Source organism: Nostoc piscinale CENA21 (genome assembly GCF_001298445.1).
In the GTDB taxonomy this organism is placed as follows: domain Bacteria; phylum Cyanobacteriota; class Cyanobacteriia; order Cyanobacteriales; family Nostocaceae; genus Nostoc_B; species Nostoc_B piscinale_A.
The window spans coordinates 4,034,777-4,150,119 of the sequence record NZ_CP012036.1 but is presented as its reverse complement, the minus strand read 5'-3'; the positions used below and the strand labels follow the sequence as shown (position 1 = coordinate 4,150,119).

The 115,343-nt window shown below is 40.9% G+C and carries 100 protein-coding genes and 10 pseudogenes (2 of these 110 running past the window's edge); 41 read left to right on the top strand and 69 right to left on the bottom strand.

Features of this window, described 5'->3' with window-relative positions:
- A pseudogene (locus ACX27_RS35780) lies at positions 1-334 on the bottom strand (tetratricopeptide repeat protein) (it extends 1,812 nt beyond the left edge of the window).
- A 282-nt stretch (positions 335-616) separates the two neighbouring features.
- Between ACX27_RS35780 and mutL the strand changes: the two are divergent.
- The gene (gene mutL, locus ACX27_RS18045; protein ID WP_062294823.1) at positions 617-2,296 is read left to right on the top strand and encodes a DNA mismatch repair endonuclease MutL; all 1,680 of its coding nucleotides are present in this window, start codon (positions 617-619) and stop codon (positions 2,294-2,296) included.
- Positions 2,297-2,416: 120 nt separating this feature from the next.
- Here mutL and rsgA read toward each other — a convergent pair whose 3' ends face one another.
- Positions 2,417-3,478 (bottom strand): ribosome small subunit-dependent GTPase A, encoded by a 1,062-nt coding sequence (rsgA, locus tag ACX27_RS18040; protein WP_062294822.1) that lies wholly within the window; start codon positions 3,476-3,478, stop codon positions 2,417-2,419.
- A gap of 894 nt (positions 3,479-4,372) precedes the next feature.
- On the opposite strand from rsgA, the gene ACX27_RS18035 reads away from it, so the two are divergent.
- The 3 genes from ACX27_RS18035 to ACX27_RS35365 all read left to right on the top strand — a co-directional run bounded on the left by ACX27_RS18035 (position 4,373) and on the right by ACX27_RS35365 (position 6,624).
- Entirely contained in the window at positions 4,373-5,545 is a 1,173-nt protein-coding gene (locus ACX27_RS18035) for an FIST signal transduction protein (RefSeq protein WP_062294821.1), read from the top strand.
- Positions 5,546-5,669: 124 nt separating this feature from the next.
- Positions 5,670-6,350 (top strand): sensor histidine kinase, encoded by a 681-nt coding sequence (locus tag ACX27_RS35370; protein ID WP_335337708.1) that lies wholly within the window; start codon positions 5,670-5,672, stop codon positions 6,348-6,350.
- Positions 6,351-6,357: 7 nt separating this feature from the next.
- On the top strand, positions 6,358-6,624 hold the full coding sequence (locus ACX27_RS35365) for a sensor histidine kinase (protein ID WP_335337835.1): 267 nt from the start codon (positions 6,358-6,360) through the stop codon (positions 6,622-6,624).
- Between the two features lie 22 nt (positions 6,625-6,646).
- Here the strand turns inward: ACX27_RS35365 and ACX27_RS18025 are convergent, their stop codons facing one another.
- From ACX27_RS18025 to ACX27_RS18015, 3 genes are all read right to left on the bottom strand, one after another.
- A complete protein-coding gene (locus tag ACX27_RS18025; RefSeq protein WP_062294820.1) occupies positions 6,647-6,910 on the bottom strand; it encodes a hypothetical protein in 264 nt (87 codons plus the stop codon).
- 126 nt (positions 6,911-7,036) lie between these two features.
- A complete protein-coding gene (locus ACX27_RS18020; RefSeq protein WP_062294819.1) occupies positions 7,037-7,687 on the bottom strand; it encodes a hypothetical protein in 651 nt (216 codons plus the stop codon).
- Between the two features lie 280 nt (positions 7,688-7,967).
- A complete protein-coding gene (locus ACX27_RS18015) occupies positions 7,968-8,618 on the bottom strand; it encodes a hypothetical protein (protein ID WP_062294818.1) in 651 nt (216 codons plus the stop codon).
- A 512-nt stretch (positions 8,619-9,130) separates the two neighbouring features.
- Between ACX27_RS18015 and ACX27_RS18010 the strand changes: the two genes are divergently transcribed.
- From ACX27_RS18010 to ACX27_RS17990, 5 genes are all read left to right on the top strand, one after another.
- Positions 9,131-12,010: a tetratricopeptide repeat protein gene (locus ACX27_RS18010; RefSeq protein WP_062294817.1), complete on the top strand. Its 2,880-nt coding sequence runs from the start codon at positions 9,131-9,133 to the stop codon at positions 12,008-12,010.
- A 101-nt stretch (positions 12,011-12,111) separates the two neighbouring features.
- Entirely contained in the window at positions 12,112-14,757 is a 2,646-nt protein-coding gene (locus ACX27_RS18005; protein ID WP_062294816.1) for a chloride channel protein, read from the top strand.
- A 331-nt stretch (positions 14,758-15,088) separates the two neighbouring features.
- Positions 15,089-15,556, top strand: coding sequence for a DM13 domain-containing protein (locus ACX27_RS18000; protein ID WP_062294815.1), 468 nt, complete (start codon positions 15,089-15,091; stop codon positions 15,554-15,556).
- Positions 15,557-15,707: 151 nt separating this feature from the next.
- Positions 15,708-16,421, top strand: a complete 714-nt coding sequence (locus ACX27_RS17995) for a DUF4079 domain-containing protein (RefSeq protein WP_062294814.1) — start codon at positions 15,708-15,710, stop codon at positions 16,419-16,421.
- A complete protein-coding gene (locus tag ACX27_RS17990; RefSeq protein WP_062294813.1) occupies positions 16,418-17,848 on the top strand; it encodes a sensor histidine kinase in 1,431 nt (476 codons plus the stop codon). The genes ACX27_RS17995 and ACX27_RS17990 overlap by 4 nt, the downstream gene beginning before the upstream one ends.
- A gap of 118 nt (positions 17,849-17,966) precedes the next feature.
- On the opposite strand, the pseudogene ACX27_RS33990 reads toward ACX27_RS17990, so the two are convergent.
- The 3 genes and pseudogenes from ACX27_RS33990 to ACX27_RS30995 all read right to left on the bottom strand — a co-directional run.
- Positions 17,967-18,068 (bottom strand): annotated as a pseudogene (locus ACX27_RS33990) (IS1/IS1595 family N-terminal zinc-binding domain-containing protein); the annotation flags it as partial.
- Between the two features lie 96 nt (positions 18,069-18,164).
- Positions 18,165-18,209: pseudogene (locus tag ACX27_RS33985) on the bottom strand (hypothetical protein); the annotation flags it as partial.
- A gap of 16 nt (positions 18,210-18,225) precedes the next feature.
- Positions 18,226-18,711, bottom strand: a complete 486-nt coding sequence (locus tag ACX27_RS30995) for a TetR/AcrR family transcriptional regulator (RefSeq protein WP_083468761.1) — start codon at positions 18,709-18,711, stop codon at positions 18,226-18,228.
- Positions 18,712-18,842: 131 nt separating this feature from the next.
- On the opposite strand from ACX27_RS30995, the gene ACX27_RS17980 reads away from it, so the two are divergent.
- The 6 genes from ACX27_RS17980 to ACX27_RS17950 all read left to right on the top strand — a co-directional run bounded on the left by ACX27_RS17980 (position 18,843) and on the right by ACX27_RS17950 (position 24,649).
- Entirely contained in the window at positions 18,843-19,796 is a 954-nt protein-coding gene (locus tag ACX27_RS17980; RefSeq protein ID WP_062294812.1) for a Rieske 2Fe-2S domain-containing protein, read from the top strand.
- 430 nt (positions 19,797-20,226) lie between these two features.
- Positions 20,227-20,472 (top strand): photosystem I iron-sulfur center protein PsaC, encoded by a 246-nt coding sequence (psaC, locus tag ACX27_RS17975; RefSeq protein WP_012411495.1) that lies wholly within the window; start codon positions 20,227-20,229, stop codon positions 20,470-20,472.
- Positions 20,473-21,236: 764 nt separating this feature from the next.
- Positions 21,237-21,704, top strand: coding sequence for a DUF4383 domain-containing protein (locus tag ACX27_RS17965; RefSeq protein WP_062294810.1), 468 nt, complete (start codon positions 21,237-21,239; stop codon positions 21,702-21,704).
- Positions 21,705-21,867: 163 nt separating this feature from the next.
- Positions 21,868-23,736, top strand: coding sequence for a glutamine--fructose-6-phosphate transaminase (isomerizing) (gene glmS / locus ACX27_RS17960; protein WP_062294809.1), 1,869 nt, complete (start codon positions 21,868-21,870; stop codon positions 23,734-23,736).
- 183 nt (positions 23,737-23,919) lie between these two features.
- Positions 23,920-24,171 (top strand): UPF0175 family protein, encoded by a 252-nt coding sequence (locus ACX27_RS17955; protein ID WP_062294808.1) that lies wholly within the window; start codon positions 23,920-23,922, stop codon positions 24,169-24,171.
- Positions 24,164-24,649 carry a PIN domain-containing protein gene (locus ACX27_RS17950; RefSeq protein WP_062294807.1) on the top strand — a complete coding sequence of 162 codons (486 nt, stop codon included), beginning with the start codon at positions 24,164-24,166 and terminating at the stop codon, positions 24,647-24,649. Before ACX27_RS17955 ends, ACX27_RS17950 begins: the two co-directional genes overlap by 8 nt.
- A 176-nt stretch (positions 24,650-24,825) precedes the next feature.
- On the opposite strand, the gene ACX27_RS17945 is transcribed toward ACX27_RS17950, so the two are convergent.
- From ACX27_RS17945 to ACX27_RS17935, 3 genes are all read right to left on the bottom strand, one after another.
- Positions 24,826-26,175: a hypothetical protein gene (locus ACX27_RS17945; protein ID WP_062294806.1), complete on the bottom strand. Its 1,350-nt coding sequence runs from the start codon at positions 26,173-26,175 to the stop codon at positions 24,826-24,828.
- A gap of 75 nt (positions 26,176-26,250) precedes the next feature.
- Positions 26,251-26,673, bottom strand: coding sequence for a hypothetical protein (locus ACX27_RS17940; RefSeq protein ID WP_062294805.1), 423 nt, complete (start codon positions 26,671-26,673; stop codon positions 26,251-26,253).
- Positions 26,661-29,831, bottom strand: a complete 3,171-nt coding sequence (locus ACX27_RS17935; protein ID WP_062294804.1) for a CHAT domain-containing protein — start codon at positions 29,829-29,831, stop codon at positions 26,661-26,663. Before ACX27_RS17935 ends, ACX27_RS17940 begins: the two co-directional genes overlap by 13 nt.
- A 650-nt stretch (positions 29,832-30,481) precedes the next feature.
- Here ACX27_RS17935 and ACX27_RS17930 point away from each other — a divergent pair.
- Complete coding sequence (locus ACX27_RS17930) at positions 30,482-30,841, top strand: hypothetical protein (RefSeq protein WP_062294803.1); 360 nt, start codon at positions 30,482-30,484, stop codon at positions 30,839-30,841.
- A 146-nt stretch (positions 30,842-30,987) separates the two neighbouring features.
- On the opposite strand, the gene ACX27_RS17925 is transcribed toward ACX27_RS17930, so the two are convergent.
- The 7 genes and pseudogenes from ACX27_RS17925 to lipB all read right to left on the bottom strand — a co-directional run bounded on the left by ACX27_RS17925 (position 30,988) and on the right by lipB (position 37,261).
- On the bottom strand, positions 30,988-32,241 hold the full coding sequence (locus ACX27_RS17925; protein WP_062294802.1) for an FAD-dependent oxidoreductase: 1,254 nt from the start codon (positions 32,239-32,241) through the stop codon (positions 30,988-30,990).
- Between the two features lie 250 nt (positions 32,242-32,491).
- A complete protein-coding gene (locus ACX27_RS17920) occupies positions 32,492-33,793 on the bottom strand; it encodes an FAD-dependent oxidoreductase (RefSeq protein ID WP_062294801.1) in 1,302 nt (433 codons plus the stop codon).
- A 23-nt stretch (positions 33,794-33,816) separates the two neighbouring features.
- Positions 33,817-34,446 (bottom strand): annotated as a pseudogene (locus ACX27_RS17915) (helicase-related protein); the annotation flags it as partial.
- Positions 34,400-35,296 (bottom strand): WD40 repeat domain-containing protein, encoded by an 897-nt coding sequence (locus tag ACX27_RS17910; protein ID WP_083468913.1) that lies wholly within the window; start codon positions 35,294-35,296, stop codon positions 34,400-34,402. The pseudogene ACX27_RS17915 and the gene ACX27_RS17910, both read right to left, overlap by 47 nt.
- Positions 35,297-35,324: 28 nt before the next feature.
- Positions 35,325-36,045, bottom strand: a protein-coding gene (locus tag ACX27_RS17905) for an IS1 family transposase (protein ID WP_062289714.1) whose coding sequence is annotated in 2 segments (ribosomal slippage) — positions 35,325-35,849 and positions 35,851-36,045 — 720 coding nt in all. Because the reading frame shifts where the segments join, the coding sequence is not laid out codon by codon here.
- A gap of 112 nt (positions 36,046-36,157) precedes the next feature.
- Positions 36,158-36,358 (bottom strand): hypothetical protein, encoded by a 201-nt coding sequence (locus tag ACX27_RS17900; RefSeq protein WP_144427482.1) that lies wholly within the window; start codon positions 36,356-36,358, stop codon positions 36,158-36,160.
- 234 nt (positions 36,359-36,592) lie between these two features.
- Positions 36,593-37,261 carry a lipoyl(octanoyl) transferase LipB gene (gene lipB / locus ACX27_RS17895; RefSeq protein ID WP_062294797.1) on the bottom strand — a complete coding sequence of 223 codons (669 nt, stop codon included), beginning with the start codon at positions 37,259-37,261 and terminating at the stop codon, positions 36,593-36,595.
- Positions 37,262-37,693: 432 nt separating this feature from the next.
- Here lipB and hpf point away from each other — a divergent pair, with 432 nt between their 5' ends.
- Positions 37,694-38,344 (top strand): ribosome hibernation-promoting factor, HPF/YfiA family, encoded by a 651-nt coding sequence (gene hpf / locus ACX27_RS17885; protein ID WP_062294795.1) that lies wholly within the window; start codon positions 37,694-37,696, stop codon positions 38,342-38,344.
- Between the two features lie 101 nt (positions 38,345-38,445).
- Here hpf and ACX27_RS17880 read toward each other — a convergent pair whose 3' ends face one another.
- The 5 genes and pseudogenes from ACX27_RS17880 to ACX27_RS32915 all read right to left on the bottom strand — a co-directional run bounded on the left by ACX27_RS17880 (position 38,446) and on the right by ACX27_RS32915 (position 40,563).
- Positions 38,446-38,904 (bottom strand): peroxiredoxin, encoded by a 459-nt coding sequence (locus tag ACX27_RS17880; RefSeq protein WP_062294794.1) that lies wholly within the window; start codon positions 38,902-38,904, stop codon positions 38,446-38,448.
- Positions 38,905-38,959: 55 nt separating this feature from the next.
- A complete protein-coding gene (locus ACX27_RS17875) occupies positions 38,960-39,511 on the bottom strand; it encodes a 1,2-dihydroxy-3-keto-5-methylthiopentene dioxygenase (protein WP_062294793.1) in 552 nt (183 codons plus the stop codon).
- A gap of 285 nt (positions 39,512-39,796) precedes the next feature.
- Positions 39,797-40,247, bottom strand: a pseudogene (locus tag ACX27_RS17870) (tellurite resistance TerB family protein).
- Positions 40,248-40,304: 57 nt separating this feature from the next.
- Positions 40,305-40,448 (bottom strand): hypothetical protein, encoded by a 144-nt coding sequence (locus ACX27_RS32475; RefSeq protein ID WP_158507395.1) that lies wholly within the window; start codon positions 40,446-40,448, stop codon positions 40,305-40,307.
- Positions 40,426-40,563 (bottom strand): hypothetical protein, encoded by a 138-nt coding sequence (locus ACX27_RS32915; RefSeq protein ID WP_062294792.1) that lies wholly within the window; start codon positions 40,561-40,563, stop codon positions 40,426-40,428. The genes ACX27_RS32475 and ACX27_RS32915 overlap by 23 nt, the downstream gene beginning before the upstream one ends.
- A 619-nt stretch (positions 40,564-41,182) precedes the next feature.
- Between ACX27_RS32915 and ygfZ the strand changes: the two genes are divergently transcribed.
- Positions 41,183-42,169, top strand: a complete 987-nt coding sequence (gene ygfZ, locus ACX27_RS17860; RefSeq protein ID WP_062294791.1) for a CAF17-like 4Fe-4S cluster assembly/insertion protein YgfZ — start codon at positions 41,183-41,185, stop codon at positions 42,167-42,169.
- 146 nt (positions 42,170-42,315) lie between these two features.
- Here the strand turns inward: ygfZ and ACX27_RS17855 are convergent, their stop codons facing one another.
- From ACX27_RS17855 to ACX27_RS17845, 3 genes are all read right to left on the bottom strand, one after another.
- The gene (locus ACX27_RS17855) at positions 42,316-43,731 is read right to left on the bottom strand and encodes a DICT sensory domain-containing protein (RefSeq protein ID WP_062294790.1); all 1,416 of its coding nucleotides are present in this window, start codon (positions 43,729-43,731) and stop codon (positions 42,316-42,318) included.
- 314 nt (positions 43,732-44,045) lie between these two features.
- Complete coding sequence (locus tag ACX27_RS17850; RefSeq protein ID WP_062294789.1) at positions 44,046-45,548, bottom strand: UDP-N-acetylmuramoyl-L-alanyl-D-glutamate--2,6-diaminopimelate ligase; 1,503 nt, start codon at positions 45,546-45,548, stop codon at positions 44,046-44,048.
- Positions 45,549-45,590: 42 nt separating this feature from the next.
- A complete protein-coding gene (locus ACX27_RS17845; protein ID WP_062294788.1) occupies positions 45,591-45,884 on the bottom strand; it encodes a glutaredoxin family protein in 294 nt (97 codons plus the stop codon).
- Between the two features lie 121 nt (positions 45,885-46,005).
- Here ACX27_RS17845 and rpiA point away from each other — a divergent pair, with 121 nt between their 5' ends.
- On the top strand, positions 46,006-46,713 hold the full coding sequence (rpiA, locus tag ACX27_RS17840; RefSeq protein ID WP_062294787.1) for a ribose-5-phosphate isomerase RpiA: 708 nt from the start codon (positions 46,006-46,008) through the stop codon (positions 46,711-46,713).
- A 109-nt stretch (positions 46,714-46,822) separates the two neighbouring features.
- On the opposite strand, the gene ACX27_RS17835 is transcribed toward rpiA, so the two are convergent.
- Entirely contained in the window at positions 46,823-47,254 is a 432-nt protein-coding gene (locus tag ACX27_RS17835) for a DUF6918 family protein (RefSeq protein WP_062294786.1), read from the bottom strand.
- 355 nt (positions 47,255-47,609) lie between these two features.
- The gene (locus tag ACX27_RS17830; protein ID WP_062294785.1) at positions 47,610-49,253 is read right to left on the bottom strand and encodes a B12-binding domain-containing radical SAM protein; all 1,644 of its coding nucleotides are present in this window, start codon (positions 49,251-49,253) and stop codon (positions 47,610-47,612) included.
- Positions 49,254-49,458: 205 nt separating this feature from the next.
- Between ACX27_RS17830 and ACX27_RS17825 the strand changes: the two genes are divergently transcribed.
- The 3 genes from ACX27_RS17825 (at position 49,459) to ACX27_RS17815 (ending at position 53,599) form a co-directional block, all read left to right on the top strand.
- A complete protein-coding gene (locus tag ACX27_RS17825) occupies positions 49,459-49,734 on the top strand; it encodes a hypothetical protein (protein ID WP_062294784.1) in 276 nt (91 codons plus the stop codon).
- Positions 49,728-51,056: a glycosyltransferase gene (locus ACX27_RS17820; protein ID WP_062294783.1), complete on the top strand. Its 1,329-nt coding sequence runs from the start codon at positions 49,728-49,730 to the stop codon at positions 51,054-51,056. Before ACX27_RS17825 ends, ACX27_RS17820 begins: the two co-directional genes overlap by 7 nt.
- 341 nt (positions 51,057-51,397) lie before the next feature.
- On the top strand, positions 51,398-53,599 hold the full coding sequence (locus ACX27_RS17815; RefSeq protein ID WP_062298411.1) for a transglycosylase SLT domain-containing protein: 2,202 nt from the start codon (positions 51,398-51,400) through the stop codon (positions 53,597-53,599).
- A 337-nt stretch (positions 53,600-53,936) separates the two neighbouring features.
- Here the strand turns inward: ACX27_RS17815 and ACX27_RS17810 are convergent, their stop codons facing one another.
- From ACX27_RS17810 to ACX27_RS17790, 6 genes and pseudogenes are all read right to left on the bottom strand, one after another.
- On the bottom strand, positions 53,937-54,566 hold the full coding sequence (locus ACX27_RS17810) for a PEP-CTERM sorting domain-containing protein (protein WP_062294782.1): 630 nt from the start codon (positions 54,564-54,566) through the stop codon (positions 53,937-53,939).
- Between the two features lie 142 nt (positions 54,567-54,708).
- Positions 54,709-59,391: a WD40 domain-containing protein gene (locus ACX27_RS17805; RefSeq protein WP_418006169.1), complete on the bottom strand. Its 4,683-nt coding sequence runs from the start codon at positions 59,389-59,391 to the stop codon at positions 54,709-54,711.
- Positions 59,339-59,794 (bottom strand): hypothetical protein, encoded by a 456-nt coding sequence (locus ACX27_RS35775; protein ID WP_418006167.1) that lies wholly within the window; start codon positions 59,792-59,794, stop codon positions 59,339-59,341. Before ACX27_RS35775 ends, ACX27_RS17805 begins: the two co-directional genes overlap by 53 nt.
- Positions 59,767-61,101, bottom strand: a complete 1,335-nt coding sequence (locus ACX27_RS17800; protein ID WP_062298409.1) for a P-loop NTPase fold protein — start codon at positions 61,099-61,101, stop codon at positions 59,767-59,769. Before ACX27_RS17800 ends, ACX27_RS35775 begins: the two co-directional genes overlap by 28 nt.
- A gap of 511 nt (positions 61,102-61,612) precedes the next feature.
- Positions 61,613-62,735 (bottom strand): annotated as a pseudogene (locus ACX27_RS17795) (tetratricopeptide repeat protein).
- Between the two features lie 90 nt (positions 62,736-62,825).
- Positions 62,826-63,464 (bottom strand): RNA polymerase sigma factor, encoded by a 639-nt coding sequence (locus ACX27_RS17790; RefSeq protein WP_062294780.1) that lies wholly within the window; start codon positions 63,462-63,464, stop codon positions 62,826-62,828.
- Between the two features lie 198 nt (positions 63,465-63,662).
- Between ACX27_RS17790 and ACX27_RS17785 the strand changes: the two genes are divergently transcribed.
- The gene (locus tag ACX27_RS17785; protein WP_062294779.1) at positions 63,663-64,259 is read left to right on the top strand and encodes a glyoxalase-like domain protein; all 597 of its coding nucleotides are present in this window, start codon (positions 63,663-63,665) and stop codon (positions 64,257-64,259) included.
- Between the two features lie 111 nt (positions 64,260-64,370).
- The gene (gene cutA, locus ACX27_RS17780; RefSeq protein WP_235526254.1) at positions 64,371-64,685 is read left to right on the top strand and encodes a divalent-cation tolerance protein CutA; all 315 of its coding nucleotides are present in this window, start codon (positions 64,371-64,373) and stop codon (positions 64,683-64,685) included.
- Between the two features lie 36 nt (positions 64,686-64,721).
- Here the strand turns inward: cutA and ACX27_RS17775 are convergent, their stop codons facing one another.
- The 8 genes from ACX27_RS17775 to ACX27_RS32905 form a co-directional block, all read right to left on the bottom strand.
- Positions 64,722-65,501: a photosystem II S4 domain protein gene (locus tag ACX27_RS17775; protein WP_062294777.1), complete on the bottom strand. Its 780-nt coding sequence runs from the start codon at positions 65,499-65,501 to the stop codon at positions 64,722-64,724.
- Positions 65,502-65,595: 94 nt separating this feature from the next.
- The gene (locus ACX27_RS17770; RefSeq protein ID WP_062294776.1) at positions 65,596-66,093 is read right to left on the bottom strand and encodes a hypothetical protein; all 498 of its coding nucleotides are present in this window, start codon (positions 66,091-66,093) and stop codon (positions 65,596-65,598) included.
- Positions 66,094-66,224: 131 nt separating this feature from the next.
- Positions 66,225-66,623 (bottom strand): hypothetical protein, encoded by a 399-nt coding sequence (locus tag ACX27_RS17765; protein ID WP_062294775.1) that lies wholly within the window; start codon positions 66,621-66,623, stop codon positions 66,225-66,227.
- A gap of 353 nt (positions 66,624-66,976) precedes the next feature.
- Positions 66,977-68,644 (bottom strand): TolC family protein, encoded by a 1,668-nt coding sequence (locus ACX27_RS17760; protein ID WP_335337706.1) that lies wholly within the window; start codon positions 68,642-68,644, stop codon positions 66,977-66,979.
- Positions 68,645-68,769: 125 nt separating this feature from the next.
- On the bottom strand, positions 68,770-69,219 hold the full coding sequence (locus ACX27_RS35360; RefSeq protein ID WP_200929818.1) for a hypothetical protein: 450 nt from the start codon (positions 69,217-69,219) through the stop codon (positions 68,770-68,772).
- 104 nt (positions 69,220-69,323) lie between these two features.
- Positions 69,324-70,883, bottom strand: coding sequence for a circadian clock protein KaiC (kaiC, locus tag ACX27_RS17755; RefSeq protein ID WP_062294774.1), 1,560 nt, complete (start codon positions 70,881-70,883; stop codon positions 69,324-69,326).
- 77 nt (positions 70,884-70,960) lie between these two features.
- Positions 70,961-71,287 carry a circadian clock protein KaiB gene (gene kaiB / locus ACX27_RS17750; RefSeq protein WP_062294773.1) on the bottom strand — a complete coding sequence of 109 codons (327 nt, stop codon included), beginning with the start codon at positions 71,285-71,287 and terminating at the stop codon, positions 70,961-70,963.
- A 118-nt stretch (positions 71,288-71,405) separates the two neighbouring features.
- A complete protein-coding gene (locus tag ACX27_RS32905; protein WP_083468760.1) occupies positions 71,406-71,987 on the bottom strand; it encodes a KaiA family protein in 582 nt (193 codons plus the stop codon).
- Positions 71,988-72,639: 652 nt separating this feature from the next.
- Between ACX27_RS32905 and ACX27_RS17740 the strand changes: the two genes are divergently transcribed.
- Positions 72,640-75,960, top strand: coding sequence for an ATP-binding response regulator (locus ACX27_RS17740; protein WP_062294772.1), 3,321 nt, complete (start codon positions 72,640-72,642; stop codon positions 75,958-75,960).
- A gap of 30 nt (positions 75,961-75,990) precedes the next feature.
- Here ACX27_RS17740 and ACX27_RS17735 read toward each other — a convergent pair whose 3' ends face one another.
- Entirely contained in the window at positions 75,991-76,701 is a 711-nt protein-coding gene (locus tag ACX27_RS17735) for a tetratricopeptide repeat protein (protein ID WP_062294771.1), read from the bottom strand.
- A 375-nt stretch (positions 76,702-77,076) separates the two neighbouring features.
- Complete coding sequence (locus ACX27_RS17730; RefSeq protein ID WP_062294770.1) at positions 77,077-78,015, bottom strand: phosphoribulokinase; 939 nt, start codon at positions 78,013-78,015, stop codon at positions 77,077-77,079.
- Positions 78,016-78,587: 572 nt separating this feature from the next.
- On the opposite strand from ACX27_RS17730, the pseudogene ACX27_RS17725 reads away from it, so the two are divergent.
- From ACX27_RS17725 to ACX27_RS17700, 6 genes and pseudogenes are all read left to right on the top strand, one after another.
- Positions 78,588-80,190 (top strand): annotated as a pseudogene (locus ACX27_RS17725) (peptide ligase PGM1-related protein).
- A 137-nt stretch (positions 80,191-80,327) separates the two neighbouring features.
- Positions 80,328-82,070, top strand: a complete 1,743-nt coding sequence (locus tag ACX27_RS17720) for a serine/threonine protein kinase (RefSeq protein WP_200929817.1) — start codon at positions 80,328-80,330, stop codon at positions 82,068-82,070.
- A 493-nt stretch (positions 82,071-82,563) separates the two neighbouring features.
- A complete protein-coding gene (locus ACX27_RS17715; protein WP_062294769.1) occupies positions 82,564-83,151 on the top strand; it encodes a pentapeptide repeat-containing protein in 588 nt (195 codons plus the stop codon).
- 160 nt (positions 83,152-83,311) lie between these two features.
- Complete coding sequence (locus ACX27_RS17710; RefSeq protein ID WP_062294768.1) at positions 83,312-84,487, top strand: M20 family metallopeptidase; 1,176 nt, start codon at positions 83,312-83,314, stop codon at positions 84,485-84,487.
- Between the two features lie 286 nt (positions 84,488-84,773).
- On the top strand, positions 84,774-85,259 hold the full coding sequence (locus ACX27_RS17705) for a tellurite resistance TerB family protein (RefSeq protein ID WP_062294767.1): 486 nt from the start codon (positions 84,774-84,776) through the stop codon (positions 85,257-85,259).
- A 231-nt stretch (positions 85,260-85,490) separates the two neighbouring features.
- Complete coding sequence (locus ACX27_RS17700) at positions 85,491-85,946, top strand: hypothetical protein (protein ID WP_062294766.1); 456 nt, start codon at positions 85,491-85,493, stop codon at positions 85,944-85,946.
- 125 nt (positions 85,947-86,071) lie between these two features.
- On the opposite strand, the gene ACX27_RS17695 is transcribed toward ACX27_RS17700, so the two are convergent.
- From ACX27_RS17695 to ACX27_RS17655, 9 genes and pseudogenes are all read right to left on the bottom strand, one after another.
- Positions 86,072-86,734 carry a Na(+)/H(+) antiporter subunit B gene (locus tag ACX27_RS17695; protein ID WP_062294765.1) on the bottom strand — a complete coding sequence of 221 codons (663 nt, stop codon included), beginning with the start codon at positions 86,732-86,734 and terminating at the stop codon, positions 86,072-86,074.
- Positions 86,734-87,324, bottom strand: coding sequence for a DUF4040 domain-containing protein (locus ACX27_RS17690; protein ID WP_062294764.1), 591 nt, complete (start codon positions 87,322-87,324; stop codon positions 86,734-86,736). The genes ACX27_RS17695 and ACX27_RS17690 overlap by 1 nt, the downstream gene beginning before the upstream one ends.
- Positions 87,314-87,595 carry a monovalent cation/H(+) antiporter subunit G gene (locus ACX27_RS17685; protein WP_062294763.1) on the bottom strand — a complete coding sequence of 94 codons (282 nt, stop codon included), beginning with the start codon at positions 87,593-87,595 and terminating at the stop codon, positions 87,314-87,316. Before ACX27_RS17685 ends, ACX27_RS17690 begins: the two co-directional genes overlap by 11 nt.
- A gap of 3 nt (positions 87,596-87,598) precedes the next feature.
- The gene (locus tag ACX27_RS17680) at positions 87,599-87,865 is read right to left on the bottom strand and encodes a hypothetical protein (protein ID WP_144427481.1); all 267 of its coding nucleotides are present in this window, start codon (positions 87,863-87,865) and stop codon (positions 87,599-87,601) included.
- On the bottom strand, positions 87,862-88,251 hold the full coding sequence (locus ACX27_RS17675; protein WP_062294762.1) for a Na+/H+ antiporter subunit E: 390 nt from the start codon (positions 88,249-88,251) through the stop codon (positions 87,862-87,864). Before ACX27_RS17675 ends, ACX27_RS17680 begins: the two co-directional genes overlap by 4 nt.
- Positions 88,236-89,673, bottom strand: a pseudogene (locus ACX27_RS17670) (cation:proton antiporter). Before ACX27_RS17670 ends, ACX27_RS17675 begins: the two are co-directional and overlap by 16 nt.
- Positions 89,670-90,007, bottom strand: a pseudogene (locus ACX27_RS17665) (cation:proton antiporter subunit C). Before ACX27_RS17665 ends, ACX27_RS17670 begins: the two co-directional pseudogenes overlap by 4 nt.
- Positions 90,008-90,363: 356 nt before the next feature.
- Positions 90,364-90,846 (bottom strand): hypothetical protein, encoded by a 483-nt coding sequence (locus ACX27_RS17660; RefSeq protein ID WP_062294761.1) that lies wholly within the window; start codon positions 90,844-90,846, stop codon positions 90,364-90,366.
- A gap of 438 nt (positions 90,847-91,284) precedes the next feature.
- Positions 91,285-91,641 (bottom strand): PadR family transcriptional regulator, encoded by a 357-nt coding sequence (locus ACX27_RS17655; protein ID WP_062294760.1) that lies wholly within the window; start codon positions 91,639-91,641, stop codon positions 91,285-91,287.
- A gap of 162 nt (positions 91,642-91,803) precedes the next feature.
- On the opposite strand from ACX27_RS17655, the gene ACX27_RS17650 reads away from it, so the two are divergent.
- Entirely contained in the window at positions 91,804-92,166 is a 363-nt protein-coding gene (locus tag ACX27_RS17650) for a hypothetical protein (protein ID WP_062294759.1), read from the top strand.
- A 285-nt stretch (positions 92,167-92,451) separates the two neighbouring features.
- A complete protein-coding gene (psb34, locus tag ACX27_RS31805) occupies positions 92,452-92,622 on the top strand; it encodes a photosystem II assembly protein Psb34 (RefSeq protein ID WP_062294758.1) in 171 nt (56 codons plus the stop codon).
- A 98-nt stretch (positions 92,623-92,720) separates the two neighbouring features.
- Here psb34 and ACX27_RS17640 read toward each other — a convergent pair whose 3' ends face one another.
- Positions 92,721-93,899 (bottom strand): n-acyl-d-glucosamine 2-epimerase, encoded by a 1,179-nt coding sequence (locus ACX27_RS17640; protein WP_062294757.1) that lies wholly within the window; start codon positions 93,897-93,899, stop codon positions 92,721-92,723.
- 175 nt (positions 93,900-94,074) lie between these two features.
- On the opposite strand from ACX27_RS17640, the gene ACX27_RS17635 reads away from it, so the two are divergent.
- Positions 94,075-94,257, top strand: a complete 183-nt coding sequence (locus ACX27_RS17635) for a hypothetical protein (protein WP_062294756.1) — start codon at positions 94,075-94,077, stop codon at positions 94,255-94,257.
- A 47-nt stretch (positions 94,258-94,304) separates the two neighbouring features.
- Here the strand turns inward: ACX27_RS17635 and ACX27_RS17630 are convergent, their stop codons facing one another.
- The 3 genes from ACX27_RS17630 to ACX27_RS17620 all read right to left on the bottom strand — a co-directional run bounded on the left by ACX27_RS17630 (position 94,305) and on the right by ACX27_RS17620 (position 98,930).
- On the bottom strand, positions 94,305-95,444 hold the full coding sequence (locus ACX27_RS17630; RefSeq protein WP_062294755.1) for a glycosyltransferase family 4 protein: 1,140 nt from the start codon (positions 95,442-95,444) through the stop codon (positions 94,305-94,307).
- A gap of 116 nt (positions 95,445-95,560) precedes the next feature.
- Positions 95,561-96,307 carry a PIG-L deacetylase family protein gene (locus ACX27_RS17625; protein WP_062294754.1) on the bottom strand — a complete coding sequence of 249 codons (747 nt, stop codon included), beginning with the start codon at positions 96,305-96,307 and terminating at the stop codon, positions 95,561-95,563.
- Positions 96,308-96,716: 409 nt separating this feature from the next.
- Positions 96,717-98,930 (bottom strand): NHL repeat-containing protein, encoded by a 2,214-nt coding sequence (locus tag ACX27_RS17620; RefSeq protein ID WP_062294753.1) that lies wholly within the window; start codon positions 98,928-98,930, stop codon positions 96,717-96,719.
- A gap of 784 nt (positions 98,931-99,714) precedes the next feature.
- Between ACX27_RS17620 and ACX27_RS17615 the strand changes: the two genes are divergently transcribed.
- The 3 genes from ACX27_RS17615 to ACX27_RS17605 all read left to right on the top strand — a co-directional run bounded on the left by ACX27_RS17615 (position 99,715) and on the right by ACX27_RS17605 (position 102,780).
- The gene (locus ACX27_RS17615) at positions 99,715-100,884 is read left to right on the top strand and encodes a glycosyltransferase family 4 protein (protein WP_062294752.1); all 1,170 of its coding nucleotides are present in this window, start codon (positions 99,715-99,717) and stop codon (positions 100,882-100,884) included.
- A gap of 29 nt (positions 100,885-100,913) precedes the next feature.
- Positions 100,914-102,101 carry a glycosyltransferase gene (locus ACX27_RS17610; RefSeq protein WP_062294751.1) on the top strand — a complete coding sequence of 396 codons (1,188 nt, stop codon included), beginning with the start codon at positions 100,914-100,916 and terminating at the stop codon, positions 102,099-102,101.
- A 97-nt stretch (positions 102,102-102,198) separates the two neighbouring features.
- Entirely contained in the window at positions 102,199-102,780 is a 582-nt protein-coding gene (locus tag ACX27_RS17605; RefSeq protein WP_062294750.1) for an HdeD family acid-resistance protein, read from the top strand.
- A gap of 52 nt (positions 102,781-102,832) precedes the next feature.
- Here the strand turns inward: ACX27_RS17605 and ACX27_RS17600 are convergent, their stop codons facing one another.
- Entirely contained in the window at positions 102,833-103,174 is a 342-nt protein-coding gene (locus ACX27_RS17600) for a hypothetical protein (protein WP_062294749.1), read from the bottom strand.
- 40 nt (positions 103,175-103,214) lie between these two features.
- On the opposite strand from ACX27_RS17600, the gene ACX27_RS17595 reads away from it, so the two are divergent.
- Positions 103,215-103,601: a DUF2808 domain-containing protein gene (locus ACX27_RS17595; protein WP_062294748.1), complete on the top strand. Its 387-nt coding sequence runs from the start codon at positions 103,215-103,217 to the stop codon at positions 103,599-103,601.
- A 198-nt stretch (positions 103,602-103,799) separates the two neighbouring features.
- On the opposite strand, the gene ACX27_RS17590 is transcribed toward ACX27_RS17595, so the two are convergent.
- From ACX27_RS17590 to psbQ, 8 genes and pseudogenes are all read right to left on the bottom strand, one after another.
- Positions 103,800-104,348 (bottom strand): DUF4126 domain-containing protein, encoded by a 549-nt coding sequence (locus ACX27_RS17590; RefSeq protein ID WP_062294747.1) that lies wholly within the window; start codon positions 104,346-104,348, stop codon positions 103,800-103,802.
- Between the two features lie 94 nt (positions 104,349-104,442).
- A complete protein-coding gene (locus tag ACX27_RS17585; protein WP_062294746.1) occupies positions 104,443-104,778 on the bottom strand; it encodes a hypothetical protein in 336 nt (111 codons plus the stop codon).
- 68 nt (positions 104,779-104,846) lie between these two features.
- On the bottom strand, positions 104,847-106,142 hold the full coding sequence (gene purB / locus ACX27_RS17580) for an adenylosuccinate lyase (RefSeq protein ID WP_062294745.1): 1,296 nt from the start codon (positions 106,140-106,142) through the stop codon (positions 104,847-104,849).
- Positions 106,143-106,299: 157 nt separating this feature from the next.
- Positions 106,300-106,782, bottom strand: a complete 483-nt coding sequence (locus tag ACX27_RS17575) for a hypothetical protein (protein WP_062294744.1) — start codon at positions 106,780-106,782, stop codon at positions 106,300-106,302.
- A 71-nt stretch (positions 106,783-106,853) separates the two neighbouring features.
- The gene (gene hemJ / locus ACX27_RS17570; RefSeq protein WP_062294743.1) at positions 106,854-107,438 is read right to left on the bottom strand and encodes a protoporphyrinogen oxidase HemJ; all 585 of its coding nucleotides are present in this window, start codon (positions 107,436-107,438) and stop codon (positions 106,854-106,856) included.
- 273 nt (positions 107,439-107,711) lie between these two features.
- Positions 107,712-108,561 (bottom strand): annotated as a pseudogene (locus ACX27_RS17565) (alpha/beta fold hydrolase).
- A gap of 81 nt (positions 108,562-108,642) precedes the next feature.
- Positions 108,643-109,707: an NAD(P)/FAD-dependent oxidoreductase gene (locus tag ACX27_RS17560; RefSeq protein WP_062294742.1), complete on the bottom strand. Its 1,065-nt coding sequence runs from the start codon at positions 109,705-109,707 to the stop codon at positions 108,643-108,645.
- Positions 109,708-109,831: 124 nt separating this feature from the next.
- Entirely contained in the window at positions 109,832-110,296 is a 465-nt protein-coding gene (psbQ, locus tag ACX27_RS17555; protein ID WP_062294741.1) for a photosystem II protein PsbQ, read from the bottom strand.
- Between the two features lie 343 nt (positions 110,297-110,639).
- On the opposite strand from psbQ, the gene ACX27_RS17550 reads away from it, so the two are divergent.
- Positions 110,640-111,071: a hypothetical protein gene (locus ACX27_RS17550; protein WP_062294740.1), complete on the top strand. Its 432-nt coding sequence runs from the start codon at positions 110,640-110,642 to the stop codon at positions 111,069-111,071.
- Positions 111,072-111,245: 174 nt separating this feature from the next.
- On the opposite strand, the gene ACX27_RS17545 is transcribed toward ACX27_RS17550, so the two are convergent.
- Together ACX27_RS17545 and ACX27_RS17540 are read right to left on the bottom strand one after the other, a co-directional pair.
- Entirely contained in the window at positions 111,246-111,998 is a 753-nt protein-coding gene (locus ACX27_RS17545) for a Uma2 family endonuclease (RefSeq protein ID WP_062294739.1), read from the bottom strand.
- A gap of 40 nt (positions 111,999-112,038) precedes the next feature.
- A complete protein-coding gene (locus tag ACX27_RS17540) occupies positions 112,039-112,452 on the bottom strand; it encodes a thiol-disulfide oxidoreductase DCC family protein (RefSeq protein ID WP_062294738.1) in 414 nt (137 codons plus the stop codon).
- Positions 112,453-112,523: 71 nt separating this feature from the next.
- Here ACX27_RS17540 and ACX27_RS17535 point away from each other — a divergent pair, with 71 nt between their 5' ends.
- The gene (locus ACX27_RS17535; protein ID WP_418006154.1) at positions 112,524-113,438 is read left to right on the top strand and encodes an AraC family transcriptional regulator; all 915 of its coding nucleotides are present in this window, start codon (positions 112,524-112,526) and stop codon (positions 113,436-113,438) included.
- 266 nt (positions 113,439-113,704) lie between these two features.
- On the opposite strand, the gene pgeF is transcribed toward ACX27_RS17535, so the two are convergent.
- Positions 113,705-114,496: a peptidoglycan editing factor PgeF gene (gene pgeF / locus ACX27_RS17530; RefSeq protein WP_062294736.1), complete on the bottom strand. Its 792-nt coding sequence runs from the start codon at positions 114,494-114,496 to the stop codon at positions 113,705-113,707.
- Between the two features lie 152 nt (positions 114,497-114,648).
- On the opposite strand from pgeF, the gene ACX27_RS17525 reads away from it, so the two are divergent.
- Positions 114,649-115,343, top strand: the 5' portion of a protein-coding gene (locus tag ACX27_RS17525; protein WP_062294735.1) for a biotin--[acetyl-CoA-carboxylase] ligase. Its footprint extends 130 nt past the window's final position; only the first 695 of its 825 coding nucleotides appear in the window; it begins with the start codon at positions 114,649-114,651; its stop codon lies off the right edge, out of view.

The window sequence follows — 115,343 nt, the reverse complement described above, 5'->3', positions numbered from 1 at the left end:
CTTGTAGTTGTCCCATTGCTTTATCAACAATTTCCCGAATGGCTACCCGCCGTAATAACCAAAATAAAGCAATTACAGCTACAGGAAATAAACTTAAGATTACTAGCCAAAGATTGAGTAAGATAGTTGTCGAAATGCCATTAGATGGTACTTGCTTTCGCAGTTGGTTTAATTCTGCGCGTTCTTGATTAGAGAGAACTTGCGCGATAGTTTGTTCTTTGGTGATGGGTGGTGTAGTTTGTCCACTAGCCACACCAGTAGACAGCAGCAAGGGTGAAAATGCGATCGCACTTTTCAAGACTAATGCTAAAACAAATTGATTCTTGCTGTTCACTCTAGTCACCTTCCTCAGATTTTAAAATCCCTTCTTTTAGTGTAGGTGTTTAGCATCCGGTGTTCATGATCAGGACTTATGCACCAGAATTGTGGAGATGGGGTGTAGGGGTGAAAGGGTATGGGGTGAAAGGGTTTTGAATACATACACCCTTACACCCTCATACCCCTAAACCCTACTCTAAAACCTTAGTTCTTCGTTTTTTTGCGTAAGTTCTAGCAGACTTATACAGGTTGTAATTTTTCCTGCACAAGAGTTGCCTACTAGCCTAAACTGTAATTTATGGCATCTACTATTCAAGCTTTACCAACCGAAGTCGTATATCTCATTACAGCTGGTGAGGTGATAGACTCCTTGGCATCTGCTGTGAGGGAATTGGTGGAAAATTCTCTAGATGCAGGTGCAACGAGGATTGTGGTTTATTTATGGCCACAACAATGGCGCATTCGTGTAGCTGACAATGGCTGTGGGATGAACCTGGAAGACTTGCAACAAGCTGCCACAGCCCATAGTACGAGTAAAATTCGCTCTAGTGATGATTTATGGAAAATTAACAGCTTGGGATTTCGGGGTGAAGCGTTGCACAGCTTGACGACTTTGGCAGAGTTAGAAATTTTGAGTCGTCCTGCTGATGGTAATTTGGGGTGGCGGGTGGTTTATGGTGATGATGGTAAAGCACAAACAGTAGAAGCAACAGCGATCGCACCTGGTACAGTAGTTACAGTTTCTAATCTGTTTGGTAATTGCCCATCTCGCCGCCAAGGTTTACCCAGTGCAGCACAGCAAATGAAAGCTGTGCAAGCCACAATTTATCAAATTGCTTTGTGTCATCCGCAAGTAACATGGCAACTGTGGCAAAATGACCGCATCTGGTTCACCATTTCTCCCGCCGCCACCACTGGACAACTACTGCCGCAAATTTTACCCCAAGTCCGCCAAGGTGATTTACAAGAACTGAAACTCGAAATTCCCCACCCTCCCAACCCCCAACTCCCCACTCCCAACTCCCAACTCTCCCTAGTAGTAGGACTCCCAGACAGGTGTCATCGCCATCGACCAGACTGGGTGCGAATCGCTGTGAATGGCAGAATGGTAAAATCGCCAGAACTTGAGCAAACTATTTTGTCAGCGTTTCATCGGACTTTACCACGCGATCGCTATCCTATTTGTTTATTACATCTAGAAATTTCTCCCGACCAAATTAACTGGAATCGCAACCCAGCCAAAACGGAAATCTATCTGAATGAATTAAACTATTGGCAAGAGCAAATCACCCAAGCAATTGACCAAGCACTCCGCATTGAAGATGCGAACTTTAAAGAAGCTGTCCAAACAACCAGAGTCAGCAAATTACTCAAAGCCGCAGAAGAAAAAGGCGGTTATAAATTTAATCCCAATCATCCTAAAATAGAAGGCACTCAGCACACTCTCAAAGCAGTAGCCCAAGTAAGCAACACTTACATTGTGGCTGAACATCCTGGTGGTATGTGGTTAGTAGAACAACATATTGCCCACGAGCGAGTTTTGTACGAACAAATCTGTGATAATTGGCAACTCGTTCCTGTGGAACCTTCGATTATTCTTTATCAACTGTCACCCGCACAAGTTTCACAACTGCAACGCATTGGTTTAGATATAGAAACCTTTGGCGAACAACTTTGGGCTGTTCGGAATATACCCGCACTTTTGCAACAACGAGAAGACTGTGCAGAAGCCATTTTAGAACTTAGTTGGGGCGGAGACTTACAAACGGCGCAAGTTGCGGTCGCTTGTCGCACCGCCATTCGTAACGGTACACCACTGAACCTACCAGAAATGCAAACACTGTTAGACCAATGGCAACGCACCCGTAACCCCCGTACCTGTCCCCACGGTAGACCTATCTATTTATCCCTAGAAGAATCAGCCTTAGCCCGATTTTTCCGCAGACATTGGGTAATTGGTAAAAGCCACGGAATTTAACAATTAAGGGTGTGAGGGTGTAGAGGGAAAGGGTGTAAGGGTTTTGAACACCGACACCCGTGAGAGGCTTTAATTGTTTCTCCCCTCCCCTTGGGTCGGGGTTATTAAACTTATCAGATGTTAATGCTGGTGATGATTTCGCATAGCTTTATGAATCTTCTTCCAGCGTTCTTTCTCGGCTAATTGCGCCCTTTGGTCTTGTTTGCGGACAAGATAGTTGAGTTCTTTTTGCAATTTTTGGTAGCCCAGAAATCTGGAATAATCGAGTTCACCCTCAAGTAATGCTTGTTGCACTGCACAACCTGGTTCGTTGTGGTGCTGGCAATTGCGAAAGCGACATTCTGCGGCTAAGGTTTCGATGTCTGCAAAAGTTCCTTGTAAACTTTCATCACCTGCCCAAATTTGAATTTCTCGCATTCCTGGGGTATCAATAATTAAGCCGCCTGTTGGCAGTAATATCAATTCTCGATTTGTAGTGGTGTGTCTACCTCGGTCATCACCTTGGCGTACTGGTTGTACAGCTTGCACTGATGTACCTTGGAGTTGGTTAGTGATTGTAGATTTACCCACACCAGAAGACCCTAACAAAGCAACTGTTTGTCCTGGTTGGAGGTATGCTTTCAAAGCATCTAGTCCTTGATTGTTGGTAGCACTTAATACTAGAATTGGTACACCAATGGCAACAGCTTCCACTTCAGATATACACTCATCTAAAGAGTTGCACAGGTCGGCTTTATTTAAAACGATGACTGGATTTGTCCCACTTTCCCAAGCCAAAATTAGATAGCGTTCTATTCTTCTAGGGTTAAAGTCGCCATCAAGTCCACAAACCAAGAACACGGTGTCAACATTAGCTGCAACAATTTGTTCTTCGGTTTTACTACCAACTGTTTTCCGTGAAAACTTACTTTTTCTGGGCAAAATTCCGTGAATGGTAGCGCGTCCTTCTGACTCTCGCGTCTGAATGATAACCCAGTCTCCAACTGCGGGAAAGTCTTGTGGTTGAGTAGCTTGATGTCGCAGTTTCCCTGTAACTTTTGCTGCTAGTTCGCCTTGTTCGCTATAGACGATGTAAGTATTTCTGTATTCAATAGCAACCCTACCAACGCTAAATCCTTGTTGGCGATAGGGTACGAAACTGTGAGTAAAAAAGTCACTCCAGCCTAATAAATCCAAATTCATTGATATTTCCTCGATGTGTGCTGCTTGCTATGCACAAGACGCACAGAGGCGGACACTTTTATAGCAGGAGGCAGAAGGCAGGAGGTAAAAGTATTACTATTCCTAACTTTCATATTGTCAAAATGCCCTAATAGTCTGCCAAGAAAACTTTGCGTGGTGGCTGGCTTCGGGGTAGGGAGCAGGGAGCGGAGGGGAAAGATTCTCTCCCTTGCGCCCTGCCCCCTGCACCCCTGCTCGGTCTACACGGCAATGTTAGGTTGGTGAACTACTAACCTATATGACTCAGCTATAGATGTCTTTAGTGTCTGTTAATTCGAGTATCATTCCTGTAAATGGAGGACTGAACGCAAATCTGTGCGCCTTGTGTTGGTTTGTTTGAAGAGAACCCAGACGGCTAGAAATACAGTCATCTTTTTTCCTCGCTTATATACTACAGAAATAATCTACATTACTACATTATCTCATTTCGGAAAAGTTAGCTCTAGTATTATTTATCACAAATATTTTTATAGCGATCGCTCGTTCATATCCATAATTTAAGTACAAATTAGTATTTTTCATCAAATTTTAAAAAACATGATCTTCCTAGCCAATTCGTAGCTGAAATACTGCGAATGATTACGATATGTTACTTATTTTTTTATGACAATCTCCAAGTTAATTTGAACTGGATATGAGTTATTGAATGATAGTTTACTGAAAAATTTATATTAGTAGCGTTATTCTCTAGCAATTTATGGGAACTCTGAAAATAGTTGATTTATCAGGTTTACACGAATTTTAATGTAAATTAATTTATCTAACTGTTAAGCAGGTAATAATATTTTGATTTGAGTTGAATTTCTAGCTTTGCTTTACGAAATAAACACATTTTTAATTAATTGAGAGGATGTAATGTTAAAAGTGATTCTTGGTCATAGCGATGACCCCGATACTCAAGAAGCAACGAAAGATGTAATAGATAGATGTGTGAGTCAATTACGTGATTTACCGGGAATACCAATCAAGGCTGGTATGATATTTGCGGCGATAGATTTTGATCACGCACTGATTCTCAAAGAAATTCAGCAAGTATTTCCAGAGATTGACTTGATTGGTTGTACTACAGATGGTGAAATATCTTCAATATTGGGGTTTCAGCAAGATTCTTTGACGCTGATGCTGTTCTGTTCTGACACTATAGATATTCATGCAGGGATAGGGTACGGAGTCAAAGAAAATTCCTTGGCGGCGGCGCAGCAAGCAGTACAACAGGCTATGCAGAAGTGCAGCACTCCAGCGAAATTATGTGTCACTTTACCTGCTAGTTATTTAGCAGATGGTTCTACTACCAATGGCGAATTAATTTTGGCAGGTTTGAAATCAGCTTTAGGTTCTGAAGTGCCAATTTTAGGTGGTACAGCAGGAGATCAATTTAGGTTTAAAACAGCTTATCAATTTTTTGGAAATGAAGTTTTTACAGATGCACTCCCGATTTTGATTTTTTCTGGGGATATTTTGTTTTCTTATGGGACTGGCTGCGGTTGGACACCCATTGGACGCAAGAGTATTGTGACAAAATCTCACGGAACGGTGGTTGAGGAAATTGATGGAGTCTCAGCACTAAAATTTTATCAGCGATATTTGGGCGATCGCCAACCAACAGCAGAAAATCCTTTAGCAGTATACGAAGGAAATAGCGATCGCTACTATATGCGAGTCCCGAATACTTGCACACCAACTGGTAGTATTAATTTTTTGGGTAGTGTACCAGAACAAGCTACAGTTCAGATGACCGACTTTAACCGTGATGATGTTCTTTATGCTGTCAAAACCTCACTTCAGAGAGCATTAAAAAACTATCCCGGCAAAGAACCAGATGCTATCTTACTATTTTCTTGTTGCTGTCGGCGTTGGTTATTAGGCACAAGAGCCAAAGAAGAGTATCAAATTATCAAAACAGAACTTGGTAAAGAAATTCCGATTTGTGGGTTCTATACTTACGGTGAATTTTCTCCCATCCAACCACAAGGTTATACATATTATCATCAAGAAACATTTGTGACTTTGCTAATCGGCACAAAGTAAAGAGTTATGCAAGATATAGACTACGATGGCAGACTCAAGGAATTAGAAAAAACTGTGCGAGTTTTACAAAAAAAAATTAGAGCGTTCTGAAGCAGACCGCCAACAATTAGAGAATGCTAGTGAAGTGAGAGAAGTGATTCTTAAAAATGTGATTCGAGAATTAGAAGCATCACAAATTGCTTTAGAAAATCGCGGTCAAGAATTAGAAAATATTTTGGGCAATCTCAAATCTTTACAAATCAAACTAGTAGAATCTGAGAAAATGTCGGCTCTGGGAGTTTTAGTAGCGGGAATTGCTCATGAAATTAATAATCCCGTTAATTTTATTTATGGTAATTTAAATTATGCCAATAAATACTTTCAAGATGTCCTAGATTTAGTAGAAGTTTACCAAAAGCATTATCCCAAACCAGCAATTGATATCCAGAGAAAAATCCAAGAAATTGAATTTGAGTTTATCCAAGAAGATGCACATAAGGTATTTCAATCAATGATGTGTGGTGCAGAGCGCATTTGCGAGATTGTCAAATCACTACGAACCTTTTCTCGCCTGGATGAAGCTGAGTTTAAGACTGTTAACATTCATGATGGAATTGATAGTACCTTAGTAATTTTAAATAATCGCTTCAAGGCATCATCTAATAAGTTAAGTGACATTAAAATTATCCGTAATTATGGAAAACTACCATTAGTTGAATGTTATGCAGGGCAACTTAATCAAGTATTCATGAACATCTTAGTTAATGCGACTGATGCTTTAGAAGAAGCAGTAATTAAAAAAAAAATATACTCAAGAGGATTTTAATCCGAAAATTGAGATTGCAACTAAAGTTATCCATCATGATTGGATAGAAATTAGTATTGCTGATAATGGTTTAGGAATTGCAGAAACAGTGCAGACAAAATTATTCGATCCGTTCTTTACGACTAAAGATATTGGCAAAGGTACAGGTTTAGGTTTATCTATTAGTTATAAAATTATTGTTGAATTGCATAGAGGTAAATTAGAATGTCATTCAGCGCCAAAAGCAGGAGCAAAGTTTATTATTCAAATTCCTATTAAACAATCTAAAAAATAATTTACTTAAATATTTAGTTTGATTAATGAAAAAATATATTATAAATAGATGATGAATAATCTATGCCATGAATATTGTTATCATGATAGCTAAACGAATGGTTAACAGCTTCATAAGTAATATCTCCTCCTGTAGAATTGATTGATGCACTGTCAGTAAAATTATTGATATAAAAACTATAAGGATAGCCACCTCCTTGTATAGTTTTGGCTTGTATAGATTTGAGGTGATCTAAAAATGAGTTAAATTTTCTAGTAACCAAATTATCAATTACAATTTTTGCCATTGTTGTTGTTGATTTTCAGTAATGAGAAGGGCATTTTAAATTCCGAGGCTATCTTTTGATTATAATCAGTTAAGTTTCTGTGCAACTAATAATAAATAAGTTTTTTAGACATAATTTTACTGTATTTCAAGCCCGGACTCGAATAATTGTCACGCCACTAATGGCTGCATAAATGGGTGAATAGGCTACAAGAAAAACTGGAAGACTATAAATACCAGCTAAATTCCGTACCCCAAAAATTATAATTATCGCAGCGATTAAAAACACCACAATATTCATAACTATCCACAATGCTGCTTGTGGAAGTTTCAATCTGAGTGCTAAAGATTGGAGAATTCCCATTACCAACGCCGCTATGATTAAGCCAGTAATAGAACTAGCGATCGCTCCTCTATTATCCCAAAGAGAAAGAGTTTGACCAACTCCCCAGGTAGTAGACATCACAAAAGCAATAGTGAAGGCAATTCCAACCCAGCTAAAAGCACTGGCAAGTATCCACCAAAAACAATTGGTAAACCATCTCTGCAAAACAAACCATTGAAATATCCCAATCACTACACCAGCCACCACCGCCGCAGCGACCATACTACCATGCACTACATATAACAAGTTTTGACCGTACAGTCCCGGTAAAGCTAAGGAAGGTAACAACATACTCCCTATACTAATGGCTATCAATCCTACACCAGTGCCAACAAATCCACCAATAATAAAGCCGATTACTGTTAACAGCATCCAGCGTCCCAATACTAAACTCAAAGAATTTTTATCACTCACGGTTTAACTCCAATTTTGATGACAACCCATTACCAATTAAAATAAAACCCTCAGACTAAAGTCTGGGGCTATACCAACCAAGCCTGCACTCCGCAGGCAATTATATGCTTCTTTTTATCAATTTTGGATAAATGGGACTTGCAAGTGATTTTGAGGCGGGATTTGAGCTAAATTAAGTATTTTCTGATATCGGCTGGCATGAGTATCAATTTTAGAAAGCGATAGTCATAATGATTATTTTACTGTGATTCAATCCCGGATTCGCATAAGTGTCACGCCACTAATGGCTGCATAAACTGGTGAATAGGCTGCAAAAAAAAACTGGAACACCAAAAATTCCCCCTGCACCCCGTACCCACAAAATTATAATTACCGCAGCGATTAAAAACACCACAATATTCATAACTGTCCACAATGCTGCTTGTAGAAGTGTAAATCTGAGTGCTAAAGATTGGAGAATTCCTATTACTAAAGCCGCTATGAGTACGCCAGTAATAGAACTAGCGATCGCTCCTCTATTATCCCAAAGTGTTGTTTGCAAAAATGTCCCATCAGGTTGACCAACTGGCCCGGCAACATGGGTATAGGTCAAAACAGACATGGTGAAAGCAATTCCAGCCCAGCCAAAAGCACTGGCAAGTATCCACCACAGCCTACGGGTAAACCATCTCTGCAAAATAAACCATTGAGATATACCAATTATTACACCAGCCACCACTGCCGCAGCGATCGCACTACCATATAGTAGATAACCAATAGCCCCTTGACCTTGCGCTCCCGGTAAAGGTAAGAAAGCTAACAACATACCCACTACAGGAATAGCTACAAATCCTACACCAGTGCCAACAACGCCACCAACAATAAAACCGATTACTGTTAACAGCATCCAGCGTCCCAATACTCCTAAACTCAAAGAATTTTGGTCACTCACGGTTTAACTCCAATTTTTATCACAACCTATTACCAATTAAAATAAAACCCTCAGACTGAAGTCTGGGGCTACACAAACCAAGTCTGCACTTCGCAGGCAATTATATGCTTCTTCATATCGATTTGGTATAAGTCCTATATTTAAAACTCTCGCGCGAGTATCAAAGACTCATTCACAAAGATCAAAGATTCTCGCGCGAGTATCAAAGACTCATTCACGAAGATCAAAGATTCTCGCGCGAGTATCAAAGACTCATTCACGAAGATCAAAGACTCATTCACGAAGATCAAAGACTCTCGCGCGAGTATTTAAGACTCATTCACGAAGATCAAAGACTCTCGCGTGAGTATTTAAGACTCATTCATGAATATCAACTAATAGCGAAAGTCCCAGGGAGTGAACTGAAATAGATTTCGCTTGAAGTTATCTTTAGATAACTAACGCTATGAGACTTGCAATTGATTTTGAAGCGGGATTTAAGCTAAATTAAGTATTTTCTGATATCTGCTGGCATGAGTATTAATTTCAGAAAGCGATCGCTCACAGATGGCAATCGGGCGTTACAGTTATTTACAGACCGTCATGAATTGACTCGCGTGTTTGCGGCTTATATAAATGAGGAGCCAGCAGCAGAAACTATATTATCTTTTTATGGTGATGGTGGTAACGGCAAATCTTTACTGCTGAAATTTTTACGCACCAAGTGTTGTAAGCGGTTCGGTGCGGATATTTGGCAGAAACTCAAGACAAAAACGGCGGCGGAAGTGGCGGAAGATATTGAGTTTGCCCATAGTTGGGAGTTTGAGCAAGTACCAGCAATTTTACAAGACTTTGGACTAGCACCGAATGGCGATGATCAACCCCAAGACCCATTTTATGGCTTGTTGATGCTCAGGCGATCGCTGGCACGGGCGGCGACAGAATTAAACTATCGGCTACGCTTTCCCTTGTATGATTTTGCCTGTGTGTGGTATCTCAAGCAAAAAAATCGCCTCACGCCGGAGAAGTTACAAGAATGGTTTCCCAGCGAGGAAGTTGATTTATTAATTGAAATCGGCAATGCTATTAGCGGCACATCTTGGGGAACTATTGGGAAAGCTGTCTTTGGCATTTTTGACAAGCACTTGGGAGAGAACTTTCAGCTATATTTACAACAACGAAAGCTGAATGAAACCGATGTGCAGGAAATTCGGCGGATGGATGCGGAAACGGAATTAATCAACGAACTCCCCCGCTATCTGGCGCAAGATTTGAATGTGGCGATGTTGCAAAAGAAAGCACCGCCAAGAATTGTCTTGTTTTTCGATACTCATGAAGCTTTTTGGGGAAGTCAACGGCAACAAACAGGCATACTATATTTTCAGCGAGATGAATGGCTGCGGTATTTTTTAGCCGAGTTGGAATTATCAAGGGGGATAGTCGCCGTCATCGCTGGGAGAGAAGCACCGCGTTGGGAGGAAGCTGATAATTTTCCGATTCCGCAACAATATATAGATACTCAGTTAGTCAGTCATCTTTCCCCGACTGATGCAGATGTGTATTTACAGCGTGCTGACATTAGGAATGAAGAATTACGACAAAGTGCGATCGCCTACTCTAGTGTGAGAGAAAATCAAGTACACCCGTTACTATTGGGTTTGTCTGCGGATGTGATTTTACAAGCCCAAGCACAACGAGTTACCCTCACCGCAGCAGATTTTCCCAAGACAGCCGAGACGGTAGATAAAGCCAAAATTTTGATTAACCGACTGCTGAAATATGCAGATAGAGAAATTAGTTATGCGGTTCACGCTTTAAGTGCTTGTCGCTCATTTAACTTTGAAATTTACCGCCTGCTGGGTACAGAATTACATTTCACATCTAGCAAACCAGCCTTCGACATCCTCACAGAATTTTCCTTTGTTTGGGATGTGGAACAGCTAGGAGAAGACTGGTATCGCATCCACGACTTACTGCGGCGGTTAAACTATGAAACCAATAACGAAATTACTCAACAGGCTCATGTTGTTTTAGAACAACACTACCGCCAACAAGGACAAGTCGCAGAAGCAATATATCATGCTAACCGTTTAGATTGGCGACGGGGTATAAATGAGTGGGTAGAAGTGTTTGAGGAAGCATTGCGCCTGAGTCGTCATCAACAATGTCGCTCACTGTTGGAAGTCAGGAGTGAGTTAATAATTAACAGCGATTTTCAACTGGGTAGAATATCCCAGTTTGAAGGTAATTACTATGCTCAATTAGCGAAATATTCAGCAGCACAAACAGAATATTTAGAAGCTGTGGCTGCATACAACCAAGAATTAAGCATCACCCCCGATGATACCGCCACCCTCAACAACAGAGGGGTAGCGTTACAAAATTTAGGGGAATTGCAAACCCAACTAGCCCAGCATCCTCAAGCCATCCAATCTTATACCGATGCAATCACAGCCTACAACCAAGCCCTCACTCTTGCTCCTGACTACATTGATGCTCTCAACAACAAAGGAAATGCGTTAGCAAAGTTAGGAAATTTGCAAACCCAACTAGCCCAGCATCCTCAAGCCATCCAATCTTACACCGATGCGATCGCTGCCTACGACCAAGCCCTCCGCCTCGCTCCTGACTACATTAATGCTCTCAACAACAAAGGAAATGCGTTAGCAAATTTAGGGGAATTGCAAACCCAACTAGCCCAGCATCCTCAAGCCATCCAATCTTACACCGATGCGATCGCTGCCTACGACCAAGCCCTCCGCCTCGCTCCTGACAACAACTACGCTCTCAATAACAAAGGGATAGCGTTACAAAGATTAGGAAATTTACAAATCCAACTAGCCCAGCATCCCCAAGCCATCCAATCTTACACCAATGCGATCGCTGCCTACGACCAAGCCCTCCGCCTCGCTCCTGACTACATCTATGCTTTCAACAACAAAGGAAATGCGTTAAAAAAGTTAGGAGATTTGCAAACCCAACTAGCCCAGCATCCCCAAGCCATCCAATCTTACACCGATGCGATCGTTGCCTACAACCAAGCCCTCAATCTTGCTCCTAACTACATCCAAATTCTCAACAACAAAGGAGAAGCGTTACAAAGATTAGGGGATTTGCAAACACAACTTGAACACCATAACCAAGCTATACAGTCTTATCAAAATGCGCTCAAGTTCTACAACCAAGCCCTAAACCTTGCTCCTGACTTCACCTATGCTCTCAACAACAAGGGTACAACGTTACAAAGTTGGGGTAAATTACTTTTACAGTTATCCCAACAACCAGAAGCAGTCAACCATTTACAAGCAGCATTAGCCGCCTTTAATCGCTCTTTCGCCATAGCTCCCGGTGATGAGTTTGTTCGCAATTGGAGAGATGAATTACAAGAATTGCTGGATAATTTAGTCAGTTAAAAGAAATTCTATCTGCGTTCATCTGCGGTTAAATTTATTAGATCCTCTTTTCAAGTTATAACTATGAATAGAAATCATAAATAAATTATTAAATTTATATGATGTTGCTTCCTGCTCTGAGTCAGCGTTTGCGTCGTTGGTGGCAGCCAAGAAAAGGTTTAGCGATCGCGGAAGCTTCTATCATTGGGATTGTAGCGGCTTTATCTGCGGTATTCTTAAAATTCAGTTCTGGATGGTTGGGAGCATGGCGCGTACATACTTCCCATATTCTCCCTGCATGGATAGCATTACCAGCAGTAGGTTTAGTGTTTGGCTACCTGGCTGGCTGGTTAGTGCAACGGTTAGCGCCAGAAGCTTCTGGTAGTGGCATTCCCCAAGTCAAGGCTAACTTAGCTAATGTACCCATAAAATTATCTTGGCGGGTAGCGGCTGTAAAGTTACTCAGTGCCATGATTGTCATTGGTTCGGGGGTAACTTTAGGCAGACAAGGCCCCACAGTGCAAGTTGGTGCAAGTTTAGCCGCAGGAATGAGTCGCTTTGTTCCCACTTCCCCAGATCATCGGCGACAGATGATAGCTGCGGGTGCAGGTGCAGGTTTAGCAGCAGCTTTTAATGCTCCCTTAGCAGGTGTCATATTTATTATTGAAGAATTACTGCAAGATTTATCTGGCATAACTTTAGGAACCGCCATTATCGCTTCATTTATTGGCGGTGTTGTCTCACGATTATTGGGTGGTCGCAGTTTACACTTAAATCTGCAAATGCTCCAATCTTCAAGTCAGTTTTCTCTACCAGAAATTCCATTTTTTTTAATCTTAGGTATTGTCGCTGGCTTATTAGGGGCGTTATTTAATTACGGTTTAATTTTTAGTATCAAATCTTATCAGAGATTACATGTTAGTTTGCCGCTCAAAGTTGCCTTGGCGGGATTTATTTCGGGAATTATCGTCGCTATGTTGCCCGAATATTTTCGCAATAACACTGGCTTACGGGAATATATAATTACTAGCGGTTCTAGTGGTTCTGTTGCGGCGATCGCATTTATTGCTCAGTTTATCCTCACCTTAATTGCCTTTGGTTCTGGTGCGCCGGGAGGATTATTTGCACCCAGTTTAATTTTAGGTTCTTGCTTAGGGCATGTTGTTGGTGTTTGGGAAGGTCATTTACTGGGAGTAGGTTCGCTACCTACTTATGCTTTGGCGGGAATGGGGGGATTTTTTAGCGCCGTTTCTAAGGTTCCCATCACCGCAATTGTGATTGTCTTTGAAATGACTACAGACTTTAACTTGGTTTTACCTTTAATGATTGTGGCTGTAGTCGCATACTTAGTTGCAGATAAAGTCATGCCAGGTTCACTCTATGATCGACTGTTGCAATTAAAAGGTATTAATCTCAGCAAAGTCGCCCCCACAGAAGCTATTTTAACCACATTAACAGCTAAAGATGTTATGCAAAAGCAAGTGGAAACTTTGGATGCAGACATGACTTTAGAAGAAACAAAACAAGCATTCTCCAGTTCTCATCACCGGGGTTTTCCCGTAGTCAAAAATAGCAAATTAGTCGGGATTGTTACCCAATCAGATTTAACAAAATTAGCTAATCGCAATTTGCCAAACAATACCTTATTAAAAGAAATCATGACTACTGCACCGATAACGGTCACGCCAATACATAACTTGAGTAATGTATTGTATTTACTTGACCGCTATCAAATCAGTCGTTTACCTGTAGTAGATAAACGAAAATTACTTGGAATTATTACCCGCGCCGATATTATTCGTGCTGAAGCTGACCATCTCAATGGTAAAAACATTACCCCAGCACCACAAGCAGATCCATCTTATGTAGTTTACCAGACGCGATCGCCCAGTATTGGTAGAGGCAGATTATTAGTCCCAATTGCTAATCCTGATACTCTACCTATTCTGTTAAAAATGGCCACCGCTATTGCTCGTGAGCGCCATTATGAAATAGAGTGCGTCCAAATAATGTTAGTATCACGCCACAGTTCTCCAGCCGAAACACCAGTCAGAACTGCCAAAAGTCGGCGTTTACTGCGACAAGCTGAAGTTTTAGCGAAAAAATGGCACATTCCCTTACATACACAAATTCGTGTTGCCCATGATGCTTCTCAAGCCATTTTAGAAACTATCCACGAACGTCACATAGACTTGATTTTAATGGGTTGGAAAGGTAGCACATCCACCCCAGGGCGAATTTTTGGCGACATTGTTGACACCATAATTCGTCAAGCAACCTGTGATGTAGTACTAGTAAAACTGGGTAATTATCAACAGTCAACTATCAATAGTCAATTGTCAACAATTTCTCCTACTCTCCAATTCAATCGTTGGTTAATTCCAATGGCTGGTGGCCCTAATTCTAAATTTGCGCTGAAATTAATCCCGGCATTGGTAACATTAGGAAATGACCCAGAAATTCACTTAACACAAGTATTCAAGCGATCGGAATTAAAACCAGATATCCAAATTTTAGACAAAGCCATTCATCAACTGATGCGTCATCGTCACTTATCTAGCACTGCATTTGTCGCTACACCAGTACAGGCTGATTCCGTGGCTGAAGGTGTAATTCACTTAGTCGAACAAGAAGGATTTGATGTTGTAGTTTTGGGTGCTACCCGCGAAGGCTTACTACAACAGGCAATTCAAGGTAATATTCCGGAAGCGATCGCCTCTAGTGTAGAGAGTACAGTCATTTTAGTACGCGGTGCAATTAATACTTAAATTTAGAATTGCTTTATAACTGTTAAAATTACTAGGGGAAGCATTGTTAGATTTTGCCACAGTTGCCGAGTTAGAGGTTTGCTTAAGTCAACAACAAAACATTTAACTATTATCACTAAATTTTGCAGTGTATAGACTTTGCTTATCATACTAGAAGAGTATCAGGTTATTATTTCTTTTGCTAAGAATTAAGTGAGAAATTAACTAGAATTAAATTCTGCTAAAAATGGCTGAACTAAATTTTTAGCTAATTCTCAGCGTAATTTAATATTCATCATCAAAGACAGCTATAAATTTTTCTCATATAGCAGTAATTGAGGATGTAAACACTATGAAGTTCAATAGTTTAGCTATCCTAGGAATGATTGCAACTGTTAGTCTTGCTTCTATTCAAGAAGTAACTGCATATCAGACATCAACTTCTACACCTGTTGCTCAAACTTCAATTAATCAATTAGCTGCGGCTGTAGGTCAGTCTGCTAACTTTCGCAACGGCGAACACGCAACTCGCGGAACAGTTAGCATTGTTAGCAGAAACAGAACCAGATATTTACAATTTAGTCAGAATTTTAAAACCAGTAGTGGCCCTGATGTGTTCGTGATTTTACATCGTTCTGCTGCGCCCAAAATCTATGGCTTAAGAGCCAAAGATTACGTTTTAGTTGGTCGCCTGAGAAGATTTAGTGGTAGTCAAAGCTATGCTTTACCGGGAAATCTTAACTTGTCTGGATATAGATCAGTAGCGGTTTGGTGTCGGAAATTTAATGCTACTTTTGGTTATGCCAGTCTTGGTGGTTAAACACTGTCTCAACCCATAACTAACTGTATGGGTTGAGTTTTTAAGATTTAAAATTGGAATGTTGAGGAATATTTAGTATCTTTGAAAAAAATTGATAATTTTCAATACTAAACACATTGCAAATTCACAATAATTATAATACAAAAGATTTATGGAAACAGCAGATTTTCTTGGACTTGTACATCCAGCGATCGCAGTTATTTTTGTCTTTCCGTTAATTGGGAATGTTGCTAATTTTGCTTGGCAAACTCGTCAACGGCGTTTACAAAATTCAACCGAAGGTAAGAGTAAAATTCCGCCAGTGGTTGGTAAAGAGCATAAACAATTAGGTGATTGGTTAACCAGTGCTGTTGTTGGCTTAACATTAGTCGGTTTAGCCTATCCCATTGGTAAAAATATTATCAAAAAGCAATTGTGGAATACTGCTAATTTCCAAGTAATTTTTATCATATTAATGTTTGTGGCGACTATTGCTTCTTTAGTACTACTTTATCAAGCTAAAAATAAATCATGGCGAGCTATTTTTGCGACCTTAACTGGTATTGGTTTAGTAGTTCTAGGCTGTCAAGATGGAGTCTATCGACGGACTAATGAATGGTATTGGTCACACTACTATATTGGCATTACCGCATCTCTACTGATGGTTTTTTCCTTAGCAATTGTGCAAGATATTTATAAGTCTCATCGCTGGCGGGTAATTCATACAATTTTAAACTGTGTTGCTCTTTTACTGTTTATTGGACAAGGATTAACAGGTACAAGAGACTTATTAGAAATTCCCTTGAATTGGCAGGAACCTTATATTTATCAGTGCGATTATGTAAATAAAACTTGTCCAACACCCAACCCTCAAGCACCGAAGTGAACCAAATTCAGAAAATATTTCGGGTCATTGATCCTTTTTCATTACGTGTTCGACTGACAATTGGTATTGCTGCGGTTTCGGCTTTAGGATTAGGTAGCCTAGCTATCTGGACAAGCTGGAAAATGCAGCAATTTTTAATTAATAGTTATAAAAATAATATTCAACAAATTACCCAACATTTGCCTTATTATGTAGAGCTTTATACAGAAATTTTACCTGAAGAAAATGGGCTGCAAAGGGCAATTAATAATTTAAGTACTACAAATACATATTTATGGGTAAAAAATCCTAAAAATCAGATAATAGCTCAATCAGATAACTTAAATAAGTTACCGTCAAAAAAAGTAGCTGAATTAATGGATTTAACTTATACATCCATGAAACCCATAACCCAAGAAATGGGGAAAAGCTACTTTGTGATGTGTGGTAATTCTTTAAGATTACAAGGTCAGACTGTGGGAGCATTATTTGTTGTGCAGGATGTCACCCAAGAACAAAGTATGTTTTTAGTGATTGTGCAGAGTTTGGGAATTGGCAGTATTGTCACTATTACAATTATTTCTGTAGCGATCGCATTTTATATTAAACGTTCTCTGCAACCCCTCCGTCAGTTAAGTCAAATGACAGAAGTCATTTCCCTCGCAGACTTAGGACAAGCACAACTGTATTTAGACAATGCACCCAGCGAAGTTCGAGAATTAACTCAAACTTACAACATGATGTTATCGCGGCTGTTCCAATCTTGGGAGCAAGAGCGACAATTTGTCAGTAATGTATCTCACGAATTACGCACACCCCTAACCATCGTACATGGTTATTTGCAAAGTGTTTTGCGACGACAGCATAATTTAACTGAAGTGCAACGAGAAGCTTTAGCCACCGCCGCCGCCGAAGCCGAACGCACCATTCGATTATTACAAGATTTACTTGATTTAGCCAGGGCGGATAGTGGTAATTTGCTATTTCGCCTCGAAAATTGCTCATTAAATGACTTAATTACCGAAGTTGTGGTGATGGCGAAAACTTATAGCGATCGCCAGATTACAATTGAATCTACTAACCCAGCAATTGCAGCGAAAGCAGACTACAACCGCCTCAAACAAGTTTTAATTAATTTAGTTGATAACGCCTTTAAGTATTCTGCGCCAGAAACCCCTGTAACTGTCAAATTTTATCAACAAGCCGACCAAGCCATTGTCGAAGTTTGCGACCAAGGCTATGGTATTCCTTTACAACATCAGTCACGGATTTTTGAGCGATTTTACCGCATCGATGAAGCCCGCAGCAGTTCCACCGGTGGCTGTGGTTTAGGACTATCAATTGTCAAAACCCTAGTCGAAGGTATGAATGGTCATGTAACAGTGCGATCGCGTTTAGGTGAAGGCAGTATATTTACAATTACCCTACCAGCTTACTCATCAAATTAAACAACCCCTTGCCCCCCTATCTCCCTTGTCCCCTTTGTCCCCTTTCCCTCACACCCCTACACCCAATCTCCACAAACAACTTCGCTGCACAAGTACCAAATAACTACAAATTCAACCTTTCCAAAAACTGCTTACCACAATCTTTACAGAGATAGCGTTGCTTTCCGTGACGATGCCCATTTTTTGATAACCGTGATGACTGGCAATAAGGACACATCATTACTTTCATTACTTGCTGCGGCAAAGTGTATGGTGTTAAATATGCAATTAACAATGTTTTGAGTTCGGCGTAAAGGGTTTGACGTTTACTCTCATCCTGTTTTAGTGCATTCAACAGCAAAGCGTTATAAGTTCGATGCACCGTTTCAGATAAAAGTTCACTTTTTTCTACAGTTAAGTCTGGGTTCCACTGGCGAAAAAAAGGCGGCGAATTGTTGAATTAGTTGCTTATCAAAGTTTTCGTCAAATAATTTAAATAATTCCGGTGCGACAAAATACTGAATATAGACAACGCGAGGGATGGGATCTGCAAAATATTGGGCGTAAGTATCTACCGTACACTCAATAAACTTTAATAATGATTCATGCTTATCATCTGACTGCATAAGCTTGATATGAATTTCTGTCACCCGTTCCATGTGTATAGCTTCGAGTGCATGAAATATGGCGAGTTTATCAGGAAAAAACTGATACAGCGAACCAATGGCTGTTTCGGCTTTCGCTGCAATTTGATGGGTAGTTGCAGCTTCATAACCCACCTCTGCAAAAACTTCGGCCGCTGCTTGGAGAATTTTTTCAACCCTTTGCTGACTCCGCTTTTGCTTGGGTTGACGGCGCATCAGATCAGGTTTACTTATAGCCATAGTTCTTGACAAACATGAATAATCTGTCGTATTTTGAATACAAATATGAAAGTTTTGTCACAATTTACTTTAACTCTTGCAAGATTATAGCGATCGCTATAGTCTCACATAACTTTAACTAGGAGACTTTTATGGCAGTCATTCTCCCTGGCGCACCGTGGTTAATTGCCCACCGTTCCATGCTGGGTATTAACAAGCCTTATAAAGTGGCGCTGAATGGTCAAGATTATGTCCTCTGGCAAAATCAGCAAGGTGAAATTTTCGCCCTAGATAACGTTTGTCCCCACATGCAAGCACCTTTATCTGATGGCTGGATTTGCCAAGAACGAAATACAATTGCTTGTCCCTTTCATGCCTTAGAATTTGATGCACAAGGAAGGTTGCATCAGTCCGGACAAATAGGTACTCAACCACTGTTAACTCCCCTAGAACTAATCATCAAAGATGACTGTATTTGGACTTATGCTGGTCATGTACCAAAAATTCCCATCCCAGACCTCATCTCAAAAGTAAGTGCAGGTATGAGTTTTGTCGGTGTAGCTGGGGAAAAAAGCATCCGCGGCACTTTTTTAGATAACTTGTTAATTAACTATGATTACAACCATCAAAGTGGTACACACCGCGACTTATTTGGGATTAAAGCTAATCGCGTCCCGGTGTTTGAGCATGAAGGATATTGGCTCAAAGTTGTCCAGGAACTAGAGCGTGAGGATAGCACCTGGAATGATATCATCCGCAACCCTGTTGTTTTGACCGCACCTAAAACCTACACTGGCATCTTAGAATATGCGTTTCCTTCACTGCTAACTTTTCGCACCTCTTTTTTACTAGGAGAAATTTTGCAGGTGCATATCTTATATCCAGAAACAGAAACGCAAACTAAAACCTTTGTGTTGGTCTTCAGCAAACCTAAACATCCAGTTCTGCTACCTTTATTAAGACGCTCAATGTTGAGTGCAGTCACAACTGTTGTTGAGCAAGATACACGCGCTATAGAAACATCATATCCTCGTCAAACACCCAAAATTCGCCTACCAAAAGAGGAAATTATGTTTCATGCTCAAAAACTGTATCAAGATTGGTAATAAGTAGAACGGTGTAAATAATTGTAGTTAGGAAAAGGCAGGAGGCAGAAGGCAGGAGAAAAGAGGATTTTAGCCTAATTAGAATTTCTTAACATACTTTGGTTTTTTCCCACCCACTTACTTATGGCAATTATTTGCTGGTAAATGTAATTTGTTGTGGAACGCCAGCCCCTACCCGCTACTGTTTTTATTTACATATCTTTACACCAACTAATTGAAGGTAGTTAACAAATGAGGGAAACACGCTGCTCTTCTGTAGCTGATTTATAAGGAAACAGAGAAATTTCGCAAATTTTAACTTTAAAACGTGCCTATTACATTGTTTAAAGTTATGTAGCCTTTTACTTACGCGGGATAAGCCACTGCGGTAAACTATGCCTTGATTATGATTCTTTCGCAGAGAAGAGAACTCGAAAGGAGCCTTTTTTCAATGTCTCATACCGTAAAAATCTACGATACCTGTATTGGCTGCACTCAATGTGTTCGCGCCTGCCCCACCGACGTGCTAGAGATGGTACCCTGGGACGGCTGTAAAGCTGCTCAAATTGCCTCCTCACCCCGCACAGAAGACTGCGTTGGCTGCAAACGTTGTGAAACTGCCTGCCCCACCGACTTTTTGAGCATCCGGGTTTACCTGGGCGCTGAAACAACTCGCAGCATGGGTCTAGCTTATTGATGCGGAATTTATTCTAAAATTTCTCATCAGACTCTCAATTAAGTGTCTCCATAGCAAGCTTTTTTAGCACTGTAGGGTGGGTTCTGCCCACCTTACTAGGGTAAAACTTCAAAAATCATAAACATACCTTAGTGGCAGAAGGAGCAAGTTGCTCCTTTTTTTTTTGTGAGAACTTATGCTCAAAGATTATCTGTGGAGATAGGGTGTGGGGGTGAAAGGGTATAGGGGTTTTGAATAATACAAATTCACAATTAAAAAACTTAGATAATGAACAAGATTTGGGGGATTCTCCCCCAAACCCCCGATTGGGGGACGGTTGCGTTCCCCAAGCCCCCTGCAAAATCATTCTTGCGTTTTTTGTTGAGTCATTATTTTTTGGTTTTGTGATGATTTACTTTTTTTTATCTGAACCGTATTGCCCTAAAACCGATATAAAACCTTTATTAGGGCAATTGTAAAGATATAAAGGTGTAAGCGTATACACAGCTTTTACACATCTGTTAAAGGCAGAGGTAGAAGCAAAATAGAACCAGAGTAGGAGTAAAGAACCGTAACTCTAAAGTTGTATGGAGATAGTCTTGGAAATTTTTGTTAATTGCTAGTACAGGTTGGCGTAAATAAATAGACCATAAGAAATTGCGAGAAAGCTTGTGGTATCACTATTCTTTCTTTTTCCTTTTGACCTTTTACTTTTGCCTTGTTGTACTAGTCAATTGTTGGGCTTGAAAAATTTCCGATTGTTCTAAACAACCAGGAGTTCGATTATGAAGGCAGAACAGTACAAAGCAGGACAGTACTTCGCCTTAATTATTGGCATTATCTTTACTGTGATTGGTGTTATGGGCTTTATTCCTGTGTTGAAGACAGAGCCTACGGTTACACCTGATATGGCTGGACTTTCATTTACAATCGGATACGGATATCTGTTAGGATTATTCCCCGTCAACGTTTTACACAATATTGTTCATTTTGTGGTGGGAATTGCAGGAATTTGGGCATCTGTTTCATTAGGTAGCGCCCGCCTCTATAGTGGAGTATTAGGACTGTTCTATGGCTTGCTAACTGTGATGGGGCTTTTTCCTCCTACGCAGTCAACTTTAGGCTTTATTCCAATTTTTGGGAATGATGTCTGGCTTCATGGAATTACTGCTGCGATCGCTATTTATTTTGGCTTTTTTGCTACACCAAATTTATTAGAACTACGCACAGGACAAAGCAGCATTCGTAGTTAGATATAAAAATAACTTGTAATGAGATTGAGTGGGCTAGTTATTTAATTTTGGCTGAGTTTAATGTAATTTCTCTTCCTATACCCTTATACCCCTATACCCATACACCCCTTTTAACAACATCTATACTGGATTTAATAATCCTAAAACCAAAATGGTGTGAGCAATGTGTGGAATCGTTGGGTATATCGGCACTCAAGCAGCAACAGAAATTTTACTGTCTGGACTGGAAAAACTAGAGTATAGAGGCTACGATTCTGCGGGAATCGCCACAATTTGGGAAGGTGAAGTTAATTGTGTTAGGGCGAAAGGAAAACTACATAACCTGCGTTCTAAACTCGAACAGCTAGAAAATCCGGCTCAAATTGGCATTGGTCATACTCGCTGGGCTACTCATGGTAAACCAGAAGAATATAATGCTCATCCCCATTTGGATACAGCATTACGTATTGCGGTGGTTCAAAATGGCATTGTGGAAAATTACCGCGAGTTACGGGAAGACTTAAAACAAAAAGGACACCAGTTTCGTTCGGAAACTGATACAGAAGTCATTCCCCATTTGATTGCAGAATTATTAAAAAATCCAGATTTAAATTTTTTAGATGCAGTTCGTCAAGCTGCTAATCAGCTAGAAGGTGGATTTGCGATCGCAGTTATTTCGGCTGATTACCCCGACGAGTTAATTGTAGTGCGTCAACAAGCACCTTTAGTAATTGGATTTGGTCAGGGCGAATTTTTCTGTGCTTCTGATACCCCGGCGATCGTTGCTTACACCCGTGCCGTATTACCTTTAGAAAATGGGGAAATTGCCCGTCTCACACCATTAGGTGTAGAGATTTACAACTTTGCAGGCGAGAGGTTGAAAAAACAACCCCGGATGCTCAACTTGAGTCCCACAATGGTGGAAAAGCAGGGATTCAAACACTTCATGCTCAAAGAAATCTATGAGCAACCAGGAGTGGTTAGAGCTAATTTAGAAGCATATTTTCATAATTCAACTGATGCGTCAGTGTCACCTATTAACCTCGGCTTGTCTGAATCACTCTACGCAGATTTAGAACAAATTCATATCGTCGCTTGTGGTACAAGTTGGCACGCCGCTTTAGTTGGCAAACACTTATTAGAACAATTAGCAGAAATTCCCACCCAAGTACACTACGCTTCGGAATATCGCTATGCACCATCACCATTAACACCAAATACATTAATTATTGGTGTTACTCAATCTGGTGAAACTGCTGATACATTAGCAGCTTTAGCAATGGAAAAAGAACGCCGCCAAGGTCAAGAGGCGAAATATCAAGCGCGACTTTTAGGGATTACCAACCGCCCAGAAAGTAGCCTTGGCCACATGGTTCCTAATATTATTAGTACCTTAGCTGGGATAGAAATTGGCGTAGCAGCAACAAAAACATTTATTGCCCAATTGATGGCGTTTTATGCTTTAGCCTTAGATTTAGCTGCCCGTCGTCAAACAATTCCCAAAGAAACTGTAGAGCAAATTATTAACGGACTGCGACAAATTCCTCAAGAAATTGAAGAAACATTGGCAAGCCAAGAACGTTTAACAGAACATTTAGCCCATGAATTTGCTGATACTCAAGATTTCATCTTTTTAGGAAGAGGAATTAACTTCCCCATTGCGTTAGAAGGGGCTTTGAAATTAAAAGAAATTAGCTATATTCACGCCGAAGGTTATCCGGCTGGCGAAATGAAACACGGCCCCATTGCATTATTAGATGCTAAAGTTCCGGTGGTGGCGATCGCTGTTCCTGGTAATGTGTATGAAAAGGTCATTTCTAACGCCCAAGAAGCCAAAGCCAGAGATTCACGCTTAATTGGTGTAACACCTGTAAAAGACGGTGAAGCGGCAGAAATATTTAATGATTTACTCCCCGTTTCATCAGTGGATGAATTATTATCACCCATTCTGACAGTAGTACCATTGCAACTATTGGCTTATCACATTGCCGCCCGTCGCGGTTTAGACGTTGACCAGCCTCGGAATTTAGCAAAATCGGTGACTGTGGAATAAATTAATTCGGATTTTCTTTAAGTAATATTTGTAGAGTAGATGAGATAATTTCTGGATGTGATTATTATATTACATCCAGAATTATTTTTTGGGCATTGTTTACAATAATGCTATGTCAACACTAACACTGAGTTGTAATAGCAAGAAAGAAAGGTCTTGGATTTTAATTAACTGGAGAAAACTATGACCAGAGTAAATCTAGACTTACCCGAAGAAGTATTCTCAGCCCGCCGTCTTCCCCCAGATGAATTTGTGCGTGATATGCGGTTGGCTGCTGCTATCTACTGGTATCAAAAGGGTGAAATCTCCCAGGAAAAAGCTGCTCAAATTGCAGGTTTAAATCGCCGTGATTTTCTTGCAGCCCTTACTCGTGAGCAAGTAGATGTGTTTACCGTAGACTTTGATGACTTGCAACAAGAGTTAAACCGTGGCTGAACGTCCTGCAATCAACACCTCTCCACTGATTTTTTTAACCAAGGGTGGCTTTCTCGACCTATTGCAGATAGTCAGTCCAGAAATTATTGTCCCCCAGGCTGTAGCCAGTGAAATTCAAGCATACGGGCAGACGGATGTAACTGCAATGGCGTTAGCAACTACTTCTTGGCTGGTAGAGGTTGCGACACCATCCGTTCCCGCAATTATTCAAAGCTGGGATTTAGGTGCTGGTGAATCGGCTGTGTTAACTTGGGCTTATGTAAATACTGGCACAGAGGTAATACTTGATGATTTAGCAGCCCGTTATTGTGCAGTAGCTTTGGGAATCCCAGTACGGGGAACTCTAGGCATAGTTCTCACTGCCAAACAACGGGGGGTAATTCCAGCAGCGCGTCCTGTGGTTGAACAGCTGCGTCTCTGTGGAATGTATCTGTCTGACCGAGTAATCAATCAAGCATTGGCATTAGTAGGGGAGTAAACAGAGAGTGCGTTTAAATTGTTTAGCCGCTTAGTCTTAGTTAATTACGAGAGATTTATTGTTTGAGGAATACAAATTGCTCAACCGAATTATATCATGTCGGGTTAAACACTTGTCATTACGTAGGCGCAAGCCTTTCCACAGGGTACGGAGTGATAGCACACAAGAAAGAGTTTTTAGCGGCGAATTTTTTTAAATAATATCCAGGCGATTATACTGGTAAGCACTCCAGCAACAACGCTTCCGCCAAAGACTGTTGTCAGGAAAAAGGGTGTTTCTTTTTGTGGTGGATATTGACTAACTAATATTGAAGATGCAATTTGGCTGATTGCTAACCCGATACCAACACTACCGATAAGATTTTCTAAATTGCGATCGCTTTTAGTTCGCTCAATATCGATAATACCTTGTATGGTCTTAATGTAATTTTCCATTAATGTTAAACCAGGGCTAAAGTTAGCTTGGTCAGTTTCAATTTGGGCTAAAAACTTTTCTTTAGTATAGTTACTGAATATTTGCAAAAATTCCCAATCGCTATTACTATCTAACTTTATAAGTTCTTGGTAACGTTTTTGATAATTGTTTATATTTACTTCTATTGTGCGTCTTTGGTCATCTAAATACGCTAAATTATTAGTATATTTCAATAAAATTTCTGGTGTGTTTTTCAGGAAAGTTTCTAATTCATTAATTTTAATATCTGGTTTTTTCAAGTTAGCATTCAAATTATTTACAATAGCTTGTGCTAGTTTAGCTGCTTGTTTTAAATTATCTTTAATTTCCTGACTTTGAGAATTAGCCCAATGGATTTTATGGCGGTATCTTAAAAGTTGGAGTAATTGAGGAGATAACTTGCTGCTAATTTCTCTAATTGCATCGGTTTTGATTTGATAAGGAAACAAACAAATTAATAGATGATAACTATCATGCAAGTTTGGTGCTTTTGCTGGAAGTCGTTGCAGTTCAAATATAGTTCCACCAAAAAACTTATCTTGACCGATAAAATCATTTTGCCAATTTTGCTGCGGATGCAATTTTAACTGGGCAAAACATTCTTGTGCTGTGGCTTGGGGGTCTTGATTATCTGTAGATAACTGACCCCAAATTAACCAACTTTGACCAAGTTTGCCATTTTGATGATTGATTTTAGTCAGAATTTCTGTTTGTAAATTATGCAAACAATCAATGGATTGTGGAGAGTATTTGTAATCGGATATATAGTTAGCAGTACAGTCTACTTGCAGTGCGTAAGTGTCTCCCAGTTGGACGGGATAGTAATAACCATTTAAAGGACTGGGAAAAAATTCATATTTTTTATGACCTAGTAATTCAATATAATCGTAACTATCTGTTTCTGCTTGGGCAAGTTCTTCAATCTTTTTACTATCTAACTGATTACCATAAACTTTTTGCCAAAATAGTTGACGATTTTGTTCGAGTTTTTCTTCATCCTGTCCCAAACCAGATTTGAGGTCATAAAGAAATAAATCGAGGGTTGGATAAATTAATTGATAATTTTGATTCATAATGTTTTTGTTTCGCGCAAAGGCGCAAAGACGCAAAGAAAGACGCTAGAATTATGACTTTTGCAAGAAGTCTATTCATAAAGAAAGAATGGTGTTAATGACTTTTTTCGCTGTTTTTACAGGATTTAACGCCTGAAAAATTTGCTTGGCTAATATTGCTAATTTATTTTGATCAACTTTTTGGTCAAATTTGACTAGCTGCTCTTCAATTTCTCTCGAAGCATTGTCAATTTCTGTATTTGTGGAATCTGGCTTATATTGAGGTAAACTTTCCACACCTTTACTGCGGAATTGAGCGATCGCATCTATATTGTCATATACTCGTTCGTAGGCTGCTTTTAGGGAAGGGTGACTGATGGCGATCGCATATAGTTGATCAATATCGTCAGGAATATTAATTGTCTGTAGTTGCGCCTGAATATGACTTGGTAATGGTGAATCAAGACGGGAGAGTGCAAAAATAAAGGCTTTTAGTTCCGATGCTTCTAATGGTTGCATGATGAAAAATTGCCAGTAATGGTAAAAGCTGCCCAGAAGTAAGGGTGATTATAGGGTTGTTTACTAGGTTCTGGATCATTCTTAAGCTTATCTAAATGGCGTGACCAGAAACGGCGAAGCAGTCCTTCATTTTCAGGAAGTTTGGCAATTTGCGCTACATACCATTGTGCTAGTTCTGCATTTGTGACATTTCGCAACCATTGGGTAGCTTCAGCCAAGGCGATGGTTTCTGGTTTACCTTGTTGCAGCAGTTGGTAAAACTGAATCATCACCAAAGCACTAGCGGCTGATTCTACAGTCCACAGGGTACTGACGACATGAGCCACACCGCAACCCATAAAGCCACTGACAAGCCCTACATATTCTGTGGTGATGGTGTGATTTCCGGTGATTGCAGTTTCGCAAGCTGCTAAAGTGACGAGTTGGTAGCTTTGCAAATTAAAGTTGTAGATATCCGCTAAAGTTAACTTTTCTTCACCTGCTAATGCCAAAAAAGATAACGCCGGATGTTGGAAGTTATATACACCATGTCCTGTAAAGTGAAAAACATTGTAGCCTTGGGGCAAAGCATTTATCAGTGCTTTTTGTGTAGCTTGTTCGGAATGCAGACGTGTAGGGTTGGCGAACATTTGGCTGATAGCTTCCGATTCGATTTCGGCGAAGTCTAATGAGGGATAACCCTTACTGTTGGGATGTTCAATGCTAAGTAAATTTTTTTGGTTATGGTTGTCTTTCTTAACAGGGATAGATCCAATTTTTGCGCTGGGTAAATAGCTGATGATAAATTCAGGTGGAAACAGTGCATGAAGAGGGAAGCGGTGCAAGTCGCGGTGAGGAATGAGAATTAGTTGAGTAATATCTGGAATTGTTGAGACGACAGCATTGATATCGAGAATATGACGCAGATTCCGAAGCATTTCGGGTAAATTGTCGCGCCATGTTCTATTTTTTTCGCCTTGCTTGTCTTTACCCTTGCGATAATCGGCGTATTGTTCGTTCCATTTTTTCACCCAGTCTTCAAAATCCCGTAGACGTTGCGCCTGAGTTAAAAACTCGGTGTTTCCCAAAACAATCGGTGACGGGGCGTTATGTTTAAGAATGAAAGTGTGTAAGGCGTAAGAACTGAGATGCCAATAAACAATGGCAGTTGAAGGATTAAGCAGTTGTTGTATTTCTGAATAATTAGGAGAAGAAATTTCATCGCTCCATCCATCCAAAAACCAATGCAAGCAAGTATTTTTGCCTGCTTCTGCTAATTCAATCGCTTGCAGCAAATCTCCAGACTGCACGGCTAAATCAACAGTTAATTGCTGAATCCAAGCAAATTTTAGAGCTAGTTGCTTTTTGCTTTGCTCGGAGCGATTTGGTTCATTTAATAAACGCCGTAATAAATCTGTACCCTGGCGCTGGAGTTCCGTGGCTTCGACTGTTTCTTCCAAATCTAACAGCACGCGAATTAAATTTTGCAAAACTTCCAGATGCAACTCAGGAAAATCTATTGCGGTGAGAGTTTGCAGTGCCGTTTTGTAACTGTTAATAGCTTTGCGCCAAAAATAGCGGGCGTTATAATTACCTCGTCCTCGGAAGTAATGAGCATTACCTATTGCCCCATGCAACTCACCCCAACCTTCTGGATGAGTGTCTTGCTGACAATGCTTCAATCCTTCGTCATAGCTGGCTAATTTTCCTTCATAGCCACGTTTATTTAAATTAGAATTGTTAAATATTAAAGCCAGGTTAGATGCTGCTGTATTAGGTAAAGCAAATGTAAAGGAAAAATCTGTCTTCTCTCCAGTTACCTTTCCTGCTGCATTACCTCGGTTAATCCAAGCGTGGTGATAGTCAGGTTTGGATTCTATGGCTTTATCGTAAGATGCGATCGCTTGTTCCAATTCCCCTAAACTGAATAATGTATTACCCTTACCATTCCAAGCATTGAACACTTCTGGAAAGTTGGGATTGATTTGCAAAGCAGTTTCAAACGAGGTAAGTGCTTCTTGATATAAGTTGAGGTTATCCAACATTATCCCACGGTTAGTCCAAGCTTCAGGATAATCATGTTTGAATTCTATGGTTTTGTCGTAAGATGCGATCGCTTCTTCAAATCGCCCCAATTTACCCAGCGCCCAACCCCTACTGTACCAAGTTTCAGGATAATCATGTTTGAATTTTATGACTTTGTCGTAAGATGCGATCGCTTCTTCAAATCGCCCCAAGTTAAGCAGTGCCAAACCCCTGCTGTACCAAGCTTTGTAATAGTCACCTTTAAATTCTATGGCTTTGTCGTAACATGCGATCGCTTGTTCTAACTGCTTCAAATTACCCAGCGAATTACCCCGGTTGTACCAAGCTTCGTAATAGTCACCTTTAAATTCTATGGCTTTATCAAAAGATGCGATCGCTTTTTCATACTGCTTTAAATTAGCCAGCGCCACACCCTTTTCGCACCAAGCTTCGTGATAGTCACCTTTAAATTCTATGGCTTTATCAAAAGATGCGATCGCTTGTTCTAACTGCCCTAAATTAAATAGTATCTCACCCCGGTTGTGCCAAGCTTCGTAATCATCGGGTTTAAATTCTATAGCTTTATCGTAAGATGCGATAGTTTGATTAAGCAGTGCTTCAATAAGTACTTGTGGATCGGTTGTCTCAATTTCTAACTGCTGGGCAACTTGCTGAAATAAATTTGCATCCTGTTGTAACTTAATCAAAAACTCATCAAGTGTAAATCCTTCTACTTCCGCTTCTTCCTCCGCGTCCTCTGCGCCTCTGCGGTTCGTGTCTCCTCCCCCCAAACGCCTCCCAATATTACCCGCAACATCACTAACTTCCCCAATACTCAACTCACCCAACCGCACCATCCAATTTGCTAATTCATCATTTGGTGTAGCTGAAGCTAACAATCTTTCGCCAAAATCCCGCAACCACTCCACCAAATCACCCTCATTGATGCGCCTTGCAGCCAAGAAACCTTTTGCTCCCCCTGTAGTCAAGCCATCATTGACTTCTGCTAACAACTGGAGAAACAAAGATTCATACTCCGCATCTGTTAGCCGTTGCGGTGGTTCTACTTTGTTCTGTTCCCTCACTGGGGAATGCTTTCTGCCAAATAAACGCCCAAAAGACCTCTTGAGCCACTGCCAAAGTTGCTTGAGCATCTGCCGCAATTATGTATCGCTTTTGTGGTACATTCTAGCAATTTTACGGGTTGTCATTTGTCATTTGTCATTGGTAAGCGTTTTCTGAATATTTACGTTTTGTAATCACGAATAGATTTTTGATTGCAAGATGAATTGCGATCGTATCTTTGTCGCACAGCAAAACTTTCCAAAATAATTATGTAAATAGTTTAACTTGGCGATCGCCCTTACCAAAAACTCCCAAAGCGATCGCACAAATACTAATTCTCAACACAATAATAGCTTCTGCTTGTCGTGCAGCAACTTCTACTTTAACGTTTCCGTGTTTCTTTCATTGTGTAAGAGCTTCCGCTTGTCGTGCAGCAGTTTCCACTTTAACGTTTCCGTGTTTCTTTCATTGTGTAAGAGCTTCCGCTTATCGTGCAGCAACTTCCACTTTAAAGTTTCCGTGTTTTGTTCATTGTGTAAGAGCTTCCACTTTAACGTTTCCGTGTTTTGTTCATTGTGTAAGAACTTCTGCTTTAACGTTTCCGTGTTTTGCTCATTGTGGAAGATAAATTCTACAAACTTTAAGTTTTTTTTAAAAAATCAATAATTTTACGTATGACAATTTTTTTCTCATATTGTCCACTATAGAGTTATCAGTAAATTAAAAATCAGTATTAATTATGGCAAGAAAAAGACGCAATTCACGTACTTTAGATAAAGCTCAAGTACGTCTAGCAGGCATTAAATCTATTAGTCCGACTCTCGATGTTGGAGAAGGTTTAACAGTCCAAGATTATACGGAAAAAATTGAAAGCCTCCGAAATTCTATAGAAGCATACAATTCTGCTCTCTCTGATGTTGATGTCTTGCGAACCCAAATCTTGGAAAATGAAAAGACTGTGGCAGACTATTCTGACAAGTTCTTGCGTGGTATTTCTTACAAATATGGCAACAATAGTTATGAGTATCAGAAAGCTGGAGGTACAAGGAAAAGCGATCGCAAGCGTAGCACACGTCAAAACACGGCTTCGCCAAATTAAATAGTTGCAATTACTTTTGATATAAATACGTTGTCAGCAAATGCAAAACTAGCCTTCCTACTATGAGCAGACTAAAGTAATACGTGAATTACAGAAAACAATCTGAAAACTATTAGGAATTGAAACAAAGAAAGGTATTTAAAAGACTATTTCACATGAACCGGAAACACACCCAAAGCAATTAATCTGGCGGGTAAATCGCGCAAAATTGGTAAGCGTAACAATGCTGGCGGTTGAAAAGTCTGATTAGCAGACAATACAGGTGCAAATACTCGCTTTTGAATAAATGTCTGAAATGCTTGAATAATGCGTGTCGGTAATTCTCGCTGACGCTGAACTTTAGCTAAGTCACTCAGCTTGACTTGGCGATTTTGCAGAGGTTGACTGAGGACATTAGCGGCTACGACTGCATCTTGAATGGCGTAGTTAATTCCCACACCGCCAACCGGAGACATAATATGAGCAGCATCACCAATGAGTAACAACCCTGGACGATACCACTGTTTAACCCGGCTTGATTCTACCGATAAAAAAGCGACTTGTGACCAATCTTGAAGAGTATACAGGCGATCGCTTAATTCTGGCACAACTTCCACAATCGATTTCTTTAACTCCTCCAAACCAGCCGTCCGTAGTTTTTGATAGCCGCCTTTAGGAATTACATAAGCAATTTGCCACTCTGTACCACGGTCAAGCATCGCTACAATATGTCCAGGTGCAAAACGTCCCATTCCCCCATCAAATTCTTCGGGATGGCGGGGTAAGCGAAACCAGAGAATATCCATTGGTGGAGAAGTTTCAATAGATGCAAACTCTCCCATTTGTCTTAACTTGGAGTGACGACCATCTGCGCCGACTGTCAGCATAGCGCGGACTTCGTGCCAACCACCACCACCCCGATAACGCACTCCTTTCACTACCCCATCTTCTGTAATTAATTCTTGGACATTCGCACCCATCACCAATTGAAAATTTGGATATTGTTGCGCTTCTTGGGTGATGAACTCCAAAAATTTGACTTGGGGCAACATTGTAATGTAGGGATAATTTGTTTTGAGGTGACTAAAATCTGCCAGAGTAACAGTATCTTGCGGAGTTTTAACTTGAATTTGCCGCATTTTAGCATGAGGTAATTGTAAGAGGCGATCGCTTAAATTCAATTCCTCCATAATTTGCATCACCGAAGGGTGAATTGTATCTCCCCGAAAGTCGCGGTCAAAATCTTTATGCGCCTCTAGCAACATTACAGATATACCTTGACGCGCCAACAAAAAAGCTAAAACCACCCCAGCCGGGCCGCCACCAACAATACAACAATCAGTAGTGTGTTGATCTACAATCTCATGGGCTGGGTTCACATCTGTGTCTGCAAGCGCATTAGTCGGTAGATGAGTAGTCATCACAACACCTCAAGATAGCCCTAACATCCAGGGTAGTTTGCTTTTTCTGGTGGCAGCAAATTTTTTAACTTTTTGTAGTCATGTTTTAGATCCCCCTAAATCCCCCTTAAAAAGGGGGACTTTGAAGAATTCCCCCCTTTTTAAGGGGGGTTAGGGGGGATCAAGAAGTACTAATAATCACAACCAACTAATTTTCAAACAACCTCTAAATAGTTTTGGGTTTTACACTCGTACTCAAAAAAGTTACTTCTTACATTTTTGCCAAAATTTGTTGATTTGATTTTTTAACTTTCGCTATCCAATCTTGATATAAGTTGAAAATTTCCGAGTAAGAAAGTTTGCCTTCCGCGACCAATTCAAATAACGAAGGTAAGAAGAACTTGGGAAAAATGGGAAAGAAATATTTACTCAAACGGTTCCTCAATAACAACTCAACAAATAACTTTTTAGAGGTGGGAAAAGCGTAATCACTTAATTCTACTAAAGCAATTCCATCAGCTTGACGTTGAAGACTAAACTTTTCTACAGCCACGGCTAAATTATCCGCACATTCATCTAAAATTTGGTTAAAAATATTTACATCTTCCAAGGCGGCGTTACAACCTTGTCCGAGAGATGGGGAGACTCCATGTGCTGCATCTCCAATCAACAAAACACTATCGCCGTGATGATAGCGGTTACAGCGCACTGTTAGGACTCTAGATACAGGTCTATTAGCAAAATCTTCCGCTTCTGATGCTGGTAATACTTGGGCGATTTCTGGGAAATTTTGGCGAAAATAGTTTAATACTTCTTGTTTGGTAGTAAGTTCAGGAATGGTTTTATCTTTGTGCGGAAACAAGATTACACCACTCCAACTGCTGTCCATTTGATAAACCAATAAAATATTGATACTGTTATCTAACCGCCAAGAGTTGACTTTATTTTGTTGCCAGTTGAGATTTAATTTGGGGTCTAATGGTGGTAGAAAAAGAGATTTGTAGTCATTCACAACATAATTTTGTTCACACTGAAAGTTATCTGTTTGCAGAAAACCTTCCCTAACTACAGAACGCGCCCCATCTGCACCGATTAATAAGTCATAATTAACGGTGATTTCTGCGTCAGTATCAAGTTGTTTAAACTTTACTTGCTTGGCAGCAAAATCTACTTGTGTACATTCATGATTGAAGTGAAGATTAACTTGATTGCTGCCTTTGATTGCCAACTGTTCTAATAATTGAATTACCAAGCTTGTTCTATCAAGGCTTAACTGTGAGTAGCTTCTACTGAATACCCGTGTTTTACCATTCTTTTGATGCAGTACGGCTCCATTAGTTTCTAAGCTAATGGCTTTCACAGCTTCCTCTAGTCCCTCAATTTGCTGTAAAGCATTGATCCCGCGTTGACTGAGGACAATCGAAAAGGTGCGCGACTTAGAAAAGGCGACAGTGCGGGGATCACTACGAAAATCAAAAATATCGATTTGATATTGTTCCTGACGATGTAGTAAATAGTGAGCCAGTAGAACTCCGCTAGGGCCAGCACCAACGATCGCTACTTTTTTCACCATAATTCAACCAAAACTACCCAACCTCATAATATATTCATCGGATCAACATCTATAGTCAAGCTAACGCCATCACAACATAATTCTCTAATTTCGTCCCAATTGGGCAACTGGGGTAATTCATCAGGGTTAAATTTTAATAAGATTTGCCAACGGTAACGGTTCGCGACTCGCATCACCCCGGCTGGTGCAGGGCCGAGAATTTCAAAGTCTTCGTTGTTACCCAAGTTTGCGGCGATAATTTGGGCTTTATTCTGCACTTGAATGGGATCAAGGCTGCTCAGACGCAATAAAATTAACCTGCCATAAGGAGGATAATCAAGGTCACGCCGTTTTTCTAACTCAGTTTGGCAAAAAGATTGATAATCGTGGGTGCAGACTGCGGCAATTACGGGATCTTCTGGGGTGTAAGTCTGCACTATCACTCTCCCAGGATCATCACCTCTCCCCGCACGTCCCGCCACCTGGGTAAGAGTTTGAAATGCCCGTTCACTGGCGCGGTAGTCTGATAAATGCAGTAGTCCATCCGCCGCCACAACTCCCACCAGTGTGACTTGGGGTAAGTCTAAACCTTTGGTTAACATTTGTGTCCCGACTAATAAATCTGCTTCACCGTTGGCAAATTGAGTTAGCAAGGTACGATGTGCGCCTTTGTTGCCTTTGTATCCACATCCGTAGCGTCTTGTCTGAACTGCTACTGACAATGTACTGACCATCGGGACTGAACGCTAGCTCCGTGACAGCATTGGTATGACCCTTGAGGGTGTGCAGCAAGTTGCCTTTTGTATCCCACATCCGTAGCGTATTTTCCCGATTGCCACCACTGACAATGTACTGACCATCGGGACTGAACGCTAGCCCCGTGACAGTATTGGTATGACCCTTGATGATGTGGAGCAAGTTGCCTTTTACATCCCACAACCGTAGCGTATTGTCATGACTGCCACTGACAATGTGCTGACCATCGGGACTGAACGCCAGCGCCCTGACAGCATTGGTATGACCCTTGAGGGTGTGCAGCAAGTTGCCTTTTGTATCCCACAAACGTAGGGTATTGTCATAACCACTACTAACAATGTACTGACCATCGGGACTGAACGCTAGCTCCGTGACAGTATTGGTATGACCCTTGAGGATGTGGAGCAAGTTGCCTTTTGTATCCCACATCCGTAATGTATAGTCTAAACTGGCACTGACAATGTATTGACCATCAGGACTGAACGCCAGCGCCCAGACAGTCTCGGTATGACCCTTGAGAGTTTGGAGCAAGTTGCCTTTTATATCCCACAACCTTAGCGTCTTGTCTTTACTGCCACTGACAATGTACTGACCATCGGGACTGAACGCCAGCGCCCTGACAGGCTCGGTATGACCCTTGAGGGTGTGGAGCAAGTTGCCTTTTGTATCCCATATCCGTAGCGTCTTGTCTTCACTACCACTGACAATGTACTGACCATCGGGACTGAACGCCAGCGCCGTGACACGTTCTGTATGACCGTAAAAAATATTTGGCGTTGCTGAATCACAAGATGAATTATGCGATCGCTATATCCTCGCGGGGGCTTTGCTCCCGCATTGGAATACAACGATGCTGGAGATAATAAACTAACAATCTAATAGAGAGTTCCAGCATTTCTACTGACTTAGAATAACAAAAAGTCTTTCTATGTAATCGGGCTAAATAATGTCTTAATCTGCTATTTTCACCTTCTACTCGTGTCATATAAGTTTTACACACAAGATGGTCTTCTTGATTAATAAAACATGGATAAACCGGATAGCCATCCGTTACATAAAAATATGAGTTCCACGCTTTAATCCTCTGCCACAACTGTTGAAAAGTTTCTGAACTTCTATCTCCTAAAACCCATCCTAAAATCCCCGAAGTCTTGTGGTTGACTACACTCCATACCCAAATTTTGTTTTTTTTTGACCCGACAAAAGTTTCTAATTCATCAATTTCAGTTATTTCAGGTATTTCAGCTGTTTCGGGATGTTCTGGTAACTGACCACCCATTTGTTTCACCCAATAAATTACTGTTGTATGATGTACTTTTTTTTACTCTTTCTATGGCACGGAAACCAGAACCATTAACATACATTTCTAAGCATTCTCGTTTAATTTCGTCACCATAACCCTTTTGATTGTGATATTCAATAAATTGACGACCACAATCTGCACAAATGTAGTTTTGTTTACCTCTTTGTCTACCGTTCTTACGGATATGAGAGGAATTACAACGCGGACATTCCATGAAGATTCACCCTAATTCATATTCTCATTATGCAACGCCGTAAGCTGTATGGGTTCAGGGATAAGGGTTACAGATGAATGATTTATAACTTTTTACTCAGCACTCAGCACTCTTAAAGAAATTCCCGCAAGAAATCAAACGGATCATCTTCCCAACATGGTTCAGGTGTCCTCAAGTGCAAATTTTTGTTGATATCAGCTTCAATTTCGTCGCAATCATCCCTGTCAAACAGTTCTATCAACGCTTTCCAGTCACGCTGTCTCAGGGAATTTAACGCAGGTGCATACATTTGAGGATTAATTAGGGATTTCACGCGTAAGATTTGAGTTGAGTTTTGTACTGAATTTGTTGCTTGACTAGTAAACCACCATATTTTAACTTAGTTAAACAATACGGTTCAGTAACTAACAAAATCTGCACCCTTGCACCCTGCAAATTTAGCAATCTGTCTTCCACTGAACACCATAAAAGTTATATCGATGGCTACTAAGTAGTATTTCAAACAAAATCAACTGTCACCAGAAAAAAATTATTAAATTGCAATTATTTAAGTAAACTCAATCACATCAAGACCAAATACATCTGCAAAACATTGCACAATATGAGGACGCACTTGTTCGCAAGTAATATCAGGAATCCACTCTGCTAGACTGGCGACTGGTTTATCTGCAATCCCGCAAGGGACAATATGTTGAAAGCCAGTCATATCAGGACAAACGTTTAAAGCAAAACCGTGCATGGTAATCCAACGGCTGACTTTAATGCCGATCGCTGCAACTTTGCGATTTTCTAACCATACACCAGTAAAATCAGGAATGCGATCGCCTACCAAACCATAAATTGCTAACACCCGAATAATCACTTCCTCTAGTTGACGCAAGTACCAATGCAAATCTTTACGATGGCGTTGCAAATTTAAAATTGGATACCCCACCAATTGACCAGGACAATGATAAGTTACTTCGCCACCACGCTCAACTCTGTGAACTTCAAAACCGCTGTGATCAAGGTCAAACTTGAGAAATTCTGGTGTTGCGCCTTGTCCCAAAGTGTAGACAGGCGGGTGTTCTAGCAAGATTAACACATCATCGAGACTGGGGTCTTGAATACGTTCTGCCAGAAGCGATCGCTGCCATACGTGTGCATCTGTGTAAGACATCAATTTTTTGTCATATAACAAACAACGCTTGTCTGGCGGTCTATTACTACGAATCATGCCAAAAATCAACTGAAGGAATAATGAAATATATTGCAACTTTGATAGTTGCACACAACAATTGTCAAGCAATGCAAAGGATTTTAAAGGAACGTCAAGGGAACCTGCTATAGAAAATACAAAGTGCTAGTTTGAATATATAAATAACCGCAATGGTCTTAGGAGGAATTCTCTGCAATAAGCATCACGCCAAAATAAGAGGAAAGAATGAACTGGCTGATGACTCTAAGAATTAAGATACAAGCGCAGACATCCACTGAGGATATCAATACAAGGGAACGCGTGAAAATTGAAAGCAATAAATTTAGAGCAAGCACAGCAGTACATCAAACTAAAAAACTTATTTTGGCAAAAGTCATAGACCTTACCGCAACTTACTTTCACACAAAACAAACTCACATCACACATCACATATAGAGCGGGAGAGTTTACATGAAGCTTGTCATCCACGGCAAAAATATTGAAATCACCGAAGCAATTAGGGATTACGTGCATCAAAAGATAGAAAAAGCGGTTAGTCACTTTCAGAACATTACAAACGAAGTGGATGTCCACCTAAGCGTAGCTCGCAATCCCCGAATTAATCCGAAACAAGCAGCCGAAGTCACTATCTATGCAAATGGAAGTGTCATCCGTGCCGAGGAAAGCAGCGAAAACTTATACGCCAGCATAGATTTAGTAGCAGATAAAATTGCGCGGCAATTACGCAAATATAAAGAAAGACGACAAGATAAGAAAACTCAAAGTCAACCTACAAACGAAGTAGTTGTCCCAGAACCAGTAATACCAGATTTAATCGGCGATCGCACTCCCGAATTACCCAGCGAAGTCGTCCGTACTAAATATTTTTCCATGCCACCAATGACTCTTGCTGAAGCATTGGAACAATTGCAACTCGTGGGACACGACTTTTATATGTTCCGTAACGCCGAAACCGGAGAAATTAACGTTATTTATGAACGCAACCACGGCGGTTACGGTGTCATTCAACCCCGCAATAATAACGGTCACACCAACGGTAAAAACGGTAAGGTCTCCCACAACAACATCATGATGCAGGAGAAATCACACTCGGTTAAATGAAGAGTGCTGAGTTGACAGTGCTGAGGAGCCAGTGCGTTGCGGAGGTTCCCTCCGTTGTAGCAACTGGCGTTGCTGAGAAAAAAATACTCAGCACTCAGCACTCACTTACTCAGAGTTTGCAAAGTCTTCAGTGCTTCTGTAACATGCCCTTGAAAGTTCAGCATTGAATCAAACACATACTGCACAACTCCCTGCTGATCAATCACATAGGTGACACGGCCAGGAAATAAACCAAAAGCCGCAGTCGCACCATATTGCTTGCGTACTTGGTCGCCTTTGTCACTCAAAAGAACAAACGGTAAATTATATTTCGCTGCAAACCGTTGGTGAGATTCGCTGGAATCACCACTTACACCAATCACTTCCGCGCCAGCATCTTTAAACACTTCATATTGGTCGCGGAAAGCACAAGATTCGGCTGTGCATCCAGGTGTATCGTCTTTGGGATAAAAGTACAGTACAACAGCTTTTTGACCACGAAAGTCTTTTAAGCTGACTGTTGCACCATTTTGAGCAGGTAAGTTGAAATCAGGAGCAATGTCTCCAACTTTAACAGCCATAGGTATTTCAAAAATTGCGATCGCATCTTTTTAACTATGAATGATATTACGATAATTAGGGCTGGTGACGCGCATCACTTAACTGCGTACCTGTGTAATTGGGTAGCCAACCCTCGGCTGATGTGAAATAGCGCACAGCTTTAAAATTTAACGATGCTGTCAAACTACACCAATGCTCCACACCTGCGGGTATAGAAATATAGTCTTGAGATTGTACTAAAACTTGGACTTGGCTACCATCGGATCTGACAAAGCCAAAAATCATTTCTCCCGCTAAGACATACAGTGGTTCAGCCGCAGTGTGTGTATGGTAACGACTATAAGTATCATTCAACATCTGAAGATTCGGCACTCCTGGATGCACATTCAGCAAATCACACCAAAGAGAACCATTTTCTTGTTGGAGAAATTCAAACACACTGTTATGTAAATCAACAATGTATTGCTTCTCTAAAGCTGTCAAAACATCCTGTTCTAAAAGATTCGTAAACAGTAGCGATGTTCCAGGGTCATAGTGCTTGAGATACACACCAATAGGCGCAAGTTCACGCACTATCTCGCTGAAATCACTCTCGACTGTACCATCTTCTCGTAATAGGATTGCCATGACAAAAAACTTAATAATTAACTTTTAAACACAGTATACTCAAATTTGTGCTGATAAGCCACTATTACAATCGATATACTGTGGTATTTAAATGAGTTATATAACTATAAACTCATATATAACCATACACCAAAACTTGAATTTAAATTATACTAGCCAGTGACAAGGAATCATCATTAACGGAAGAATGTGTAACTTAGTTTTAAGCAGCCAAATCTATAACTTGAACTGAGTCAAGTTAGAGAAAATTCCAAAATATTTTAGATGCGTTAGACTACTTGAAGCTCATTCGCTTTGATTCTTCACCATTAAAACTTGCAAGATTTTAATCGCGTTATCGCGTGGAATATCTAAAGCCTGATACAAGTCATTTAAAAAAATTTTTTTCTTCTTCCGTAACTACGCTTTCAGTCATTACCAAATCAGCAGCGACAGCAAAAGCTACTTCTCGCAATTCTGGCGATAAAGATTCTTTAGCTGCATTAAATAAAGCATTAAAACCATCGCAGCGCAGAATATTTAGGTTTTTTTCTAACAGTTTCTTGATAAGGTCTTCGGAATAACTGCTAAAAAGCTTGAGCCGTGATAATGCAGAACAAATACTACGCACTTGCTGTTCTGAAAGTACAGCATCTGAAGTAACCGCGACTAAAGCAATAGCAGCAAAAGCTTCGGCTGATGTCAACTTTTCTGGGGCTTGGTTTTCTTTGCCCAGGATTGTGTCTACTAAATTCATTTTTATTGCTCCTGGATTTAGGTCTCATTAGCGCACAGCTACCTGGATGTTTTGAACTTACAGGTAATTCTGCAACGCTGTGAGACTTTCACAATTTAGTGTTCCCAGGATTTCTTTGCGGCGAACACCTACTTGCGCTTCGTGGTTTTCTGCAAGTAGTACACCTTCAGGCTTTAATTTAGCGTTCTCCTGTTTTTTCAATTGTTTCTATCACTGCTAACCCTATACCAGAAGCTGCGATTAGCAGGACAGCTGATAACAAATAGGCGTTAGTAAGCATCCGCAGGGCATCATCAAAAAAAATATAGGTGGTCATTGCATCACCTTTGAACTCTATATGGCTAGTGGTACTTATTTCTCAACACGCTGACTATAATTCCCGTTGAAAAATTCCTAGCAATTGCATCTTAACAAAACTTTAGCTCCTTCATCAGAGTTTTCTAAGTTTTTCTTTCTGAAGATTGTGTGAATTTCAGCATAATTTGGTAAATAAAAATACGGAAAATTTTTGATGTAGAAAATCATGCTTGATTAATGACCGCAAAATTGGCTATTAAATTAGTAAATTAAATCACATTTCATCTTCCTTCTCATATAGTTTTTAACTAATAAATAGCCACAAAATCCTTATTTATCAGGCAATATAGACGGCAATAATCAATATATTGCCAATTGCATACTGGTGAGAAAAGTTGTTGTAAATTAATTTTTAATTTTTGGCGGTTTTTTTCAATAATTTTTTTTGATTAATTCACTACTACTAGGGATGCAAAAAACTGATGAAAGTGCTAGTTGTAATTAATCGCCCTATTTTATAAAGAATTGTAAAGAAAGCTAAGGCAATATCATTAGTCATATAGTCATTGAAGCAGTAAACCTGGATTTGCTAAGATTTCCAGTGCGTAAACTTTGAAACAGGGCAGTTCTTCACTATCATGCCAGCATCAACAATTGACGGTAAAGACGCGATCGCTATCCAAGCCGCAAGAGAAGGGGTGGCTGTGTGCGATCGCTCGTTTTGGGGACGTATCCAGGTTGCAGATGATGATCGCATCCGGTTTTTACACAATCAAAGTACCAACGATTTTCAAAGCCGCAAACCAGGACAAGGCTGTGACACGGTGATGGTGACATCCACAGCCCGGACAATTGACTTGGTGAGTGCGTACATTCTGGATGATGCGGTACTGCTGTTGGTTTCGCCCAATCGTCGAGAATTTTTGATGCAATGGCTAGACCGCTACATCTTTTTTGCAGATAAAGTACAGTTAACCGACGTAACAGAGGAAACTGCAACCTTTAGCCTCATCGGGCCAGATAGTGATGCGATTGTGGAAAAATTAGGTGCAGGGGCAATTATCGGTCAACCTGACGGCAATCACTTATTAGTTGACGGTGGGGTGATTGTCGCTGTAGGGAGTGGGTTAGCTTTGCCTGGGTATACCTTAATTCTGCCAGCCATAGAGAAACAAAAACTATGGCAACAAATATTAGAATTTGGGGCTGTAGAATTGAGCGATCACGCTTGGGAAACCTTACGCATTCTCCAAGGTAGACCAACCCCAGATGCAGAACTCACAGATGATTACAATCCGCTAGAAGTGGGTTTATGGCAGACTATATCCTTTAATAAAGGCTGTTACATCGGACAAGAAACCATCGCCCGGTTAAATACTTATAAAGGTGTCAAACAAAATCTTTGGGGGATTCGCCTCAGCGCCCCAGTGGAAATTGGTAGTGCGATCGCCCTAGGAGATGAAAAAATCGGCAAACTCACCAGCTATACCGAAACCAGTGACGGTTACTTTGGACTTGGTTACATCCGTACCAAAGCTGGCGGTATGGGCTTAAAGGTCAAAATCGGAGAAGTTGAAGGTGAAATTGTGGATATCCCTTTTGTCTCCCATGAGTACCCGCAATAAATAAGAAGTCAGAAGTCAGAATAAAATTTTGGGCGTTGTATAAATGCGGGATGAATTGAGATATCGAAGCAAAATGAAAGATTGATTTTTAGCGCCTTTGCACCTTTGCGCGAAACAAAATTTATCCCCTTAATCAGCAACGCCAATTATTTAAACGGGATTTTGTTGCGATTCGTAACTAACTGGATTGTAAAAGTAGACCCTTCATCTAGTTTACTTCTGACAGAAATAGAACCTCCGCAGCGCCACAATAACCGCTTAACAACTGTTAAACCTAAGCCAGCACCACTCAAATCTTCAGTAGTTCCCGAACGGACTCGATAAAAGCAATCAAAGATTTTGCCAATTTCACTTTCCGCAATGCCAATACCTGTATCACGGAATTCTAACTGGACATAATCGGCTTGAAGACGCGCTCTTACCCAGACTTGTCCACCTTTGGGGGTAAACTTAATACTGTTTTGCAGCAAGTTAATCACTATTTGCTTTAATCCACCAGTGACACACCAAACCCCTGGTAGTTCTGTCGGTACAGTGTAGGCAAGCATGATGCCTTTTTCTTGAGCTACAGGCTGGTAGGTGCTAACTACGCCAGGGACGATATCTGACAGACGTACTAATTCTAAGCTGGTGGTTTCTAAATTATGTTCTAGGTTGACCAGATCCAGTAAACCAGTGATTAATATACTTTGGCGATCGCACTGAGTATTTAGCATTTGTAAATAACGTTGTCGCTGTGGTGGTTTAATCGTAGGTGAATTTAACAGCGACAATGCAGTTTTCATGTGTGTTAAAGGTGTCCGCAGTTCTTGGCACACACTACTTAAATAATCATCTTTGAGTTGTTCTTTGTTTTGAAGCTTTTGATTTTGCTCTCGTAATTTGGCAATGCGTTTATTAGTAATTTGACGTTGAATGGAATTTTGGCGCTGGAGTTGTTTAGCAATGAGTTGACTGATGAGTGCGGGTTCGATGGTACTGGGATAAATCAACTCAGCCGGAAAAACTGCCGATGATTCCGGTACTGCTACTTGTTTGAGACCATCTAAAACTTGCTGAATGATTCTGCCTTCCATTGTCATCACAGCCAGCAATGAGGGAATTTTACCTGTTTTGGCTTTATGAGTTTGGCGGTTTTGATTTCTTTTGCGGGGACGACGCGCCACAATTAAACTACAAAATTGCGGCGCGGATACTATAAAAAAGTATTCTCGCCGTAATTGATAATTTGATAATAACTGTACCCAATTTTGTTGCTGTGGGTTGGTTTCATCTGTCACCTGATCTTCTGCCCCAGTATTGATTTTATCTATCCGACAAATATTAATTACGCCAGATGCACTCATCGCAGATTGATAACGCTTTAATTCTGCGTGCCAAATTTTTCCCGGTGGTAACTTAACCCAAAAAGTTGCCGTAATTTGTTGTTCAATCAATAAATCAATTTGTGACCTCAGCAGCGATAACAAACTAGCAGGATTGCTTGGCAATGGTTGAGGTGGTGTTTCCACTCCCAAAGCCAGCTGATAGACGGATAACTCCTTACGCAGAGAATCATTCATGAGTCAAGCACAACAAGGAAGAAATAATTATGTCATTGATTGCCAATTTTATGTAAGCTTTTGTTACAAAAAGACTACGTAAAATACATTTGGAAAGAAAGTATGAAGTATGAAGTCTGAAACAATTTCCATAGCAGGAGGCAGTGGTTCGGCTACGCTCACCAAGCAGAGGAGGTGAAAGTCTTAATGTGCAAGGCATTTACGCTTTTTAAAGGTCATCACCTATACTTCGACTGCCACAACTTGATTTAAACAGTGAAATCCTAGTCCTAGAAATGTTCACCCTTCACCCTTCATACTTCACCCTTCATACTTCACACTTCATTTTTTAATCTGGCTTGTAAAGCATCCCGCGCGTGTTCTCGGTCATCAAAGTGGATTTTTTCTGTACCGAGAATTTGATAGTCTTCATGACCTTTACCTGCTAACAACACGCCATCACCGGGTTCGGCTTGTAAAATTGCGGTGCGAATGGCTGTGGCGCGATCGCAAATTACAGTCGGCTGCACAGTATCGGGTATTCCAGCTAAAACATCTTGCAAAATTCTTTCTGGGTCTTCAGTGCGGGGGTTATCGGAAGTAACCACAGCCACATCTGCTAAATCGGCGGCGATTTTACCCATTTTTGGGCGCTTGGTGCGATCGCGATCGCCTCCACAACCGAACACACAAATCATTTTACCGGGAATAAACGGCCTTGCAGCTTTGAGTAAATTTTCCAGGCTATCGGGCGTATGGGCATAATCAACAATCACACTGATATCTTGTTGCGGACTGATTTGTACTCGTTCCATCCGTCCCGGAACCCCAGGAAAATCACTAATTGCACTGGCGATTAACTCTAAGTCAAGTCCTAAATGCAAAACTGCACCCACCGCAGCCAAAACATTTTCTAAGTTATATTGACCAACCAAAGGTGAGCGAAAGGCAATCTCACCCTTTGGAGTATGCAGCACACCACTAACACCATTGGGTTGATAATTTAAATCGCTCATCCACAAATCGGCATTGGGTTCGCTGACACTGTAACTCCAAACTTGCTCTGTGGGCAATCTGTTAATTAATTGTTTGCCGTAGGAGTCATCAGCATTAATAATTGCCTTGCCTTTGAGATATTCTGGACTAAATAACAGCGCCTTAGCAGCGAAATAATCCTCCATATCGCTGTGATAATCCAGATGGTCTTGGGTGAGATTGGTAAATACGCCCACCTCAAACGGACAACCCAAGACTCGACCTTGCGCCAAAGCATGGGAACTCACTTCCATTACGCCAAACTCACAACCTGCATTCACGGCTGCTGCTAACTGCTGTTGGAGTTCCACAGCAAAGGGTGTGGTGTGGATAGCAGTTTGGACAAATCCCGGCCAGCGAGTGTATAAAGTCCCCATCAACGCAGTAGCTAGATGCGCTTTGTTCAGGAAAAATTCAATGAGGTGAGTAGTGGTGGTTTTACCGTTGGTGCCAGTCACACCCACTAACTTGAGTTTTTGTCCGGGATAATCGTAAAAAGCTGCTGCTATTTGAGCGCAAGCTTGAGTCATATCATTAGCACTAATTACTACAGCCTCCGGGGTGGGAGGATTTTTTTCGGCAGCTTGGGCAGAAACAATCGCCGCTACTGCGCCAGATGCGATCGCACTTGGCCAAAATTCGCCACCGTCTACCCGCGTTCCTGGCATTCCAATAAATAAATCTCCCTCACTGCAAGCATGGGAGTTAGTTTTCAAACCCTTGACTTCTGCATCTGCTAAGTCAGAACTGTTAGGCAACTGTGCCACACTATCTATTGCTGCTAGTAATTCTCGCAATTTCATCTTGTGAACCTCGCCACACGCTTATCTTGCGCTTATTCTGCATCATTTTTTTTTAGTATTGGATAAATACTTACACAACATTTGCTGAATTTGCTGGACATTTGCACGGGGAGAAGGACGCGGTAGAGGTTGTTCAAAAGCTTCCGCACCGGGGAGATTGGCTAAAACTAGCACTGGGACTTCATATTGATAAGCCAGCAACCAATCTTCACGAGTTGTAATGTCACGAATTTCTAACTCAACACCCAAATTTTGCGTCTCTAAAATTTGTTCTAATTTTTCCTGCAAGCCCTCGCATAAATGACAACCAGGTTTACTGTACAAAATCAACCGCATAGAAGTATGAAGTGTGAAGTCTGAAATTTTTACTCATCCTAACTCAGCACTAGAAAAAAGCGAATGGGGGGTCATCTGCCTTCTAAGATGGACTATAGTCAGTTTTTGTGGAGTTTTGGGAATGACCGCAACAGATCCTGTAAAGTTGATGAAGCAAGAGGTTGGTAAAGCCGCCGCCCTACTAGTAAAATCAGGTTCAATTGTCGGTTTAGGTACGGGTTCAACAACAGCGTATACAATTCAGTATTTAGGCGATCGCTTAAAATCTGGTGAACTCAAAGATATTGTCGGTATTCCTACTTCTTTTCAATCAGAAGTATTAGCCAAAGAATATGGTGTACCTCTCACCACCTTAGATGCTGTTGACCACATTGATATTGCTATTGATGGGGCAGATGAAGTCGACCCCCAAAAGAATTTGATTAAAGGTGGCGGTGCAGCACATACCCGCGAAAAAGTAGTTGATTATCTAGCCAGTCAATTTGTTGTGGTGGTAGACAGTGGTAAATTAGTCGATCGCTTGGGTTCTGTGTTTGCAGTTCCAGTTGAAGTTATTCCAATGGCTATTACACCTGTGACTAATGCCATTAAACAACTTGGCGGTAAACCAGAACTGCGTATGGGTGTGAAAAAAGCTGGGCCAGTCATCACCGACCAAGGTAACTTTGTCCTTGATGTCAGATTCGACTCCATTGACGACCCAGTGAATTTAGAAAAAATCCTCAATAATATTCCTGGTGTGTTAGAAAACGGCATCTTTGTTAACTGTGCAGATGTCGTTTTAGTAGGCGAAGTGGTAGATGGTCAGCCAGTAGTAAGGCAATTGTAAAAGGGTGTAAGGGTGTAGGGGTGTAAGAGTTTTTATAGTTGATGCTTTTACACCCCATCCTTCCCTATTTTTAAATAGCCTATTCTTTACTCAGCACTCAGCACTTGATTTAAGCGTACTTATTAATTACCTGTGCAAAATCTGGTACTGCTTCCTCTACATGTTGTTTGGCTGAACCCCTGAATTTTTCATAGGTTCCACGCACAATTTGTCGTTTTACACTCTTGAACTTAGTATCAGTGACGCTCAATATTGCATCTGCTGTACGAGATTTATTTGTCGCTAAGTGCGTTACTGGATCACCTTGTTGTACACCTTCAGCCCACATTGGATCAAGCGCATTAAAACATTCTGGTAAAAGTTGCTCAACACCGTAGGCGATATATCCTGGCTTAATTCCTTTCAGTGCTGCAAAGGCAGTTTTGAGTGCAATACCGCTAATTCCTGACTTAGAACTGATTTGTGCTTCTAACAACTTGCAACAGTCATCTATAACCATTGCTTTTTTGTCTGAGTTTAAAAGTTGGTCGCTCAGTCCCATTTCACTCCTCCATAATGTTAAGGCGATCGCTTTTTTCTATTTCCTCACTAAGTTAGGAAATTATAAAAAATGTTAACAGAGCTAGACAGTTTTCGTAGCCTTGCTGTTGTAGGTTGACAGACTTTAGTGATTATGACTCAAGATTTTCATCAGTAGCCAGTGTTGATCAGGGGTGTATGGGGTGAAGGGGTTTATGGGTTTTGAATAATCTACACCTCTCCACTGTCTCCCAAATCCTTTATTTTTCGTATTACTGTATTCAAAACCCTTACACCCCATACCCTTTCACACGCCAGTTTTCTCAAGTCGGGGAACCCGCCCACGCAACTGGCTCCCCTACACCCAATCCCCACAGTTAACGACGGATTTTTTGGGAATAAAACGAGGCTGATTCTGTGTGTGCGGCACAGTCTTGGGCAAACTGAATCAGATGATGTCCCACTAGTCCAACGTGAATTAAGGACTCTATATTTCCTGATTTGAGTGCTGGTTTAGCCATTTGCCAAAAAGTTTGGCGATAGTTACCAAATACACCCACACGCAACAAAATATTAGTTAAATAAGTTAAACCTTTGCGAATATTTGCCCAGGAAGTCCGCGCCGGACTGTTAGGTACAGCGATGCGGTTGGGGTAAGTATGTTCCATGTTGTAGGCAAACCGCTGATATAAAAATTCTGGCTGATAGGCTTCGGTGATACAACGTCGCCACATTTCCACAACTTGCTGATATGGCATCAAAAACTCCACATTTGATTCTCGGCTGTCATCAAACACGAGTCGCCCTTCGGCTTCTAACCTCCGCCATAAAGGAGTTCTGGGCAAAGCATGAAGTAGGTTAATTGTCAACATGGGAATTTGTGACAGCCGAATAAATTCGAGGATGCGGTCTGCTGTTTCTGGTGTATCTGTATCTAAACCGATGATGATGCCTGAGACGACCTCCATACCATAGCTATTTAAAACCTTAACAGCTTCTAAAATTGGCATACTGAGATTCTGCACTTTAGAAATCGAGTGCAGCGCCTCTGTTTCTGGGGTTTCGATACCGCAAAATACCGTACAAAAATAAGCTTCGCGCATCATCTCCAGGAGTTTTGGACTTTGCGCGAGGTTCAGCGTGGCTTCGCAGGCAAATTGAATCGGATAGCCATTGCGCTTTTGCCAGTCAATTAAGTGGGGTAATAGCTGCATTGTGGCGCGGCGATCGCCGACAAAGTTATCATCCACAAAATATACTGCGCCGATATTCCCAGATTCCAGCATGGCATCCAGTTCCGCCAATACTTGCTCTGGGGTTTTCATCCGTGGGTTTCTACCGTAAAGTTCAGGAATATCACAAAACTCACAGCGATAAGGACAACCGCTAGAAAACTGGACATTAGCGAGAAAATAATGATTCAGATTCACCAAATGATAAGCGGGTGTAGGAAACTCACTCAGGGGTAAACGTTCCTTGGTTTCAAAGCGAATTTGTTGTGGCGGGCGTTGGTGGTGCTGGTCGAGGTACTCAATCATGCGATCGCTCGCATCGCCTAGTTCACCCAAATGTAAAATATCAAAGTCAGGATAATATTCTGGACAACCAGACACCGAAGGGCCGCCCAAAACAGTAATTTTGCCTTCCTGATGCGCCAGTTGATTAATTTGATTAATCTGCGGTTTTTGGATGTGCATTCCACTGACAATCACCACATCCGCCCATTGATAATCAGATTTTTTGGCGGGGCGCAAATTTTCATCAATAAAGCGTACTTCCCATTCTTGTGGTAAGTAAGCAGCCACAATCAAAATCCCCTGGGGTGGCATAAAAGCCCGGACATTACCCATCAGTGGATAAGCATGATGAAACGTGCCGAAAGAGCGACTGTACTTGGGGAAGATACAAAGAATGCGTCGATGATGTAAAGGAACGTAGCGAGCTTTTTTCGGGTTAGGAGCAGATGCCAAATCAGTCGCTACAGGAATTTGGTTCTGAAAAGACTTTAACTGCACAGTCATTTTTAATTTTTCACCAGAGAAAATAGCAGCTAAATTTGCAAGTAAATTGTCAAATTAGCTGTAATTTCAAATAACTTACTGTGATATTTTAAAATTCTGTAACTGTCCAAATATACACCTTTTTCTAGAAGCACCACATGATTGGGCATGGACAAGATAGATTCTCATCCTGTTGTTGTTTGGTGCAATCACATGAGGGTCTGTCATGAATTTGATTGATTTTCTTTGGTATCCTGCCTGGAGAGATGGTAGCGATCGCACTCTAGTGTCTTCCACCGTGCCGCTTCCAGACAAGGGCGATTTTGCCAGCCAAACCCATTATCTACGTATTTCCAACAAGGTAGAGAGTAGTATTCTCGTCGAGAATTACCACAGTCAACTGGTATTAAACACACAAGATAATTATCAGTATGGTGGCTGCCTACCAGTGAACAGCAATATCAAAAGTCCAAAGCAGTACAGTAGGCGAAACAAGTGGTAAGACAACAAAAGTCTAAAGAGGCAATTGTTGGACAACATTCCCTATCAGTTGGAATACTGGTTGATTTAGAGTGGGGATTGTATGCCGGCGGTCATGTGAAGTGTTGGGAACGATTTGCGGAAGCGGCAATTGATTTTCCCCATATAGACCTGACGATTTATTACCTGGGACATAAACCCAAAGAAATAGCGATCGCGCCGAATGTGCGTTACCGCATCTTGCCCCCGATGTTGGGAACTAACCAGATACCTTTTCTTCATGAACGTTCTCGAAATACCGACTTAGCGCCTTACCATCTAGGTTTAGCTCGGCAACTCCGACAGCACGATGTTTTACACATTACCAGTGCTTTTAGTTTTTCGCGCACAGCCCACTGGATGGCGCAACGGTACAAAATTCCTTTGGTATCTTCTACCCATACAGATTTAGGTAGTTTTACACGGGTTTACTCTCAAGAGATTATTCGCCGCATTTTGGGTTGGGAATGGTTAGTCAATCTCGTCTGGGAACGGTGGAAGTTAGGTGAGCGCCTCGAACAACAAATGATGCGGCGCTGGCACAGATTAATTAGCGATAGTGATTGGGTATTGCTTTCCAAACCAGAAGATTTCCCGGTGATTCAAAAATTCGTCTCAGAATCTCGCTTGTCTCGACTACGACGAGGGATAGATAAGCAGCGATTTCACCCCCAACACCGCGATCGCACTCTTTTACAAACTACCTTTGGCATCCCGCCGGAAGTACCTGTACTGTTGTTTGTCGGACGAGTAGACGAGAGTAAACGCATCATGACCCTAGCTCAAGCTGCCTGTCAGCTGCTAGACCAAGGATACGCTTTACACGTCTTGATTGTGGGTGAAGGAACGGCCAAAGCCAAGGTACAACAACTTTTAGCACCACATATCACTCTACCCGGAGTGTTACCCCAAGAAAGACTTTCTTGGATTTACGCTAGTGCAGATATGTTCGTCTTTCCCTCAGATAGTGAAATATCTCCGAACGTGGTGTTAGAAGCAAAATCATCAGGGCTACCTGTATTTGTAGCGGCTCATAGTGGCAGTGTACAGTTTATCCAACAACCTGATATAGATGGCATTGTGGTTGCCGATTCTAGTCCCCGAACTTGGGCAGATGCACTTAAACCTTATCTCCAAGATTTGCGGATGCGTGATGATGTTAGCCAAGCGGCTCGTCAATATATTGAACAGTGTCATCCTTCTTGGAGGGAAGTTTTTCAAGAGGATTTATTACCCATTTGGCAGAAAATGAAATTTCTCTCTCATACTAAGCTGGGTATAACTAGTACAGGTCGGCGGAAATAAACAGACTATCTGAAATTGCTAAAAGGCTTGTGGTATCAATATTCTTTTTAACTTTTTACTTTTGCCTTGTGCTTGGTGTTAAACTTGTTTCCTCGTTTAGGGCTGAGTTGATAATCTAGACCGAATTATGACTCCTGAGTTCTGAATTCTGTTTGATTAACTACCAATAAAATTGGCTCAAATTCCTGCTGTGTATAGATTATGGCTGAATCAATAAAATACATGTATTATGGGAAATCCTTATGTAAAATTAGAAAGTTGCAAAAATTAAAAATTGCTAACAGTTCTAGCTAACAGTGCTAGAGTTTCAAAAATTAATCAAAAATTTTCAGCGGGTATCAATGCTGAAGCAACTTAAAAAAAACCAAGTTCCCATAATTATTGGCGCGGCAGTTTTTGCCTTTTCGGCTGGTGCAATGGTGTCAGCACCAGAGATTGGCAAAACAGTGGCTCAATGGCTGAAAATAAATCAAACTCAGTCAGAAGAACTATCAGAAGCCAGTAAAGTCAAATCGGCTGTGTTTCCATTGGTAGCGCAATCACCAGTGGAAAGAGCCGCAAAATTAGAAGCGATCGCCAAAGGCTCGGCTTCAGCAGACCGAAATCGCGCCCGCTATCTTTTAGCTAGTGATTTACTTGAAACCAGAGATGCCCAACAAGCCCTAGATTTATTGACGGGATTAGAAAAAGACTATCCTGTGTTAGCGCCCTACATCTTGCTCAAACAAGCCCAAGCACAGGATCTGTTAGGTGAACAAGGCAAAGCTTCTGATTTGCGCCAAAAAGTCCTAAAAGTCTACCCCAAAGCAGCGGCGGCGGCGAAAGCGTTGTATTTAATTGGTCAGCCAGAAACTCAAGATAGGGCGATCGCGCAATTTCCTTCCCATCCCCTCACCTGGGAAATTATTCACCAGCGATTGCAAAAAAATCCCAATCAGCCCCAGTTAAAATTAATTTTGGCGAAATATGCCTACAATCAGGCAGGAATTGTTGGCATCTTAGATCAATTGGTGAAACAGCCTAATCTCAAACCCGCCGATTGGGAGACTATCGGCACAGCTTATTGGGAAAATACGCAATTTCGCAAAGCCGCGATCGCTTATACTCAAGCACCAAAAACTGCTCAAACTCTCTACAGGATAGGACGCGGCTTACAAATAGGTGGCCAAAGCCAAGAAAGAGAAAAAGCGATCGCCGCCTACAAGCAATTAGTCCAGCAATTCCCCAAAGCCGAAGAAACGGGAACTGCATTGTTACGTTTGGCAGATATGGCCAAAACTCGCAAAGATGCCATACCATATCTCAATCAAGTCATCGCCCAATTTCCCGAACAAGCCGCCACCGCCCTAGCCACCAAAGCGAAAATTTTCGCAGGGCTGAACGATCAAAAATCAGCACAACAAGCCTGGGATTTACTACTGGGCAAGTATGGTAACTCGGATGAAGCGGCAGAATATCGCTGGAAAATTGCCATAGATAAAGCCAAAGCCAGAGATTACGTCACAGCTTGGGAATGGGCTCAACCAATTACCACCAATAACCCTACCAGCATTTTGGCTCCCAGAGCCGGTTTTTGGGTAGGGAAATGGGCGATTAAACTCGGCAAGCAACAAGAAGCCAAAACAGCCTTTGAGTATGTAGTTAGCCAGTTTCCGCAGTCTTATTATGCCTGGCGATCGGCTAATATTCTGGGACTGAATGTCGGCAACTTTAACAATGTACGCGACCTTGATCCGGAAGTTGTTCCGCGCCAGCGTCCAGTCCCAACAGCAGGTTCTGACACCTTTAAAGAATTGTATTTATTAGCTCAAGACCGTGATGCTTGGTTGCAATGGGAAACAGAATTTCTCAACAAAAAACAGCCCACAGTTGCAGAACAATTTACTGAAGGTTTGATGCGTCTAGCTAGGGGCGAAAATCTTTCAGGAATAGATATTATTTCTAAGTTGGAAGATAGAGAAACAGCTGAAGAAAAAGCACAATATCAAGCATTAAGTAAACAAATAACTTACTGGCAAGCCCGCTATCCATTTCCTTATCTCAAAGAAATTGAAAAATGGTCTGCCGAACGTAAACTCAATCCCTTACTAGTTACAGGATTAATTCGCCAAGAATCGCGGTTTGAGGCGGAAATTAAATCAGTTGCTGGCGCTGTTGGTCTGATGCAAGTGCTACCCAGCACAGGTCAATGGATCGCCTCAAAAAATAATTTGAATGGGAAAAACTTTGATTTAACAGTTCCCAATGACAACATTAGTTTGGGTACATTGTATTTAGATTATACTCATCAACAGTATGGGAATAATTCATTACTGGCGATAGCGAGTTACAATGCTGGCCCTGGTAATGTTTCTAAATGGCTGCAAACTTTACCAAAAGAAGACCCCGATGAATTTGTCGAAGAGATTCCCTTTGATGAAACCAAAAATTACGTCCGTCAAGTTTTTGGTAATTATTGGAATTATCTGCGACTTTACAACCCAGAAATTTCCAGCATAGTGGCAAAATACTCCAAGGAGCATCCAAAATTGCCAACTCAGTGATTTAAAAATAATTAGGACTTACGCAAAAACTCTCTCCAATTTCTGATCACTTCGTGTCCTACCCGCAGAGTAGCCGAAGAGCGCGTCTACGTTTCTTCATACTTCTGCGTAAGTCCTACAAATGATGAATTAGTATGTATAGCAGTCGAAGGATAGGTGAAGGTATAGTAAAACTTATTAACTCCTGCCTTCTGACTTGAAAGTGCTGAGTCACCGAAGTTTGCTCAAGGCGGGGAACCCGCGCACGCAACTTCTCGCTGAGTGCTGAGTAAAAATACTAGTCTCACTTTCATACTTGGCTATGAAACTTGTTTCATCGGGACTGCCTCCTGCTATATTAATCCTGGCGCATAGAGACAAATTTTCTTTTGATGGCAATACCAAAGCCAGCAGCAGTCAAGCTACCCAAAATATTTAGAGGTTCCGGTACAGATGCTTTAGTTGATGGCTGAAAGTTGGCGTAAGTGAGTTCGGTAAAATAGAAAGTTGAAGCATTAATTGGTGCTATTGGAAATAAACCAATATTATGATTATCAATTACTCCACGCCACCAACCTGCGCCAAGAGCATCACTAAAAACAAAGGGAATATTCCATTGATGAGATAAATTCCCGTCAATATCTTCTATTTTTGAAACTAAATTACCTGATGAGTTATGGAAATTAATTAAGCTTTGCCGAAGAGATATACCAGCCTGACGAGCATGATTCGCATTTGTGTAAAAAGTTGTAATTCCTCTGTTTGTCGGTGATAAATCTTCAAAATTTCCAGTAATAAAATTTACATCATACTTTTTGTCTAAAACTTCTAAGCCTCTAATAGCCTTTAAAGAATTTTTCTCTTCATCAAGAATAAATGTTAGTCCATTTTTATCAGGAGTAATGCTAAAAGCTTCAGCTTTAGTGGTTATAACACTGCACATCAGTGCGAATGCTGCTGTGAAAACAGCAAGAGATTTTCGATTCATAAAGGTAGAGTCAATTTTTTTTGACGTTTATTTGCTGTAGCTTTTAAAGCTAAATTTCTTTTATCGCGTTTTTTTTATGCTTTAGCAATATTTATGTAAAGTTTTGATAAAAAAATTTAATACAACACTTAATCATTTTGTTTTACTGTTTAAAACACAAACTGCGATCGCTCTTACTAACTTTAGGATTCCTCTGTAAATAATCATGTAATAAATCGCAACCCCGTCTCAGCAAATTTTCGAGTTTGATATCTGCTAAAGTCCGAAAAACTAACATTCCTTTACCGCTACCTGCTGCTAGAGTTTTACCATCTGGGCTAAAATTCACACTCGTTAATTCTTCTTTATCACCTTTGAGTGCAATTAGTAATTTGCCATCGCGGTTCCAGAGTTTGAGTTTATCTTCACTGGCTGCTACCAGCATTTTGCCATCGGGACTAAAACTCACACTAATGAAACTATCACCGTCTCCCGAAATATCATTGAGTAGTTTACCGTCACGGCTCCAAATTTTGACTGTGCTGTCAATACTAGCAGAAGCTAAAGTTTGACCATCACTAGACCAAGCCACACCATTAACCGGACGGTTGTGACCTTTTAGCGTTGTTTTTGGTTTGCCGTCCCGACTCCAAATCATCACTGTTTTATCGTCGCTGGCTGAGGCTAATAATTTACCATCAGGACTAAAATCCACCCAATTTACCGCGTCTTGATGTCCTGTTAAAGTGTGCAGTAGTTTGCCATCCCGACTCCACAACTTGACGGTTTTATCTTTACTCGCTGAGGCGATAATTTGACCATCAGGCGACCAAGCTACTGCCAATACTGTATCTTGATGTCCGGTGAAAGTATGCAGCAGTTTGCCGTCAAGCTGCCAAATCTTGACAGTTTTATCTTTACTACTTGAGGCAATATTTTGACCATCTTTTGACCAAGCCACACCCCAAACTTGACCTTTGTGACCTTTGAAGGTGCGTACAATTTGCCCTTTACTATTCAAGATTTTAACAGTGGAATCTCGACTGGCGGCGGCGATATTGCGGCTATCAGGGCTAAAACTGATACTTGTAATCCAGTCGGCTTGGTCACTGTTGGGGTTACGTAACAGCACATCATCCCAGCGCCAAAGTTTCACAGTTTTGTCCCGACTAGCGGAAATCACAGTCCGACTATCAGAACTAAAACTCACACTATTTACCCAATTGTTATGACCCCGGAGAGTCCCCAACAGCAAACCTCTGGGACTCCACAACTTCACAGTTTGATCAAGACTAGCTGAGGCAATTGTATGACCATCGGGACTAAAACTGACACTGGTGATTTCTGCTGTATGACCAGAAAAAGTTCTGATGAGTTGACCTTGGAGATTCCAGAGTTTAAGTGTTTGGTCTAAACTGCCAGAAACAAGGGTTTTACTGTCGGGCGACCAAGCTATGCTTTTGACCGCATCATTATGTGCTGGCCAAGTTTTCAGTAATTTACCTTCCCGGTTCCAGAGTTTGATAGTTTGATCAGCACTAGCAGAAGCGAGAGTTTGATTATCGGGCGACCAAGCAACATCTAAAACTGAACTTTGATGTCCGGCTAAGGTGCGGAGTAATTTACCGTTACGACTCCATAATTTTATGGTGTTGTCGGTGCTGGCTGAGGCGATAACTTGGCCATCGGGACTAAAACTAACGCTATTAACTACAGCCTTATGACCTTTTAAGGTGTGGAGTAATTTACCTTCCCGACTCCATAATCTCACGGTCATATCTTGACTACCAGAGGCGATGATTTGCCCATCGGGGCTAAAACTAACACTGTTGACTATATCATCATGTCCCAACAGGGTTTTGATTAAAGTCCCATCAGTCCGCCAGAGTTTAATTGTATTATCGGCGCTACCAGAGACAATTAAGGAGCGGTTCCGGCTAAATACAGCACTATTCACCCCTCCGGTATGACTTTCTAACCTGTTAACCTCCCTGACTCCGAAAACTGCTTGATATAAAGCCGTTTGTACTTGCTGTCTGGTTGAAGGGTCTACCCACAGGGCTTGTTCTAATTTTCTCCCGGCTTTGATTCCTTCTTTTAACGCATCGATACCTTTTTGGGATGCAAACAAAGCTTCACTAGAAACACTCAGAGTTTTAATTTCGCTATCTAAAACACTAACGATGGAAATTGATAAGCCAACAATCGCTAAAAATGCTACCGATAAAGCAACTTTCAAAGAACGATTTAATCTGGCTTCATTTAGCCTTTGTTTTTCTTGGGCTGCTGCGAGTTGTGCTGTGAGTTCTTTTTCTTTCAGCACCGACCTTAATTGTTCAATTTCTAACTGACTTAATTCTTCGCGCTTGCGTAATTCTCGCAGTTCTGTGACTAAATCTAATCCTTGCAGGGGTGGAGATTCTGGAAATCTAGCTTGTTGCTTTTTTTGGCGCAGTTCACTTTTGAGACGTTCAATTTCAAATTCACTTTGATCAACTTTGCGGCGTAACTGATCAAGTTTGGCTTGTAAACTCGATTCTTGTTCTTGCAAGTACCGAATTAAATCTACTAAATAATCATGAATGAGTTGATAGCGTTCCGGCACATCAGGAAATAACACAACCAAACCAGAACTAACTAAAATATTTAAGACTAATTCTAATTTCCCTGCATCTTCTAATTCGGCAATTTCTGTAGTTAATTCGGCACGAGTTTTAAAAGGTCTTTGATTGGTTTCATCTGTGAGTAAATATAAAACCAATAACGCGGCTCGTTCATTTTCGGGGCCGCAATCTTTGATTAATTCTTTAATATAACGCTCAATCAGTTTGTTGGGGCGATATGGTTGATATTGAGCTAAAGTATTAATCCGCTCATCTTGGAGTTGTGCGCCGACAACTTGTAATTCTATTGGTCGGACTTCGCCCAAATCGGCTGATAAATCTTCGACCAAAGCATCGATTAATGCAGGTTCTAAATTCATCTGCGATCGCTCGGTTAATTTTTGAATAATTACCTTGGCATATTCAGGCGAAAAATTATTCAATTGGTATCGAATATTTTTATCAAGAATATTATAATCAATGGCTTCTAAGGCAGCAAGATTTTTAAATTCTAACAACCGATATAAATAATCTTCGCGGATGGAAAAGACAATCTTAACAAAGGAAATATTTAAACAATCTCGCAAAAATCTATCAAATTTTTGCCTCTCTGCTAACTTACTATAAGTAAAGAAAAATTCTTCAAATTGGTCAAAAATTAAAACTGTAATTAAATGTTTATTGGCATTTTCAGTTAATTTGGTCAAAATATCGGCGGTAGTGATGGGGATATGGGTATCAGATGTGCTGACTTCTATCACTTCCTCTCGCTGAATGTGAGACATAGCCGCCGTTAAAGCTTTCCCAAATTCGCGCACCCAATCTGTGTAAACTTGAATTACCACAGGTACAGCAATTTGGTCGCCGACGGTACGATTTTGTAAGGCTGGAACTAACCCGGCGCTGACAGTCGAACTTTTACCAACACCAGACTGACCGTGAATGATCATTAATTTTTGGTCAGCGCGACTAATTTTGCCAATTAAGTTATTAATATCGCCTTCTCGACCGGAAGCAGCAATTTCTAAGGCGACGCTGCTAGTTCCCGAAGGTGACATCAAGGCGGGGTTGGTGGCTTGTCTTTGGGGTTGTAAACGTCCCGCACCAATAAAAGCCCGAAAGCCATATTGTTGTTCAACAGAACGCCGTTTTTGTCTGATAGTATAAGCTTCTGAATATCGCCCAGCCGCAAAGTAAAGCGATCGCAGTGTCCGCAATAAGCGAATATAACGATGGGCGTTATATTGATGGGCGCTATTTTCTAACGCATTTGGGAGGGCTTTTGCAGCTTTCTCTAAATATTCATTTGCAATTTTATGGTCGCCTAAACTTTGTTGGGCTTCGGCTAAAATTAAATAATAAATTTGTGCTAGTAATAAAGGAAATAAATATTGATGAGAAGCGCCTTGTCTTTGAGCTTCTCCTAATTTTAATAAAGATACATGGGCTAAAATACTCGCCTGCATCCACCGCGATTGTTGCAAAGCAACTTGGGCTAAAAAACCATAATCACAAGCCAGTTGAATTTGACTACCATAAATTTGATGCAGTTCTAAAGATTTTTGCGCTACTGTCTGTAATTCTGACCACTCTTCTAAATGTTCTAAAACTTCAGCGAGTTGACTAATAAATTCAGCAACAATATCAAATCGCTGCGCCAACTCTAAAACATTACATGATTGTTGTAAATAAGCTTTCGATTCATCCCAACAACGGCGATTTTCAATTTGATTTTGTTCAGCGAGACGAATATAACACAAACCCAAATAATAGAGTAATACACCTTGGCGGACTAACGGCGAAGTGTGATTGCTGAGAATATCTAATTCCGTAGTCCAAGTATTAGGAATTGTAGAGAGGGACTTTTCAGAACGGTTTTCTAATGCTAACTGTTGCCAAACTTTTAAACTTTGTTGAAAATGATTTAAGGCTGGTTGAATGCGATCGCTCACATAATTATCCAACCCAAACACAAATTCTAAACTGGCGTATAATTCGGGTTCTAACGTAATTCCTCGATGACGCAATTCCTGAATAGCAAAATGCAGTTCATCGTTATGTTCCCAGATTTGCTCTAAGGTTGAATACTGCTCTGTTTCTGAATTATCTTGATGTTGTGTCGGTAAAACTGTCGCAAATAACGAGTCTGTTTCCTGACGTAAAAAATCTTGTAATTGCGTCGTCGTCATTTCAAACCGAATTGGTGTCGCCGCCCAACTCGCAAAATCTGGTGCTAACCGCAAGACTTTTTTGCAATATTTGATCATTCACCCAAAAAATCATCGGGAATGGGTGACGTTTGGGAAATTCATCCCGAATTTGATTAATCGAACTGAGTAAATCATCAATATGTTCTACCGACTCTAAACCCAGAATATTCAATGCAGATGGTTGCTGTTCATTAGTCCGCAACTGTATATGAATTGTGCTGTAAAGACTTCTTGCATTTTGAGGAATAACTAGTTGCTTGACTGAACTTGATGCAGATGCTTCTAATTTTTGGAGGATTTGCGTTTGTAAAACCCGATAGTTACAACATACCAACACGACGGAAAATTGACCCCGTGATAGGGAAATTGCTCTGCTTAAACTCCGCAAAGCCCGTTCGTTAGCTGATTTTATGTCTGCTTGTGAATGTTCAACCATGATTTAAATTTTTGCGTTTCGGCGATAACTGGGTTGACAGCAAACCAAGCACCTCGATGGTCACGATATTCAAACACAAATAAACTGCGTAAAAGAGCATGATAGGCGATGTCACCACCAACTCTTTGCTGTTCTACCACCTGAAAAATTAGTTCCCATTCATGGGGGTCAATGGCGTGGGCGCGGTAGTCTCGTTGACGTTGAATTACTAGTTCTACGCAGTCGCGCTCAAAAGGTGGGTCTTGTTCTCTTAAGCAGTCGAACAGCAACCCCAGTAAATCCCGGACATGACCACCGCTAATTAAGCACAATCGATCTAAAGTTTCCAGGTTATCAAATAGCTCTGTAACTAAGCTTAAGCGATCGCTCACTTCAATGTCAGGGAAAGCTCTGGCTAAAACCATTTGTCGCATCAGTGATAACCCTTGGTTAAATATTTCCCCAGAACGCAACCGTACAGGTATCATCGGTAAAACCTTGGGCGCAACCCCACCACCCAAACGATGTTGCAGTTCGGCGCTATCGTTAGAAAAAATTAAAGACAAAGGTATGGTGTAAACTAAGTGACAAGCTAGTTTACGTAATTGTTCGCCACGTTCAATAAATAAGTATTCTGGCAGCGATCGCCCCGATGGTAAAGGCCGAATCGCAACCCTATCCAAGTTATCAACAATGACAACTAAACCTTTTTTACCTTGATTCTTGAGTTCGTTGTTAGCGCGTTCTAGTAGTTCTTTATTGATAGACTGCAAAATATTTTGGGTACGCGGTTCGAGATAATCTCTTAACCGTCGCCGCAGTTGGGGACTTTCTTTAGTTTTGGCGGTGATTTTCGCTATCCCCACAGATAATTCTGCTTCTACACCCAAGTCAATTGGTGTTTGTAAAAAATCAACAACTTCTGTGAATAACTTGGCGAAGTAACTCGGCTTGAGGCGAATTTTATTAGCTTCCAGACTTTCGCTCACCTGTCCCGCGATCGCTAGTAAAATATCTGTCACATCCACGTCTGCCATTTCTAAAACATGGGTGGACTCAAAATAAACTACCTGAAATTTCTGCTCTTCTAATTCAGCTTTCAACCGCAATAATTCTGTCGATTTTCCACAACCCAAATGTCCCGTAAACAATTGACAAGTGGGAGTGTCTGGTGAAATGCGCGTAATTGTTCGCAGCAAAGCCTCAATAATTTTGCCACCCCGCACCGCCGCAAAATCGATATAATAACGGCGATCGCTTGCATCTCCCATCACCAAAGGGCGACTAGGATTGCAAGCCTGATAAAATCTTTCTAAGTCTAAAGGCATAATTAATTTTATTTACTCTGGGAACAATCAGGGAGAGTGCAACCTGCTCAATAAATATATTTATTTTGATTAATTTATGTCGTGTGCAACTTTCTCTTAAACCTAACCCCCAACCCCCTTCCCTACGAGGGAAGGGGAGCAAGACTCAAAGCCTCTCTCCGCGTCGGGGAGAGGTTTGGAGAGGGGTTTCAAAAATAAGTTGCACATCGTGTTAATTTAGGTATTTATACAATAAAAAATTACTGAATAATCCGACTGTAATTGAGATTTTTTAGATTAATTTATATTTCCTTTTTTATATCACATAGTAGCAGTCAATGTAGGGCAATCACACAAATTCCATCCGCGTGCATCTGCGGTTAATTATTTTTTCCTGTACTTCACTGATTCTATAACTGCTATATATTTTTTCTCAAATAAAAATAGATCCCCGACTTCTGCAAGAAGTCGGGGATCTCGTCTTTCAGCACCTATTTTGATCAATGGTTGGTGAGAACCAATACCGTAAACATTAATTTCGCTTTTTCTGCAACTTTGTTAATCTATCTTTCAACACCAGTTCGCGTTTCGTGTCTTCTAGAGTATTGGCGATCGCAATTGCTCTTTCGTAAAAATTCTTAGCTGTAGCATAATTACCTAAATGCTCATAGAATGCTGCATAAGATTCAAATGATTTTAACTGTTCTGGGAGATTTTGTAATTCTTGAGCAATAACTAAACGTTCTTGGAGTAATTCAAAAGCGCGTTCATTGCGTCCGACAGAAGTATGCGCTTTTACTAAACCATCAATGGCGCGTAATTGAATAGTGCGATCGCCATTCAGTCTCGCCAACCGCATCGCTAACCCATAAGCGCCGATGGTATCTGGATAATTCCCCGCAGCCAGATAAGCATCACCTAAATTATTGAGAGTGTTAGCTTCGCCAATCGGATCATTTTTCTGACGGCGATAACTTATAGCAGTTTCATAAAGTTTAATCGCTTTATTATAATCACCCAGTCTTGCAGTCACTAAACCTAAATTGCTCAAAGAAAGTCCTTGTCCTTCGATATTGTTTACACCTTGAGCAATAGTTAATGCTTCTTGGACAGCCTTTCCGGCGGCGACAGTTTCATCTTTTTGCAGAAGAATTGCGGCGATATTATTTAAGGCGAAAATTTGGGCTTGAAAATCTTTGCTATCCCGTGCGATCGCTAATCGTCGGCGTAAAGCGTCTTCCCCTTCTTTGTAACGCTCTTGTTGAATATAAGCTTTAGCTAGTAATTCATAAGTTAACCCGGTAGCTCTGACATCACCAATTGAATGATAAATCTCTAAAGCTTGTAAGCAAGAGTCGATAGTTTTCGCTCCATTACCTGAGCGATACTGCTGTTCACCAATCCGCAACAAACTATCAGCTTCATCTCTGGCAGATTGCCAACTAGAACTGCTTACAGGACGATGAAGTTGTTGAGTAATATCACTCGCATTGGCCGCAATTGGAGTTAATAAAAAAAGTCAACAGTAAAAAGAAAAAACTAAAAAATGGGAAATGATCACCCCGTCGTCCGATAGTGATACCCTTCAGCAGCCAAAATCCGTAGCTTCTAGAATTTAAGGTGTGAGTGGATGGGAATAAATGCCGTTGCTGCATAAAACTTACCTGTGAAAATTCGGCTTAAAGTATAAAGTTTCAGTAAAAGTTTTATTTCTTGCGGCATAATTACCAACAACAGCAGCAATATTACGTAGTTGATGACGGAACTAAATCTTCTCCCAAGTAGATAGAGCGGATGTCAGCAGGTAATTTAGCCTCTAGCATACGATAGCCTTCCTGGAGAAAATTGGCTACTTCGGCAGGAGCAATTCTTTCGCCTTCCGCTTGCAAATAAGCTGCAATTCGGGTTTCACTCCAATGGAAAGTTTGTGCCATCAACACCATCAAACGTAATATCGGTGGTAATTGGTCTAAAGCTTTTTCTACGTAACACCATAAAGGCGGCGAAGTGGCTTGCAGCGAATAATGAATTGCTTCCGTGGGCGGGAGTTCAATCTCGTTAATACAAAAAGCTGTGATGTTAATTAGCCAATTTTGTAAAGTTAAGCCTTCTTGTCCTGGTTGGGGGTTTTCTAAATCCAGTCCGCCCAGTTCGTAATAGATATGTCGCCAAGTCAGGGCAAATAGGTAATCTGCCTGGACAGGCGATCGAGCCGAATGTTGAATTAAGGTATAAACAATCGGGCTATAACGACAAAAAATCACCGTGAAATACTTGCCAGCCTCTGGATATCGTTGAAATAGACTCAGCAGTTCCTGGTCATTGTGATGAAACAGCGACTTAACTAGCGGGTGATTTGTTTCGGGAAAATGAGGAATTTGCATAAGCCTTTTCGCTAAGAGTTGTTAAGATTAATGTTTATAACAATAGCCCCAGAGTGCAAACCGTAAAATTTGGGTTTAGGTCTTTTTGCTATCCCAGATCAGACCACTTTAGTATTGATACACTAAAGACAAGGACTTAATCTTAGTCTTTATCAATAAAAATAAAAGCGGCTCCCTTATACAATCTTCAATTTGTTCATGGTTATAGCAGCTAATGTAATGCAGTTTTTACTTGCTCCGTTGACTTTCGGCTCATTTTTACCATCCCTGCCTTTAGATAGTCTATTTTCGACTCAAGGCATTATGGTAATGCTGCTGGCGGCTTATGCTGGTGCTATGTGGATGTTTCTCAGCAGTGCGCCCAAAGTTCACACTGTGATGGTGTCAGATTTGGAAATTGCTCGACAGTTGTACGAAGGGCTACTCGATTTACCAGCCGCAGAAGTGCCTCTGCACTACTATTACAACTATGAACAAACCATCGGCACAACTGCGATAGATCCTTTGTATATGTCCGCCAGTCCCAGTTGGTCGGGCAAAACAATGAATAATGCCAACGAAGGACTCTGGTATCAACTAAAAAAGAATACCCAGCTACACGTCATTACCGGAGCAAGTTTAGGCAGCAAAAATCAACAGCGTCACGTTTGTTTTGACCGTGACTGCTTGGAAATGATTTTATTAAGGGTAGAAACCCGTGGTTTAAAATTCAAAATTCGCAACCAAAAGCCTTTAAATTTCTTAATTAAAGACTATGAAGGGCGGATTATTGAATTAGCTGAAGTGGCAAATTAGTTTAGGCATACTATTATGCTGTTAAATTAAAAATTACTATTTCAAACAGCTATAATTCTTGATTCAGAATTAAGAATTATAGCTGTTTTGCATTGATGGCTAAGAACAATTATGATGAAGATTGCGCTCACGAACTTGCCTCCAGAAGACGGAGAACGGATTGCTCGGTTACTTGTAGAAGAGCATCTTGTAGCCTGTGTTAACTTATATCCGATTAAGAGTTTCTATTTTTGGCAAGGAGAACTGCAATTTGACTCCGAAGTGACATTGATGATGAAGGTTTCTACGGCAGGAGTAGCGCGTTTAAAAAACCGCATCCTTGAACTTCACCCTTATGAATTGCCTGAGTTTTTAGTGCTTGATGTTGATAATGAAGCTTCTTTGCGGGAGTACATTGATTTCGTTCAAGCTGAAACCCATCTTTAAATCAACACCAGCAAAAGTTACTCTATTCAGTCTTGTTTACATATATCGCGTTAGTTGGACACGGTAACGGTCTTTTTTAGTAATCGCCACTTCACCCACTTCTAAACGCCCTTTACCGCGAATGGCAACTAAATCGCCAGATTTGACTTGAAAACTAGCTTGGGTAATTTCTTTCCAGTTAACGCGCACATCGCCACCATCGATTAAATCTACCATTTTGCTGCGAGACATCCCAAAACCAGCACTGGCGATCGCATCTAATCTTAAAGAGGCCTCTACAGTGGTTAATTCTTTTTTCTTAGGTTCCCGAATTTTTAACTCACTAATATCAATTCGTTGAGTTTTCACGGGAACTGAGCGTACTTGTTGCAGATTCATCTCTAAAAATTCTGCCATTTCCGGCACAACAATTACTTGCGCCCCTCGCTCTCCCAAAACAATAATGTCTCCTGTCTTCTCCCGGACAATTCCAGTTCCCAACATTGCACCTAAAAAATCACGGTGATTAGCAGTATCAAATAAAAAATTCCCCGCAATTTCTAAAGCTACAATAGCCACTTGTGATTGATCTAAGGGGAGTTCTCCACGAGCGATCGCCATTCGTTGGCGTTCAGCTTGGGGATATCCGCCCCAAGTTAATAATTGCACTTCAGTTAATCGATTAAAAACCCGTTGAATTTCTGCTAATTCTGGTGGAGACAAAAAATCCGTCAAAACCACTTCCCAAGTTTTGATCGCTTGTTCCGCCTGATCAATCACACGCGCAACAGTATCTCGATTTTCTACACCCTTTAAAAGTTCTTCTCGTGGCAACATTATTAAAAGTCAATAATCATTGGTCAATTGTCTTTAGTTTGAAGACAGGAAGTTAAAAGATAAATTTCCCACTTCCCACTTCATACTTCACACTTCATGTGTCAGCATAGCCTTGAATATTTTCTGGCTCAAACTGACGTAGTATTCTGGTGGCTTGACGAGTCAGAGTTTCCGAACCCTGAACCACGATCAAATACTTACCAGCATCCAAGCGGTTGCGATAGGGTAGCGCATCTCCACTACCTGTAATTAGCCCGACTCCACCACCAACAAACACAGCACCCATAGCACCACTACCAGCCCCCAGTAATCCCCCAATAATGTGATTACCAATTTCACCAGCCCAAGCAAAGGTATTTAACCCAGTGATGAAACTGAAGGTAAAACCCGCAAAAAAGCCAAACGGTACTAACCAAAATGTCATTAGTTTTGCTTGTTTTTTAGCTTGTTCTTTGGGATCAATCAAACCAAACTCGTCAGCAGTTTTATATCCCTTACCTAAGATTGTGCTATTGATGCTGTCTTTTTCTAGTGCTAGATAAGCAGCTTCAGCTTGGATACGGTCTGGTAATACAGCAACAAGGTAATTCATTGATCTAACAACAGTTTTTCTGAAACAAGTTCGCCTTAATTAACAGGGTATCAGTAAAAAAGTGCTGAGTGCTGAGTGCTGATTTATTATCCTCCCTTGTCTCCCTTGTCTCCCTTGTCCCCCTTGTCTTTCTACTCCCCACTCCCCACTTCCAACTTAATCCCATCCAATGGTTCACAAAAATTGTTCACACCTTGCTTGAGGACGTAAATTAAAACTGGTGTCGCCAAAATTTTAGGAAAAGTGGGCATTGTTTTGAGATGTGCCATCATCTCTAAAATCGAGCTATTTAACAATTCTTCTCTAAATTCTGATTCACAAATTACTGCCCGCCACTTTTTCGCCAAAGCATCTAACCATTCAGAATTTGCTTGTTCTGGTTCTTGCCCAGCTTTGATAGCGAGTGTCATGGCTGCATCTTCTAAGTCTCCTTCACAGTCTTCAATCAAATCCAGTGTTTCCATAGCTATGGGATCATCTGCTAACTGAGAACGAAATAAGGCAATTTCTTGAGATGTAACTTGAGTCATGGGTAGTCTGTAGTCAATAGTCCATAGTCAATAGTCTAGAGTCAATAGTCCAGAGTTAAAAATTTCAACTCTCAGCCAGAACTATTGACCATTGACCAAAAAAGGCAGGAGGCAGGGGGCAGGAGGCAGAAGAAGAATTTCTATATTTAATTCTCCGATTGCATACCTCATTTAGTTACAACCTGCTGTACATTTTGCGATGCGAAGCACAAGAAATATCGCGTCTAGGTGAACCCTGAGCGCAGTAGTTCGCGCAGCGTCTCCGACAGGAGAATGAGAAGGGTTAATAACCTCAATTTATTTCTGGAGATTCCCTCCTGCCTCCTGCCTTCTGAATAATGACCATTGACTAATTAACGAAATGACCTAATAGTAACTGCACGCTGTAATCGAGCTAAAGCCCGGTTGTAATTTAAGATAGCGGTGACTCGATTACCTTCTGCTCTTGTTAAGTCAGTTTCGGAGTTAATCACATCAGTTTGCGTACCCACCCCAGCTTGGAAGCGTAACCGCGCCAGACGTAGAGCTTCTCTGGCTTGTTCTAAGGCTGTGTTAGCAGTTTGCACGTTGTCTAGATTAGACCGTTGGGTAGAAAAAGCCTGTTCTACTTGGAAGCGGATTTGGTTACGTTGCTCGGCAAAATTGGTTTCTGCGATCGCTTTATTTGCTCTGGCCTGAGATGCTCTAGCCCGTGCTGCACCACCATCAAACAAATTCCAACTTGCTCTCACCCCAACAGAATAACCGTCAGTAATGCTGACGCTATCATCAAACTGATCCAACAAGTTGTAGTTAGCAATAAAACTCAATTGTGGTAAATTAGCTGCTAAAGCTTGTCGGCGCTGTTGTTCGCTAATGTTCCGTTGTGCCAACTGCTGTTGTAGTTCTGGACGATTTTGAAACGCCAAAACAATACTTTCTTCTAATGACCGATTCCACAAACCAGCTAACTGCACTGTATCTGCTGCACTAATAGTAATATCTTGTGGCAAACTCAGGGTAGTGACTAACTGTCGTCTGGCTATTAGCTGATTGGAAATTGCATTAGTTAAGTCTTGTTGAGCATTAGCTAAGTTAACTTGCGATCGCAAAACATCAAAGCGAGTACCAACTCCCGCACGTTCTAAGGCTTCCGCGTCACGCAAACTCGCTTGGGCATTTTCTACAGCTGATTGGTTAATCCGTACTTGCTCATCAGCTTCTTGCAAGTCGTAATATTGCGTACTTACATTCAGGCGAATTTCCTCAGATTGGCGTTCCACATCCAATTCATTGAAACGTACCTGTTCCTCAGCTTCTTTAATCGCAGCTTGCCGTCTTCCCGAAGTGTAAATGTTATACGTCAACTGCGCCTGACCATTGAACCCAGTGCTAGGTTCATCACTGTTGGAACTTAACCCAGCTCGCCCGTTTAACGTATCTTGTAGCTGACTAGAAGCCGACTGACTGCGAGTAATATCCGCATTCAAATCCAAAGTCGGATACAAAGCGGCTTGGGCTTCCCGTAAAGCCGCTCGACTGCGTTCTAGCTGTAATACCGATATCTGTAGTTCTCGATTATTCCGTCGCGCTACCTCCAAAGCTTGTTCTAAAGTAATTGGTTGATTACCTTGAACAGTAACTTCCTCGGCTTTGGTAGGAAATTGCAACGGATTCGCCGTCGGAATCAAGTTTTCTGGAACTTGGACAGCATCAGTAGTAGCCGGACTAGTACTGCTCGGTACGGGAGCATTGGCAGGTTCTACGACTGGAGTTGGACTAGCTGTTGGTACTGTCTCCACTGGCGTAGAACCAGAATCACTATTACTAGGCACAGTCGGAGAATCTGGCGCTACTTCCGCAGGTTCTGGTGTGACTGTATTGGTTTGTGCCGTTAGCTCTCCAGTTAATTTTTGCTGCTCACAACCTCTGGAGTACAAAGATAGTGCCGTCGATATCCCGATTTCTTGTGAGCAACTGCGTGCTGCTAACAATTGTGCCGCCCCTGCACCCTTAAATACCGTTGGTTGGGCTATGGGCAACTGCGTTTTTAAATTTGGCTGTGATGCTGCTGACTGTTGAATCGAAGATAAGAAAACAGGTTTTTTTTTGAATAGCAGAAACTGGGGAAGTAGCAGAATTGACAGATGTATTATTAAATGTCTCTCTAGCCGCAGTTGCTGATTTTTTTTTGTTTTTGAATTCTGCGTGAATTACGCGGCTCTGACTTTTGAGAAAAATTTAAAGCCGGTGTCGAATTGGCAAAACCAACTGGATGTTTCTGAGGTATTTGTGCCAGTGTTATACCAGTATTTTCTGTCAATGTGCCTGGGTGACTTTGACTATTTAAAGTAGGCACATTCAAGGCAGTAGGCTCAGAATTCGAGCCTGCATCTGGAAACATCTGATTTGCAGTTTTAGGCAGTTGCGTGTTGTCTGCTACTAAGTTATGACTTTCAGTTAAAGTCACAACACTAGGGGCAGATTTTTGTTGTACGTTACTTACTTTTACTGTGTTAGCCAAGGCGGGTTGGGCTGTTAATACCGCCATTGTTACCCCAGGTAAGAAAGTATGAAATAATTGCTGTCTGTTATGAAATAATTGCTGTCCTTTCACCGCATCCCCTCACACGAAAATCAATCTAGCGGCAGAAACCTTTTCTTCACCACAGAATATAGCACGATACTAAATTGAAGAAGGAATATAGCACGATACCAAATTTAGGAATCTGTACTCCTTTTGTCTTCAAAACTTCTGACTATGCGAGAAAGTTCTGCCTTTTCGTCGATGCTAACGCGGGTAGGCGCACCACTCACAATCCGTTCGTAATTCCTGAAAGAATCTTTAATTTCTGGGCCGTCAGCCGTAATATTATACTCACGAATTCCTTTATCGTGCCAGGAACCTCGCATTTTAAACACGTTAATTGCCCGCGACATTTCCCCACGAATTTCTACGTACTGCAACATCAAAATTGTGTCAGTAATTGTGGAAATATGTGAGTCAGTAATAGAATGAGAACCCATAAATTGGTCAGTTGTATTGGTGAAAAAACCAGTGATTTCTTCTTGCTTGGCATAACCAGTTACACCAATCACAAACTGACGAAAAGCGTTATTACTTACACCTCTGGCTAAGGCTGAAAGTGAATCAATGGCAATTCTTGCTGGTTTAAAATTAGCAATTTCTGACTTAATAATTTGTAGGTGATCTTCTAAACCAGTTGATTCAGGATAAGTACAAATGATTTTGAGTAACCCTTGATGTTCTAATTCTTCAAAATCAATACCCCAAGAAGAAGCATTGCGTGACAGTTGAGCGCGTGATTCTTCATAAGCAAATAAAATGGCGCGTTCACTGTTAACACAACCATTTTGTAAAAATTTACTTACAAGTAGTGTTTTCCCAGTACCAGTAGCTCCTGTGGCTAAAATAATCGAATCTTTAAAGAAACCACCACCACACATTTCATCAAGTGTTTTGACACCAGATGAAACGCGGACATTAGAAGACCTTTGAGTCAAGCGCATTGCGCCCAGAGGAAAGATGTTGACTCCAGCATTAGTAATAGTAAAAGGATACTCACCTTTCATGTGGGTTGTACCCCGTAACTTGAGGATTTCCGTCGTCCGTCGCCGACGTTCTCCTTCTAATACATTCCGCACAATTACCACGTTATCCGAAACAAATTCCTCAACCCCAAAAGAAGCCACAGGGCCATATTCTTCACTTCGTTCAGTGGTAATGATGGTAGTAACATTCAATTGTTTTAGCCGGGCCACCAAGCGAAAAATTTCGCGTCTGACGACTCCCACTGCTTCATATTGTTGAAATACGGCAGTAATCGAATCAATAGATACACGTTTGGCTTTATATTTCCGAATGGCATATTGTAATCGCTCAATTAATGCCGAAAGGTCAAAATTACCGACAATATCTTGACCTTCTGGATCTGGCGAAGCATCGAGAATAAATAACTTACCTTCATCAATTAAGCGTTGTAAGTTCCAACCAAAAATATGAGCATTTTTGATAATGTCGCTGGGCGATTCTTCAAAGGTCACAAATACGCCCGGCTCATCAAAATAAGTAATGCCGTTATATAAAAACTGAAGGGATAATAAGGTTTTACCTGTACCGGAGGTGCCACTGACTAAGGTAGTTCTACCTACTGGTAAACCACCATGACTAATATCGTCAAAGCCCTCGATCATTGTCCGAATTTTTTCTACACCACCAATTGGTGTTGGGTTCTGCTCTTTTTGCTCGTTTTCACTCATTGCCTGATCATAAATAGGGTTTTTAACCCAGTTTTTCTCTTACTAAAGGTACTAATTTATCTGCAAAAAAATTTAAATTAAAGGTTTTGGGATTCTTCCCAGTCTTCTTCACTTAGTTCTTCATACAATAAATCTAATCCAATTAATACTCTTTCTCGATCTGAAAGATCACCTATAATTTTCCGAACAGGAGGCGGTAAAATTTTTGATAATGTTGGTGTCGCTAAGATTTTATCTTCTTCAGCTAGTTGGGGATTTTTCATTACGTCGATGACTTTGAGTGCATAAACACCTTGAAACTCCTGCTCTAATATATTTTTGAGTGTTTTTAATGCCCGGACTGAGTTAGGCGTGTTCCCAGCAACATAAAGTTTGAGAACATAAGTTTTTCTGGCTTTATTCATAAAAAGATGAACTTAAACATAAAAACTAAAATCTAAATTTAGTGATTGATTTTAGGAAAATACATAGTTTTTAGGGTTGGTGACTGTTGCTGATATATTTGCTGAGGGTTGTGATGTCCTATTTAGAAATTGCACATCTATAAGCTTCACATAGGTGGGCTAAGATATCTATAAGAGTCAAACGGTAATCAAGTAATGTCTCATCACTCCTTCCTTCTAATTTTAGCTGTTTAGAAAACTCATCAATGAGTTCCATGTGAATTTCTATGATTTGAGGCACAGGAATATTAGCACAAAACACTGTGTTGATGAATTTATCAATTTTTTCTTTCAAGGTTTTGTCTGTAGTAAAGTAATCTATAAGAATCTGGCGATAATCAGATTTAATTTGTTGTAACAATACCCGCTGATCTACTTGAGTCATTTGCTGAAAAACCTGTTGTGGTTTTTGCTGCTGGCACGCAAACACGTAAAAATATTTGTCTATAAAATTTTGATTAAGATTCGCTGGCCACCAATTTAGTAAGGAGTAAAGTCTAGCTGTGGTGGCAGACACCAGAGTAGATGTGCTAAATTGAGCAGAACTAGGCTGAAAGAAGTACCCGTTTGTTGGGTTAAATGGTAATTGGGTACCTAGCTGAACTAGGTTATCTAAAATTTTTTTAACATTTGCTTGGAAAAATAGTATAGGTAGTAGCATTTATATATTTAAACATCTTGCTGAATCACTCCAACCACATTTGGTTAAGTTGAACAAAGTTTGAGGGAAACTTGAGAGAACCTGACTAATAATTTAGTTAAGTTGTTAGTCAATTCTCAATTACCGCTCTAGATAAACAAATTTCTATAGTGGCTCAAAGACCATAGAAAACAAGTAAGCAGGAAGATTTATTGAGCGGCAGATGAGGTGTTCGTTATAGAGGATACATTAGTTGATTGAGATTCGCATATGTATATCTATCAGAATGTAGATTTTTTGATTTCACCCCTTGATAGGATACTTAAACTAACTTAAAGTCGGCTCGCATTCTAAATCATTATAATTCCTCAAGGTTCTAAAGCGAGTCTTGAGAGCCATAATTGTTTTAGCTGTCACTCTTGATCAAAAGTGACAACACAAGTAAAACACTTTCAGGTTATTTCCCCAAAGTTATAAAGTGGCAAAGGCAAAGTCAACCAGCAAGGCAGGGCTGGAACAATTAAATTTACCACGGCAATGGTCTTAAGGCTCAAACAAGAATTGGGGAAATGAGTTTGTTGATGAAGATGTTATTGTCAGCGCGAACACTATTTATCCGATCGCCAACGTTCAAGCTCAACGCTGCTAGAGGAAGGATTAACCCCAAAGCCTTATGTCAATGCTACAGTACCCGCTTTATAACTTTCTAGCAACCGTACCTAAATGTGGTGAAATAAGTACGTTAGTAGCGGCTTTGGAAGTTTTTGAGCAAGAACAGTGCGATCGCCTAGTAGTAGTTAATCAACTCCAAGAACCAATCGGATTGCTAAAATCCGTCCAGTTAACCCAAAAACTGCTGATCGAATCTCCAGAAGCAGAATATTTGGATTTGCTGCAACAGCCCTTAATCCTCTGGAAGGACAGCATTTTTGAGCCATTACAAATATTCGCAGCCAGCGATCGCGTTGAACAATTTGTGCAGTTTTTGCGTTACTATTCAGCCTCATCTAGCCACAATGTGAATTGGACATTGGTTGATGGCGAAGGCAAGTTTTTAGGGCTGTTAAATAGCAGTCGTTTATTGCGATTATTAGCCCAGGAAAAAGCAGGCAAAACATCCGCTAATTTATTGAATTCGGTTGGTCAGGTATTCAGAGAAACTCCAGACACCGCCAGTTCTAAAGTCAAAACTCACTGGCGATCGCGCAAAACTCATTCATTTCAGCCATTGCGCCACAAACCCCTAATCAAGTTACTCGAACAACTGCCTTGGCCATTGATGCTGCAAACCAGTACAGGGGAAATCGTCACCCAAAACCCAGCTTGGTGGCAACAGTTGGGAGGTTTAAAAGATCCCGAAGATGTACGGCGACAAGTAGTACATATCCTGTCTCCAGCCTTGACTAAACAACCAGAGTATGTCAGTCAAACAGCGGTGAAAGTTCCATCTGGTGAAGATAGCGCATTATCACAATTCAAGTTTAATTCTGTAGAACATACTTGGGCGTTGAAGCATGAAGCCTTACCCCATAACAGTTTCCTATCAGCATCGTCAGCAACTTCACCCGCTTTTAATCGCTGCTTTTTAGATAGCCAAATGGGGACTTGCACCTGTGTTGTCGAAGAACAAAACGGTCAAGAACGCATCTGGCAATTTGCCAAAATACCCTTAGATAGCCCAGATTTACGAGTTTTAGAAGAACCAGCCGCCGAAAATCATCATCATTTGTGGTTGGTTTTAGGCACTGATGTCACCGAACAGCAACAATTATGTAAAGAACTCGCCGCTAAAAATGCCGACTTGATTCAATTGAATCGGTTAAAAGATGAATTTTTAGCTTGTATTAGTCACGAACTGAAAACACCCCTGACGGCAGTTTTAGGATTATCACGGTTACTGGTAGACCAACAATTAGGGGAATTAAACGAACGACAAGCCCGTTATGCTGGACTCATTCATCAAAGCGGTCGTCACTTAATGAGTGTGGTCAACGACATTTTAGACTTGACTCGGATGGAAACTGGGCAGATGGAATTAACCCTCGCACCAGTGAATATACAGGCTGTGTGCGATCGCGCCCTCGCCGAAGTCACAGCAATCCATACTCAAAGCAGCAAAACAGTCTCCAGTAGCCAGGCCCATATCAGCCCCCCAGTACCAAAATTTACCTTAGCCATTGAACAAGGCTTAGAGCAGATGGTGGCGGATGAATTGCGCTTGCGCCAAATGTTAGTACATTTGCTTTCCAACGCTTTTAAATTCACCGAAACATCCGGCGAAATAGGTTTGCGCGTCAATCGCTGGGAAGGCTGGATTGCTTTTACAATTTGGGATACAGGCATAGGTATCCCCGAACACCAGCAACATTTAATTTTTCAAAAATTTCAACAACTGGAAAATCCCCTCACCAGACAATTTGAAGGAACTGGTTTAGGACTGGTGTTAACCAGAGCTTTAGCCCGCTTGCATGGCGGCGATGTCAGCTTTTTGTCTCAAGAAGGCAAAGGTAGTCAATTTACACTCTTATTACCACCCAGCCCCCCAAGCACAGGTTTTACTGATCCTGAGATTAGCAATCCAGAAGATAGAACCCAGCAAAATCTGGGTGTGCAGAAAGTTCCCCTTGCTGTTACTTCCCCAGGTAACAGTAATCAACATCTCCCTGGTTGCTCCCAAAGATTAGTGCTGATAGTCGAAGCGGTGGCTCGATATATAGAAGATTTAGCAGAAAAACTCAAAGGTTTGGGTTATCGAGTCGTTATTGCCCGTTCAGGAACAGAAGCCGTCGAAAAAGCCCGACGCTTACAACCACAAGCGATATTTTTAAATCCTTTATTACCATTACTTTCTGGGTGGGATGTGCTGACATTGATCAAATCTGACGTAGCCACAAGACACATCCCCATCATTATCACTGCCACAGGGGCAGAAAAAGAGCAAGCATTTGCCAACCAAGCAGATGGTTTCTTGAGCTTACCTGTAGAAAATCAAGCTTTAGCACCACTGTTAGACAAATTGTGTGCCGAACCCACAATTACATCTGCTGCGGTTGGTAAAAGTCCCACAATTACCAAAAATCAACCATTGCGAATTCTCAGATTAGTTAATCCCGAATTAACATCGATTAACCCCCACCCCTCATTGCGTGAGCATCGGGTGATAGAAGTGGATAACCTAGATCAAGCAGAACTCTTAGCTAGGGTTTGGCAATTTGATGTCATCTTATTAGATATTGAAGGTTCCTTAGCCCAAAGTTATTTACAACAATTAACACAGCACCCGCGTTTACTCGCTCTCCCATTGGTGACTTGTGATGTGGCTACTAGTTTGGCGGCTTCCCAGATACCTGGACTGTCTGTATTTCCCTGCTTAACACCCTTTGGGAAAACCAATCACAGTCGCGCAGACAAAGTTGATCCTTTGTTGTCAGTATTACAAATTGCCTCTGGTATTTGCTGTCCACCAAGTATTTTAGTAGTGGATTTGACAACACTCCATGATTTACCCCAAATCAGGCGCAAACAGGTGAGACATGATCGCACTCTGAAAAATGCTGCTACTAATCATGTGACGAGCGAAAGAGGTTCAGAGTGGTTTCAAGCTTTAATTCAGTATTTGCAGACAGCCGGTTTAAAAGCCGCTATTGGGCGCTGTTGGGCAGAAGTTAACCAACAAATTCGCCACAACAGTGTTGACTTGTTGCTGATTTGCTTGGGAGAATCACCAATTCACCAGGATGTGTTAAAAACATTAAAAGCATTAAAAGCTGCGACGGTTAATTTACCGCCGATTTTAGTACTTGATCAACGTTCTCAGCGTGAACAAGGGAATTTTCCAGCAGAAATCAAGCCTCACAAACATAGCAACCGAGATAATTTAGATCAATCTCTCAGGGCGATCGCTACAGAAATTTTACCCCGTTCCATCTCAATGGAAGATTTACTGCATCATATTAATCAGGCTTTACTGCACCATCAACAAGCAAAAAGTTAGTGTTTGTGGACTTTTTCTACTCCTCACTCCCTACTTTTGCGATAGTAGCTCATTTAACCAAGTTTCGATTTGTAAGCGCAAACGATAAGCTGAAACATTGCTATTCTGGTTTGTAGATAGTTGTGCCATAGCACGACGATAATCAGCGATCGCACAATTCCAATCACCCCACAGATGATAAGTCCGGCCACGTTCTGCCCAAATATGCGCTTCTAACTGACCAAACAACAGTGCAATTTCCAAATTCTCAATTGCTTCTTCATACTGGTCTAAATCGCGGAAAGTAATAGCCCGGTTAATCCAAGCTCGCACATAACTAGGATTCAAATCAATTGCTTGGTCGTAATCAGCCAAAGCTGCGGCTAATTCTCCACAAGCTGCATAGTAATTAGCGCGATTGTTATAAGCACTTGCTAAATTGGGATTTAAATTTAGGGCTGTATTGTAGTCACAAAAAGCTTTTTGCTTTTCACCGCTTTGAAAATAAATTAACCCACGATTGTTGTAATCAGCAGCGTTGTGGGGATAACGACGAATTAATTCATTTAATAAGGCGATCGCTTGAGTATAATTTCCTTGTTTCGCTGATTTCAAAGCACAAGCGCGTAGATAACTTTCTTTGACAGCAGATTGTCCACTACCTTTAGCCTCATGACTTGGCGAATTAAATGTATTATTTACAACATATTGACAACAGTTATTTTGCTGATCGCCAGAAGTTAGAAATGAGTTACCATTCATAGTTTACCCGCCTCAGATGCTCGTACTTAGAAATTAATTTAGAGTTTTATCTATGGTGGTAGTTTTGACCCAAGTTTATGTATAATGTGCTTTTGATTACTTAGCAATAAGTATCTCAGCCTAAATAGTAGGTACTACAACCAGTAAGAACTAGGTCTTACACCTACAATTCATGCACTAACTAAGTAATAGATACTTCACTCGCAAGTAGAATTCCAGAAAAAAATAAATATCAATCTTGATGGGGATTAGAAATGGCTACACAGTCAATATTTGAGGATGGTTAATTGGGTCAACTGAAACTGGGTGTCTATGTAAAAGAGTGTAAGGGTTTTGCAGACCTACACCCTTACACCCCTTTACCCTATGCTAAACCTACTGATACATTTGCGTCGCCTTCAGCATGTGATAAGTAATAATTAACTGGGTCAAAGCCAAGGGATAGCTTTGTAAGGTTTCGCCAGTTGTACCAGCAATTTTGCCAAGCTCAGGATTACTTTCGCGATCGCATACACTATGTAAATGGGGCATATCCGAACAGATGATATGTTCTAGTTTATTCACCTGCTCTAAAGTCGCGTGACCATCCACTTCTAACACATCCACTGGTTTATTCATATCGCGGTCTAGTCCCAAACGAATGGCTGAACCAGCATCACCACTGGTCAAGTTGATAATCGGTGTGAAATCTGGATGGGGAATAGTAGGACGCAGCACTAACCGCACATTGAGATGGCCATTGGTTTCATCCTCTTCACCGTTAGGTGGATAAAAACTCACTACTATATCTGACCATTGGCGTTGGGGACGAATAAATTGTTCTGAGTCTGGTTCGCGTTTTTCTAATTCTGCTAATACTTGTTCGGGAGTGTAGCCGCGTTTTTGCGTGTCCCGTTTAACTTTCCACTTGGCGCGTATGGGTTCGGGAGGCGCAAGATAAACTTTAACATCATAACAATCGCGGGCGGCACGGGTAGAATAGCCCAGTAAGCCTTCTATAATTACAAATTTATTCGGCTTAATGTATAGGGGTGGTTCAAAAGTACCTGTTTTGTGGCTATACACAGGTTTGAGAATTGGCTGTCCTGTGCGGAGTAAAGACAGGTGCTGCTGCATAATATCTAAATGGTTGCAGTCTGGGTGTAAAGCTGTAATGCCAATTTCAGCACGTTGTTTGCGATCATAACGGTGGTAATCATCTGTACAAATCAGCGTGACATTTTCTGGCCCTAGTACTTGAGCGATACCTCTAGTTAGTGTTGTTTTTCCCGCAGCACTATCACCCACAATCCCAAGAATTATTGGACGGCTCATGACCCACCCCCGACACAAACAGATTTAGTAATAAATTTTGCAGACACCGTTTTTCTAGTTTAGAAGGAAATTAGCGCCTAGCTTGTTTCCCAGTCTTGTCTGCAACATCTCTATACATAAAGATATCTGTGTCATTGTTAATTGCCAAGATATTTATGTAAATAATTTGATACAAATCAAGTTAAATATTTAAGGTTGTCATTTGTAATTTGTTTTTGGTCAGATGTGAGATTTAGGGATATATTTACTTTTCTTCAATTATTAATATTTATTGCTATTGACTTATTGATTTTGTTGGAATGTTAGGAGTTTTTGTTGAGTAGCGATCTCGCCAAACAACATCAGCAATTTAACAGTATAAAATTGTATCGTAATCTAATTCTGTGCCTGTCTGAATACTTTATTTTTCCTTCTTTGGGTGTATAGGCAAAAAATTATAAAAATCTCTACGATGACAGAGTAAAGAATTAATATTTGCAGTCAAGAAGTATTAAGGCTTAGTTACATCTAGCTGGCTGTGCGGTATACCGAAGAAAGACGGATATGTTGGGGATCATTACAGGGCAGGGATTATGGTAACTTTAAATGTTTCAAAGTTGGATCAGGTTGATCAATTTCGCCACTTGCAGTCAACTTTGCGCGATCGCTGGAAAACCATTGAGCTATTCGATAATAGTGAAGCAGATATCGTGGTTGTTCCTTCACTCAGCATCGATCAATGCGAACTCCGAAAAATTGCAGGTTGTGAACATTATGAAGAAAGATTGTTATTTTCTTTAATGCGGTTGCGTAATCCTCGCACTCGCCTAATTTATATAACCTCAATGCCCTTGCATCCTAGTATTATTGACTACTATTTGCAACTGTTACCTGGTATTCCATTTTCTCATGCACGTAATCGCTTACTTTTACTTTCTACTTATGATTCTTCCCTGCAACCTCTTAGCCAAAAAAATTTTAGAACGTCCTCGTTTGCTAGATAGAATTCAGCAAGCCTTAAGGCTAGAAAAATCATTTATGATCTGCTACAACGCCACAGATTTAGAAGCAGAATTATCTTTAAAATTGAATGTACCCTTATATGCAGCCGCACCAGATTTACAAATTTGGGGTACAAAAAGTGGCAGTCGGCAAATTTTTGCTGAAAGTGGAGTTCCCCATCCAGATGGTAGTGAACGAGTCTGGAGTTCTCAAGCATTGGCAGAAGCGGCAAACGATTTATGGGAACGCCAACCAGAATTAAAAAGGATGGTGGTAAAACTCAACGAAGGAATTTCTGGAGAAGGTAACGCCCTGCTAGATTTAAGACCAATGATAAATTTAGCGCCAGGACAAGCTTCGAGTGAACAAAGAATAGCAACAATTAGCAGTAGCTTTTCTACCATGCGCTTTCAAGCTAAACAAGAAACTTGGGCAAATTTTTCCGGACGAATAACAGAATTAGGTGCAATTGTCGAAGCATTTGTCGAAGGAGAAATCAAGCGTTCTCCCAGTGTCCAAGGACGCATCACACCCACAGGCGAAGTCGAAATCCTCTCCACCCACGACCAAATTCTTGGCGGCCCAGACGGTCAAATTTATCTCGGATGTCGCTTTCCCGCCGATGAAAGCTATCGTTTAGCATTGCAACAATTAGGCTTAAAAGTTGGCAGAAAACTCGCAGAAAAAGGCGCATTAGAAAGATTTGGTGTTGATTTTATCACCGTTGACCAGGGTAATAACAACTGGGATATTCAGGCGATCGAAATTAACTTACGTAAAGGTGGCACAACCCATCCTTTCATGACCTTAAAACTGTTAACAAATGGCCGCTATGACCTATCCACAGGATTGTTTTACAGTCAGCAAGGTCGTCCTAAATACTATGTTGCCACCGATAACCTGCAAAAAGACCGTTATCGAGGATTGTTACCTAACGATTTAATGGATATTATTGCCCATCACAGATTACATTTTGATAGTGGCACTGAAACAGGTACAGTCTTTCATTTGATGGGATGTCTGTCTCAATTTGGCAAATTAGGATTAACCAGCATTGGTGATTCTCCCCAACAAGCAGAAGATATTTATAACAAAGTTGTCAATGTTTTGGATGAAGAAACCCGCAGCGACAATCAAAATTTTCCTCTATTTTCTGATTACACATTCCCCATTGCTTGGGATGGGTACAGTTAGGAAGTGTGAAGTATGAAATTTTGCCCTGGTTAAATCCCATAAATTTATTTATGGGATTTCCCTCCTGCCTCCTGCCTTCGTCCTCCTACCTCCTTAACATAGGTTAAAATCAACTCAGCGTTTGTATTGTAGCGGTTGTGTCCCATATCCCTCAAAGGGCGGTTCACTGCATAAATCCTGATTGTCAACGTCCTTACCCCCAACCTTGGGGAAACAAATTTTGTAACAGTTGTGGCGCATTACTACAGCTGCTAGACCGCTATGTCCCTATTCAACCACTGGGTTCTGGTGGTTTTGCCCAAATTTATACAGTTTGGGATGAAAAAACTCAAACAGAAAAGGTGCTAAAAGTTTTGGTGGAAGATTCACCAAAAGCCCAGGAATTATTTACACAAGAAGCCGCAGTTTTAATTAGTTTGCAGCATCCTGGTGTTCCGAAAGTCGAAGCTGATGGTTTTTTTCAGGTAAATATCACTAGTCCAAAACCGCGCCAGTTAGCTTGTTTGGTGATGGAAAAAATTAACGGGCCGACTCTGGATGAAATTATGAATAACTATCCTCAAGGATGTCCAGAGAATTTGGTACTCAACTGGTTCACCCAAGCTGTCAAGATTTTACAAGAACTGCACAAATGCCAAATTATTCACCGCGATATTAAACCTTCTAACTTAATGTTGCGGATACCAGCCTCAACCGCACCACCAACACAAGCAAGAACAGGGTGGGAACAATTAGTATTAATTGATTTTGGCGGTGTTAAACAAATGAACGCCGCTATGCAGCGTCGAGAATCAAGTTCAACGCGGTTATTTTCTTCTGGTTACAGTCCGCCAGAACAAGTCACAGGGGGAAATGTGGGGCCTGCGGCTGATTTTTACGCTCTTGGCCGGACAATGATTGAATTACTCACAGGTAAGTATCCGCCAGAGATGGAAGATTTGCAGACTGGAGAATTGCGCTGGCGGAATCGAGTCAATATCAACTCACAGTTTGCTGATTTACTTGATGAGATGGTAAAAGAAGACGTACGATCGCGTCCATCTAATGCAGCCATCATTCTCAAACGGTTAGCAAAAATTAACAAATCTGCGAAACCACAGTCATTCTCCCAACCACCAAACTCAAATTCAGCCAGCAACAACTTAACAAGGCTAATTCAAACCATTGAACAAGCTTTTACTGATTTTCTCACAGCAATTGGTAAAACAGCCTTGTTTCTTGCCAAAGCCTTGCTGAAAATAATTCAGGCTTGTGTGGCGATTATTTGGGCAATGCTACTATCTAGTCTAGGAGCTTGTTGCGGCACAATTATCGGTTTTTTTGTAGCTTACCGCACAATTTTAGGCGATCGCATTGTGGAATTAATCATGGGTCAGCTACCAGGACTAATTCCCAATTCTCAGACTAACTTTGGCCCAGATATTTTAGTCTTTATGAGTGCGGGCTTGGGAACTGCCTGGGGACTCACCATATCTGGATGTTTTGGTCAACGACGACGGTTTTTAGTCGTATCACTCATGGGTATGATCAGCTATGGATTTGGTTGGTTATTTTGGGAACTCATTTCCTCCAAACAAAGCAGTGACGGTTTAGTTGTGATGATTGCTGTTTCAATATTTTTACTATCTCTCAGCTTTGGGTTTCGCAGTCATCACATAGTTTATGCCTTAGTAGCCGCTTTAGGCACAGCACTGATTTTTTCCGGCTTATTTATTTTAGGTTTCCCCACCACAGTCTTTTACTTTTCACCCCAGCCACTGTGGTCAGAATTAGGTCTACCCTTGGCTTTATTTGTTTTAGTCGCCATTTTCACAAGCTTTTGGCTAGGAGTCAGTCACTACTTAATTGTTCCCGGACTGCGTTTCTTGGGATGGCGCTAAGTTAAGCCCCTGCGGGAAAGGGAAGAGGGAGCAGGGAACATCAAGTCAAAAGTTAAAACTCAGATAATTTTTGACTTTTGACTTTTAACTTTTAACTTCCCCGTAGGAAGGTGTTCAAAACCCTTACACCCTCACACCCATTCTTGACAGATAACCTTTGTGCGTAAATCCTGATAGATATACCGAATTATCACTAACTGACTCAACACAGTATAAATGCTCAAATTAATATCCCCCCAGCTACTGTTCTTCTAGCTGGGGGGATCGAATATGTGATAGTCTATAGAGAGTTCTGTATAGTTCCTTACGATTCAATCTTAAAGCCTAAATTTGGTTTTGTGTAGTCCTAAAATCAGAATTTATACTATTTTTATAGCTTCTTCATCACCACTTCATTGCTAGGATTTGCTGAGTTAACGGTATATGTGTATATGTTAAGTATGACAGTAACACTACGTTTAACATATCACCGATAAAAATATCCGTAAAACTTATGAAACTCCAGATTGCCAGCATTGTTGCCCTAATAGTTTGCACGGGGTTAAGCGAAAAAGCCTTGGGGGTGAATCAACAAGACCTAGAACAGTTAAGACAATCTAGTACTTGTCCTCGCTGTGATTTGAGTGGTGCTGACCTCAATCAAGCTAATTTAGCTGGTGTCAACTTGCGTGGGGCTAATTTAAGGGGAGCAAATTTATCTCAAGCCAATCTCGTAAATGCAGATTTAACCGATGCAAATCTCGAAGGTGCAGTATTGAAATCTGCCAATCTCACAGGAGCATCTTTTACAGGTGCTAATTTAACTTCAGCATCTTTAGAAAGTGCCGATTTGTCTTTTACAGGTTTTCTGGGTGCTAATTTAACAGCAGCAAACTTATTAGGCGCTAAACTATACTTTACCAATTTTCGCGGAGCCAACTTCCGACTAACTACTTTACCTGTGGGTAATGTCACTTCTGATAAACCTTACTGGTGGTCATCAGAGCGTGTCATTCCCAAGCAATGTAATAAATTTAAAGCAGGCACTACACGAGGTACAACTTGTTATACCCAGTCTGAAGAAGTGGAAACTAAGAAATAGAAAGTGATGGTTCGGCTTCGCTCACCAACCGGGAGTAGGGAGTAGAAAGAGTTGAAATTCTCGTCAACTGTTACCTGTTCCCGGTTCCCTTTAATCAAGAACATTTTATTCAGTAGCACTTATTTATCATGGGAACAAAGCTCGTAACTAAAATTGATTGATGCTAACCCGTATTAAAGATATAGCCACAAAACTAGCGCCCCGTTTAGTTGAAATTCGCCGTCATCTCCATTCTCATCCAGAACTCAGTGGTCAAGAGTATCAAACAGCTGCTTTTGTGGCTGGAGTTCTGTCTTCTAGTGGTCTGCATGTCCAAGAAGGTGTGGGAAAAACAGGTGTGATTGGGGAAGTCCAGGGTACAGGTACCGATGAGCGTTTATTGGCGATTCGGACTGATATGGATGCTTTACCCATCCAAGAACGTACAGGTTTAGAATATGCTTCCCGTACAGATGGGGTAATGCACGCTTGTGGTCACGATGTGCATACTACTGTTGGGTTAGGTACGGCAATGGTATTATCCCAAATCATTGATGAATTGGGTGGTAAGGTGCGATTTTTATTTCAAGCCGCCGAAGAAATTGCCCAGGGAGCGAACTGGATGGTGCAAGATCAGGCGATGAAGGATGTTTCAGCTATTTTAGGCGTTCATGTTTTTCCTTCTATACCCGCAGGTTCGATTGGTATACGTTACGGAGCGTTGACAGCCGCAGCTGATGATTTAGAAATTACAATTATTGGTGAATCTGGACATGGCGCACGTCCCCATGAGGCGACTGATGCAATTTGGATTGCTTCACAAGTAATTACTGCTTTGCAACAAGCCATCAGTCGGACTCAGAATCCTTTGCGCCCTGTAGTGTTGAGTATAGGGAAAATTCAGGGTGGTAGAGCGCCAAATGTGATTGCTGACCAAGTGCAGTTGTGGGGAACTGTGCGATCGCTCCATCCTGAAACCCGCGCCCATCTCCCCCATTGGATTGAGAATATTGTGGCGAATGTCTGTCATGCTTACGGCGCAAAATATCAAGTTAATTATCGTCAAGGTGTCCCCAGCGTCCAAAATGATTATTCTTTAACTCAGTTGTTACAATCAGCCGCAGAAGAAGCCTGGAGTAGCGATCGCGTCCAAGTTTTACCAGAACCATCCCTCGGCGCGGAAGATTTTTCCGTTTATTTAGAACACGCCCCTGGTTCAATGTTTCGCTTGGGTGTCGGCTTTAAAGATAGAATCATCAATTACCCATTACACCATCCCGAATTTGAAATTGATGAGTCAGCGATTGTCACAGGTGTGGTAACTATGGCCTATGCCGCTTATAAATATTGGCTATAAGTAGTCAGACAGAATTAATTACACCATGTCCAAAGCGGCTTCCGGAAGCGAAGCAATCGTAAGGGGTGGGATTGCTTTGCTTCGCTCGCAATGACTGTAAATATTGTTACCTAAATCATCTGTATAGTAATACTTTTAGCTTCTGCTTCCTGCTATATAAAAAAGTTTACAAAAAAAACAAAAGCATCTGTGTTTTTTCGGATTTTTTTGGGAATGCTAATTGGGAAGCGATTTTTAGCCTTAGAGATTGCTTTTTGACGCAGTATCAAACTTTTATAGGATTTTTATGTCTAGACGTTTGCCTAGAGGCCGTAGCGCCAGTTCAGTGGCTTTAGAACCAGAAGTTGCGATCGCTCTGATCGGACTATTCTCCGCAGCATCTGATGGTGATGGTATTTCTAACGCAGAAGAATATGCTTTGAGTGAGATGCTGGGCGAAATTGCTCAATTTGAAGATTATTCTGACGAAGACTTTGACGAATTAGGCGAAACCTTAACCAGCCTCCTAGAAGAAGAAGATCCAGAAGAATTAATTGTTAAAGCGATTGAATCATTACCCAACAGAGGTTATCGGGAAGCTGCATACATCACTGCCATTTTGGTAGTAGGTATTGATGAAGAAGTACCTGATGAAGAACAAAATTATATTTCTGAGTTACAAGAAGCGTTGAATATTTCCAACGAACGCGCTCAAGAACTCATAGATGAAATATTTGGCGCAGACGAAGACGAGGAAGAATATGACGAAGAATGTGAAGATGACGAAGAATAATTCTTAAATTTTAATTTTAACAGGGATGGGTTAGGCGATCGCTAACCCACCGCAAACAAAGTTAAACTCCCATCATCCGCAATTTTCAGGGCGCTTTCTACCATTTTTTCACAGCCAGATTATTTCTGAGCGATCGCTCCTCAGAATTTACCAGGTGTTTGGAGATGGTATTAAAGAAGGTTGTAGTTAAAGCAGTATGATTCTTAGAGGAAACTTTTGATTAATAAATTTATGTCTAAAACAAAACTATTCTCTGGAATTACTCTGAGTTTAATAATAGCTTTATTCTCCACTCCTCCAACTGTTGCTCAAGAAATATACATTGACAATAACTGTAAACAAAATCAGCAATTAAATGAATTTGACAGGTTTACTATTTTCTATAAATCCGAATTTCAAACCAAAGGGCAAACATATTGGTTTTACTCAGGTAGGTATCAAGATGGAAGTACTATTGTTTGTATTTCAAAACCAGGATTTAAACAAGCAAAACCTTTAAACATAAAACAAATACAGTTTGCTTACATCGATAAAATCGGTAAAGATCCACGCAATAAAACAGCCTTTCTCGTTACAGTCCGCGAGGGTAATGGTTCCTATGTCCCAATGTTCCAATACCGACTCAATTTGTCAACACCTTCTAAACCTACACTAACTAAACTACGAAGTTGGACATCAGGACAGTAGTTTACCTGCTCCGGCTGGCAAGTATGGGGTATGGGCGTGTATGTATCCCAAACCTTTTCACCCCAAACCCTTTCACCCCTAAACCCAATCTCCACAGACAATCTTTGTGCGTAAGTCCTGTTGTGTTACAACAATCCCCGATAACGAATAAAAATCAAAATCACCGCCCAGGAACCCAAGGCGACTTTAATTGCGACTAACAAATTGAGTATGGGGATAAAACCGCCACTAATTAGTGCGCCCATCTCCCCGTGTGGTAATTCCACACCAGACAAATTAATTACCGCCAGAATCACAAAAACTAATACCGAAATTTTCTCCCATGTGGCGGCTTGCCAGCGTTGGTAAATTGCTTGCATCCATTCTGGGGACGAAGTAATTGCTACTAAGCCAATCGCTGTTCCACCCGCCACCCCAGCAGCAAAACCACCACCAGGGCTGAGATGTCCGCGAATCCCTAGTTCGATACTGACTAAAGCAGCGATAGTCGCACCCAATCTTGCCAATACAATTGATGGCTGATCGGTGAAACGATAAATTGTGGTGGAGGGTTTCTCGTTCGCCAGTAAAAAATTAGCTCCCATGATGGCGATTGTAAATACCACCACTTCAAAAATCGTGTCATACAAGCGATTGCGAAAAATAATCCCTGACACGGCATTTGGTATGCCACTATCTTGAACAACCGCTTCCAAAATCGAGATATCTGGTAAATCTAAGGTAGGGTTAGCAATAAACAGAAATTTGCCAAATAGGGCGATTCCGGCAATAATGTAGAGCCATTTCATCATGAATGCTCTCCCAAAACAGGTGTTTTTAAATCTGGTGTGTTGGTTGGTGATGTACTGGCATGACTCAAACTGGTGATTGATGATGTCAGTTGAGTGTGCATGATGTCATAAATGCGTCGGATTCTGGTGATGGTGTGATATGGTTGCGTTTCCTCGTCTTGAGGATCATGTTTTGCCTGTGGTAGACAAATTGCATGGACTTCTTTGTTGTTTAGCGCCTGATGTAAGGTTTCCATATCTGTGTATGGAACTAGTTCTAGACGCAGATAATAGCGTTTGCTAAAAATTGCGCGGAAACTATCAATAAGTGGCTTAAAGTCTGCATTTTCCTCTTCTTGAAGTAATCCCAGACGCAGAACTAGTGATGAACGCACTGCGATCGCATATAAGGTAATCGCCAACATTGTCCCCACCAGCGCCTCGGTTAAGGCCACATCTGCTGCCCCCAACACTGTATAAACAAATGCGGCGACTGCTCCCAATATTCCCCGTATGACTAAAGCATGGTAGGGATTTGATTGAAAGATCACCATCGACGCAGCTAAGGGTAGCAGAGGAATGATCACATAGATATAGTTATCGGTCATGACTTTCCTTACTACTGGAACAATAAGCCAAAACATATCCCAGCATGGTATTCCACATTGCTAAGGAAATGAGCGCCAGAATCAGTAGCGGCCATTCGCTGGGTATCTTCAGCAACAATCCGACAATGATACTCATCGAGCCGAGGGTATCTGCTACTGTCAGACCATGCAGTTTGAATAATACCGAGCGATCGCCCAATAAGGGAAAAGTCCCCCAAAACCAAAAGATAATCCCTAAACCAATGCAGAAATAACTCAGTGCGTTGATCATAATTCACCCTTGCAAAACATCACTCATCCGTTTGATGACTTGGGCTAACAGCATCAAGGCGGCATTTCCCACACTCAGGATAATCACCCCCACCACACCAATCATCCAATCATCACGCAAGACAGATACAACTAAAATCATGATGGCTGCTTTGGTGGAAATACTGGCAAATGCCAACATTTTTTGCCAAATATCATCATCCTGCCAAGCTTCATACATGGGGATGAGTAGGGCGGCAATCATGGCAAACAGTAGCAGATTCAAAATCATACCTTTTTCCTCCGGCGTACCCAATGAACTTCGTACCAGCCTGCTTCGTGATATTTCAAAACAATGGTTTTGGGTGTAAAAGTAATCAAAAAGATGTCGAGGAATATCAGTCCGGGAGTGCGGCGTGGTTTGACTTGTTCGAGTGTTACTTCTTCATATTTATGGGGACGGAAGATAATTTCAAATGCTTCTATATAAGCTTGGGGAATGGCGACGATGATTTCCCATAGCACACGTAGCCAATCTTTTAAAGTGCCTGAGACTTTAGGCAAACCAGGCAGTAACAGGGCGATGCTTACGCCAATGATGATATTTGCCAGACTGAAGTTAGCAGTCAGCAAAAACCAAATAGCCAATCGCAATATCAAATTTAGATAGGCAACCATGCAAATCCCTTCCAGAACAGCAGCATTAACACTAAACTCATCACACCAATCAAATGATCAAATTGCTCCAGTACACGGGGTAGCTTAATTACTAAGCGTTTAAAAATTAGCAGGTAAGCTAACCAACCAATACCAATGGTTAAGAGGGGTTTGATGATGTTCTCAACCGTGTAAGCATCGTAATAGGCAATATTGGCGATAAACAGCCCACCAATTAATAAGCTCATTGCTGCCCAAAAACTGGGTTTTGTCTTACCTTCTCCCCCAAACGGCAGAAAGATGAATTTGGCAAAGGAAATTGCTGTTCCGAGGGCGGCTATATTCATCGCGATCGCTTGCCAAGGTAAGAGATTTTTCGTCGTCAAAACCTTCGCCCCAAACCCAGACAATAAGGGAAAGCCAGAAATTGAGAAACTAGCGATTACTAAAGCAATCCACACCGCCGTATTGATTGGTCGATTTTGCAGTTCTTTGAAGTTGCGACTGGGTAAGCTACCAGCAATCAAGAACAATGCCGCCTTCACCAGTCCGTGAGTCAGGGCATAAAAACCACCGACAATTGGCGCTGCGAGAATAAAACCCAACTGGGAAACTGTGTGAAACGCCAGCATTCGCTTAGTATCTTTTTCCAAGACGGCATAAGACACTCCCAAAAGTGCCGTACCAACGCCAAAAATTCTCACTATCGGGTCAACTTCTGCCACCATCAGCGCACATCGCACCAAGGGATATACAGCAGCTTTCACCACAACTCCTGACATCAATGCCGATACTGGTGTTTCTGATTCCGAGTGAGTCAATGGCAACCACAAGCCTGATACAAAAATTCCACCTTTTGTCAAGAGTCCTAAAAAAATCAATGCCAGTGCTTCTGGTGGTGCGACTCGCAACCCAGCAAAACTAAAGGAATGATCCGCCTGATAGACTAACACCGCACCGATGAGATAAAACAGCATTGCCACGTTACTGACAAATAAATAGCGCAAGCCCACCCAAATCGAACGATCAGTGCGGGGATAGGCAATTAACAGAAACGCTGCAATGCCACTTACCTCTAGGGCGACGTATAGACTAATCAAATCTGAACCGACAAAGGCAGCATTTACACTACCATGCAAAATGATTGTCTGGGCGTAAAAAAAAAGCTGTCTTGCCACTTTGCCAACAATAAAGAATGACGGCGGCTGTTACCAAAGCATTGGTCAAAATAAAGTAGCCGCTTAACTCGTCTACTGTTAAAGTTACGCCAAAATTATCGAGTAATTTGAGAGTTAGGGGTGGGGTGATAAATAGCTGTAACGCATATACCGCCGAAGCCAAAGCCATACCAAAGGCGAGATAGCGGTCAAGTTTGGGCAGCAGATAAATCACAAACCCAATCAAAAATGGTAAGCCAATCCAGGCGATCGTTATGGTATTCATGGGGTGTTGTTATTCTCGATTTCATTACTTTCCAAAGTTGGGTTATCCCGCGCTAGTTTCATAACACCAACCAGCATTAAGGCTTGAATCGAAAAGCCAATAACGATCGCAGTTAATATCACAGCTTGCGGAACCGGATCAGCATAAGCCCTTTGTTTAACATCGGAAAGAATTGGCGTAAACAAACCATCCCGTGAAGCAATCAGCACGTAATAAGCAATCACCCCTGTACTCATCACATCCATAGAGATGATTTTCATGACCAAATTTTTTTTTGAAAATTATGCCGAAAAATCCGCAAAAAAATGGTTGCGAGTATACATGCTTCTAACACGATAATTGCCTGTGGTGTGAGAGTTGAATGTAATTTATTTTTTTTAATTAAATATTATGATGTGTATTTAATTGGTTTTTGTTTTCAACAGAAAATCAATTGCATATACAACAATTGAAGTAGGCAAAATTCTGCATACTCCTCAATTTTACCTAAACAGGAGGTGGCTGAGAACATAATTTTCCCTAGACTCTGCCCAACCGTGAATTTAAAATCTAATTCACTTTCAATAAGCATTTTCGCTTATTTTGGCATTTATTTGTCAGGATTTACCATCTTAATTTTTAATAGATAGCCATTGATATATCTATATATCAATGGCACATCATTATATTAATAATATAGAAATAAGAAAGTTATTTTGCTGATTGAGTAGCGGAAGGTTGAGAACGTTGCTGCTGATAAAAAGCCACAACTTTTCGTACGTAAGCAGCAGTAAAACCGCTATTGCAACCTGTATAGTTGCCCGTCATCCACCAACAAGCTACACCATTAACCGCCGCAGTTTCATTATTGTTAGTAGCGCGTAATTGTTTGTCTAACTCCCGGCGTGTGATGCAAGAAATAATTTGGCGAGCAGTTGCTGGATTATTTTCAAACTGTGTTGGTGTCAGTTCTTTTTTCAGACAAAATTTTGACCAAGCTTTGACTGTACCAGGTTGAACTTGCCAGTCGCTATACAGTCCATCGTTGACTTTACCTGTTTGAGGTGCAGCTTTTCGCAATGCTTCTACCATCGCTGCAACTTGAGTTTCCGAAACCGACTGTTGTGCGGGAACAGGTAATGCAGACAGCCCAAGACTAACACTGGCAACTAATGTACTGATTAACAATCTCATCAACTTTTTCCTCTTCACTCCAGATTTCAGTTTAGTACCATACGCACAAAGGTTGTCTGTGAAGAATGGGTGTGAGGGTTTAAGGGTTTTAAACACCTACACCCTTACAGGGAAGTCAAAATTCAAAAGTCAGAGAATTTTTGACTTTTAATTTTTGACTTGATTTTACCCCTATACCCTTCCCCAAACCCTTGATTGTTAAGTAAATCGCGTCACATCACCGTTGAAGATTTGGGATGCGATCTCGTCGCGGCTATAGCGTCTCCGGTCTGGGCTTTCATCGAAAGGTGGAAGGCGTGGATTAAAGCTAAATTTCCTTCATGATTATGGCTGTTGTAAAAAAGCAGAATCCACTCAAAGCTTGCAAATGCTTGAGTGGATTCTATTTAATCCTTATTAATTTCTACGATCTTTAATCTTTATTTGATGCCCTGAAAACTAGGCGATTACAGGTTCGTATTTGGCAATGCTTTCTCTGATATTGATCTTCTCTCGCAGGACTTCTTCACCTGAAGATGTGATTTTATAGTAACGCCTACGAGCACCACCTCTTTCTTCAGGCTCCTCATCTCCCCACTGTGATTCAACAAGCTTCCTGGCTTCCAGTCTTCGCAATGCTGGATACAAAGAACCGAATCCTATTTGGAGCTTGCCTCCACTTCCGGCTTCTATTGTTTTACTAATTTGCAATCCATAAAGTTTATCCCTCCCGGAAAGAACGGATAAGATGATTTCCTCTAAATCTGAAAGCGGATAAGCCGCTTCTCTGACCTTTTTTGTTGTTGTGTCGCCCATGAGTATATATCCTTGCCGCGCTGTTAGTTGAGCATTTCTGCTCGCATTCTCCTCTCTGTCAAAGCTGTGGGCTTTTCATTATCATTCTAGTACATATATCGACAAAAAGCTATTATCGACCATCTATAATATTAGTAGATTTTTTTTACCTGATGTCTGCTTATGTTAGTTCAGATTCAAATCCCGACATGGCTCTCAAAAGTTCTAACAGATGCTTTGTCCGGGATATTTGTCCAGGGTGTTATTTTCCTCGGACGGCAATTTGCTAAATTTATTGTTAAGGTCATTGACTATGCCAAGCAAAGACAAAAAATTGATCAAGCCGGACTTTTTAGTACATACGCCGACCTTGAAGAAATGTTGGGCGAATTTGTAGAAAAATACAGAGATTTAGCGCGAAGGACTCCCAGTATGTCGAGATGGGAGTTTTTTCGTTTGATAATGCGCGATTCACTTGGCTTGCTTAAGGGCTTGACGGCGATCGCAGTTGCTAGGCTTTTCGGCTCTGACGAAACAAGGGCATAGACTCTCTACGCTGAAAGCTATCTGGCGGAATCCGCCAGATAGCTTTGGAGCCTTACCACCAGTAATTAGTGGAATCGTGGTTATCCCTTGCCCCGTCTTAGCTTGAAAGCCATCCCAGACAAGACTAAATCGTAGCGATTGGGGATTCGTTTTACTGCGTCAGCCCTAAAGTTGATAAGTTGGCGTAATGAGAAGAATAAAATTTTTTTTTGTCAAGTCTAGTTGACGTTTTGTAACAAACTTGTTAAATTTATTTACATAAGTTAACAACCAAGGAAAACAACTATGTATACCACCGTTAATGAAGATGGCGTTTTAAACAACTATGCAACCGAACCCCAGATGTACTACGCTGAATACCCAGCAATTTGGGAACAGCGTCGTTACTTTATCCAAGGCGCAGTTGCAAGTTTGTTTGTAACAGGTTTAGTATTATTCGGTTTTGCAGTTAGCTAAGAGTTTTAGACTTCGGTATCGGTATCTCCCATCGACATTCAGACCTTCTCGTTGAACCTCGGTTAGTTTCGCCGAGGTTTTTTGTTATCAAACAGGAGTCAGGAGTCAGAACTCAAAGCCGCAAATTGTTGCCAACACAGGTATAAAGCACGGGGTACATGAAAACATCCCTTCCATTTACCGCCTTTTAGATTTAATAATACTTCGCCTCGCCGATTGAGATAGCCAAACCACTCGCCATATTCGGGATCGGCAAAGTGCTTCCAGGCGTAATCGTGCATTTTTTCATACCATTCCCAGCAGGCTGCACGTTTTGTCAGGCGATAACCCATTGCTAATGCAACTAACGATTCTAGATGTACCCACCACAACTTTTGATCCCATTCCAATTGCTGTGGCGGATGTCCATTTGCATCCATAAAGTAATACAAGCCGCCGTATTCTTCATCCCAAGCAAAATTTAAGATATTCAGTACCACATCAACAGCTTGGTCAATTGTTTGCAGATCGTTTTTCCGGCGGGCGATGTCCATAATAAACCACATCGCTTCAATACCGTGACCGGGATTAAGTAATCTGGCTTCAAAACAATTGATGTGGGAACCATCGGGGGCAACATTTTCATACATTAGTCCTCGTTTTTGGTCGAGGAAATCATTCATCACTTCCTGAACGGTTGTAGCTAAAACACTCTCTAAAGTTTCACTAGGAAGTAACCATTCCATTTCGAGAGTCAGGTTAGCTAAAATCATCGGCACAGCCAAAGCTTTCATTGGTCTTGTACCGGGATAAGTTTTAGTGTATTTACCTTTAGGATTATCTTTACGACGCAACACATTGTTGTAAGCTTGCATTGCCACATCTTTAGCCCACTCTTCACCGGAGGCTAAAGCATATTGGCTAAATGCCATTGCTGCAAAGCAATCAGAGAAAATATTGTAAGGCTGGACTAGGGGTTGACCTTCGCGCGTCAGGGCAAAATACCAATTTCCTTCGTCATCTCTGCCATGTTGGGCGAGGAACTTTGCACCATTGCTGGCAATGTTCAGCCAGTTTTCGCGTTTTTCTAATTGGTTGCACAACATCGAAAAAGTCCAGACTTGGCGGTTTTGCAACCAGATAAATTTGTCGGTGTCGTAAACTTGACCTTGACGATTTAAGCAGGTAAAGTAACCGCCTTGTTCCAAGTCTAAGGAGTGCTGTTCCCAAAATGGGAGTACGTCATTCAGGAGTGCGTTTTTGTAAAGTTCTGCCAATGCTTTAAAGTCGTACTCCATAAATTTTCACCCTTGTCTCAACACCAACAGGGTTAAATTATCTCATGCAGAGAGTTAATTAAGGATTATCGGTGGGAGTGTGGGAGCGATCGCCCTACCATACCTCATCAAACGTTAGGTTTACTCAAAACAAAATCGGTATAAAGTAATTTATAGCTTAGTACGGAGGGATATTATGCAGGAATCAGTCATTTATCGGTCTATTCAGGAAGAAGCAGAGGCAAGAACACAGAGAGAAATTGCCAATAATTCTTTACGGGAAGGTTTACCGATGGAAATGGTTGCGCGTGTAACAGGCTTATCGATCGCAGAAGTCCAACAACTCCAGCAACAACTGAATGAGTCTCTACAAAGTTAGCCCCAATTGCGTGGCGATCGCAACATCACCAGAACTTCCCAGTTAATTTAACGCATTGGGGCGGTGGGAGTTTTGATGAGTAAGACTTCTTGTGTATTCATAACGGTACGGGTGCTATAGTTTTTGACTAATTCACGGTACACATTCATTGTTTCTTCATGCACTCTTGCTGCTTTGAACCGTTCTAAATTTTGTTTGGCGCGGTTTTGCCAATATTGGAGTTGTACAGGATCACCAAGTAATTGCGTGAGAACATTGGCTAAGGTTTGACTGTCTTTTGGTGGTACAAGAATGCCAGCTTGACGATGATCTAATGTTTCGGGAATGCCGTCTACATCGCTGGCAACAATGGCACAACCAGCTTCTCTCGCTTCTGTTAAGACTAAACCAAAAGATTCGCAGTAAGAAGCCAAAACAAAGATATCACTGGCCAGCATATAACGTTGGGGTTCTGGCTGAAAACCTTCAAAATGAATGCGTTGACGTAGTTCGCCGCAGGCTATGTTTTCTACTATTGCTTCAAATATTGAACGATCTGGGCCGTCACCAACTAAATATAAGTGTGCTGCGGGGAAGTTGGGGGCAATTTTTGTAAATGCGGTGATTAATTCTGCAATGCCTTTACGAGTATACATTCCAGCAACAGTGGTGATAGCTGGACGATGTAAGGGTAGAGGTTGGTAATCTTGAATGCTGGGGTGGCGAGGACTACCTAATGTGCCGTTGGCAACTACGCATAATTTATTTTGGGGTATACCACGGCGAACCATAGAATCATATACGGCTTGGCTGACGGCGATGACTCGATCTGCCAATCCCATTAAGACAGCACTACGTTGAAACTCGTTGTGAACTGTAGAGACTAAATGATAGTTGTCAGCTTTGCGTAGAACTCCGGCTAGTACAACGCCTGTCATCATGTGTGCATGAACAATATCTGGCTGAAATTGCTGGATAATTTCTTTAAAACGCCAAGCAGCTTTAATTAGGTTGAGGGGTTGTCTGCATTGATTGAGGTGAAAGTGTTTGATGTTATGTTGTGCTAGTAAAGTTTCAAATCCACCACCAGCCGAAGCAACAGCTACATCATGTCCATCTTGTGATTGTAGACAGGCTAAATCTACTGCTACATTCACAATTCCATTACCAATTTTTTCTACATGATTTGTAATATGTAAGATTTTCATAGGATTTTTCTCTATAGATGTAATTGATAGCTAGAAGGCAGGAGGCAGGAGGTAGAAGGCAGGAGCAAAAACATTACTATTCCTGATATAAGACAGTCATAACTAAGTCAAAATAATTAAGATTCAACTTTAAAAAATATCTCATAAGCACCCAAGAAGCGATTAACAAAACCAGGAGGTAAACTTTCAAGTTGAGAGGTATAGGCGGCGATCGCCTGATTTTTCTTCTGCTGTACTGAGGTAATAGGAAAACTATAAGCGGTGGCTATATCTGATAATTTGAGCATAATAAATAATGGCGCTCTCCAAAATAACCAAATCGGATATTGAAATAATTCAACTTTAATTTTTGCTTGCTTAATTGCCGCTTTAACCAAAGGGTATGTAGCCTCATGATCTCGATGACAATCTTTGCAATGTGGTAGATAAACTTCCTCTGGTTGATAATGTTTTAGGAGTGCAGTAATTTGGGCGATCGCTGCTTGTTTTTCATGACTGTTTAAAGCTTGCAAATACCCATCTGCTTTATCTAAAAAGTAAATTGCTGATGTCTCTACACCCAATATATTTAATGCTTTAATTGCTTCTTGTTTACGGGTTTGAATAATTTTATTTCTTGATTCTGTATCTATATCTCTTGAACCTTGACCATTGGTGAGAAATACCACTATTACTGGAATATTTTGCTCACGTTTATAAGCAATCATCCCTCCACAACCAAATGTTTCATCATCTTGGTGGGGAGAAAATACCATCACAGATTTTTGATTAAGTTGTAATGGTTGACTTCCCTTTAGTAAAATCCAACGAGTTATCAAGCTGGAATGAATATATTGCATCCGTTCCAGCAAAATACCTGGCATTAGTTTTTGTAAATTTTGTAAATATTTTTTTTATCTGCATATATATTTGGGTAAATAATCTGGGTATATAGATAATCTATGATGATTAGCAAATTAAATTAGAGCTATATTCTTTATACTTTTTATTTCTACTTTTTCAGCTTGTTTTTGGCGATTGTACATAAACTTTATGCGGTGCTTCTAGTAAAATGTATTTAGTATGATAATTCACTTCTGATAGAGAGGGAAGGTAATTTATTTGTTTATTTGATGAAAAAATAGCATTCAATGTGAAGCAATTTCTATTATTAATAAATATTGATTTTTAGTAGCAAAATACTACATTTTATATAAATTAATTTGCATAAATAGATCCCCAACTTCTTTAAGAAGTCGGGGATCTAAAACGAACTAATTTTTACCAAATCAACTAACTTTTAAAGCGATACATAATTACTTTCCCTTTCCAATTTTCTTCTACAAACACTACATATTCACCATTAGAACGTCGCAAAGCGCGGATACCTTGGGGTATATCAATCCAACCACTTTCACCTGCAACTTCTGTTCCTGGTTTTAATGTTTTGACAGTAGCGCCTGTTTTGGCATTGTAAACATAAACTTCTGCGGTTTTCATTTTCACGGCAAATACATAGTCGCCAGCTACACTCATAGCGGCGGTGGCTACTTCGCGCTTACCTGTGGTGTCGTGAGGAACGACAACGCGCCAACGGAGTGTGGGATTATTACCTTTACGCCAGTTATCAAAGCGGAGAATTTCGGAACCTACGACTCCGCTATCATCACCAATCGCAGGATGATCAACCGTAAAGCCTGATAAATACATCGTATCTGTTTCGGGAAAGTATTCGATGCGGCGGACATCGGTAATCATGCTAGGAGTTTTCTGCTTCTCCATAGAACTATAGCTATAGATGGGATTACCATACTTATCAAGTCCTTGCAGGGGATAATGGCGAATCCCAATTCCATCTTGAGTGCGTAAAGTTTTCCAAATATCACCTTTACGATCAACCCACCAACCACCTAAGTAGGGATAGTCTTCACTTTGATCATATTCACCTTGATCAAATTTACCGTTACCGTTGCGATCGCGCCAAATCCATTCTCCTTTATTTGGTTGATAAGGCGGCCAATTTCCGCTAACTGATTTTTCTCCACCGCCATTTGTCCCTGCAAACATCCCAGCGGGAATCGCAATATTACCATCCTTCGCAGAGTCAAAGCGGTAAATTTGCATAAAGCTGGCATACATATTTGTCAGGAATAAAAACCGCTTACCTTGAATGCGGCGAACAAAGGTAGCATCTGGGGAAGTGTGCAAGCGGGGATCTTGGGGATATTTAAAGGGATTTAAGGTGTAAGCTTTGTAAGTCCATTGCTTACCTGCTGGTTGGTTGTAGTCCATCAAAAAGTGTTCTTGTTTTGTGAACACTTCTAAAGCATCGGTTTTAGGATCTGCGTCGGCGTTATCCACAAATAATAATCCGTGTAAATGCCATATTGGTTTTCCCGATGAGGAAAACTTGCGTAAATCTGTACCTGAGTTGTTAAATCCATTGCTATTAACATAGATATTCCCAGAACTATCGGTACCGACTCCGCTAATTCCGTATAGTTTTAATGGTTGTACTTCTCCTGGCGTACCCGCATAAACTCCGCCTTTCATCCCAAAAGTACCAACCTGCACAGGCTGATTTTTGATGTTGTAAATTAATACTTGCTGACGTTGACTGTTGTCTGCAACTAAAAGTCTACCTTGATGATCAATGGCGATCGCAGTTGGTTTAGTGATATTGGTAATTTGTGAGGCTAATTGCTTACCTGTGGGTGAGTAGTGGGAAATTTTGTTTTGGTTGTGAATTACCCAAAGATTTGCTTGTTTATCAATAGCGATCGCACCAGGACGCACTACACTAAAACTACGTAGTTCCTGCATAGTTTCGCTATTGTATACGCGAATTTTATTCGTTGCTGAATCACTTACATATAACTCATTTCCCGCAGTTGCTAATCCAGTAACTTCACTTTGATTACTGATAATTAACATACTTTTATCCCAACCCCTTCCCCCATTAAAAGGTGCTGGTTTTCCCTCTAAGTTATAGCGTCTGACAGTGTACCAAGTCGTCTTATCTGGGGGATAATCTTGATCTGTTTTGCCGACTGAACCTTGCGCTAAGGCAATATAAATATATTTACTATTGGCTGTAACTGCTTTACCACCAGTGCGACTCCAGCCGTGAGTGTCTTCCACAATGCCAATTACATTGCCATCTTTATATATACCTGCTTCTCTACCAGCTTCATCCCAATGACTGTTAGTATAAACTGTGCCATTAGGTGCGACATACATCGCTTCAATATTATTTTGTACCCACTTATTACCACCGCCAAAGCTATTACCTATCCAAGAGGTGTTATAGGTACTAGCTGCTACACCTGTAACACTGGTTTCAGTGGTTATATCAAGGGAAAAAGCCAGCAATATCACAGCTATTCCCATCAGCATAAAATAAATAGGTTTTAACTGTCGATTATTGCCTAATTTGAATATTTTCTGAATATATTTATGCAGTTGTTGATGGACTTTCATCAACTTTTGATGTGTATTTTTTGGCATAATCTACTTAATATTTACGTGAAAATTAGATATCAAAAATTTCGCCATTCAAATAGTTTTAGCGACAAATTAGCTATCAATAGCGTGCAGATATTTTTGTGCTGACTGATACAATCAACCCAAATAAGTATCAATAGATAATGCTAAAAAACCCTGGTTTATTACTGTCGATGGTAGGATGTTATGGATTTTTTCACCTGATATGAGTCTGCCTGTGAAAGCTTTCAAAAATTAAGACTAGTATTTAAGCTTAATTTTTTCAGGACATATTACATAGATAACAAACACTGGGTATTTGAAAATTGATATTTATCTAAAATTCATGAAAAACACATAGATTTTTCAAGTAGCCAAGAAGAATTCATAAAATTATCTTCATATTTGTAGCAAAACTTACTGAACAATAGCTAAAAACAGTAAAACTGAATACAGAGAATCAATAATTTCACCTAAAATAAATATCTTTGATGACTTAAAGATTATTTAGCAGCAGAAATCCTGTAATTTAAATCACAAATTTTCTGCTTGACACCAGAATCTAAATAGTTTATAAATTATTGTCCTCTGCAAAAACACTTGTCTTTGATGATTGGCTTTTGAAATTTTAGTAGTTAGATATATAAAATCAAAATCTGCATCTAGTCAGACCTAAAGAATGCTGATTTTGGTAAAAATTACAGGATATAAATATTAGTCTGATTAATCTACTGCAAAATTAAAAAAGAAATAACTTGAGAGTGATGGTAATAAAACACACACTCGAACAATCATAGGAGATTTAAAAGTGGGATGTAAAAACGAAAATTTTAATACTAAGTCTGCATCTATACTGACACTTGGCTTGGGTTGGTTTCCTAAAACACCAGGAGGATTAGAAAGATATATTTATGAACTAACGCATCAATTAGCCAACCGTCAAGACCAAATAGAATTATGTGGAGTTGGTTTACCAGAAATTGATATAAATTCACCAATAAAATTAACTAACTTAGCTTCTCCTGAACAGCCAATTTGGCAAAGACTTTGGTCTATTCGCAATAACTTTAAAAAAAGTAGAATCGGAAAACCAGATGCAATTAATTTGCATTTTGCATTATATAGCTTTCCGATTATAGATATTTTACCGCAAAATGTACCTATTACTTTTAACTTTCATGGCCCTTGGGCATCAGAAAGTGAGCAAGAAGTAGCTACTAATAAATTTAGTATTATTATCAAGCGTTTATTAATTGAAAAAAGCACTTATAATCGCTGCGATCGCTTTATTGTTCTGAGTAAAGCATTCGGCAATATTTTACATCAACAATATCAAGTCCCTTGGGAAAAAATTCACATTATTCCTGGTGGTGTAAATATTCATCGCTTTCAGCCAAACTTATCACCACAAGAGGCAAGACAGCAATTAGGCTGGCCAGATGATCGACCGATATTATTTACATCCCGCCGCTTGGTTTATCGCATGGGTATTGATAAATTGTTACAAGCTTTAGCTATAATTAAACCTAAAATTCCTGATGTTTGGTTAGCAATTGCTGGTCGTGGTTATATGCAAGATGCACTACAACAGCAAGCCAAAGAATTAGGACTAGAAAACACAGTTAAATTTTTAGGTTTTCTCCCAGATGAGCAATTACCTATAGCTTACCAAGCTGCTGATTTAACAGTTATGCCTAGCCAATCTTTTGAAGGCTTTGGTTTAGCGGTAGTTGAATCTTTAGCTTGTGGTACACCTGTTTTATGTACACCTGTTGGGGGAATGCCAGAAATTTTAAGGCAATTTTCACCCGATTTAATTACCAGTTCTATAGAAGTTTATGACATAGCTGAAAAGTTAAAAAATATCCTCTTAGGAGAAATTCAACTTCCTTCCCGTCAAACTTGCCGTGATTATGCTGTAACTAATTATGACTGGTCTTTAATCGCGCAAAAAGTTCGTGATATTATCTTAGCTTAAAATCTAAATTTAAAAATATTTAATATTTTATGAAAATTCTATTTTTAGACCAAAGTGGTAAACCTGGCGGTGCAGAACTTTGTTTAATTGATATTGCTAAACCATACCGCGATCGCGCTTTAGTTGGTTTGTTTGCCGATGGTGATTTTAAAACCTTACTCCAGCAGCATCAAATCCCAGTTGAAGTATTAACAACAAAACCAATTCAAGTCCAAAAACAAAGCAATTTATTGCAAGCACTAGCCAGTATTAAACAACTAGTACCTTTAATAATTAAAGTTGTAAAATTAGCGAAAAAATATGATGTAATTTATGCCAATACCCAAAAAGCACTAGTTATTGGCGCAATAGCAAGTTTTTTATCTCGTCGTCCCTTAGTTTATCATTTACACGATATTCTTTCATTAGAACACTTTAGCTCAATTAACTTGCGAGTTGCTGTTACCTTAGCTAATACTTTTGCATCATTAGTCATTGCTAATTCCCAGGCAAGTCAAACAGCATTTGTACAAGCTGGAGGTAAGCCGGAAATCACAGCCATTGTTTATAACGGTTTTGATAGTCAAAAATATCAGATTTCTGATGTTGAAATTCAAAAAATCCGGCAAGATTTAGACTTAGAAGGCAAATTTGTCGTTGGACATTTCAGCCGTCTTGCACCCTGGAAAGGACAACATATTTTAATTGAAGCATTATCACAATCCCCGCCACAAGTCACAGCACTTTTAGTTGGGGATGCTTTATTTGGTGAACAAGATTATGTAGAAGAATTACACCAACAAGTTGCCAAACTAGGGTTAGAAAATCGCATCCAATTTTTAGGATTTCGTGCTGACATTCCACAGTTAATGTCCGCTTGCAATTTAGTGGCTCATACTTCCACTGCGCCAGAACCCTTTGGTAGAGTTATTGTTGAGGCAATGTTGTGCGGTACACCTGTAGTCGCAACCAAAGCCGGCGGCGCGATTGAATTAGTCGAACATGGTGTCAATGGTTTTTTAACCACACCCGGCGACTCCCAAAAACTAGCCAAAGTAATTAACACCTGTGTTCAAGAAATAGAAATCACTACAGCGATCGCTGATTATGCCAGAAATATTGCCAGTCAGCGTTTTGATATTGCAACTATTAATCAGCAAATTTCCCAATTATTGAGTTTAGTGAAAATAGGACTGAGTAATACTAAGGTAGTAAATTTTGAGGATGATCAGGATTAATTTACTACCAATGTGTCTATCTTAAGGCTCTGTCTAGCCTGAGAAAAAATTTTTAACCTAATCTTAGAGTTCGCTGAAGATTAAGGAAAAATTTTGTATGACAAACGATATTACTACTAATAGCAACGAGTCCAGCGATATTAACAAGCAAGTTAATACTTCAATTGTAATTGGCGCTCTTTTGATTATTTTAGGGATTCTAGCGATCGCCTTACCTGTGTTTACAACCATATTTGCTGAGACTTGGGTGGCGCTAATTCTGATGTCTGCGGGATTTGCCAAGCTCGTTTATGCTACTCATACCCGCCGCGAAGGAGGTTTTCTATTAAAAATTCTCTTAAGCGGACTTTATATTGCTACAGGTGTGATGCTGTTAGTTTATCCTCGAACTGGGATTCTCACACTTACTTTGTTAATCGGTAGCTTTTTGCTCACAGAAGGTACATTCGAGTTAATTTTGGCATTTCGTTTACGTCCCCAACAAAACTGGACATGGGTATTAGGTAATGGTATTGTTACCCTATTTTTAGGCGCACTTATTTGGTTCCAGTTTCCCAGCAATGCACCTTGGCTACTAGGCACATTATTAGGCTCTAGCATTGTGGTTACTGGTATTTCTCGCGTCATGCTGTCGTTAAATGCGCGTTCTAGCTTACCTGAATCTAATCAAGCTGCTTAGATTTTACTTGCTTTGAGTAGAGACTTTGCACTGCAAAGTCTCTACTTATAAACTACAAACCAACTAATTCCCGTGATTCATAATCAGTCAGTTGTTGCGCGATCGCTAATCTTGCCTCTAACTTCGCTACACTAAACTGGTTACGCAGATATTCTAAATGCGCCATCGCATTAGCTTTTTCTACAGTTAGTTGAATTTGCGTATCCACCGCCTTTTGATATTCGTGATTCAACAGCAGCACTTCAAACCGTCGTGCCTTGCGTTGAGCATCATTTTTCAAATCCACATCAAAAGCCGCCGCGCGATCTGCATTCCCTTCAAAGCGGTTAATTTGCTGCTGTACTGCCATCAACTGCGAGTCTAGTTCATTTACACGTTGAGCAGCCTGAGCGATCGCAGCTACCTGTCTTCCGGCTCAGGCTCAAAGACAAGATATGTCTTACAATAGCACTGCTCCGCGAATTAGCAGTACCAGTGGTTACGATAGTACTCACACAATTACTGTTTACACAGGTATGCAGCCCTTATCTTACCTGATAGTTAGACCTTCAGATGCTCTAAAAGTTAGCAATGATATTGACGTGACTGATCAATCTGGTCGTCGTGTTGAGGCTAACATTTCTAGACAAGATGAGAGAATGATTAGAATTAATTTCTCTCAACCAGTTCCTCCTGGCACTAATCTCAATATTGCTTTTAGGAATATAGATTTTGCCAATGCCTTTCCTAACAGAAGCTTTGTTTACTATGATGTTTCCGGTGGATACATCGGTTTATCACGAGAAGTTCCCTATGGTTTAGCCCAAGTTCAGGTATATTAATTTTGGGGTTAAAAGGTAATTAAAAAGTAGAAGCATTGCACAATAATTTTTCTACTTTTTCCTATCTTTTAAGCTAGATATAGCAATCCTAAATTATGCGTCAATAACAAGATACCCGACTTCTTAAAGAAATCGGGTATCTGAAGTTTGGTATAGCACTCATATTATTCGGAATTCTGACGTTTAAAGTCTACTCTACTAATAAATATTATTCTTTTGATAACGCCAGTCGTACCATTGTTTAGCACTACGCACAGCAAACCACAACAGTACTAAAGCAATTATTCCTCCTTGCCACGGCGCATCAAAGGCAAATAAAACTAAGGCAATGCAGAGAGTATCTTGCAGAAAAGCCGCCCACAAAGGTAAGCCACGTAAGCGATAAAACCAACCAATTTGCACCAGTTGTAATACTAAAGCTAATAATCCACCCGTTAAAGCAATCAACCAGTCTGGTGTATCTGTAGCGGAAGCAACAGCTAAACCCATAATTGCCCCCACTAAAGGAGATAACAATAGTTCAACTACCTGTATTACTCTTTGTCCCAGCAATTTTTTGCTGCCAAAAAATTCCAGTAATGACCAACTGGTAAGTAAGCACAACAAAATCTTGGGGGAAATGTGAGATAAAATCGGAGTCTGCGACCACAAGTTGCTGCCCTGCAACAGTCCGATAATTAATAAAGGTATGCCTATTCTTAATCCTGCTGCCGCAGAAGCAGAAAGCATGGCAAGTATTTCAACCATGAGGGCAATTGCTAGATAAGGATTTGTTATTTATACTACCCAGTGTTGCTCAAAATTACAGCACCTAGAGGAAGAATTTAGTAATTGTTGTGATTTAAATTACTAAATTTTGCTCTGTAGTAGCACTATCTCCGACGAATGGAATTCGCACGCCAGTGAGGGAGTCGGCAAAGCCGACGACAGTCGCCTCAAGTCGAGCCAGCGCGTTGCGGTGAGCAGTCCGTTGGGCGGCTTTGCCGACTTGAAGGAACTGCGAACCCGAAGGGAGGTTCCCTCCGTTGTAGCGACTGGCGTGGGAAACCCTTTCAGCAGTTCCTCCTGGGGGAAACCCCCAAGACCGGACTGCTTCACCACGGCGCTGTCTCCCCAACGCACTGGCTCGGCTATAAAAACAAAGTCCGCCTGCGCGGACTAACACCAATTCACTCAAATCTTGCTTGGTGCTTTTATAGCTTTACAAAGCTACACCTCTACACCCTCTGTATTTCTTGAACTAAACTAAATATCCAAACGCTGGTAAATTTCTTCCAAATGCTGGAGATGGTGCTGAGGATCAAAACACTTTTCTATTTCTGCGGGGGAGAGTTTAGCGGTGACTCGCGAATCTTGGCTAATCAAATCGTGAAAATTACCGTCTGGCTTATTCCAAGCAGTGTGGGCGCTTTGCTGCACGATCGCATAAGCTTCTTCACGGCTTAAACCTTTGTCTACTAAGGTGAGTAGTACTCTTTGGCTGAAGACTACACCGCCATAGCAATTAAGATTTCGCGCCATGTTTTCTGGATAAACCAGCAGATTTTTCACTAAGTCAGTGATTTCTATGAGCATAAAGTGCGTTAAAATACACGCGTCTGGTAACACTACCCGTTCTACAGAACTGTGGGAAATATCCCTTTCATGCCACAAAGCGACGTTTTCTAAAGTTGCACCCGCATGACTTCTGACTAAACGCGCCATCCCGGTTAATCGTTCGGAACGGATGGGGTTGCGTTTATGCGGCATAGCACTAGAACCTTTCTGTCCTTTGGCGAAAAATTCTTCGACTTCCAAAACGTCTGTTTTTTGCAGGTTGCGAATTTCGACGGCAAAACGTTCAATGGATGCAGCGAGTAATGCTAATTGTTGGACATAATCGGCGTGGCGATCGCGGGAGATTACTTGAGTGGAAGCTGTATCGGGTTTGAGTCCCAGTTTTTCACAGGCGATCGCTTCTACACGGGGTTCAATGTTGGCGTAAGTTCCTACTGCACCGGAAATCTTACCCACAGCAATGGTTTCCCGCAGAATTTTGAGGCGTTCTTGGTGGCGCAATACTTCTGCTAACCAGCCAGCTAACTTAAAACCAAAGGTAATTGGTTCGGCGTGGATACCATGCGATCGGCCAATCATCACGGTATTTTTGTGTTCCCTTGCCTTTTGGCGAATTACCTCAATCAAATCTGCCAGTCTTTGGGATATTACATCCAAGCTAGCGACTAATTGCAATGCTAAAGCTGTATCTAGTACATCAGAACTAGTCAGACCTAAGTGAATATAACGTCCAGCTTCACCAACATATTCGTTGACATTTGTCAAGAAAGCGATGACATCATGACGGACTTCTGCTTCAATTTCTAGAATCCGTTTCGGCTCAAAATTAGCCTTGGCTTTGATTTCCTCAACTGCACCAGAGGGAATATAACCTAATTCAGCTTGGGCTTCGCAAGCTGCAATCTCTACCTGAAGCCAGGTTTTGAACTTATAAAATTCAGTCCACAGGTTGCCCATTTCGGGCAAGGTATAACGCTCAATCAACGTTCGCGGCAGAATACAACTGTCATATTTTACATGCTAATCAGCATCGATAGACAATAAAAAGGTGAGAGGTGACAGGTTTTGACACTCCCCCGACTCCCGACTCCCTATTCCCTGATCACACAAGTAAATTCGGAAATCAAACCAGATTCCTACATTAAGCGTTAGCAGAAAGGAAAGGAATATTTTCAGCAAGATAATCTGGAACAGTCAAACCTTGTTGGTTTGCCCAAAATTGGCTTAAAAAATGGATTTGTCGTAAACCAACAATTAAATTTAATCCAGGGATAAATAACCACCAAACTACTAAGGGTTCTTTTAAACCTGCTTGGCGGTACATTTCATTCACAGTTTTATATAACTTAAACTGCACAATATAAATCCACACAATACCCAGCAGCGAAAACCAACCGAACCACCCAGGTACATCAGGATCAAAGATTCGTAAAGCTTGGGGAATTGCGACTCCGAAAACAAAGGGTGCTAAACTCAGGGTTCCTGACCAACCGAACCCGTTATAACGCCGTAGTTCTTCTTGAATAATCCATTTGTACCAGCCGTAATACAGCATCCCGGTAATCACAGACAAGAAAATTACTCGCCACAACGGACGGGGTTTACCTAAATATTTTGCTGACATTGATTTACGCCTGAGATATCAAATACATTTTTTAACATTTCTTAATGTAAGATATATCAGGCGTTTTTTGTCTAACTTTGTTCTTGAGGAACTTGGTTGATTTGCGCCATTAATTGTTCTTTATCACGCTTGCGTTTTTTGGCGTATAGCTGAATAGTCACCGCCATGAAAATAATCAAACCAAAAATTCCCCAAGCAGTGATATCTGTGGGTAGATTGTCTTTAAACACAGCTAATAGTACAATCACCACCAACATAACTGTAGGCGCTTCGTTTAAAGCACGTAACTGTTGACCAGTCCAACGACATTCATCATTAGCTAACTTCTTCATCAAGCGACCGCAGTAATGATGATAAGCCAATAAAATTGCGACAAATAGTAATTTGAAGTGTAGCCAACCCTGTTTTAAAACTTCTGGTTCGGTACTCACTAAACCTATCGCCATCGCTACTGTGACTAACATTCCCGGAGTAGTGATGATGCGATAAAGACGTAATTCCATAATTTGATACTGCTTTTTCAGTATCGTGCGTGCTGGTTCTGGTTCTTGTTCGGCTTCGACGTGGTAAATAAACAGACGCACCAGATAAAATAGTCCAGCAAACCAAACTACAATGCCAATAATATGAAATGCTTTAAACCAAGAATAAGCCATGAATTCTCATCTCCATTAAGGTGGCTTTAATGAGATCGTAAGTTATGAAGTAGAAGGCAGGAGTAACAGCCTTTGATATAAGCAAATTTTTTTGATTTGCATTTTACCTTTAATTCTGTCTACTTACTTAAATAACTTCTACATTTGCTTACGATAACATTAGAAATTGTCTGAATCATCTAATGAGCTATTTATTAAACACAGATAAATTATCTGTGTTTATCTATGATTTCACTTTTTTATAATATCGATTTTGACAAAATTTATTTCTGCCTAATTATCTACACGCCTGACGAAGGGCAATAAATCTTCTAAAATTGTTTGGTGATAATGTTCTTGGGCGTAATGACCAACGTTATTAAGTTTTATTAATTCTGCATTGGGTACAGAATCACTAAATTTTTGTGCTATGTCTACAGATAACCAAGGGTCAATCATTCCCCATTGAATTAAAATGGGCTGTTCCCATTTTTGAAAGCCAGATGCAATTTCCGCCGTTGCTTGAGGAAGTTGTAAATTGCGAATTGTTGATAATAATCCTCTACCAGACGCAGATGTTTTCAAAAAAAGGTCGGCGATACACATCTAAGTCTTGATCTTCGATGCGATAACGGCTACCACCTTCTAGAGTACGATCAACTAATAAAGGGTCTTGAGTCATTATTTCACCTGCTAATGGAAAACCCATTTGTTTAATTTTCCAAGGTAATTTAGCATCGGTAGAAATGGGTGCATTTAAAATAGCAATGTTGGCAATTTGTTCAGGATGGCGTAAGGCGTATTGTAAGCCAACGGAGCCTAAAAAGCCTTGGACAACTAGAGAAAATTTTTCGATTTTGATGGTTTGAATAAATTTTTCTAAAGCTGTAATGAATGCGTCAGGAGTGTAGGCAAAATCGCGTTTTTCTGGCATGGAAGAAAAGCCATAACCAATCCAATCTGGTGCGATCGCTCTTGTGCCTTGACTAGCTAAAGCAGGTAGAATATTACGCCAACTGTAACTTTGCGAGACTATTCCATGCAGCAAGATTACAGGTAATAAATCACTTTGTCCAATCGGTTCAGCTTCCCGATAAAACCACTCTAAAGAATCAATTTTGACTTTATTTTCTGTTACAGCCACGCTACTTTCCTAATAAAAACTGAGAATTTAGAATACAGAAGGAATATTAATTCTGATTTCTGACTCCTGACTTCTAAATTCTCAACTAATCATCTCACGAATCGCATAAGCTGTTGCAGGGGCTAGTAACACACCGTTACGATAATGTCCGGTGGCGAGGAGGATATTGTTAAATCCTGGTAGTTTTTCAATAATGGGTGCGGGGCGACCTTCCGGGCGGGGGCGTAACCCTGACCAGGTGCGGGTGATAGTCGCTGCGGCGAGTTCTGGACAAAAGGCGATCGCTTGTTGTTTAACGTCCTCTAATAGTTCATGATTAGGCGGGATTTCATCGCCATTGCTGGGAAACTCTACCGTTGCGCCTATCCAATAATCGCCACCGCCCACAGGGACAATATGCACATCATTACAGGTAATCATCGGCTGAAACTCAGGATTACCGATGGGATTTGCTAAATGTACTTGTAATGCTTGTCCGAGAACCGGGCGAATATCAACTTTTTGGTTTAGTTGGGACGTTAAGAGTGTAGAACCAAGTCCAGCCGCTACCACCACCCAATCAGCATCGATTTTTCCGGCTGTCGTCTCGACTGATGTTGGTGAAATATTGACAACATTTACACCAAATTGGCAGGTTACGCCTTTTTGTTGGGCGGCTTCTACTAAGGCTAAGGTTAAAGCTGTGGGGTCGAGTTGACGGTCTTGAGGCGAATAAACTGCGCCAGTAATCCTGTCATTATTGACTTGGGGACACATACTCTTGAGTTTCGCCCTGTCCCAAATTTCTAGATTCCAACCTTGGGAGGCGCGAATTTCTACTAGTTTTTCCCAATTCTCAAAATTTTCTTCTTCCCAAGACAAATGGAGAATACCTTGACGGTTGAAGGAGATTTTACGCCCGGTTAATGCTTCCAGTTCGGGAATTAAGGTTTCGTAGCGTTCAATGCTGGTTTGTCTTAGCCACCAAGCTTTACCCTTGATTTTTTGACTGATAGCGCCCATCAAAACCCCAAGGGCTGCACCTGTAGAAGCTTGTGCGGGTTGGTTTTGGTCAATAATGGTAATTTGCAACCCTATTACTTGACTCAGTTCATAGGCGATCGCGGCTCCAATGACACCACAACCGATAATAATTACATGACTCATTGCTGGGATATTGAGGAGTTATGAGTTAGAACTGCCGTGAAGTCAAAAGTCAAAAGGTTTTTTCATTTCATACTTCAGACTTCAGCCTTTTTCTTCTAACTCATAACTTATCATTCAAGAATGACTAAGAGTCTGCTTGCTTGTCACCTTCAGGTAACAGTTGCAGGAATTTGTCAACATCTGTAAAAGCAGCTTTGTAGTTACTCAAAGCAACTAAACTATTGCCATTACTAGCAGCTTGATCAACTTTAACCAAGTGGTTCAGTAAATCTTTGGTGATTTGACGGGCTGCGGTTTGGTCTTTAGGTAAAAGATGGGGAGTGATATAAGTCATGGTCAGCCTAGCTTCTGCCATTGGGCCATGAATAAAGTTACCCACCTTAATCCACTCATTTTTTTCAATGAGGTTTTTGAGTTCGTCTGCGCGATCGCGCACAGTCTGAACTTCAGGCACATATTCCTGAATTTGGGCAATTTGATCTGCTGTATAAGTTGGAGGTGCAACTGCGACTCCAGGGCCACCACAACTTATCAGGAATGTAGCCAATAATACCAGAATAATTGAGAAAATCGAGCGTTGACGCGCCATAAACTGAACTTAACTTTTTTTTTACGTTTGCCAGCTAACAGTGTAATTTTAGATCGCCAAGGTAATTTCTCGTTCTAGCAAGTAGAGGATTTTGCGGAAAATTTTCAGATTTTTTTTCAGACTTATCTAACGTCAGACACTTTCCTAATTTATTTAAGTATAATTGCTTATATAGCAAAAATTTCATACTTCACCCTAAATCAATTGTTAAGAAAAGGCAATTTTATAGTTGCGAAATTTAAAACGTCTTGATAAGCTGAAACACAAACAAGATAAGCCTTCTGGCGGTTTTCTGTCGTCGCATTCCCCTTAGCTGACTCAACTATTTAGGAGTGTTTTTTTCGTGAACGCAGCTGAACAGGCAACTAACCTTGAACTCGCCAGCAAGATTGCTACGGTAGTGAATTTATTCAAACTCCAGTTTCCCGATGCGAAATCGGATTTGAAACCTTGGCAGAATGACCCAGAAACCAGAGAATTAGTTGATCCAGATTCTATAGACATTGGCTTTCATTTTCCTGGAATCAGCAAATCCTGGCGGAGTCGGAGTGTTTTGATTCAAATTCGCTTTCATCAAGATCCGATAACAAACTTACGTCGGGCAATTGGCATAGAAGTAGCTGGATTTGATCATCGCGGCGAGGCGTGGCGACTTTCGACAGTGGAAAACTGGAATTTCGTGGGTGAGTCTCTCCCTTCTGCACAAATTGGCGAACAACTAAAACAATTTTGTCGGCAGATTTTAGAACTGTTTAATGAGAAGTCTGAAGTGTGAAGTAAGTAAAGTGACATAAATAATTGTAATTAGCACAAGGCAGGAGGCAGAAGGCAGGAGGTTTTTAGTATTTTGCCTAAGACTTGTCTATTTAATTTTATTTGTGTCTTTCTAGTTATAAAGTCTGAAATTTCAGTATTTCGGCTTCATACCTTTAACCCCACACACTCATAATTAAATATCAGGGTCTTCGCCTAATTCTCTTAGACGAGCAGCTAAACGTTCAGCCCGTGTTTGTGCAGCTTCGGCTTGAGCTTGTGCAGCTTCTTCTGGTAAAGGCACAAGATTACCCTCGGAATCGTAAAAACGTAGCCAAATTGCTGTTTCTCGGTCTACTGTGCCTTCCCAAGTTCCTAACCAAAAACCTAAACGCTGACACCACAGCCAACCACGCTCATTTGGAGTCAAAGGCTGGTAAGTCTGATTTGCATCTAAATGCCAACCTTGCAAAGAATTTGGCTCAAACGGGTCATAGACAAAATAATCTGGGGTGCGGAAGGTTTGTTGATAAATCTCTTTTTTTGTCACTTTATCAACCCGCGCCGTAGATGGTGACATTAATTCGACAATGACATCTGGGTAGCGGCCGTTTTCTTCCCAAACGACCCAACCTTGTCTGGGGATAGTACCATCAACATTGAGTACAGCAAAAAAATCCGGGCCGCGAAAATCATTGTTACGTGCTTGGGTACTGCTGTAGTAGATGAACATATTGCCCCCTGTGTAAAAGTCGTTTCGATCAGCCCAAGCTTGCTGCAATGACCGAATTAAGACATTCATGGCAATACGGTGGCGATTTGACTCCAAAGGTTCTCCATCATCAAATATTAAATCTGTGGGTGGTATGGGGGGTTGCCAGTCCACAACATCATCTACAATATCAGTCGTTTGGGATGTGATTTCTAAATCTGGCTTACTTACTGTCATACCAACCCCCTAAAGTAGACTGTCAAAACTTGTGCATACACTAATCATTACCAATTTTGCAGCCACCATCCACGCAGTATGCTGATTGATAGGTAGTAGCACGTTTGCCGAACAAAGTATAACGATTGTCGCGGATTTGTTCGTAAAAGCGATCGCCTGCCCATTTCATCCCCGGTATAGTGCGGTAAGCATCCACAAATAAACTGCCCATCGGTAATAACTTGCCAATTTCTTCGGCTGCATCACTACCTTGCCAACGCCGTTCCGGGGCATTAGCATCAATCAATATCATTCCTTGTTGACAATCTTGGGATGTGATTCCCCATTGTGTAAGTGTTTGTTCATCTTGCATCGCAGCATAAAGAAATAGCTTACCTTGGTCTAAAGTTTCTAAAAATTGCACTAAGGTAACGCAGAGATTGCAATTTCCGTCATATATTACGTAATAATTCATTTAAATATGACTTTTTCGGATTACTGTTTAAGTATAGCGTTACACATAAATTTGTTATCTCTGCGGTGAGGATGATGCTGGAAGAGACAATCTTAAAAGTTGATTTTACTCAAGAAGATGCTTGTGCAGAAATTTTGCCGCGATCGCACATTAGTTCTAGTTACAATGCTAAATGGGATGGTATTCGTCTAGACATTCATCACCAGCCTGCCCATGAAACCCCTGAACATTCACCACAACAACATATTATCTCAATTAACTTAGACTATCATCTCCTCCAAGCAGAACGAGTTTTAGACGGACGCTTTCAGCAAGAAAATATTTTTCATGGTGATGTCGCCATTATTCCCGCCAATACCCCTCATGTTTGCCGTTGGACATCGGAAACTGATTTTTTACTTCTCAGTTTAGACCCTGCGTTTTTCAATCAGATGATCTTAGAGTCAGTTGATTTACAAGGTGTGGAGTTAACACCATACTTTGCTGCACCGGAACCGTTAATTCAGCAAATAGCTTTAGCACTGAAGTCAGAATTAGAGTCAGGTGGTGTCGGTAGCCGACTTTATATTGAGTCTCTCAAAACTACACTCTGCGTTCACCTGCTAAAACACCACTCAGTCACCAGTAATAAAGTCCCGCAGTTGGTAAATCACAAAGGTCTTTCGCCAAGAAAGTTACGCCAAGCAGTGTCATACATCCATGACAACCTCGAACGAGATTTGACATTAACAGAAATTGCTGCGGTTGTGGGGATGAGTATGTATCATTTTTCTCGCTTATTTAAACAATCTACAGGTCTGGCACCGCATCAGTATGTGATTAATTGCCGAATTACTAAGGCGAAAAAACTCTTAACTGGAACTGAAAAAACTATTGAACAAATTTCAGAACAAGTTGGTTTTCAAAGTCAAAGTCATTTTACTAATGTCTTTCGCAAATTTATGGGGATAACACCGAAAGCATACAGAGAGCATGTAAAAATTTGATTATTTAATCAACAGAATACGGAAGGGCTGAGTGCTGAGTGCTGCGGTATGAGTAAAAAGTAAAATGAATTGCACGTCAGCCCATAGAGTCTAAAGTCAACCCAGTTTACTCAAGTTGGGAAACATACGCTAGTCATGAGGTTGCACTCAGCACTCCTAAAAGTTATGGCAATAGTCAGATATGTTAAGACAATTTGAAAGCTGGAATGCTAGGAATAGTAAGACTTTTACTCCTGCCTTCTGCCTCCTGCCTCCTGCTTTCTGCTTTATGTTTTCCCACTCACAATTCCTGACCACTGCACTTTTTTCTGTTGTTCACGACGGTAGGAAAAGAAATGTTCAGGAGTTTGGTATGTACAATAAGGGGCGATCGCAATTTGTTCGCCACTAATTCCTAAATTTTCTAACTGCAAAGTATTTACCCGCCGCACATCAACTCTCACTTTACCGGGTTCTGGGTCGGCTAATAAAGGAGAATTGGGTAATTCATGTAACACCTGAACAATTTTTTGGGTGTCATTATGTGATATAATACTGGCTCCAATTTCCGCAGCTACCTCTACCGAGACTTGATAAACTTCACCAGCGATCGCCGGGCCGAGGGCAACTCTTAAGTCTGCTAATTTGCTGCCTTGGGCTTGTAATCGAGCGATCGCTTGGGGGACAATCTTCGCCGCCGTCCCTCGCCAACCCGCGTGTAATGCAGCTACCTGTCCAGTCCGCACATCCCCAATTAATACAGGTGTACAGTCTGCACTGGCTACCCAAATTGCTTGTAAAGGTTGTTCGGTAATTAAACCATCAGCTAAGGCAAAAGCAGATTCCTCATCGCCTGTAATTTCCCTGACTTGAGAATCAACTTCTTGGGGCGTAAGAACTGTATTACCATGTACCTGTTTTAAACGATACACTGATGCTTCTGAGTGCAGTACGGGAGTTAAATCTTGGGGCGATCGCGGCCAGAACTGGTGAGTAAAAAAGCCGTGTTGCCAATTTGCTAAAAGACTACAGGTAAGGTATGGCAGTCCTTCCCAATTGCGCCAGTGCCAAGTGTGCATCTTGAACCTAACCAAAAATAGAGGGTATTGAGTATGAGGTGTTGGTGATGCGGGATGAAAAAATTATTTTCTCGTCCTCACTGCCTAACCCCTATTCCCTTTTATCAAAATCAGCCAATTAATGTTAACTTGAACAACGGTATTTGCGGTTCATGTCTGTGGAATTTGATCGACAAAAGTTAGAATTAGCATTGCAGTCAGGAAGAAACGGGGAAAATTCATCATTTTCGCTACATATTTTTGATCATCTTGCTTCCACTAATCAAACCTTGTGGAATTTGTTAGCGCAGGGGGCAGAATCTTGGTCTGTGGTAATTGCCCAACAACAAACTGCGGGTAGAGGACAATGGGGACGACAATGGATTTCTCATCCTGGTGGGCTATACCTTTCAGTGGCGATCGCCCCTAAACTAGAAGCTAGTGCCAGTTATCAACTAACCTTAGCTAGTGCTTGGGGTATAGCTAACCAACTGCGCTGTTATGGCGTGGATGTGGGAATTAAATGGCCTAATGACCTAGTTTTAAATGGTCGTAAATTAGGCGGCATTTTAACAGAAACCAAAATCAATCATGGCTATATTCATCAAGCAGTAATTGGAGTTGGCATTAACTGGACAAACCCAGTACCCGAAACGGGAATTAACCTCGAAATGTGGCAAGCCTACTACGCTACCAAACCGATTTCTTGTCTGGAAACTCTCACTTCCGTCGTTCTACGGGGAATAGAGTCCGGTATGGAGTGCCTTGTTAAAGAAGGAATAAATATACTCTTGTCTCGCTATTTGGAATTACTCACCAATGTGGGTGACGAAGTATATATTAATGATTTGGCAGGCACTGTAGTCGG

What these genes read in the sequence shown, in the direction of transcription:
- mutL (WP_062294823.1), top strand. Translation starts at nt 617, where the DNA reads ATGGCATCTACTATTCAAGCTTTACCAACCGAAGTCGTATATCTCATT.
- rsgA (WP_062294822.1), bottom strand. Translation starts at nt 3,478, where the DNA reads ATGAATTTGGATTTATTAGGCTGGAGTGACTTTTTTACTCACAGTTTC.
- ACX27_RS18035 (WP_062294821.1), top strand. Translation starts at nt 4,373, where the DNA reads ATGTTAAAAGTGATTCTTGGTCATAGCGATGACCCCGATACTCAAGAA.
- ACX27_RS18025 (WP_062294820.1), bottom strand. Translation starts at nt 6,910, where the DNA reads ATGGCAAAAATTGTAATTGATAATTTGGTTACTAGAAAATTTAACTCA.
- ACX27_RS18010 (WP_062294817.1), top strand. Translation starts at nt 9,131, where the DNA reads ATGAGTATTAATTTCAGAAAGCGATCGCTCACAGATGGCAATCGGGCG.
- ACX27_RS18005 (WP_062294816.1), top strand. Translation starts at nt 12,112, where the DNA reads ATGTTGCTTCCTGCTCTGAGTCAGCGTTTGCGTCGTTGGTGGCAGCCA.
- ACX27_RS18000 (WP_062294815.1), top strand. Translation starts at nt 15,089, where the DNA reads ATGAAGTTCAATAGTTTAGCTATCCTAGGAATGATTGCAACTGTTAGT.
- ACX27_RS17995 (WP_062294814.1), top strand. Translation starts at nt 15,708, where the DNA reads ATGGAAACAGCAGATTTTCTTGGACTTGTACATCCAGCGATCGCAGTT.
- ACX27_RS30995 (WP_083468761.1), bottom strand. Translation starts at nt 18,711, where the DNA reads ATGGCTATAAGTAAACCTGATCTGATGCGCCGTCAACCCAAGCAAAAG.
- ACX27_RS17980 (WP_062294812.1), top strand. Translation starts at nt 18,843, where the DNA reads ATGGCAGTCATTCTCCCTGGCGCACCGTGGTTAATTGCCCACCGTTCC.
- psaC (WP_012411495.1), top strand. Translation starts at nt 20,227, where the DNA reads ATGTCTCATACCGTAAAAATCTACGATACCTGTATTGGCTGCACTCAA.
- ACX27_RS17965 (WP_062294810.1), top strand. Translation starts at nt 21,237, where the DNA reads ATGAAGGCAGAACAGTACAAAGCAGGACAGTACTTCGCCTTAATTATT.
- glmS (WP_062294809.1), top strand. Translation starts at nt 21,868, where the DNA reads ATGTGTGGAATCGTTGGGTATATCGGCACTCAAGCAGCAACAGAAATT.
- ACX27_RS17955 (WP_062294808.1), top strand. Translation starts at nt 23,920, where the DNA reads ATGACCAGAGTAAATCTAGACTTACCCGAAGAAGTATTCTCAGCCCGC.
- ACX27_RS17945 (WP_062294806.1), bottom strand. Translation starts at nt 26,175, where the DNA reads ATGAATCAAAATTATCAATTAATTTATCCAACCCTCGATTTATTTCTT.
- ACX27_RS17940 (WP_062294805.1), bottom strand. Translation starts at nt 26,673, where the DNA reads ATGCAACCATTAGAAGCATCGGAACTAAAAGCCTTTATTTTTGCACTC.
- ACX27_RS17935 (WP_062294804.1), bottom strand. Translation starts at nt 29,831, where the DNA reads ATGCTCAAGCAACTTTGGCAGTGGCTCAAGAGGTCTTTTGGGCGTTTA.
- ACX27_RS17930 (WP_062294803.1), top strand. Translation starts at nt 30,482, where the DNA reads ATGGCAAGAAAAAGACGCAATTCACGTACTTTAGATAAAGCTCAAGTA.
- ACX27_RS17925 (WP_062294802.1), bottom strand. Translation starts at nt 32,241, where the DNA reads ATGACTACTCATCTACCGACTAATGCGCTTGCAGACACAGATGTGAAC.
- ACX27_RS17920 (WP_062294801.1), bottom strand. Translation starts at nt 33,793, where the DNA reads ATGGTGAAAAAAGTAGCGATCGTTGGTGCTGGCCCTAGCGGAGTTCTA.
- lipB (WP_062294797.1), bottom strand. Translation starts at nt 37,261, where the DNA reads ATGATTCGTAGTAATAGACCGCCAGACAAGCGTTGTTTGTTATATGAC.
- hpf (WP_062294795.1), top strand. Translation starts at nt 37,694, where the DNA reads ATGAAGCTTGTCATCCACGGCAAAAATATTGAAATCACCGAAGCAATT.
- ACX27_RS17880 (WP_062294794.1), bottom strand. Translation starts at nt 38,904, where the DNA reads ATGGCTGTTAAAGTTGGAGACATTGCTCCTGATTTCAACTTACCTGCT.
- ACX27_RS17875 (WP_062294793.1), bottom strand. Translation starts at nt 39,511, where the DNA reads ATGGCAATCCTATTACGAGAAGATGGTACAGTCGAGAGTGATTTCAGC.
- ACX27_RS32915 (WP_062294792.1), bottom strand. Translation starts at nt 40,563, where the DNA reads ATGACCACCTATATTTTTTTTGATGATGCCCTGCGGATGCTTACTAAC.
- ygfZ (WP_062294791.1), top strand. Translation starts at nt 41,183, where the DNA reads ATGCCAGCATCAACAATTGACGGTAAAGACGCGATCGCTATCCAAGCC.
- ACX27_RS17855 (WP_062294790.1), bottom strand. Translation starts at nt 43,731, where the DNA reads ATGAATGATTCTCTGCGTAAGGAGTTATCCGTCTATCAGCTGGCTTTG.
- ACX27_RS17850 (WP_062294789.1), bottom strand. Translation starts at nt 45,548, where the DNA reads ATGAAATTGCGAGAATTACTAGCAGCAATAGATAGTGTGGCACAGTTG.
- ACX27_RS17845 (WP_062294788.1), bottom strand. Translation starts at nt 45,884, where the DNA reads ATGCGGTTGATTTTGTACAGTAAACCTGGTTGTCATTTATGCGAGGGC.
- rpiA (WP_062294787.1), top strand. Translation starts at nt 46,006, where the DNA reads ATGACCGCAACAGATCCTGTAAAGTTGATGAAGCAAGAGGTTGGTAAA.
- ACX27_RS17835 (WP_062294786.1), bottom strand. Translation starts at nt 47,254, where the DNA reads ATGGGACTGAGCGACCAACTTTTAAACTCAGACAAAAAAGCAATGGTT.
- ACX27_RS17830 (WP_062294785.1), bottom strand. Translation starts at nt 49,253, where the DNA reads ATGACTGTGCAGTTAAAGTCTTTTCAGAACCAAATTCCTGTAGCGACT.
- ACX27_RS17825 (WP_062294784.1), top strand. Translation starts at nt 49,459, where the DNA reads ATGAATTTGATTGATTTTCTTTGGTATCCTGCCTGGAGAGATGGTAGC.
- ACX27_RS17815 (WP_062298411.1), top strand. Translation starts at nt 51,398, where the DNA reads ATGCTGAAGCAACTTAAAAAAAACCAAGTTCCCATAATTATTGGCGCG.
- ACX27_RS17810 (WP_062294782.1), bottom strand. Translation starts at nt 54,566, where the DNA reads ATGAATCGAAAATCTCTTGCTGTTTTCACAGCAGCATTCGCACTGATG.
- ACX27_RS35775 (WP_418006167.1), bottom strand. Translation starts at nt 59,794, where the DNA reads ATGGTTGAACATTCACAAGCAGACATAAAATCAGCTAACGAACGGGCT.
- ACX27_RS17800 (WP_062298409.1), bottom strand. Translation starts at nt 61,101, where the DNA reads ATGCCTTTAGACTTAGAAAGATTTTATCAGGCTTGCAATCCTAGTCGC.
- ACX27_RS17790 (WP_062294780.1), bottom strand. Translation starts at nt 63,464, where the DNA reads ATGCAAATTCCTCATTTTCCCGAAACAAATCACCCGCTAGTTAAGTCG.
- ACX27_RS17785 (WP_062294779.1), top strand. Translation starts at nt 63,663, where the DNA reads ATGGTTATAGCAGCTAATGTAATGCAGTTTTTACTTGCTCCGTTGACT.
- cutA (WP_235526254.1), top strand. Translation starts at nt 64,371, where the DNA reads ATGATGAAGATTGCGCTCACGAACTTGCCTCCAGAAGACGGAGAACGG.
- ACX27_RS17775 (WP_062294777.1), bottom strand. Translation starts at nt 65,501, where the DNA reads ATGTTGCCACGAGAAGAACTTTTAAAGGGTGTAGAAAATCGAGATACT.
- ACX27_RS17770 (WP_062294776.1), bottom strand. Translation starts at nt 66,093, where the DNA reads ATGAATTACCTTGTTGCTGTATTACCAGACCGTATCCAAGCTGAAGCT.
- ACX27_RS17765 (WP_062294775.1), bottom strand. Translation starts at nt 66,623, where the DNA reads ATGACTCAAGTTACATCTCAAGAAATTGCCTTATTTCGTTCTCAGTTA.
- kaiC (WP_062294774.1), bottom strand. Translation starts at nt 70,883, where the DNA reads ATGAGTGAAAACGAGCAAAAAGAGCAGAACCCAACACCAATTGGTGGT.
- kaiB (WP_062294773.1), bottom strand. Translation starts at nt 71,287, where the DNA reads ATGAATAAAGCCAGAAAAACTTATGTTCTCAAACTTTATGTTGCTGGG.
- ACX27_RS32905 (WP_083468760.1), bottom strand. Translation starts at nt 71,987, where the DNA reads ATGCTACTACCTATACTATTTTTCCAAGCAAATGTTAAAAAAATTTTA.
- ACX27_RS17740 (WP_062294772.1), top strand. Translation starts at nt 72,640, where the DNA reads ATGTCAATGCTACAGTACCCGCTTTATAACTTTCTAGCAACCGTACCT.
- ACX27_RS17735 (WP_062294771.1), bottom strand. Translation starts at nt 76,701, where the DNA reads ATGAATGGTAACTCATTTCTAACTTCTGGCGATCAGCAAAATAACTGT.
- ACX27_RS17730 (WP_062294770.1), bottom strand. Translation starts at nt 78,015, where the DNA reads ATGAGCCGTCCAATAATTCTTGGGATTGTGGGTGATAGTGCTGCGGGA.
- ACX27_RS17715 (WP_062294769.1), top strand. Translation starts at nt 82,564, where the DNA reads ATGAAACTCCAGATTGCCAGCATTGTTGCCCTAATAGTTTGCACGGGG.
- ACX27_RS17710 (WP_062294768.1), top strand. Translation starts at nt 83,312, where the DNA reads ATGCTAACCCGTATTAAAGATATAGCCACAAAACTAGCGCCCCGTTTA.
- ACX27_RS17705 (WP_062294767.1), top strand. Translation starts at nt 84,774, where the DNA reads ATGTCTAGACGTTTGCCTAGAGGCCGTAGCGCCAGTTCAGTGGCTTTA.
- ACX27_RS17700 (WP_062294766.1), top strand. Translation starts at nt 85,491, where the DNA reads ATGTCTAAAACAAAACTATTCTCTGGAATTACTCTGAGTTTAATAATA.
- ACX27_RS17695 (WP_062294765.1), bottom strand. Translation starts at nt 86,734, where the DNA reads ATGAAATGGCTCTACATTATTGCCGGAATCGCCCTATTTGGCAAATTT.
- ACX27_RS17690 (WP_062294764.1), bottom strand. Translation starts at nt 87,324, where the DNA reads ATGACCGATAACTATATCTATGTGATCATTCCTCTGCTACCCTTAGCT.
- ACX27_RS17685 (WP_062294763.1), bottom strand. Translation starts at nt 87,595, where the DNA reads ATGATCAACGCACTGAGTTATTTCTGCATTGGTTTAGGGATTATCTTT.
- ACX27_RS17680 (WP_144427481.1), bottom strand. Translation starts at nt 87,865, where the DNA reads ATGATTTTGAATCTGCTACTGTTTGCCATGATTGCCGCCCTACTCATC.
- ACX27_RS17675 (WP_062294762.1), bottom strand. Translation starts at nt 88,251, where the DNA reads ATGGTTGCCTATCTAAATTTGATATTGCGATTGGCTATTTGGTTTTTG.
- ACX27_RS17660 (WP_062294761.1), bottom strand. Translation starts at nt 90,846, where the DNA reads ATGAGATTGTTAATCAGTACATTAGTTGCCAGTGTTAGTCTTGGGCTG.
- ACX27_RS17655 (WP_062294760.1), bottom strand. Translation starts at nt 91,641, where the DNA reads ATGGGCGACACAACAACAAAAAAGGTCAGAGAAGCGGCTTATCCGCTT.
- ACX27_RS17650 (WP_062294759.1), top strand. Translation starts at nt 91,804, where the DNA reads ATGTTAGTTCAGATTCAAATCCCGACATGGCTCTCAAAAGTTCTAACA.
- psb34 (WP_062294758.1), top strand. Translation starts at nt 92,452, where the DNA reads ATGTATACCACCGTTAATGAAGATGGCGTTTTAAACAACTATGCAACC.
- ACX27_RS17640 (WP_062294757.1), bottom strand. Translation starts at nt 93,899, where the DNA reads ATGGAGTACGACTTTAAAGCATTGGCAGAACTTTACAAAAACGCACTC.
- ACX27_RS17635 (WP_062294756.1), top strand. Translation starts at nt 94,075, where the DNA reads ATGCAGGAATCAGTCATTTATCGGTCTATTCAGGAAGAAGCAGAGGCA.
- ACX27_RS17630 (WP_062294755.1), bottom strand. Translation starts at nt 95,444, where the DNA reads ATGAAAATCTTACATATTACAAATCATGTAGAAAAAATTGGTAATGGA.
- ACX27_RS17625 (WP_062294754.1), bottom strand. Translation starts at nt 96,307, where the DNA reads ATGCCAGGTATTTTGCTGGAACGGATGCAATATATTCATTCCAGCTTG.
- ACX27_RS17620 (WP_062294753.1), bottom strand. Translation starts at nt 98,930, where the DNA reads ATGCCAAAAAATACACATCAAAAGTTGATGAAAGTCCATCAACAACTG.
- ACX27_RS17610 (WP_062294751.1), top strand. Translation starts at nt 100,914, where the DNA reads ATGAAAATTCTATTTTTAGACCAAAGTGGTAAACCTGGCGGTGCAGAA.
- ACX27_RS17605 (WP_062294750.1), top strand. Translation starts at nt 102,199, where the DNA reads ATGACAAACGATATTACTACTAATAGCAACGAGTCCAGCGATATTAAC.
- ACX27_RS17595 (WP_062294748.1), top strand. Translation starts at nt 103,215, where the DNA reads ATGTCTTACAATAGCACTGCTCCGCGAATTAGCAGTACCAGTGGTTAC.
- ACX27_RS17590 (WP_062294747.1), bottom strand. Translation starts at nt 104,348, where the DNA reads ATGGTTGAAATACTTGCCATGCTTTCTGCTTCTGCGGCAGCAGGATTA.
- ACX27_RS17575 (WP_062294744.1), bottom strand. Translation starts at nt 106,782, where the DNA reads ATGTCAGCAAAATATTTAGGTAAACCCCGTCCGTTGTGGCGAGTAATT.
- hemJ (WP_062294743.1), bottom strand. Translation starts at nt 107,438, where the DNA reads ATGGCTTATTCTTGGTTTAAAGCATTTCATATTATTGGCATTGTAGTT.
- ACX27_RS17560 (WP_062294742.1), bottom strand. Translation starts at nt 109,707, where the DNA reads ATGAGTCATGTAATTATTATCGGTTGTGGTGTCATTGGAGCCGCGATC.
- psbQ (WP_062294741.1), bottom strand. Translation starts at nt 110,296, where the DNA reads ATGGCGCGTCAACGCTCGATTTTCTCAATTATTCTGGTATTATTGGCT.
- ACX27_RS17545 (WP_062294739.1), bottom strand. Translation starts at nt 111,998, where the DNA reads ATGACAGTAAGTAAGCCAGATTTAGAAATCACATCCCAAACGACTGAT.
- ACX27_RS17540 (WP_062294738.1), bottom strand. Translation starts at nt 112,452, where the DNA reads ATGAATTATTACGTAATATATGACGGAAATTGCAATCTCTGCGTTACC.
- ACX27_RS17535 (WP_418006154.1), top strand. Translation starts at nt 112,524, where the DNA reads ATGATGCTGGAAGAGACAATCTTAAAAGTTGATTTTACTCAAGAAGAT.
- pgeF (WP_062294736.1), bottom strand. Translation starts at nt 114,496, where the DNA reads ATGCACACTTGGCACTGGCGCAATTGGGAAGGACTGCCATACCTTACC.